The organism is Desulfomonile tiedjei (assembly GCA_016212925.1).
Taxonomy (GTDB): Bacteria; Desulfobacterota; Desulfomonilia; order Desulfomonilales; family Desulfomonilaceae; genus JACRDF01.
Window position 1 is genome coordinate 57,672 of record JACRDF010000043.1, and the last position, 115,343, is coordinate 173,014.

Consider the following 115,343-nt stretch of genomic DNA (forward strand, 5'->3'; position numbering starts at 1 on the left):
TCACGGGAGTCGTCATTCCCCCTGACTGGGCCGCGGCCTGGCGCCAGTGCAGGCAGTTGGGGTTCGTACCCAAGGTCGCTAGCATCGGCAAAGCAATTCTGTTTCCATCCGCGGTTCAGGCGATAGGCAGCGATCTAGCCGCGGGATTGACGTCGGAAGTCTGGTGGAGTCCTCATCATCCCTTCAAGTCGTCGCTGACCGGTGAGACTGCTGAGACACTCTGCGAAGCCTGGAGCAAAGAAACCGGCAAGCCCTGGACCCAGCCTATCGGTTTCAAATACGCGGCCCTTGAAATTGCTTTCGACGCTCTTTCACGCGCCGGCAGCCTGGACCGGGAAAAGATTCGGCAGGCTGTGGCCGCGACGGATATGGATACAATCGTGGGACACATCAAGTATAATGACAAACATTATGCCGAAACCCCGCTGGTGGGCGGCCAGTGGGTAAAAGGAAAAAGATGGCCGTGGGAGTTGGAAATTATCTACAATAAGGGACATCGAGAGATCCCGAAGACAGCCGAACTCATGTTCCCAATTCCTGTTAACCCCTGACAAACTGAAGGTAATCAGACCGCGGGCCGTGGCGGTTCCGGCCCGGCGTCCTTCACAATCCCGCCGTGTAAGCATGACGGACATTTTAACGGTAAGCCATCTCACCAAGGAATTCGGCCGCGTCAAAGCGGTGAACGACCTCTCTTTCCAGGTGGGGCGAGGGGCCCTGCTGGGCCTGGTCGGACCAAACGGAGCGGGTAAGACCACTCTGTTCGACCTTTTGGCAGGGTGCTCGAAACCGGACCGGGGTTCCATTGCGCTGGACCGCGAGGATATTTCCGGCCAATCGCCTTCCGCCAGATCCAGGCTGGGGATTGGAAGGACATATCAGGTACCACGGCCTTTCCCCCGATTAACAGTGTACGAAAATGTCCTTGTACCCGTTACTCACGGCGGAGGTCTGAGTCAGCGAGAAGGCCGGTCCAAAGCCGAGGGTCTCCTGGAGCAGACCGGATTGTCCGGCAGAAAAAACGATTTCCCATCAGCCTTGAACTCGCTTGAACGGAAGATGCTCGAACTGGCCCGAGCCCTTGGAGCGAGCCCGAGGCTGCTCTTACTGGACGAAATCGCCGGCGGAGTGACGGATGCCGAGTTGCAGCAGGTCCTGCGAATAGTCCGCCAATTGCATGAAACGGGCATAACGATCATCTGGGTGGAACATATACCGCGAATGATGGTGCACGGCGTGGAACGGCTGCTGGTGCTGTCAAACGGCAGAATGTTAGCTTCCGGCAACCCTCGTGATGTCATGGCTGCGCGAGAGGTGGTCGACGTGTATTTAGGCCTGGTGCCATAGTAGCGGCTCCAGACGGCTCGATCTCCCTTTGGGAGAGGGCCGGGGTGAGGGCGACAAGAGCCAAACCATTGCTGGTCGTGCCACGAATTGGACTTCCTTCCGAGTCTTGAGACAGTTTCCATGGCTCATCCCTCCATGGAGCGCTGATCCGGCCCCGGGGAAACGTTACCCATGTCCGATTGTTGGGTCTTTATAGCGGTTGCCATAATTTTTGTCCGATTGGCAAGCACTCCATTCCGTCATTCCTGCGGAGGCAGGAATCCAGGACCGCGTCTCGCGGGATTTCCTGGGTTCCCCCCTTCGCGGGAACGACGGGCGATATAACGCTCTTGAAAAGTAGGCTCCGCAGATACGATCTGAAGACCAGATTGATTATCTTCTGGCCAAACGGACATTACTTTTGGCAACCGGTATAACTGACTTATCTTCAAGGATTGCCCATGCAAGACCTTTTACAACCAATTTTGAACGGCATTCTGCTCGGCGGGCTATACGCGGCAGTGGCGGTCGGGTTGTCCATGATCTTCGGGGTTGTAAAGATGGTCAACCTGGCACACGGCGACCTGATGATCGTGGGAAGCTATCTGTGCCTGGTGTGTACGGGGATGGCCGGAGTAAACCCACTACTTTCTATTGTCATTGTCGGCCCGGCCATGTTTGTTGTCGGCTTCCTTATGCAAAGATACCTGTTCAATCGAGTGCTGCATCAAGGAATGGAGCCGCCTTTGATCGTGACTCTCGGGGTCTCGGTCATTTTACAGAATGCACTCTTGCTGGTCTTTTCCCCGGATGCCCGATCCCTGGCGACTGACCTGTCAGTGCGCACAATCCGCGTTTCTGACACTCTGAGAGTGCCGGTTCCGTACCTCATAGGGTTTCTTGTGGGCATCATCACGATCGCTGCGCTGCACCGGTTTCTCAAGGGCACTAATCTGGGGAGAGCTATTCGGGCCGCTTCGGACGACGAGGGCGCCGCGCAGTTGATGGGTGTCGACACGGGCATCACTTACGCCTATGCGATGGGCATCGCTGCAATGACCGCGGCAATAGCTGGGATCCTGGTTGGCATGACATTCACTTTCTATCCTCATACCGGCCCGCAGTATCTCATCATAGCGTTTGGCGTTGTCATCATCGGTGGTGTGGGGAGTATGATTGGAACGCTCTTGGGAGGAATGATCCTGGGGCTGGCCCAGCTCCTCGGCGCGCATTTTTTAGGGCCGGGGTTTCAACTTTTGTCGGGCTACCTGGTCCTTCTTGTCGTATTGGCCTTGCGACCGCAGGGTATCTTCGGGAAAAGGGCCCATAGGTAGCGTCATGCGTGTGATTCGGTTGTGCATCATCGCACTGTTTGTAGCGGGACTGGCTTCGGTCCCGTTCTGGGGGTCGGAATATATGATGGCCCTTGCGATGATGTTTCTCATATACGTCGCTTTCAGCCAGATGTGGAACCTTCTCGCGGGTTATTCCGGGTTGATGTCCCTGGGCCAGCAGAGCTTCATCGGCCTGGGAGGATACACGCTTGCCGCGTTGTCGGTCAATCATGATGCGCCACTCTGGGCAGGCGTCCTTATGGGTGGCGCGGCTTCGTTGCTGTTCGCTCTGGTCATATCTGTTCCATTGTTTCGGACAAGAGGCGTTTATTTCGCGGTGGGCACCTGGATAGTCGCGGAAGCGCTCGGAATCTGTTTCAGCAACTGGTCGTACGTGCGCTACGGGATGGGGCTGTTTGTACAGCCGGCTTACAAGGTACCGCTCTATCAGATCTATTATGCTGCTCTGTTGGTAGGCCTGGGATCGGTCCTTCTCGTTTATTCTATCCTGAGATCGAAGCTGGGGCTGGGCTTGATGGCAATGCGTGATGACGAGGAGGCCGCCCAAACCGCTGGCGTAGAAGTGTTCCGATGCAAGCTGTACTGCTTTTTGATCGCCGCGCTTGTTACGGGTCTTGCTGCCGGGGTGTTGTATGTGCACCAGATATTCATCCAGCCGTACAAGGCTTTCAGCATTGATTGGACTGTCAGGCTGTTGATAATAGTCATAATCGGAGGAATCGGCACCATTGAGGGGCCAATTATCGGCGCGCTGATCTTTGTGATTCTACAGCAGCTATTCTCGGAATGGTTCAACGTGGGAATGCTCCTTTTGGGTGTAGTGTGTGTGGCTGTTATGCTCGTTGCCCCGCGAGGCATAGCAGGGGCCATGATCGACCGGTTCCGATTTGAGATTTTTCCGCTCCGGAGAGAGTAGCCGAAGACGAGCGCAGGTAGGGCCGGCGTCTCGCCGGCCGCCGAGGGACCGGCGGACTGCCGGTCCTACAATTGCGAGGAGTGAAACGACGAAGCAATCTCTGCCTTCAACCGCTGAGATTGCTTCGCTACGCTCGCAATGACAATCTTTCCGACCCGTGAGTGAATGGATACCCTCGCGCCAAAAGATGGCTGGACATGAGGCGCTTCTCTTGCTATGAGATAGGCCTCAAAATAGGGGCCGCAGATTGTTTTAGCGCTCCCGATCTCGCAGCGAGGCTGCATCATGACTCAAATGCCTTTCATTAAAGGTATAAAGCATGCCTTTATTCGAGGCCTCCCGCTTCTGTTAATGCTGTCGCTCTTGTCATCAGCCGGTCCGGTGTTCGCTTTATGGCTTCCCTGGGCCACTGAGGAATCCAAAGTGGCGAAGGTTGTCGCGGATGTCTGTCAAGCTACGGTTAACAACGATCAGCGATTCCTGGCGGAAAACGTTGTGGGCAATGGGGCGAAGGCATTCATAGACCAAGAAATCGCGGCCGTCCAAAGCCTCGGGGTGAAGAAGTACCACTGCCGAATCCAGCGGGTGACGATCCTGCCGCCGGACAATAACTGGGCAATTGTTGAATTCGACAAGGTGGCTACTCTTGGCAGCGGAGAAGAATTCGCCAATAAGGCGTTCTCCATCCTGGGGAAAGCCGACGGCGCATGGAAGATCACGATAGGTGTGGGAGACAAAATGAAGGCGGGGCAGGACATGCTCAACCTTATCCGGCAAGGGGCAGGAGTTCCCGGCCAGCGTAAATAGTGGGCGGTTTCCCCGTGCAGGTTATGCGGATTCGCAGTCAGGCGCGGTCGGTTTAATTTTTTGAAAGTCCATCAGTATTGCCAATCTGAAATCACCTTTGTATCAGGACGGCACACATGAGCGATTCTTATTCGGAGTGCATTTTTTGCGACATAATTCAGGGCAAGAAGCCCTCGAAGCAAGTTTACGAGGACGAACTGGTTGTAGCATTCTGGGATGCAAATCCTGCCGCGGCGCTGCACATTCTCATTGTGCCCCGCGAGCACATACCTACGTTGAACGACATACCGCCGGACAATAAAATCCTTGCGCATTTGGGGCAGGTGGCAAGCCGCATCGCGGCAGATTTCGGGGTGGCTGAACCGGGCTACAGATTTGTCATTAATGTCAACCCGGGAGGCGGCCAGATGGTCTTTCACCTGCACGCGCATTTAGTGTCGAGGACTTGGCGGGAGCCGGGTTGATCCATGCAAGATTGCATTTTCTGTAAGATAATTAACGGAGAGCTTCCTGCTCGGAAGATCTACGAGGATGACACAACGGTGGCTTTTTGGGATGCGCGTCCAGCGTCCCCGATTCACGTGTTGATCGTTCCTCGCAAGCATGTCCCCACGCTGAACGATATCCCCCGCGGGGACCCCCTTGTGGCCCACATGAGCGATGTGGCGAAGAAGCTTGCCGTGGACCTGGGTGTCGCACAATCAGGGTACCGTTTCTTCATCAATGTAAATCGTGGCGGCGGTCAGGTGATATTTCATTTGCACGCGCACCTTGTTGCGGGCAACGATTTCGGTACGCTATTCATTAAGATGGGCATAGCAATCGCAATGTTGTGGCGCAAAATCGTCGGGCTTGTTCGCCGCGATCACAACCGCTATAACTCCCTTGAGGCATGATCCCTTGAGGGGTGCACGAGAACCCAAGCTAGAATGTCACGCGGCTGGGGAATGTCCCGTGTTTGGTTGTGGAACCCGCCCCCGAAGAACAATGTGAGGGCTAGGCGAATGGACACCGCAGATCACGAAGAGATCACTGCAAATATGGTGCGGGAGATCGTCAAGGCGGTAAATCCCGAGAAGATAGTACTCTTCGGGTCCCGGGCCAGGGGGGATTTTCACGAAGGGTCGGACATTGACCTTCTAATAGTTGAATCAGAGCCCTTTGGAGAGAAGCGAAGCCGGCGGAAAGAAATGGCCCGACTCTGGAAAATCCTGGCCGGGTTTCCAATATCCAAAGATCTCCTGGTCTATAGCCGAGATGAAGTGGAGTACTGGCGCGATTCCTTGAATAACGTTGTGGCCAAGGCGTTGAGAGAGGGCAAGGTCCTCTATGAGCGACCCTAAGCAAGCAAGCCTGATGCTCAGTATGGCACAAAAGGATCTCAAGGCCTTAAAGGGGATGATGGACCCAAACGTTTTCGAGGAGGAGATCTTCGGGTTCCATATTCAGCAGGCAATTGAGAAGGCGTTGAAAGCCTGGCTTGCACTCCTCGGTGTAGAGTACCCATTAACCCATGACTTGAGCGTCCTGCTGAACGCTCTGCAGGATCTTGGAGCCGATGTGTCGGGTCTGTGGGACCTGGTCGAGTACAACACTTTTGCCGTACGGTTCCGTTATGAATTTGTGGGAGACTGGGATCAGCCTCTGGACAGAGACTCCACGGTTCTGAGAGTGGAAGCCCTTGTGAACCAGGTGGAAGGCCACCTCCAGAGCCTACAAATTACCGGTTAGTGCCTGCTCGGTCACCGGTTGTCCAACTCCATCAAACTAAATCAGCCATCGCCCCCCGTAGGAAGTTTCCGTCCCTCCTTAACCGGGTCTCGGCCAAGGCATGCTTCCCAGAGCATGGTCTTGTTCTTCTCGTCTATGGAGGCCTTTGTCCAGGCCTCCCCGCGAAACCTTTGAATAAGCATGCCGCACATTAGAATGATGGAGATGGTCATGGCCCACCACACGCCTACGGCATCCGTTCGCAAAACGTGAATCACAGCCAATATGAATGGTATTCGAAGAAGCCACATCCCTATGAAAATGATCCTCATGGTGGCGTATGTGTCCCCTGCGCCCTGCAATGCTCCTGAGAGCGTGACCCCGATGGCCATGAAAGGCATACCGATCATGTTTATTCTGAGATAGCGTGTCATTTCTTCGAGCACTGCCGGATCGCCGGTCAACAGAGTGGATAGCCACGGAGCAAATATGAAGATCGCCAGGGTAGGTATGAATATGATGGCGAAGCACAATGCTGCGGTGGCTTTGGCTCCGGATCGGGCCCCTGCGACGTCCCCCGCGCCAATCCGATTGCCGGTCAAGACCGCGGCTGCCATGTTCAGCGCGAATATGGGCAGAAAGATTATCGCTTCTATCCTGACCCCCGCTGTCATCGCGGCCAGCGCGATGATCTGTCCACCCTCCATCCGGCCCACCAGAAAGTAGATAACGAGGGTCCCCGCGTTCCACGCGGTTTGCTGAAGCGCGGGTGGAACGCCGAGTTTGGCGAGATTCCTCAAGCAGGGGAACCGCGGACTCATCAGGGCCCTCAAGGTTACATGGCCCGGCCCCCAGAAAATGTGGATCAGGTTAAGGGCCATGCCGAGGGTCGTAGCGATAGCAGTGGCCCATGCAATGCCCAAGTAACCCAGGGAAGGAAAAGGTCCCAAACCCAGCCCGAGACCCAAGGATGCAATGACGTTGACCGCGGATGCGATAAAATTGTTGATCAAGGTGATACGGATGCGGCCTGATGCTCGCAGGACTCCGCCGGTTATGATCATCATGTAAGTCGGGATAAGAACCAGGGCAAAAATCCTGACAAAAGCCTCTCCGATGGCCTGAATGCCTTCCGGCATTCCTGCGAGCCGCACCAGTTGGGACGGCCACATCAAAGCAATAAACGTCATCCCCCCTGAGATCGCCAGTCCCATGACCACCGCGTTGGCAGTGATGTTCCTGACCCCACGGTTCGATTTTGCACCGTAGGCCTGGGAGACCATAGATACTGTTCCGACGGTGATAGCGTTGGCCAGAATCACTAGGGTCCAGTAGAGCTGCGCCACGTACCCGACCGCGGCCAGAACGTCGGTCCCCAGCTTACCCGCTACATAGACATCGGTAAGGCCAATGGAGAACTGAAAGAACATTATCAGGATCATGGGCCAGCCAAGTGCCCACGAATCTTTGAGGAAGGCTCTGATTTCAGTCACTCTGGATTGAAAAGGCATCATGTCTTTCTATCAAGCCGCGACTCCAGGGTCAATTGCATGCTCGAATTTTGGTTCTGACTCGAGCTTCGGGGAAAAATGGTGTTCCCCTTGAAATTTTCACACGGCGACCCTATAGTCTCGGGTGACTTGGATCTTCGGGATTGCTTGAAGCCAAGGGTCTTCTTGCCGGAATCCCTGAGCCACAAATTATTCTCAGAAAAGCCATAAAAATGCCGAAACGAACAGACATCAAGTCCATTCTCCTCATAGGGTCAGGGCCTATTATTATCGGCCAGGCCTGTGAATTCGACTATTCCGGAACTCAGGCTATCAAGGCTCTGAAAGAGGAAGGTTACCGGGTGATACTGGTCAACTCCAATCCGGCTACCATCATGACAGATCCGGAGTTTGCCGACGCAACATATATTGAGCCTCTAAAACTGGACTTTCTTAGCACCATCATCGAGAAGGAACGACCGGACGCGCTGCTTCCCACTTTGGGTGGTCAGACGGCCTTGAATAGGGCTGTGGAACTGCACGAAGCAGGCGTGCTGAAGCAATTCGGCGTCGAACTCATCGGAGCCGGCATAGATGCAATCAACAAGGCAGAAGACAGGGACCTGTTCAAGAAGGCCATGAGCAACATCGGCCTGGATCTGCCTCGCAGTGGACAAGCCGAATCGTTGGAGCAGGCATGGGCCATTGCTGAAGAAGTAGGTTTTCCTAACGTTATCAGACCTTCCTTTACCCTCGGCGGAACCGGTGGGAATATTGCATTTTCACGGGACAAATTCGAGGAGCTGGCAAGGTGGGGCCTGGAGATCTCGCCGGTGGGGCGTATTCTGGTGGAAGAATCTGTCCTGGGATGGAAGGAATTCGAACTGGAAGTTATGCGCGACGGCGCGGACAACGTAGTTATCATATGCTCCATAGAGAATTTCGATCCCATGGGGATCCACACCGGCGATTCCATTACCATAGCTCCGGCCCAGACGCTCACTGACAAGGAATACCAGATTCTGCGCGATCAGGCTGTTGCGATCATAAGAGAAATCGGCGTGGACACCGGCGGGTCCAACATCCAGTTCGCTGTGCATCCGGAAACCGGCCGCGTTGTGGTCATCGAAATGAACCCCCGGGTCAGCCGATCCAGCGCGCTGGCCTCCAAGGCCACAGGCTTTCCCATAGCAAAGATCGCGGCCAAGCTAGCTGTTGGATATACCCTCGACGAGATCGCCAACGACATCACACTAAAGACCCCGGCCTCATTTGAGCCCACAATCGACTATGTGGTAACCAAGATCCCGCGCTTCACATTCGAGAAGTTCCCCGGCGCGGACAATACTTTGACCACGCAGATGAAATCCGTCGGCGAGGCAATGGCCATCGGCCGCACGTTCAAAGAGTCGCTTCAGAAGGCTCTCAGGTCTCTCGAAATAGACGTTTACGGGCTGGAGGAGCGTCTGGGAGCAGGACTCGCGCGCGATCAGGTCCTCGCACATGTTGCCAGGCCCACCCCCGACCGCCTTTTGCACATAGCCGACGCGATCAGGGCCGGCATAAGCATTGATGAGATCTACGAAGCCAGTAAGGTGGACCAGTGGTTCCTCGGGCAGATTCAGCAGATCGTTGAATTGGAGAATGAAATCTCGAATCCCGGATTTTTGCAAGGCGAGGACGCGAAAGACAATCTGAAGCGTGCAAAGTCCTACGGTTTTTCGGATATTCGTCTGGGCCGCTTGACAGGTAAATCTGAAGACGAAATCCGTGAAACAAGAAAACGCCTCGGCATAAACGCCGTGTTCAAGAGAGTTGATACCTGCGCCGCGGAATTCGAGGCCCACACGCCGTACCTCTATTCTTCGTACGAGGATGAAGACGAATCGGGAGTAACCGATAAGAAAAAAATAATCATACTCGGTGGCGGTCCCAACCGGATCGGCCAAGGGATTGAGTTCGACTACTGTTGCGTGCACGGCGCGTTCGCTCTCAAGGAAGACGGATACGAAACCATCATGGTCAACTGCAACCCGGAAACGGTCAGTACGGACTATGACACATCGGACAGACTTTATTTTGAGCCCCTCACCCAGGAAGATGTCCTCGCAATAGTCGAGCGCGAAAGGCCGGATGGAGTGATCGTGCAATTCGGCGGACAAACCCCGCTGAAATTGGCGGTTCCACTCTGGAATGCCGGCGTTCCCATAATCGGGACGTCGCCGGACGCTATCGATCGCGCGGAGGATCGGAAGCGATTCAAGGAGATGTTGATCGCTCTGGGCTTGAATCAGCCTCCCAATGACATAGCCCATTCGTACAGTGAAGTTATGGATGTGGCTCGCCGCATCGGCTATCCGGTCGTGGTCCGGCCCTCTTACGTCCTCGGAGGCCGGGCGATGGAAATCGTCCACAACGAGGACGACCTGAAGCAATACCTCACAGTCGTGGTGCAGGCCTCTCCGGAGCATCCTATTCTTGTGGACGGCTATCTCACCGGTGCGGTGGAAATTGATGTGGACGCGATTGCTGACGGCGAAGACGTGGTGATTGGCGGGATTATGGAACACATAGAAGAAGCGGGAATACATTCCGGCGACTCTTCATGCTCCTTGCCGCCGTACAGCCTCGGCCGATACCATCTGGACGAAATCCGCAGAATAACCAGACTGCTTGCAGTCGAGCTGAAGGTCAAAGGCCTGATGAACCTGCAGCTTGCCCTGAAGGATGGCGAAATCTACGTCCTTGAAGTCAACCCCAGGGCTTCCAGGACCATTCCGTTCGTGTCAAAGGCCATTGGAGTTCCTCTGGCGAAGTTGGGGGCCCGCGTCATGGCAGGGAGAAAACTCCGTGAACTCGGCTTCACTAAGGAAATTATCCCGAATCACGTGAGCGTCAAGGAGGCGGTCTTCCCGTTTATCAAGTTTCCGGGAGTGGACGTGCTGCTCGGACCGGAAATGAAGTCCACCGGTGAGGTGATGGGAATCGACGAGGAATTCGGCCCTGCGTTCCTGAAAGCCCAGTACAGTACCGAGTTCCCCATTCCTAAGAACGGAAAAGTGTTCCTGAGCGTTGCGGGCCGCGATAAAGGCATGGCGCTTATTGTAGCGCGCAGGCTTCAGGAATGCGGTTTTTCGTTCGTGTGCACGGAAGGAACCGCTGCGTCTCTCCGTACCGGCGGCGTTCCATGCGCCCTGATCGGAAAGGTTCACGAGGACAGCGAAGTCGACGTTACTGATCTCATCCGTCAAAACGAAATCATGCTCGTTATTAATACGGCCGCGGACAAGAAGTCCTTCCATGACTCGTACCACATACGCTTAGCGGCTCTGCACCATAACGTCCCGTACTTTACCACTGTTGCAGGCGCTAATGCCCTTTCCTTGGGTCTCCGGGCCATTGCCCGCGGAGGCGGCTTCAGGGTGATGTCCCTCCAGGAATACCACGGAATGAAATAGGGCAGGGTTGCCATGACCGCAAAAGTAGTCTTTCACATAGACTGGGATCAGGAAGACGGGTTGCTGATGGCGCTAAACAACATCAGAAATCTGCTCAAGGAAGTTCCCGAAGAGGACGCCTCGATATTCATCGTAGCAAACGGCAGTGCGGTGAACCTGTTCCTGAAAGACAGAGCCGTTCATTACGTCTCCACCATAGAAGAATTGCACAAGGCCGGCGCCCGCTTTCTCATGTGCCGAAACTCAATTACCAACCTGGGCCTGACCATGGAAGACCTGATCAAACCCTGCGAGCGCGTCCCCGCAGGGATCGTGGAACTTATCAGACTCCAACAAGATGGTTATGCCTACGTGAAGCCTTGATCCGACGTATAGTAGTTCTCGAAAGTTAACTCGGATTAATTTAGGATGTCCCCCCACGCGGGACGGTCTCATTCGGGAAGAGCTTTTGGGAACAACTATAGTAGCCCCTTCTATCAAGCGATGCTTTTTGTATTGGGTGCCACTGACCTGGGAACCAGGTCAGTGCTGGGCACGATGGAGATCCGAGTCACATTTTTAATGGCCAATCGGTATAATTTACGGTGGGGACACAATTTTGTCCTTGCGAGGAGTGAAATCCCGCGGAACGCGGGAAAGCAGTCCCCTGCTCGGTGGGACCGGCATCTAGCCGGTCATTCTAATAGACAGGCGAGACGCCTGTCCCACCATGGGGATTGCCTCGGCGATGTGCCCCGGCAATCACAATAGATCCCTCCCGTAGTCTACTTCTTTGATGGCGAACCGGTTTGTATACACTCGACGGTCTGGATCGCGATCTCCAGCTCTTCGTTTGTCGGGACTACAAGCACTTTTACCCGGGACTCGTCTGACTGGATCTCCGATGCTTGCTTGTTTCCGGCCTGGTTGCGATGTTCATCCAGCGCGATTCCCAGCGAAGCCAGGCCTTCGCAGCAGCGCCTGCGGACTTCCGGAGAATTCTCTCCTATGCCGCCCGTGAACACCAGGGCGTCGAGGCGTCCCAGCGCAGCGAAATATGCTCCGATATATTTCCTGATTCGGTAGCAAAACATATCCAGCGCGAGCGATGCGCGCGGATCGCCCGATTCAGCCGCGCGAAGCACCTCGCGCATGTCGCTGATACCGCAAACCCCTCGCAACCCGCTCTGATTTTCAAATATCGAGCCGATCTCTTCACAAGTCTTTTCCGTTACCCGAGCAAGATAGCCCTGGATTGCCGGGTCCAGGTCCCCGCACCGGGTACCCATGACAAGACCCTCCAGAGGAGTCATTCCCATGGAATGATCTATGCTTTTGCCCCCCCGGATCGCGGTGGCGCTGCTGCCGTTCCCCAGGTGCAAAGTAATCATGTTCAGCGTTTCCAACGGCTTGCCAAGGATCACTGCCGCCTGTTTGGCAACGTATCGGTGCGAAGTCCCGTGGAATCCGTACCTTCGCACATGGTGATCCGTATAGAAGGTGTAGGGCACAGCATAGTGATATGCGTGGGGTGGCATGGTCTGGTGATACGCGGTGTCAAACACCGCGACCTGAGCTACCTCGGGAAAATGGTCTCGAGCCCATTCCACGCCTGTCAAATTGGCCGGGTTGTGAAGCGGCGCAAGCGGAATCATGGATCTGATGGTGGCAATCACCGAATCGTCGATCAGAGTTGGCTCTCGGAAGGCTTCTCCGCCATGCACGACTCTGTGCCCGATTCCGGACAGATCTCCAAGATTCCATCCCTTGTTCGGATCGGAGAAGACCTCCATAATCACGCGAAAGCCCTCATGATGATTGGCTGTTGGCTCGGTATGAATGTGTTCCGTGAAGCCCCCTCTGTTGTTCTTCTTGCGGTGCTTCAGGCGGCTTCCCGTCCCGCCGATTTCTTCCAGAATGCCTACAACGAGCGCTGACTGGTCATCCATATCGAAAAGCTGATACTTGATCGAAGAACTGCCCGAATTAATGACAAGTACTTTCATGCCGACTCCCGGATTGCCTGGGCCTGAATGGCAGTAATTGCGACGGTGTTGACAATGTCCGTCACGGTGCAGCCGCGACTCAGGTCGTTCACCGGCTTATTAAGTCCCTGTAGCACAGGTCCTACTGCAACCGCGTTGGCCGAGCGCTGGACCGCCTTGTACGTCGTGTTGCCAGTATTCAGGTCCGGAAAAATGAACACGGTCGCGTGGCCGGCCACTTCGCTTCCCGGCATCTTGGTCCGGGCCACCCCGATGTCGACGGCCGCGTCGTACTGGATCGGCCCTTCGATTTTGATGTCCGGGCGGAGCCTCGTCGCAAGCATAGTGGCCTTTCTCACCTTGTCTACCTCTTCACCTTTTCCGGATTCTCCAGTGGAATAGGAGAGCATCGCCACATACGGTTCGATCCCGAACGTTTTAGCTGTCTCCGCGGAACTCACCGCAATGTCTGCCAGTTGCTCCGCGCTCGGATCGGGATTGACAGCACAATCGCCGAAGACGAGTACCCGATCCGCGAGGCACATGAAGAAGACACTTGAAACGATGGAGAAATCCGGTTTGGTCCGAATGATCTCGAAAGCCGGCCGAAGCGTTTGGGAGGTTGTGTGAGTGGCGCCGGAGACCATTCCGGCCGCATGCCCGTGATACACCATCAGCGTTCCGAAATAGCTGCTGTCCGCCACTGTGTCGAATGCCATTTCCCGCGACACGCCTTTGTGCTTTCGCAGTTCGTAATAAGTGCGCGCGTAGAGTCCGCGCAACCGAGATTCCAGCGGATCGATGATATTGATGCCTTCCACTTCCATTCCGAGCGAACTGGCTTTCTTTCTGATTTTTTCCGGATTTCCCAGCAGAGTAATGTGGACCACATCGCGCAGGAGCAGGATTTCAGCGGCCCGCAGAATGCGCTCGTCGGTTCCTTCCGCCAACACAATGTGCTGGCGTTGCGCCCTGGCACGTTGAATGAGTTCGTATTCAAACATCAGCGGAGTGACGCGTCGGGAACGCGTTACAGCAAGGCGTCGTTGAAGTTCATCGAATTGCACGCTCGCCTCCACAGCTCCAAGAGCGGCTGCGATCTTTCGACTGTCTTCCGGCACCAGACTGCCTTTCACTGCACTTACGTTGGTCGCTGTCGTGTAAGTGTCGGTTTCTACCGATAATATGGGAACAGAGGACCCAGCCAGTCCCTGGATCAGGCGCTGGACCTGCGGCGCGGGCTTGAAACCGCCAGTCAGGAGCAGCCCGGCAATATGGGGGTACGAGGCGGAGGCGTCCGCGGCCAGACTCCCCAGAATAATGTCCGATCGGTCTCCCGGCGTGATGATAAGGTTCCCTTCTTCAATACGCTCCAGGAAATGAGGAAGTTCCATGGCCGCAACCTTGGACTGGGTGACCATGCGATTCAGGCTTTCAGGCTCGCCCAGAAGGCGCTCGGCCTGTAAGGCTTGAGCGATCTCGGCGACCGTGGGCTTCGCCAGTATTCCATGTTCGGGAATCGCATAGAACAGGATGTCTTTGGGAATCGCACGTCGGACTTCCGAAACAATCTCCGTTGCCTGTGCAGGCTGTACGCGGTTGGCAACGATAGCCAAGGCATCGCATCGCCCGTGTTCAAGCGATTCGAGCACAATCCTCACTGCATCGATGATCTGCCGGGTGGTCTTGTCTCGCCCGCTCACAATGGGGATCATGGGACAACCAAGGTTGTAAGCCATCTCCACATTGAAACCGAAATCGAACGGTGGGGCCACGCCCGTGAAGTCCGTTCCCAAACTTACGACCACGTCGCAGTGTTGTTCCAGGGCCTTGTACTTGTCCAGGATCAACGTGAAGACCGTATCGTGACGGTCGCTGCCGCCCAATTCCAAGGCTTCGGCGTACGTGCAACCGTACATCGCGATATAAGGAAACCTGGAACCGTAACGAGTCACAATCATGTGAATAAACCGGTCCGGTTGTTCATCGGGCCAGATTACGGGCCTGAAAAACCCCACAATGCGCCCTTGGCTCCAGAGCCATTCCATGAGGCCGAGCAAAAGGACCGATTTGCCGCTCAGCGCTTCTGCACCTGTTATGTAAATGCATTGTGCCATTTGTAACCCTCACGCCCAGCTTTTTGAGACATGTCTTTCGCAAGTTGATATGCGATATTGGCAAGTTGCAAAGTTCTATGATATAATGAATTAGATTTTACTCATTGTGATGCAAAGTTACAAGTTAAAATCATATTAGTTCACTCCGGAACCATGCCTTTGACCATGAATTCCAAAAAGCCTCGGCAGAGTTTACATCATTCTGAATGTAATCATCTCTCCCGCCGCGACTTCTTGTCCATGAGCGCGGGGTTGATTGCAAGCCTCCCTTCCATGACCGACGAATTGACCTCGCTGTTGGAGAATTCCGCGGACCACGTCGCGCCGACCAGGGGTGAAACTCGCGGGCCTGCACGTTCCTTCCGTTTAAAAAGTAAGAGGCCTTCTCAAACCCAGCAGGAAGGAGGGCGTCTGTTCCTGACTTTTGACGACGGCCCTTTGCCCTGCACCGGCCGCATACTCGACCAGTTGGCGGCAAGTGGACAGACGGCCACATTTTTTGTCCTGGGAAGGAACCTGTCAAATCCGTCGCTACGCCAATTCGCTGTGAGGGCACTGAAAGAAGGCCACGACATAGGCAATCATTCGTTCAGTCATCCCTATTTTTCCGCGATCTCAATGAATCGGGCCAAGCAGGAAATTGTTTCGACCTACAGGCTTATTGATGAATTGGTCCTGGAGGCGGAGGTAGATCCGAATCGGCAGAACCGGTTTTTCCGCTTTCCGTACGGGGTGGCCGGATCGCGGTCCAATTACCTCGCATCTCAAGATGTCCTTGGCGAACTGAACTACAAGATAGCCTGGTGGGACCTGGACACCAATGATTGGCGCATGGAGTTGCCGTGGTTTCCGACGCGGCCCTCTTCCGTGGTAGCAAGTCTCAATAGGGCCAGGCCCGGAGATGTGGTATTGCTGCACGACCGGGTGAAGACTTCAGAATGCCTGCCTGCCATCCTGAAGTCCCTTGAATGGTGTAAGCTGGCTTCACTTCCCCTCTCCAGTTATGATTCCGGCACTGTAGCACCGTCTGAAAAGGCTGTGCCGGACGAGAATATCCTTTCATCGAAATCCACGAACAATCTCGACGCTGACGCCCTGGCCGAAGAGCTTTCCCAGGCCCTTTTCCCTCAAGGTCACCCTGCCGATATAGTGGTGGATTCCGCTGTCGTGGCCCCACGTGTTTCCCGCGGGTCGAACCTCTGGTAAATCAAACGTAAAACAACAAAGAGATCTTCACACAAATGTCGTTGACTTGAAAGATTGGCCCTAAGCTGCTGTTGTGGGGCACCCATTAAAACATTCTTCCCAGCCGAAGGCCGGAATGATTACGATTGGCCCATTTTCTTTCTTGACTTAATTTTAGGGGGCGTTTATCATAGCGACGCTAGCCTTGCAATCGCCCGGCGGAACGACCGTATCCTCCTTGGTTGGAGCCATACCCTTTGTCACATCCGTCGGGCTTCTTTTTTTGGGGAATGCCCTTTCGGAGAAACGGGCAACTCCAAAGGTCCTCGCGTGGGGCATGTCCATTCTGAACCACATCCAAGCTATTGTTCTCCTACCAATGCTGGCGATCGTGGTTGTCCCGGGGATCATTCTTTTCAGGACACGGGCGTGGACAAGCGCCTGGCAATCTTCTTTCACATTGAGCTTCATATTGCCTTTCATTGGGCTTGTTTTGATCGGGTTGGGCCTGATCCTTATGGTCAAGACTATTACCCTGTTTGCCCAGGTCGGCAAGGGCACACTTGCGCCATGGGCCCCGCCTGACAAACTTGTTGTGCGAGGAATCTATCGGCACGTGCGCAATCCGATGATAACCGGTGTTTTCTCCGTTCTTATCGGCGAGGCCTTGACAGTCGGTTCAATACCGCTTTTCGGCTGGTTCCTTGTTTTCGTGTTGATCAACGTGGTTTACATTCCCGTTTTTGAGGAGCCCGGTCTGGAGAGCCGTTTCGGCCGGGACTATGCTCGCTACAAAGAAAACGTCCGTCGTTGGATCCCAAGGCTTGAGCCGTGGCAAGAGCAAAACGACCGGTAGATATTCCTTTAGACGGGTGATATGTGGCGGACGCCTGTATCCCGTTGATTCCTGCATCCTTATCTGGTCTAATGCGTGATCGCACAATGAATTTCATGGAAACGTAAATGAACGACGAGAAAAGCGCCTTTTCCGGCCCGGGAGCAGGCGGCGCGACCGGCTTCCCTCCGGTGGAACCCGGGAGTGACTTAAGCAGGAAGCTCGTGACCGGTGGCCCCACTCCTCCGGAAGATGGTGGTCGGGCGAGTCTGGTGCTGTTTCTCGGCCTGCTCTCTCTTTTTATGTGCGGGCCACTCGGGATCATTGCCTGGATCATGGCCAATGCTGATCTCAAGAAGATTAGAGCGGGAGCGCTGTCTCCGCGTCAAGCGGGGACACTGAAGATCGGACGCGCCCTGGGTATCATAGGGACCATAGTGTTCGTCATCTCCATCTTCGTTTTTGCGCACCTTCTCCAGCGGGGAATAACGGGCCTTGGGGGCTGGACCGAGACCTCTCCTCTCCTGCCCAACCAGATCGTCTTTGTGGGAGAATGGGTAGGTAAAAAAGGCACCGTTATCAGGATTCGACCGGACGGCAAAGGTGATTTCCGATCCAGCCACTCCTCCATGACAGGCGGCCAAGTTCGCATTGATAAGGACGATCTTTCCATAGGGTTAATGGGAATCTCGAAGAGTTGGCATATAGACGCGCCGCCTCATCTCACAAACGGAAGCTGGGAGATGAGTCTGGATGGGGAAATCTTCATTCGGAAGGGCGAGGACCTGACGGTGTGATAAGGCTTATATCGAGTGGCAAATTTTTTTCCGATTGGCAACCACTCCATTCCGTCATTCCTGCGGAGGTAGGGATCGTAGGGCCGGCGTCCCTGCCGGCCAAAATGGGCACCGGCACGGAGGCCGGCCCCTACAAGGTTCCCGCCTTCGCGGGAACGACGGGCGTTATAACGCTCTTGAAAAGTAGGCCCTGTAGATACGATCTGAAGACCAGATTGATTATCTTCCGGCCAAATGGACATTACTTTTGGCAACCGCTATAGACTGTGAAGATTGAAATTGTCGAGGGAGACTTCTTTGAATTGAGAAGCTTCCCCCGCAACTTTGCTATTTTTCTATCAACCTCCGGAAATGGTACCCGAAGATCGCGCTGGAGACCGCCTCCCCGAAGGAATTGCGATGGAAGAGGAAAGCTTTAATTAGGAGTTTCCAGTAGTAGAACTTGCTCTTACCCTTGTCAAGGATCCCCAAGTACAGAATGGAAGTAACAAAGGCTCTAAGGTCCATCATTCGTACGCGTCTTCGGCGGGTCGGTTTGTAATCCTTCAGAAATTCCAGTACGCGATCGCAGTATTCTTTCGGCGAATAGATATAATTTAGAACTGCGGTATAGCCGTCTTTGAGCTTCTGAGCGTCCATCTTAGGCACAAAGTTGAGCGATCCATCACAGTTATCACCGGTGCAATTGTCCAGCAGGCGTCCTTCGTCTTTAAGTCTCTGGTACAAGCGCGTCCCGGGGATGGCGTTCAGCAGCCCTATCATAGCCTTCACCACGCCGCTGTTTTGAATAAAATTTGCCTGGCGCTCGAAGATGTTCGGCGGGTCATTGTCAAAGCCGATGATAAAGCCGCCCATGACCTCCATGCCGTTTCTCTGTATCGTCTTCACAGCTTCAACAAGGTCCATGGAGCGGTTCTGGTGTTTCCCGCACTCCACGAGGCATTCCTCTGCCGGGGTTTCCAGCCCCAGAAAGACCGAGTCGAACCCTGCCGAGGTCATCAAGGTCATCAACTCCTGGTCCTGTGCAAGGTTGACGGAGGCCTCCGTATAAAGGCTGAAAGGAAAACGCTTAGCCTCTTGCCATGGAAGCAGGTCCCTGAGAAAGGACTTAACCTTTACTCGATTCCCTATAAAGTTGTCGTCAACGATGAAACATCGTCCACGCCACCCTAAGTCGTACAAAAGCTCCAATTCTTGGAGCATCTGATCGTTGGATTTAACCCGCGGCCGGCGCCCGTTCAGGTTGACGATGTCGCAAAACTCACAGTCATAGGGACATCCTCTCGAATACTGAACTGACATGGACGCATAATACTTCATCTTGATCAGGTCCCATCTCGGGAGGGGAGTTTGCGTGATGTCGGGCTTTTCCTCGGTGTTGTACACCCGTTGAGGATTTCCCGCTGCCAGGTCTTTCAAAAAGGGCTTAAGGGTGATTTCAGCCTCGTTCAGGACAAAATGATCAATCTCTGGAAATGCCTCCCAGGAGCTGGTGAAGAGGGGGCCGCCGGCAACAATTTTTTTGCCGAGCCCGTGAACTCGCTCCACAACTTCCTGTACCGACTCTTTCTGAACTACCATAGCCCCCATAAAGACCATGTCGGCCCATCGGATAGCATCATCGGTGAGAGTTTCGACGTTCATGTCCACGAGTTGCAGGTCCCAGTCTTTCGGCATCATGGCACCGACGGTAATCAGCCCGAGCGGAACATGCGCTGCCCGTTTACGGATGAACTTCATTATGTGCTTGAAGCTCCAGAAAGTATCGGGTATCGACGGGTAGACCAGCAGTGCCTTCAAGATGTAACTCCTTATTTTCGTCTCAAGCTCTTTGCATAACTATTCATGGTAGTCAATCCCCGAGTTCCGGTCAAGGGGTTCCGAATTCGCTTGGTTGTTATTGGGCTCTCAATCCGGCTTTGGTTCCCTTCCGAGGAGACCTATCTTACGGCCGGGCCTGTCGCCGGACCCGACGCCGGCTTGGAACGAGGGTTCGGCGAATCAAGGTACTTCAACAAATCGGAATCAGGACGCAGCAAGATAGTTGTTTCCGTTCCGAACACCTTCTGATAGATCTCCAGATGGCGTGTGAAAGAATAGAACTCCTCGTCCTTGCTGTAGGCCTCCGCATAAATGCCCGTAGCTTCGGCGTCTCCGTCTCCACGCAAGGCTTGGGACTGCCTGTAAGCCTCGGCGAGTATAATCTCTTTTTCCTTGTTCGCGTTTGCCCTTATTTGTCGAGCTTGTTCGTCCCCTTCGGCCCTATAGCGTTTCCCAATCCGCTCCCGTTCCGCCTTCATTCTGTCGAAGACGCTCTTTTGAACCTCTTCCGGCAGATCCACCCTTTTGATACGCACATCGATGACTTGAATACCGAAGCGTTGCGCCAATTCGGCAGTGCCATTGGTTACGCTTTTCATTATGTCTTCGCGCTCCGTGCGAATAAAATCCTTGAAGTCGTGATTTGCAATTTCCTGGCGCAAGCGGGCAAAAATGATATCATTGAGCCGAGCGATCGCGCCGGTATAATTCCTGACCGTCTGGTAAAATACCAACGGCTCTGTGATTCGCCAGCGAGACACCGTGTCCACTGTCAGGCGTTTCTTGTCCAAAGTGATATATTCCGCGGGGCGCGCTTCCGCGGCCAATATCCTCTTTTCAAACATTACCACGTCCTGCACGAAAGGATATTTGAAATACAGGCCGGGCTCCTGAATGATCCGCACCAGGCTCCCGAACTGAAAAACGACTCCCTGCTCACCTTCATTGATGATAAACGCCGCTTGGGCTAAAAGGGCGAGTGCTATTACTGCGATTATGAGGATTCTTACCATGGCGGATCAGTTGCCTTTCTTCTCAGCGGGTGACTCAGAGGCCTTTGTTCCCGGACGTGTAGATACACTGGGCTCCTGCAGCCCCTTTAGAGGCAGGATCGGCAAGATGCCCGATTTCCCCCCCTCCATTATGAACTTCTTGGCGGCCTGTAAGAAGGATTCTGCGCCCTCCAAGTAGAGGCGCTCTCGCGTGACGTCTGGGGACTGCTCGTATGCCCCGCTCACCGCCGTGAATCTTTCTGCGTCTCCTTTGGCGCGTATGACCCTTTGAGCTTTGTACGCTTCGGCCTCTCTGATTTCCTGCTGCGCTTGCCCCCTGGCTTTGGGAATCACATCCTCGCGGTATCCGTCGGCCTCTTTTATCAAGCGGTCGCGATCCTCCCAGGCCCTGACAACATCATGAAAGGCCTCCCGAACCTGCGTGGGGGCGTCCGCTTCGAGTAGGCGGGCTTGTGTAACCAGCAGTCCGGTATTGTAAGTATCCAGAAGCCTCTGCAAATATGATTCGACCTTCTTTTGAATCTCCGTACGCCCTGTGGTCATTGTGTCATCGATTGTCTTTTCTCCTACGACGCCGCGCAGGGCGACCTCCGCGGACGCGCGCAGCGCGCTTTCGGGATGTTCCGCCCCGAAAAGAAACTTCACAGGATCTTGGACCATGTACTGGACGAAAAGCTGAAGATCAACAATGTTCTCGTCTCCGGTGAGCATCAGAGATTCTGCCGGAACAGGCCTGGTCCTATTCTTGTCCGAACGATAACCGACCTCGACTCGACGCACCGTGGCAATATCCACAATTTGGTGTGACATAAACGGCTTGGGCAATCTGTACCGAAGTCCCGGGTCCGTCAAGGAATGGAGCTTTCCGAACATGAGCACCACCCCCTTCTCCCCCGCGCCCACGATGTACACGCCGGATGCCAGGTACAGAATAACTATGAGGAGAATGATCAGCCAAGTAGCCCGACCTTTGAGGAAGTTATTCAGCATGGCCTTGATGTCTTCCACCCCGCGCTGAATTTCCCGAACCGGGTTTTGATCATCTCTGGGCCTGAATTGATCCATCGCCCCTCCAGACTGAAAGATTCATCTACTTATAGTCTAACATGTCCATGAAATCAAACGTCCCCTTGTACCACATCGCGGATGAAAACGTGCCGGCGAATAGTTTTCGGAAACGAAGAAAAATGACGAATCTTCCCGCATGCTTCGGCAGGCGGCGCCGATACTGATTGATTTTCACGAAGGCAAGAACCGCGGGTGCCCCGTCGTCCCGCGGAGCCGCTATATATGTTCTCGAAAGTAGTGACGAATTGGCTAACGGATGCCTTTGCCGACTTCATCTTGACCCGCCCCGTAATTTGCGGCGGCCAATAGGCCGCCCTACATTTGTAGCCCCAGGCTTGGTGTCATCTCCCGTAGGGCGGCCTATTGGCCGCCGTTGCCCTAAGCAGCACTGTGGTTTCATTCCGCGAAAATTTTTGAGAGTCACTAAAGTCAAAAAGAGTAGTGGCCGGCGTCACTGCCGGCCACTACCAATGCCACTCGTATGATCGCGAACTGGTTCGAGGACCCGAATCGAGCGGATAAACGGGGCGGGGGGGCCAAAATCAACAAATCAGGCTGATGCAAGGCCTGGAATGAGATTAAGAGCTAATGAACCTGGATGCAACTCTGACGGGAAGCCGTGCTCCTCGACGGCTGAAATATGACGCGCGAGACACTTTTCTTATAGCTTTTCTCCTCCACGGATCTTCTCCAGGGCTCCTTGAAACGCCTGCCTGGCTGCCTGTCGCCTCTCGTGAAGCTGCTCGCGCCAGACATCCACCTTTTCGATCGCTTCAAGTTCCCACGGAAGCCATTGTGAAGTGTCACGCCCTCTAATGGATTCTTCCAACTCCTCAGGAATGGGGGGATTGCAACATTCTTCGTAGTGATGCTCTATCTTTCTCAAAAAGCGGAATAACTGCTTCATTTGTTTCTTCGTAAGCTTACGTTGGCGGTCATCCTCCCCGAACAGTTCCCTTCTAACCGATGTATCGTTTTCTACCTTAAGGGCGTGTATGATCTTCTTCAGGTACTGGTAATTCTTGTTGAAATCATAAGAGTCCATGAAATTGCCGGGGCAGGCAGTGAGCGCACTCTGGGTCATTTCCAACTCCTTTTTTCTCCCACAGATTTTATAGATCCTTTTATTTAGTAGCTGAGCACATAGGAATGGGGGAAACCAATGCAACCGGCAACCGAAACATAACTCAACGGAACTCACAGGCCTCGAGCGCCACGGGAGGGGAGCTGGGGTCTCTCTTAGCTCCCGCCGAGGGCTCCTATCATCGCATTCGCGCCGAGTCAAGAAATTAATCGCGCCGAACTACGTTTATTAGTAAAAGCGCGTATTCTATTTCGCGACTTTTGTTGAAATTATGACTAATTCGCGCCACTGTGGCCGCGGTTAAGAATTGGTGATTCGAATGAGCGCGAGCGCGTCGCGTAATTAAGTAACCTCCCGACCGATCACGCAGGAACTGGCGCGCCCCCCGCCAATTCCCGGTTGGCATTGGAGGGGTGGTTGGCACGACCTCATAATTTATTGGGCGATTTGTATCGGGAGCCAATAATAGTGTCGGAAATCGCGGTACGGTCAGAGGTGTGAGAATCACCACAGTCGGCGGGCACAGCCCACCCTACAAGAGGCGTATCACCTAATGATATGATCGACCCTCACATCATTGCCCCCTATGCAATCCTGCGGTGCAGTCTTCGACAATGTTATTCGGTGCTACGAAGAGCCTCGGACCATCGAGTCCAACAGCTTTTTCAGCTCTTCTTCGGGCAATACCTTTTTCTCGGAAGCTAATTCTCTGATAGTCTTTCCCGTCTCAAACGCCTCTTTGGAAAGCGCGGCCGCCAGGTCGTACCCGAGCGCCGGAACCAGCGCCGTAGACAGGGCAAGGCTTTGCTCGATGGTAGAGCGGCATTTCTCGCGGTTGGCTGATATGCCGTCGATACACTTTTCCGGAAAGAGCCTGACCACAGCCTCCGTCAAGTCGATTGAACGGAGGAGATTATGCGCGATCAACGGCAGCATGGTGTTCAGCTCAAATATCCCTCCATGGCCGCCGAAGGTCACCGCCGCGTCATTGGCAATGACCTGTCCCGCTACCTGAATGACCACTTCAGGAATTACCGGGTTGACCTTGCCCGGCATGATCGAAGAGCCGGGCTGCAGGGAAGGAATGGCAATTTCACCCAGGCCGCAGCGAGGCCCGGAAGAGAGCCACCTGATGTCGTTAGCGATTTTCATCAGGCTTACGGCAAAGGTCTTGATTGCTCCACTTGCTTCCACCGCAGCATCCTGCGCAGCCTGGGCCTCAAAATGATTGAGGGCTTCCGTGAACGGAAGACCTGTCTCCGCCGCGACAAGTTTTATGACTCTCGGCGCAAAGTCCGAATGTGCATTCAGTCCGTTGCCAACCGCGGTCCCGCCTAATGCAAGCTCTGACAGGGAACTCTGCGTCGCCTTGATTCTCGATATGCCAAGCTCCACCTGTCTGGCGTAGGCGCTGAATTCCTGGCCCAAAGTAATTGGGACCGCGTCCTGCAGGTGGGTTCGCCCGATTTTCCTGACATCCGCAAATTCGGCCGATTTTCGGGTTAGGCTTGCCTTCAGCACTTCCATGGCCGGCAGCAGCCCGTTCGACATCCTGGTTAGGGCCGCTATATGAAGCGCGCTGGGAATGACATCGTTGCTGGATTGTCCTTTATTGACGTGGTCGTTCGGGTGGACCGGGCTCTTTCCTCCACGAGTGCCGGTCAGGATCTCGTTTGCCCGTCCCGCTATCGCCTCATTGGCGTTCATGTTGGTGGAGGTCCCGGAACCGGTCTGATAGATATCAAGCACAAATTGATCGTAAAGTTTGCCATCCGAGACTTCTTCAGCCGCGTTGATGATCGCCGCGGCCAGTTCCGGATCCAGCAGACCGAGGTCGCGGTTCACCACCGCGGCAAACTTCTTGATCATCCCCAGGGCTTGAATAAATGATGGAGGAAAGACCGTGCCGCTTATAACGAAGTTCTCCACTGCCCGTTGAGTTTGCGCGCCATAATAAGCGTCGGCTGGCACACGAACAGTGCCCATGGAATCCTGTTCCTCTCTAAATTTCATGACGACCCCTTTGGACGGACGGATCAGAACCGGAATCGGATAGCGGGCACCTTGGAACCGCCCTTTTTCTTGACGGTTGCTTCAACAACCACGCGGTCACCGGCCTTCAATTTGTCTGAGATTATCTGCACCCGCTCGGTCCCGGTCACCCCAATCTCGACATTGATAGGCTGTATCTCATTGTGGGCAGCCAGCTTCCAAAGCCTTCGCTCCCCTTGTTTCAACTCCGGAGGTTTGAGATCTTTCTTCAATTGGTCAGGCGGAGCAAAGCGGAAAGTCTGATCCGGAACCATGAGAGCGTCATGGACCTCGGATAACAGAATTTGCACATTGGCCGTCATCCCCGGCCTTAACTTCAGGTCATCGTTGTTTACGTCAATGATGACGTTGTAGGTCACAACGTTCTGTTCGATCTTCGGGTCGTTGCGAATCTGGGTGACTACGCCGGGGAAAAAATGATCCGGAAATGCCGGGACCGTGAATACGGCCTTCTGCCCTACTTGAACGCGGCCTATGTCGGCTTCGTCCACATTTGTATTTACCTGCATCCGAGTGAGATCTTCGGCTATTTTGTAAAGCACCGGAGTCTGAAAGCTTGCAGTGACAGTCTGGCCCACATCCATGTTTCTCGCGGTGACTATGCCGTTGACCGGAGCGACAATGCGAGTGTATTTGACCTGCAAATCCGCTTCCTGAAGCTTGGCCCCCATCTGGGCCACGCGAGCCTTTTCCACCCCCACCTGCGCCACGGCCGCGTCAGCCTTGGTTTTGGCAGTGTCGTAGTCGCTTTGGCTGATGGAGCCCTGGGTAATAAGGCCCTCCTTGCGTCGCAGAGTCCTGGTTTCGTCGACTGCAGTAACCTCGGCCTTAACCAGGTTGGCTTTCGCCGCTTCCAGGTCGGCCCTGGCTTGAGCCGCCTTTGCTTCATAGGTATCCGGCTCGATGAGCCCTATCAATTGGTCTTTCTTCACTACGGACTCAAAATCGACATAAAGTTCTTTGATGGTTCCCGAAACCTGGCTTCCGACCAGAACTTCCACCACGGGCTTCAGCGTGCCGCTGGACGTGATCTCTGCCTTGAGGGTCCCCTTTTCCACGGGAACAGTCACGTACGCTATCTCAGGCTCTTCTTTCGAGGACTGACCAAATGCCAGATAGAGCCCTATGATGAGGACCACGGCTATTGCAAGAGCTATGATTTTTTTCAAGTTAAGCGTCCCCATATCGGCATAGTGGCCTCTCAGGTCTTGTTCATTTTTTCTACAAGGTATTCCATATCCCGAAAAAGCTTACGAAAAGAAGCGCATCGCTGCCTTGGCGACCGCTGTCAACAGGGTCAAGGGCTCTGGTAAGCCACAATTGAGAGTTTTTTGGGAGGGGGTCCGGGGGAGCCCATTTTTGCAAAAAAGGGCTCCCCCGGAACATTCTTCCTCTCTTATGCCGCCTTGTATACGTCTCCTTCGATCCGGCCGTCACGGATGAGGATTCTTCGGTCCGTGAGGTCTCCGACTTCCGGATCGTGAGTAACAAGAATGAACGTGATTCTTTTGTCTTGATTCAGCCTTTTGAAAACGGCCATGATTTCCGCGCTGGTCCGGCTGTCCAGGTTACCTGTCGGTTCATCGGCAAGTATGATCTCAGGGTTGTTGACGAGCGCGCGTGCTATTGCAACTCGCTGCTGCTGGCCGCCGGACAATTGAGTGGGCAGATGGTGAGCCCTGTCAGTCAAACCTACCAATTCCAAGGCTTCCATAGCGGTAGTTACCCGAAGCCCGGACTTCGCGTGGCCGTAAATGAGCGGCAGTTCCACATTGCCCAAAGCATCGATTCGAGGCAAAAGGTTGAAGCCCTGAAACACAAATCCTATTTTTCTGTTTCTCACGTCCGCACGCTGGTCTCGATTCAATCTGGAAACATCTTCACCCGCGAGCAAATATTTTCCCGAACTCGGCGCGTCAAGGCATCCTAAAAGGTTCATGAGGGTTGACTTACCCGAGCCTGAAGGTCCCATTATGGAAACAAACTCCCCCGCGTCGATAGTCAGGTCGATCTCTTCCAACGCGGGCACAGCGATACTGCCGGTCTCATAGACTTTAGTGATGCCTTCCATGAGAATCAGGGACAAGTGTGCCTCCCGTGAAGAGACGCCTGAAATTGGAAATAATTTACTCAACCATGAATATAGTCTTTTGACAACCGGAACAGTTCATTTTGTACGAGCATTTAGTGACGGGTGGGATGAGTATCGCTCGGGGCGATGTCGGAGAGTCGTGGGCAGTCCGCAAGCCGCGGACCGTCCCACAACAAAGGTCCGCCCCCAAAACGCGGCTCGCGTTTTCTCGAACGGAACTATGCGTTTGACAAAGAATTAACTCACCAGACCAGTACAATTGCGAGGAGTGAAACGACGAAGCAATCTCATTTTCGGTGGGACCGGCATCCTGCCGGTCATTCTAATAGACAGGCTGGAAGCCTGTCCCACCTGACCCCTCTGTCACCAATGGAGATTGCTTCGGGCTGCGCCCTCGCAATGACAGCTACATTCTTTCCAAGGGAAATTTCCGTTCTCGAAGGTCAGCCCAAATCATCATCAGTGGGCGGTCATTCCTTGGGAATCCGCGTTTCCAGGGCAATCTTTAGCTTTTCCTTGAGTTCACTCAGGTCCGAACTTTTCACCACGTAATAATCTGCAGCAACCGCTTTCAGATCCACCTTGAAACTGGAGTAGGCGGAATTCAGAATCACCGGCAGGTCATAGTGTTGCTTTCTAATCTGCTGAAGCAAATCCAGCCCGTTATATTCGCGCATTTTGATGTCCAGGATAATACAATCCGGGGCTTCTTTTTCTACAGTGGTCAAAAGATCCCTACCGTCCGGAAGAGTGGTCACTTCGTATCCTTCGTCTTCCAATTCCATGGAATAAAGCATCCGGATTCCTTCTTCATCATCCACGATCAGTATCTTTGCCATTTGAGGCTCCTTCAATCAGCAGTTTGCAGCATATCGGGATTAGACGGAAAACCAACGTTCGACGAGGTACGGTTTGGCTTTCTCAAACTGTAGGCACTGATCTTCGATATACTCCTCGACCTGCTGGTTGTTCATGGCCTGGGTTTCCAGAACAAAGGACAGCGTCTTACCATGATACAGCGGCATCAACTGCGCAATCAGATCGTCCGCGGAAAACTCTTCTCTCTTATAGGCAACGGCAAAATCATATAGGATTTTCGCCCAAAGGCCTGTAGGAAGCTCAAAGCAATCTCCAGGCAAACCAGCCACTTCCTCCAGCTTATTGATATTCTGGCCGTCGAGAACTTTGCCGTACGCATCCCAATGGGCGCTGATCCCTGAGGTGAATCTCTCCCATAGGGATTTCGTGTCGACATCCAGAGGCGGTGGGAGTTCCAGTTCACCCATACCCGCTCCAAAAATGGCTGTAGGTCTGCTCCACTTGACTTCTTTCCAAAAGCTTTCGTATCGGCGCATCAGAATGAAGATGGTACCCATCATATCTCTAAAGACCGGCTCCATGCCCATAATCGGGTCTTTGAACTTGTGGACCTTGGCCTTGCCCATGAACGACTGGATGATTTCCACCCTGTTGCGCATGGCCGCGGTGACCATCCATAGATCGATGCCGAACCCGGCCACACCTTCGCCCCACAAATCCAACTCCGAGTAAACTTTGGCCATTTCGCCCGAAAAACCGACATCTCCTCCTATGGGCTGGCGCACCCTGCGTCCGTACAGGGCCCGTGTGAGCGGGTACGCCACATTGTTGGTCACGGCTCCATCGTACTTGTGCCGGACGTACAAAGGCGAAACGAAGTCGTATTGGTCGAAGATCGGTTCGGCCAAATTGCGTACCCACAAGGGAGTAATGCTTTGAAGGTCCGCGTCGACCACCATGACCGCTTTGGCTTGCAGATCCACCGCTTTGCGGAAAAGATTGCGAAGGTTGTTGCCCTTCCCCGTGACGCTCTCTTGCGTGGACAGATAAATTTTCGGCGTCGTGGTGGAAGTTTGCAGGAACGCCTCGCGGGTATTGTCCGGCGAGTTGTTATCACAATTGATTATCACTGCCGACCGGTCGGTGAAATACCTCGTTAATCCTTTGTCCACTTGCTGCGTTGGGAATGCTATGGACGGGGCCTCGTTGTAAGAGGGGATACCAACCACGATGTCAGCTTGCGTTAAACCCTCGGGGTTATGTTCTATGAATTCCATTAACGGTTCCTTAAACTACGGGACATTCCTCGGGACCCTGTGCCAAAGCTCAGGTTGAAAGACAGCCCCCTGTGAGGACCTGATCCGTCGTGCCCCCAACCGGGTTCGACCCCATGCCCCGCCTCTCAGTTGCAGAAAACGCACGAGGCGTTTTGACGGGCCATTTTCCGTGCCTACGATCCGGCACATTTTACCACAAACCCCTCGGCGATCAAGCCAAACAGAGGATTGTCGCTCAGAGCACCCGAGCTTGATCCGCAGTCACTGGAGTGATATGGGAACAGAGTCACGGATTCATACCTGCCGATATGGGGTGGAGCAATTGGAAAAGCAGCTTTTGAAATCCATCGTCGAAGGCCTGATTTTCGCGTATCACGAGCCTGTAAGCCTGGACACCTTGTCAAGAGTTATTCAGACCGCAGGGCCGGAGAGTATCAAATCGGTGCTGGATGAACTGGAGGAGGAATACACTGTACGAAATCGCGGCTTTTTATTGGTAACAGTAGCCGGAGGGTATCAGTTCAGGTCGCTGCCCGCTGTCGCGCCGTGGATCCTTGAAATGAAGAGCATGAAGCCGTCCAAGCTGAGCCGCGCAGCTATGGAAACGCTCTCTATCGTCGCATACAACCAGCCTATTACGCGACATCAGATAGAACAGGTGCGAGGAGTGGAAAGCGCAGCCACCATAAGAGGCCTGGTGGAGCGGGAGCTAATTGCTATCGTAGGGAAGAAGGACATACCGGGCCGGCCGTTGTTGTACGGGACTACTCGGCGATTCCTGGAAGTTTTCGGGCTGAGTGACCTTGCCTCGCTTCCACCCCTTCCTGAATTGGAAACCATCGCGGAAAACATGGAGTGATCGCATCGGCCTCATGCCAGCGCGTAAAGGCTGCCGTCATCACTTCCAAAGTAGACCAGGTCGTCAAAAATTGTGGGCGAGGAATTAACCGCAGCTTCGGTTTGGAAAGACCACTTCTCTTTACCGGTGTTGCAATCCCTTACGTGAAGGGTCCGGTCCCCACTTCCGAAATATACGCTGAAGTAAGCCAGCGCGGGCGAAGAGGCGATCGGGCCGGCAGTTTGGGCCCGCCAGCTTTCCTCGCCGGTCTGCATATCCACGGCTAAGAAATTTCCATCACAATTTCCAAAATAGACCTTTCCATAACCCACCGCGGGCGAGCAGGTTATCTTCGAACCTGATTCAAACTTCCACTTTTCTTCGCCGGTCGCGAGATCCACGGCATATAGATTTCCATCCCAAGCAGCCAGATAAACCATGCCGCCGGCAATTGCAGGGGTCGCACAAACAGGGCCTGAAGTGTTAAAAACCCACCTTTGCCGTCCGGTTAGCGCGTCCACGGCGTAGAGGTTCTGATCGTAGCTCCCAAAGCAGATCAGCCCGGCCTCAATGGCAGGAGACGACGATATGAGCCCCCCTGCCTTAAATCTCCATCTTATTTTGCCAATTCCCGAGTCAACAGCGAAAAGGCTCCCGTCCGAACCACCGAAGTACACAGTTTGTTGGGACACCGCTGCCGATGATGCCACAGGGCCTTCGGTTCTGATCGTCCATTTAGGCTTGCCCGTTTCCGCGTCAAGGGCATAGAAATTGCCGTCGGAAGCTCCCACATAAACCTTGGTGTCAGCCACGGCCGGCGATGAGGATATGGGTCCTTCAGTAGAAAACCTCCACACCTCAACCCCTGTGTCCGCTTTGACAGCATACAGGTTTCCATCCCAGCTGCCGAAAAACACCCCGCCGTAAGCTATCGCAGGTGACGAGGACACCCAACCCCGGGTCGGGAATTTCCATTTCAGCCCGCTAAGTAGCCTTACGCCCATCCCCTCGAACCGTCCTGTGCGCTGCAGGTTGGCTCGAAACATGGCGCTGAGCGGCGGTTTCTCCACGGACAACCTTTCGGGAACTTCCGCGGGCGCGGTCATTTCCTCCGGAACGCGTGAAAGCTGTTCGGGCTGTGCCTCGTTGGCTTCATCTTCCCCCTTGGCCACAACCGCGCCGCATTTCGGACATCGATCAAAATCCTGAGAATCGGTCGCACCGCATTCAGGACATTCAAAGACCAATGGCGGCTCGGGTCCTTTCCCGGAAAGCATGGACGCGACTTCATCCACATCCATGACCTTGGATTGGACCAACTGCCTGAGCAGGAACACCAGATCCTTATCCGAGATCCGGTACTTCTCCATCAGGGCCTGTCGTTCCATTCCCGACCTGATGTCGTCTGCAAGCTCCTTGGCTTTTAGTGTTCGCGTTTCCATTTGCCGGTTCAGTCAGAGCGTGCCCGGATTGGCGGGCTCAACCGATGTGTATGGTGTTCCTGCCCACGCTATAGTAGGTGAACCCGTTTTGGACCATCTTCGTGGGATTATAGAGGTTCCGGCCGTCGAAAATCACCGGTTCCACCATTAGTTCTTTCATCTTTTCAAAATCCGGATGTCGGAACTCGTTCCACTCGGTGACAATGATAAGCGCATCTGCCCCTTGAACGCACTCGTAATTGCCCGGTGCGTATTCGATGGAATCGCCCAGTATTCGTCCCGCGTTTTCCATAGCTACCGGGTCGAAGGCTCTCACTCGAGCGCCCTGGTCAAGGAGCATCCGTATAACGTCGAGGGAAGGCGCTTCCCGAATGTCGTCTGTCCGTGGTTTGAAGCTCAAACCCCACAATGCGAAAAGCTTCCCACGGAGGGAATTGCCGCCATAGTGATCCGCGATCCTTTGTACGAAATGCTTCCGCTGGAGTTTGTTTGCTTCCTGAACCGCTTCGAGGATGTTCAAGTGGACCCCATGCTCTCGGCCGGTTCGCGCCAAAGCGTCGAGGTCCTTTGGGAAGCACGACCCGCCGTAACCGATCCCGGCAAAGAGAAACTGGGGGCCGATACGAGGGTCCGAACCAATTCCCGCTCGCACCATCTCTATGTCCGCACCGGCGTTTTCACAAAGTCTCGAAACCTCGTTGATGAAGGAGATCTTAGTTGCCAGCAGCCCGTTCGCCGCGTATTTGGTCATTTCCGCGGAGGGGATGTCCATGGTGAGGATGGGCTTTCCGGTTCGCACGAAAGGGCTGTAAAGCTCTTTGAGGATTTCTCCGGGGCGTGCGTCACTTACCCCGATTACCACTCGATCGGGCTTCATGCAGTCGTCGATGGCGTTGCCTTCTTTCAGAAACTCCGGATTGCTGGCCGCGTCAAATGGCTGGTCGGTTTCTTGGGAGATGATATCACGCACTTTGTAGGTGGTTCCCACCGGCACAGTGCTCTTCGTGACAATTATCTTGTACGTCTTGATGGCTTGTCCGATGCTTCGTGCCACAGCAAACACCTGGCTAAGGTCGGCATGGCCTTCCGGATCAGGCGGTGTCCCAACAGCAATAAAGCTGACCAGTGAACGATCTATCGTAGCTTCCAGGTCGGTTGTAAAATGAAGCCTTTTTTCGGCAACATTGCGGATGAGCATTTGCTCCAGGCCCGGCTCATAAATTGGCACTTTCCCATCGAGGAGACTGGCGATCTTATCTTCGTCGATATCCATCAAGGTGACATCATTACCCATTTCTGCGAAGCATACGCCGGTGACCAACCCGACATAACCGGTTCCTATGACGCCTACGTGCATTTACTTCCCCTTGTTTTGGAATGGCTTGTCAACCGAATTAATTAGTATGCCACAAATGCGGGCTTCTTCTCCAGTCAAATTTGGCGGACCGGGGGTGAGCTTCGCACGCGAACGGAAAGATCTCTCACCGCAGAGGAGGCAGAGACCGCGGAAATGTAGGTGCGCGGCGTGAAGGCTGTCTCAAAAGTACTTACGGCCTCCAATGGTGGCACTATGGCCTGTAGGGGCGGGGTTTATCCCCGCCCGTCGTGTGAGGCCGGTATAGCGGGCGGGGATAAACCCCGCCCCTACACAGGCTTTCTGCGCCGACAGACAGTACGCCACGAGGTCCGTCCCGTACTGCGCTGCGTGCAAGCAATTAGAATCGTGCCACGATTTCATACAACGTTTGACTTTTGAAACCGTCCCATGCCGTGCCCGTACGCTGCATCCTCTGCCGTGAAATAATATCCTGTAAGGTCCTTGCGTAGCTGACGAGCGGCCGGAACCAGCAGTTAGGCATAACGTATCAGTCTATTCTCCAGGTCACGGATACGGTCCCTGAGTTCCGCGGCCTTTTCAAATTCCAGGTCTCGGGCGGCTTCGAACATCTGTTTTGTCAATTGTTCCACTAGGTTCGGGATATCTTCCAGAGGAGTTTCCGCCGCGTCGGTTCGTTCGTCTATCTCTATGGTAACGTAATCCTGTTCTGCCAAAGAAGAGAGAATATCTGTAATGTCTTTTCGAATGGTTTCAGGAGTGATGTTGTTCTCCCGATTGAACTCCAGTTGGAGCGTCCTTCTGCGATTGGTTACATCCACCGCGACGCGGATTGATTCGGTTATGCGATCCGCGTACAGAATGACCGTACCATCAATGTTGCGTGCGGCTCTCCCGGCAGTCTGGATGAGGGAACGCTCCGAACGGAGAAAACCCTCCTTGTCCGCGTCCAAGATAGCTACCAGTGCAACTTCCGGTATGTCCAAGCCTTCTCTGAGCAGATTGATCCCAATCAGGACGTCGAATTCACCGAGCCTGAGATCTCTGATGATCTCCATTCTTTCAATGGTAGTGATTTCGGAATGTAAGTACCTGACGCTTATATCGAGGCCCGCGTAATACTCGGTAAGATCCTCCGCCATTTTCTTGGTGAGAGTGGTGACCAGGATTCTCTGACCTTTTTCCACACGTTTGTGAATCTCGTCGAGAAGGTCGTCCACCTGATTTGAAGCAGGCCTGAGTTCTATCACAGGGTCGATCAAGCCGGTAGGCCTAATTACCTGCTGAACCACGCGGCTGTGGCCCTTCTCCATTTCATACGGTCCGGGGGTCGCGGAAACGTAAATCACCTGTTTGACGTGGGATTCAAATTCGTCAAAGGTGAGCGGCCTGTTGTCCAGAGCGCTGGGTAGCCGGAATCCGTATTCCACCAGGGTTTGCTTCCTGGCACGGTCGCCCCTGAACATGCCTCTCAGTTGCGGAACACTTACATGGGATTCATCCAAAAAGAAAAGGGAGTCCCTTGGAAAATATTCGAGCAACGTGGGCGGAGGCTCACCAGGCTGCCGGCCGGTAAGATATCTCGAATAGTTCTCTATCCCGTTGCAGTACCCTATCTCTTTGAGCATTTCCACGTCGAATCGAGTCCGTTCTTCGATCCTTTGTGCCTCAATGAACTTGTTTCGCTCCCTGAAATCTTCGACGCGTTGTTTCATTTCTTCCAGAATCATATCCGCAGAATCCAAAAGCCGCTGGCGTTCGGTGACGTAGTGGCTTGCCGGATAAATCGCTACTCGATCAAGGGCCCTCAAAACCTTGCCTCGCAAGGGGTCGATTTCATACATGCCGTCCACGGTGTCGCCAAAGAACTCTATTCTGAGGGCCAAGGAATCTTCATACGCAGGGAACACCTCGATCACGTCCCCTCTCACCCGAAACGTGCCTCGATGAAAATCTATATCGTTGCGCTCATACTGGATTTCCACCAGTTTCCTCAGGACTGCGTCCCGATCCGATTCTTCCCTATTGATAAGGTGCACCAACATGTTCTGGTAAGCTTCGGGCGAGCCCAGGCCGTATATGCAGGAAACGGACGCGACAATAATCACGTCTTTGCGTTCCAGAAGTGACCTGGTGGCTGAATGCCTCATTTTGTCGATGGTTTCGTTGATGCTCGAGTCTTTTTCAATGTAAGTGTCGGATTGAGGTATATAGGCTTCCGGCTGATAGTAGTCGTAATATGACACGAAATACTCTACCGCGTTGTGCGGGAAAAGAAGCCGGAGTTCGCTAAACAGTTGTGCTGCAAGTGTCTTATTCGGGGCAAGAATGAGAGAGGTTTTTCCGGTACGAGCTATCACATTGGCCATGGTGTAAGTCTTGCCCGAACCGGTAACGCCCAGAAGGACCTGATCTCTGATCCCTTCCTCGACCCCTTTCGCCAGCGTTTCTATGGCCGCAGGCTGGTCTCCTCTGGGAACGAAATTTGATTCAAGCTTGAACAAGGACATTCAACAGGACCTTTCCCGCGGGGTTTGGTCTAAACCACGCTTCGTCCGATCGTCGCGTTAGTATGTTATACATCGAACGCCGGCGCGCCAAGCACATTCTCGCCTGCGGCAACCGTCTGTACCGATTAAGACGCTTGATCAATGAAGGATCTCTTACGAGCCGTTATTTCAGATCAGGCTTCAGGATCTTCAGTGATTGGTGAATTTGCCGGATGACTTTTTGCAGGTTCTTGAATCCTTCAGGTCGGTCGGAGATGATCATCTGCAAGAGGCGGTCTTCTGTCACATAGTACTGAAGCAATTGCACGAGTTCCATGTCCCGGCGGTCTTTGAAGAAGCAAATGACGTATCCCTGGGCGCCCTTTATTCCCGGAAGCGTCCCTTCCTCCAGGATGGTGGCTCCCTTGAGTTCGTCCTTGAGCCTTTTCTTGATGGTGTCCAAAAGGGCCTGAGAAGTCGGCACAGCCTTCTTGGGCCGTTCCTCGATAAAGAGGGTAATTCGAAGCGTGGCTTTCGGATGCGAAACCTTCACCTCGTCCGGATTTGGCGCAACGACTTGCATTGTTGCCGGATAATCAAAAGCAAAGCGTTGCCGCGGATCTTTATATTGCTTAAAACCCTCTTCGAGCGCGAGCCCGCTGGTCGCGGCGAAGAACACTAACACAAGGGCGAAAAACAGCCAGCAGAACAGGGCTGGCTTCAAGGGCTTATAGTCCCTTCGCGCATATGGCCCAATTCTCTCTGCCGTGGCCGATTTTGATGGTCGATCAGACATTTGGCTGCAAAATCCGTCAATTCTGTTGAAGGTAGCCGGGGGACATTCCTAGGCCAGAAGTGTTTGCAATAATTGGGAGTTTTTGAAGGGGGCGCCGGGGGAAACTTTTTGCAAAAAGTTTCCCCCGGCATGCCTTCAAATGCTCCCAAGGTTCTGCAACCACTTTTAGCGCCTTCGTGAAGCGTAGGCGGCTTCGCCCAAGGCTTTTCCGGTTTCATGCGCCACCCTGTCGAGTCCTTTTTGCACTGAACTCCCGAACCAGGTGCCAGCCTGCGACTCTTTATACGACGCGAGTTGCTCCAGCTCCTTGTCCTCCAGGGAACGGAAAGCATGAGCGAAAGACACCAGCGCGATTTCCTCGGCGCGGGCCTCGTCGAAACGAATTCCTTTCTCAATCCCGGCCAATCCTTCCCGACTTTTGGGGTCCTGGCCGCCCTGTTCGCCCAGCGAGCCATCAATGAGCCCTTTGACAAAGCTCTGTAAAAGCTGCTCATTGTACTGAGAGACGCGTTCCGCCTTAATTAACCTGCGCAGGAGCTTCAGCCTGGTCTCATCCATCGATGCCGCGGTCTTCCGTCCTTCGCGGACCGTCTTTATAAGAGCCGGAGTGAGAGCGGTGGCTTGCAGACGGCCGACCTTACGCCCGAGTTTGGAATCATAAAAGCTTATGACCTGCTCTATCATTTCCCGGTTGAAGTTCTCTCGAAGCGCTTCCTGAACCATGCGCAGTAGAGGGTCTTTCCCCGCTGCTTTCTTCATCAAAGCGCCGATTGCGTCCCTGGTCTTGGTGTCAGGGAAAGCGTCGTCCGGGACCGCGGAAAGGACGGTAGGGGCAAGCAACTCAAGCTGTCCGGTTATCCCCGACTGATTCAGGGCTTTGTCGATTAGAGCGCCGGTGTCGTCGCAGAAGCCCAGGGATGCAGGAAGCATGATCCACAGGCAAGAGTAAATGGCCAGGAATCGTATCCATTCAGTTTCACGAGAGCGTGGTCGGCTTCCCGGCATTGCGAGGAGTGAAGGGTGGGACAGGCGTCCCGCCTGTCTAATAGGGATGACCGGCAAGATGCCGGTCCCACCAGCATTCTCTGCATTTAGGCGCTGAGATTGCTTCCCCGGCTTTCCAGCGGGGTCGCAATGACAATATTTGGCGGCTGCTAACGGATTGTTTACTAGCAATCTCAGAACCTTGAAGCTCTTCATAAAACTTCCGCGATTACTTAAGACTGGTGGCGTCCATTGGCGAGGTTCACAGTTGGTGGAATTCGCCGGGGACCTGTATCAACTGGCCGTCCGGGGTGACCGTTACAAGTGTTATGGTAGCCGTAACAAGGTAGTCCTTGGGCTCACCTTTCTTGATGATAATCTGCTTGACCACTATTCTGAAACGTGTCGTATTCTCGATCCATGTGCGGACGACCAACGAGTCCCCCAGCTTCGCGGGCGAGTGGAAAACCATTTCGATTTTGTGAACCATAAACAGGTATCCGCTGTCATGATATCCAGCGACACTGGAAAGGCGGTCTTCCACATACTCGGTTCGAGCACGCTCAAGGTACCGCAGATAGTTGGCGTGATACACGACCCCCATGCAGTCGGTGTCTTCGTAATACACCTTGCATTCGAAGAGGCGTTCCTTTGAGTCGTGAATGCCGGATGGCCGAATCTCGTGATTGGTGTTCAATTCTTTCTTTCCTGTGGTTCAATTGGTCGAAGCAACCGGTCCGGCAATGTTCATAGATGCCACGACTGTACCGCTCATGTGCGTCGGCAAAAACTGCTCAGCGATGGATACTACCACAATTCAGTGGGACGATGAAGTGGGTCCCCAAAAAGCTAGAATCGCAGTGCAGTGTAGAAGCCATTGTGGGTTTTGTATAATTTTTTCTGAGGCGATATGCTAGAATCCTTTTCATGACGCCAAGGACGAGAGCCCTTTCATGCCAAGAGTGGAGATCATATTCTATAAAGAGGAGGATGAAATCGTTCCGGTGGCCGATTGGCTCAGGAAACTGCCTCCCAAGCCTCGGCTCAAATGTGTTGCATGGATAAGGCGGTTACAGACCTTTGGACATGAGTTACAACGGCCGTATGCTGACTATTTGCGGGATGGAATATATGAATTAAGGGTTGGGCTGGCAGGTATAAATTACCGGTTACTCTATTTCTTTTATGGCAAGGCCGCGGTAGTATTGTCGCATGGTATTGTGAAAGAGCGCACAGTACCGCCTCTGGAAATAGACAAGGCAGCAGCACGAAAACGAGAATTCGAGCAGAACCCTCAATCTCATATTTTCGTTTGGGAGAGATCATCATGGGAGAAGAAGAAAAGCTAAGCTCGGACGCTTTTGAGTGGGCATACAACGAGTTTGTCGGAAACGATCCCGAGTCTATGGCTCTATTTAAAGAATACGAAGTAAAAGCCGATATCGGCCAGCAGGTGTACGACCTGCGAACCCGATCGGGCATGACGCAAGCTCAACTGGCCGAACTCGTAGGCATTGCGGAGTCTGTGATCCATGACCTCGAAGAAGCTGATTATGAGGGAGATTCCTTGACGATGCTGGTCAGGATAGCGTCTGTCCTCAACCAGAAGATAGAGGTTCGCTTTGTGCCGAGCACTTCAAACGAAGCCCGTGAAGTTTCCGAGTTTGGAGGAACCGACTGCTGATCAGTCTTTTGTTGCCGAAGGCCCCTTTGTTCTTGTCCGCCATCACTTGCCAATCCGGCCCCTTGCTGACTTGACTCAGGCTTTCCTCATTGCCTTCCGTCTCGGAAAAAGACATTTTCCCGGAACACAACGCTCCGCTGACCTGAAGAGCGCAGGAGGGATTCCATGAACCAAGCGCGTCCTGCCATTCCTCGCGACTTGATTAAAGATTTCTGCCGAAAGCACCATATTAAGAGGCTATCCGTCTTCGGGTCATATCTCCGCGAGGACTTCGGACCAGAAAGCGACATAGATTTCATTGTAGAGTTCGAGGAAGGGCAGACTCCCGGTTATTTTGAGCTTGCTGATATGGAGCAGGAACTCTCAGAAGCTCTTGGTGGATGCAAGGTGGATATTCGGACCCCTCATGAGCTGAGCCGTTATTTCAGGGACAAGGTAATGGCTGAGGCCGAGGTTCAGTATGCTAGAGGATGATCAAATTCGGCTGCGGCATATGCTAGATGCGGCTCGTGAAGCAGTGCACTTTTCACTTGAGAAGTCTTCCAAGAATATTACATAAACTTACGTCTCTTGAACGCCTTAACATCTTCTGCGGTGAGGTCAAACCATTCACCTCTCTTTCTTTTGTCCTGGAAACGCTTATGCCAGTACGCTTCAATACCGAGCGGATCATCGGTCTTTATCACGTGTACTGTTGCAATTTTTTCGGGAAGCTGAATCGCCAATTCATATTCCCTTCGTCCAAGAGCTTCAGTTCTGCCAACCTTGTAATACCGTCCAGACTTCATAAGATACACAATACCTCGACTTGGTTCTTCTGCGGAAGGGCTGGGTTCAAGCTGATTCGAGACTGGAATAGACCGGCAAATTTCAATGATATCATCGAAACCCGCTTTGCCTTCACAGTATTCAAGTATCATTCTGGCGAGTTCCGCTTTCGTTCCCCGGCGGCGAAATGCTCCCATACTTGGAAACTTTTTGTCCTGTCGTGCTCTTAATTGAATTTCTCTCTCCACAGGATACCTACCGAGCTCCCGGATTAAGAGGATCAGTTTCTCAGCAAGGCAGGTGTCGTCATAAGCACCCGTCCATGGATTGGGTTGATATCCAGCTTCGATAAGGGCGTCTCCCCATCTAGCCCAGGACTTCCCCATCCCAATCCGAATTACGGATTCCTGTTTCTGTAAAAAACCTTCTTTGTCCTAGCGGGACTCCATCGTTCTCTTGGGCAGTTCGCTTAATTTCATTAATTATGTGTTGCTTGCTCATCTTGTTTCCATCGCGCTGAAGGAGCATACATCACGTCAATTAGCCATAGCTATGAGTCTCTTAAATATCGTGAGTTCCTCTTTCAGTTTCCCGTGAGCCCCCGCCATTTCATTGGCTTTGTCAGATTCTTAAGGGTGGACATCTTCGCAGTCAAGCAAATTGTGGGGAGACGGCGGAAATTCTCCGCCTGCGAGCCTGTTTATGGAAAACGCGCCGAATGACCACAAAAAGAGGAAGCAGCGCCCTGCTTCCTCTTTTTTTCTTGTGCCCAAATTGTGCCCATCGGGAGGGAAAATAGGTCAAACTTTAAGAAACTAGATGAACGTCAATGCCACAACCTTCCATCCCTACTTTCGTTAGGTTGTGATCCCTTCCGCTGTGATACTTTGATATGACCTGGAGGCGAAGGTTCGTCCGCTGGATCGGGGCAGCTCTGGCGGCGGACTACACCTTCTCCAGCATGCAGTTCTCTCGATTTGGCAAGTTTCGTTGACGAGACATGCCCAAAGAAAACCACGTCCCGATTAAGAAGTCGCGTCCTTTTCGCGAGTATTTTCGAGAACCGCTATATAATCAAGAACGCGAAGATAAATCCCTGATGCCGGGCAGATTGGGCGCTTCTCGCCTGTATCCATTATTATTATGTTAATGGAAGTGAAACCGGATAACAGGAAGTTGGCGAGGTGAGTATGGCCTTGTCCAAAAAGAAAAGGGGAACTTCGCAAAAACCCGGTGGTGCGAGGCCCAAGCGCTGGAAGGGCCTTCTCCTGGGAGCGCATATGTCCATCGCGGGTGGCGTGTCCAAAGCCGTCACGAGAGGAGAGGCCCTGGGCTGCACCGCGATTCAGATTTTCACAAAGAACGCATCGCAATGGAACGCGCGTGCTCTCAATGAGGAGGAAGTAGGGGAGTTCAGGGCCGAGCGGCTCCGAACGGGAATGTACGTCGTTGCCCACGATGCTTACCTGATCAATCTCGCTTCGCCAAACAAGGATTTGCTTGCCAAGTCCCGAGCAGCGTTCCTGCAAGAAATGGAACGAGCGGAGGCGCTGGGAATTCCATATTTGGTGATGCATCCGGGCGCACACACGGGAGCGGGCGAGGACAGGGGCCTCAAATTGATGGCGGAATCATTCAATTTCTTGTTGCGCAAAACCAGGGGTTTTCAGGTCAGGATTGCGGTCGAAAACACGGCCGGACAGGGCACGGTGGTCGGGTATTCCATTGAACACTTGAAACGAATTCTAGAAAACACTGTGGACCCTGAACGCATGGCAACCTGCCTGGACACATGCCACGCGTTCGCGGCAGGATACGACCTGAGGGATTCCTCCGGTTATGAAAAGTTCGTGGAAAAATTTGACAGCATGATCGGCCTGAACAAGCTGAAGGTTATGCACCTGAACGACTGCAAAAAGGAACTGGGGCGACGAGTAGACCGCCATGAACACATAGGCAAGGGAATGCTCGGACTGGAATGCTTTCGAAGGATAATGAACGACCCGCTGTTACGCGATGTTCCCAAGCTGCTGGAGACACCCAAGCTGCTCGACGGACAGGACATGGACCCCATAAATTTAGCGATTTTGAGAGATCTGGCAAGCTGATAAGGTTGTGTGTCATTCATGAATCTTCCGTAAGCATGCAGTCACGAACGGGTTGGCCATCACTCGCGGTGATGTAACTGGTCTTTGGGGCAGGCTTTCCAGCCTGCCGGGCTGGAAAGCCCGTCCCACAAAGACAATCCAACCTTTGAAACGCTGAAGGATCATTCTCATCGAAAAATGATCGAGGAAAAAAGGCGACAATTCTGGTATGGTAAACTTTTGCGGCACCGAATCCGAAAGAAACGGGAAGGCGGTTGATCGGCGTGAAACCTGGAATGATCGTGCTGAAGACATCTCGTGAAATTGAAATATTGCGGGAAGCCAATCGAATCGTAGCTGAGATACTGGAAGCCATAGGGCAAATGATAGCCCCGGGGGTGACCACCGCGGAACTTGATGCCCTTGCCCAGAAGATGATAAACAGCCGCGGTGCTAAAGCCGCGTTCAAGGGTTACCGTATGCGAAACCAGAAGCCCTACCCGGCTGCCATCTGCGCGTCGGTAAATGAAGAGGTGGTGCACGGCATACCCGGTCCTCGCGTATTGAAAGCAGGAGATATCGTCGGCGTGGACGTTGGTGTTGTTCACAAAGGCTTTGTAGGAGATGCGGCACGAACCTATCCAGTGGATGAAGTCACCCCGAACGCCCAGGAACTCCTGAAAGCCACGGAGCAATCGCTTTACAAGGGCATCAAGCAGGCGGTTGCCGGAAACCGGCTTTACGATATTTCGGCCGCAGTCCAGGCCCATGTGGAAGAGCACGGTTTTTCCGTTGTCAGGGATTTTGTGGGACACGGCATAGGCCGAAACATGCACGAACCGCCTCAGATTCCTAACTATAAGGGATCGGGCTGGAACCCGAGACTTCAGGTGGGGATGGCACTGGCGCTCGAGCCGATGGTGAATGAGGGCACATGGCGTATCAAATTGCTCGACGACGAGTGGACGGCAGTCACCGCGGACGGTAAGCTTTCAGCCCATTTTGAGCACTCCATCGCCATCACGGATAACGGCCCATTGATTTTGTCGGAAATTTGAGTATTTATATGGGAAACATGGCTCATTAGAGAGCCTTGCAGCATCTCCCTTCCAAAAGACAGCGACTTCCGTTAAATGGACAACGACACCGACTTTCTCAAATTCAGCAGAATCCGGCGTTACGACATCATTCGGCGAATCGGCGAAGGCGGAATGGGCAAGGTTTACCTCGCAACGGACAGGATCATCCGCCGGCCGGTAGCCATCAAGATCTTTTCACTCGAAGCCCTGCCCGGTGTGGAGGTAGCGAAAGAGAAGATCATGCGTGACTTCTTTTTGGAGACCCAGACCGCGGGCGCCTTGCTTCATCCCAACATTGTGGTCATGTACGACGTGGGCAAGAAGAGCCACCTCCTTTACATGGTCATGGAATTTGTCTTTGGTAAGACTCTGTTGGAACATCAACGGGAAGCCTCGCTCAGCATCAAGAAATCCCTTGAGATTGCCTATGAATTGGCGCTCGCCCTCGAATACGCGCATTCAAAAGCAGTTGTGCATCGGGACATAAAGCCGGAAAACATCATTATTTCCGCTCAGGGCGTCCCCAAGATCACGGACTTCGGCATTGCGAGGTTCCGCAAGCATCTCAAAGGGCATCGCCCTGCCTCTCTGGTCGGTTCGTCGCGTTTCATGGCTCCGGAACAGATCCTCAGACGCGAACAAGACCATCGCGTAGATATTTATCAACTGGGAGTGGTTCTTTTCGAACTGCTCACCAGACAGAATCCCTTCAGAGGAGCTACCGCGGAAGAGACGCTGACAAAGATCTGCACGGACATTCCTCCCCCGCCGGGAAAGATCAACAGTGAGATAACGACGGAAATAGACGACATTGTCGGCCGTTGCCTTGAAAAATCTCCCACGAAAAGGTTCTCGACTGCAAAAGAGTTGGCGGAGGCGTTGGCTGATTACCTTCGATCCGGCAGGCACAAGGGGATTTCCCCGGATGACGAGCTGGTACACGGGTTGAAGAAGTTCGAGATGTTCTCCCTTTTTTCCGATGAGGAAATACAGGAACTGGTAAAGGTCGGCGAATTCATTACCTGCAAGGCAGGCGACTACATTATCAAGGAGAATGAAAGCGATTCCAACTTCTTCGTCCTGCTCGAAGGAAACGTGAAAGTAGTAAAGCGGTCACGCATACTGTCCGACTTCCTGCCGGGAGCCTGCTTCGGCGAGATCGGCGCGTTTGCCCGCCAGAAGAGATCCGCGGGCGTGATCGCTCAAGAAGATTGCAAGCTGCTTCAGATAAATGCCCTGCTCTTCAAAGAACTCGATCCACTCCTTCAACTCAAAATGCTCCATATTGTCGTAAGAAACATGGCGAGCCTCGTAATTTCACTGGACGGAGAGATCATGAAGCTCACCGACGGCGGCGGGAGCAATGAACTGCCGACCGTGTGTCCGCTGTGCGGTTTTGACAACAATGCTGTGATCGAGGTTTGTCCGCGGTGCGGTGTGATCCCCTCCATGTATCTGGGGTCCGAGAAGCAGTAAGGGCGCGCCGCCACGGGGTTTTTTGGACGGAACGCCCTGGGGTTCGGAGTATCATTGTCTTATTCACGCTCACTTTTTGAAGGCAAAAGGATCACCGTGATGGGCCTGGGCCTATTAGGTCGCGGGCTTGGCGACACGCTTTTCCTGATCCGGTGCGGCGCTCGGGTCACCGTAACCGATCTCAAAAGCGCTGATGAGCTGGCTAGTTCGGTGAAGGCCCTGGAAGGGCTTCCGGTCAAATTGCGGCTTGGCGAGCACGATCCGGCCGACTTCATCGATGCGGACATGATTCTGCGCAATGCCGATGTGCCACGTTCGTCCGCATATCTGAAGATCGCCCAGGAAAACCGGGTGCCTGTGGAAATGGATGAGAGCCTGTTCTGCAAGCATTTCAAAGGAACCGTAATCGGCATCACCGGAACTCGCGGCAAGACCACTACAACCACTCTTGTCCACAGAATACTTTCCGCTCACTTCCCCAGGGTTTTTCTGGCTGGAAATATCATGGGACAGGCCACTCTGCCACTTTTGGAGCAGGTCCAAAAGGACGACATTGTGGTGCTGGAGCTTTCGAGCTGGCAGCTCCAGGGATTCCATGATGCGCGGTTGTCTCCCTGCGCGTCGGTATTCACCAATGTCTATCAGGACCACTTGAATCGCTACAGCGGCATGGCGGAGTACATTGAAGACAAGAAATCCATTTTCCTGTACCAGAGCGGGACCGACTTCTGCGTCTTTAACCGCGATCAGCAGGAAACCCTCGACCTGGCAGCGGAAGCGCCCGCGGATAAGGAATTCTTCAGCATACGAGACGTTCCGCGGGAATGGAAGATTTCGCTTCCGGGCAGGCACAATTTAGAAAACATCGCAGCAGCCGCGCAGTTGACCCGAAAACTGGGTGTGCCCGACAGCATCATCCGCGCGGCGGTGGAGGCTTTCCCCGGGGTCGAACATCGGCTGCAACGGCTGGGCGAGAAGGACGGGATCGGTTTCATCAACGACGCAACAAGCACCACACCTGTGGCCGGGCTCGCGGCACTGGATGCGCTGACCGGCAAGCGGATACTTCTGATCGCGGGAGGAGCGGACAAGAAACTCGATCTGACACCATTTGCCCGCGCGGCAGCGTCAAAAACCGCAAAGATCGCGCTTCTGGAAGGCGACGCAACGCCTGCGCTTCACCGGGGCATTGTTGAAGCGGGCGGTGAAGAAAAAATTGTGGGGTCCTTCGACAATCTACGGGGCGCGGTGATAGAGCTGGTCCGTAATGCCCGCGAGGGCGATGTAGTGCTGCTCTCCCCTGGCTGCGCTTCCTTCGGGATGTTCAGGAATGAGTTCCACAGAGGCGAAACCTTCATCAGCATTGTGGAGGAGATTCTTGATTCGGGGGGGATTGTCGATAAAGCGCGGCCTACGGAGTGACACGGACGGCTGTTGATCCGGCGGTAAACTGCAATACGCCTCAACTTGCGAGCATCTCGCTTTTTCCTGTGGTGGGGGCCGGCGTCCCTGCCGGCCCAACTCCGGAATCACCCCGTAACGTCAAACCTTATCCAACCCACTTGTATTCCTTAAGTTCGGGCCAACTCCTGAAAGGGTTGTCCAGAATATAATTGGCCTTCTCCACCAGTTCACGGTCACCTCGGATTATCCAATCGAAGTATTCCCTCTGCCAAATTACCCCGATTCTTCCGAATTCTCGTTGTAGTCGGTTGGCGGTATATGATTTCCAACTGTGGACGATTTCCTGCGGGGAGAATCGTTCCACAGGCATCACTAGAACATACACGTGACCATCCATCACCACATGTGCCAACAAATCATAGCGCTCTGAGGCGAAATGCTTAATCGCATTTGCTACGAACGATCTTTCCTCGAATTCGAGCAAAGACTGGGAGCAGCTAAACGCCAAGTGACTAAATAGACAGAACCGTCCATTCTCCAGTGAGAGAGTTCTCCGCTGTACTTGGTCAAGGTGGGAGTCTTCACGGTAATTTGCAAGGGCCGGCAGGGACGCCGGCCCCTACTATAACGGTGCGCGCCACTGTCAATAGACCGGCGCCAACCTCGAACTCCTTTTCACGCACGTAGTCCTCAATTATGAACGCCACGCAGCGCAAAGACTCTGAGAGCCGACAATCACTTCAATTGGCCGGATCCGGCTTCAAACTCGCATTGAGTGAAGTCGATGGGTTGATCACAGCCCGAACAAGTATGCGGCCTGTCAAATTCGTCGGAAAAAATCTCCCTCTCCTTGCCGCAATTCGGACACTTGCATGTGAATGATGAAAGGTTCTTGTGCGCCTGCAGTCCAGGACAATGCAGTGGTGTAGTAGGCATTTGTGAACTCCTTTATTTTTATTTACAGGCTGCTTTGAGGGCGGCAAGCTGCAATTCCAGCCCCCGTGTAACCAATATAAGCCACTGTCACCTTTCGAGCAACAAAAACCCGCGATTGCGGCAGCCATTCCTGTGTGCCGGCAGAGTGGTGGGGCAGGCTTTCCGAACCTGCCAGTCTTATACCGATTCGCCATAAAAAATATAACAATGCCGAAAGTTGTCATTGCGAGGGCGTCGAGCCCGAAGCAATCTCAGTGGCGAGAGATTGCTTCGTCGCTTCGCTCCTCGCAATGACAGCTACTATCCTTGATGTTACGAGAATAATAGCGAACTGGTATTAGATGGCAGGCTGGAAAGCCTACCCCACAAAAGACTGAATGCTTGCTGATTTGGCGGACATGGATAGAGGACATGAAGCTTCAAAAGCAGAAAAAGGATCGCGGGTTGCACGATCCTTTCGTAACGGCGTTGGAATCTGTGGGCGTTCGAGTCACAGGGCTCGGATTGCCGCAAGAAGCAAGTGGGCGTCAGGTCCGCTTTTGCTACGTTGCCGGCACTTCTGGAAGCAACGTCCCGTTGGTTTACCCTTCCAGGATAGCCCTTAGTTCTTTAAGCTCTTTCTTGATCTCTATCAGTATGTCCTTGTAGTCGGAGGACTGCGAAACCGGAGGAGAATTGTTCGATTTGAATTCGACCTCTCCAACCTCTTCCTTGCCTCTGACAGGCTTGGCCGGTTTCTTGGCCTTCCTTTCCGCGGATGACTGTTTTTTCATCTCTTGCAGGCGTTTCTTCGCACCCGCGATGGTAAACTTTTCATCATAAAGGAGATGCTTGATCTCCATAAGGAGTTCCAAGTCCTTTTTGTGATAAAGGCGCTGCCGGGCTCTGGTCCGGGTTGGTTTTAGGATCTTGAACTCTGACTCCCAGTACCTCAGAACGTACGGCTCCACATCAAGGATTTCACTTACTTCACCGATTTTGAAATACTGTTTCTCCGGAATTGCGATAGCCATAACTCGACCACCCCTCCACATGAGAATCCATCCGACCGGACAATTTCATTACCGCAAGGAAATGTGCCTGTTAAGATCCCGACTCTAAACAGCAGCCCGTCGGGATTATTCCCGCATCGTTGCGCCCAGATCGTTGATCAGGGCTTGCACGATGCCGTCGTGCACCTCTTGAACTTCCTCGTCGGTCAGCGTCCGATCCTCGGACTGATATCGTATCCGGAAGGCCATACTTTGGCGCCCCTCCGGAATCGATTCTCCTTGATACAAATCGAATAAGATCACGGAGGCAATAATATCATGCCCAAGATGTGAAATCAAGTGTTTAATGTTATCCCCTGAACAATTTCTTTCAACGATAATTGATAAGTCCCTTTCGATATAAGGGTAGCGAGGAAGCGGACTGAAAACTCTTTCCTTGCGGCTTTGAATAAACAGAGGCTCCAGGAGAATCTCAAAAATATGTACCTTTCGGGCCAAATCGTGGTCGCGCATCTTGGATGGGGCCAGCTCGCCCACAAATCCGATGGTCGCACCAGACAGCACCAGGTCGGCAGATTTTCCTGGATGGAGAAATGGAATCTTGGAAGGGACAAATGTCGGTTCCGACACTCCGAGGCCAGCACAGAGGTTTTCCAACGCGCCTTTTACATCGTAGAAGTCCAGCTCATCCTCTCTGGAAACGTTCCACAACTCCGCATGACGTGCGCCCGTAGCCAGTCCAGCCAGAACCAGATCTTCCCTGGGAAGCTCCTGGCCTGGAATTAAGGCGAAGACCTTGCCAAGTTCGTAGAGCTTCAGGTCTTCCCACCTGAAATTTACATTCCTTTTCATGGATGCGAGCAACCCTGGGATCAGAGACGTCCTCATCACCGCGTAATCTTCCGACAACGGATTGATCAGATCCAATGTCGCGCCTGCCGGGTCCCTCGTGGCAAACTCTTTTGCAGCCTCTTTGGACACGAATGACATTGTGACGACCTCGGTGTACCCCGAGGCGTTCATCAGCTCGGCGGCCCGGCGAATTCGCTCTTGATGCTGCCCGGTTCTGTCCGGAGCTGACTGGTACGACGGCATGCTCAGCGGTATATTCTGGAACCCGTGGACCCTTGCAACCTCTTCGGCCAGGTCTACTTCCCTTTCCAGGTCCCAGCGCCAAGAAGGTGGTATCGCTTGGAGATTCGGCGTTCCTTCCGCTTCCACATTTAGGCCCAGACGCTGAAGGTACCCGGACATCTGCTTGGACGACAGGTCTGTGCCCAACAGCTCATTCGCTTTATCGACCCTGAGAAGAACCTTCGGCCTCGCAATGGGAACGTGGTATACGTCGAGGTGTCCGGCAAGGATCGTCCCGCCGGCCAGTCTATGTATCAGATATGCCACTCGGTGAGCCGCCCATAGACTTCCCTCGGGGTCCACGCCACGCTCCATGCGGAATGACGCCTCCGTGGACATGCCCAAGGCTTTAGCAGTCCTCCGAATTCCAAATCTCTCGAAACATGCACTTTCAACAAGGACTGAAGATGTGTCGTCTTTTATCTCAGAATTCAGCCCGCCCATTATACCTGCCAGAGCCACTGACTTGCGCCCGTCCCGTATCATGAGCGCATTCTCCGGGAGCTTTCGTTCCACGCCGTCGAGGGTGACAAAGGTTTCTCCCGCGTCGCACCTTCGTACAACGATTTTTGCATCCTGGAGGAACGAGTAGTCAAACGCGTGCAACGGCTGGCCGCATTCAAGGCAAATCAGGTTAGTGGCATCCACAACGTTGGATATGGGTCGTATCCCGCACCGGGAAAGGCGCAGGCGAATGTCAAAGGGCGACGCTTTGATAGTTACCCCTTCCACCATACGGGCCACATAACGCGGACAGAGGTCATAATCAGGAACTTCTATGCTGGCTCGGTCTTGGATTTTGACAGGCCCTTCTTCCAGAGGAAAATCGGGGATCTTCCACGGCCTATCTGTCAGGGCGCCGACTTCTCTGGCAATTCCGAGCACGGAAAGACAATCCCCTCGATTAGGAGTAACGGAAATCTCGAGCATCGTGTCTTCTATGAAGGGCAGCGCATCAGGCAACGGAACACCCGTCTTGACGCCTTCTTCCAGCACCAGGATGCCCGAGGCATCGTCGCCCAAATCCAGTTCCTTTTCAGAACAGAGCATCCCCGGGGAAGAGATCCCTTTAATCTCGCGCTCGGCTATTTCAAGGCCCGAAGGAAGGACCGTCCCCGGACCTGCGTAAGGGACTATCTGGCCCACGCGAATATTGGGCGCGGCGCAGACCACTTCGATTTCGCGGCTTCCCAGGCTGATACGCGCCAGGCTCATCTTTTCGGACGCGGGATGCGGTGTAATTCCTTCTATCTTGGCCGTTACGACCTTATCCAGGCCTCGGCCCACATGGTTGACCGCTTCGACCTCGATTCCGGCCATGGTAAGCAGTTCTGCTATCTCTTCCGCGGATTGATCGATTTCCACGAACTCTTTCAGCCAATTGTAGCTGACGAGCATTTCCTTTTACCCCTCTGTGTAAAAATCAGTGTTTGATCGCATGAGCAGAGAAAACTTTTATGCAAAGGATTGTTACCTTAGCTCCGCAGATTTTGCCAATGCCGTGAACACATGGCTTCCAGCCTCTTCTCTAGGATGCCGCGAGGGATTGTCATTGCGAGGAGTGAAATCCCGCGTTCCGCGGGAAAGCAATCTCATTTTCGGTGGGACGGCCCCGCGTTCTGCGCGGGGTTGCCCTTCATTCCAACAGACAGGCGAGACGCCTGTCCCACCAGTGGAGATTGCTTCGGGCTACGCCCTCGCAATGACAGGTTCCTAACATCCCGTAACGTCAAGCGGAACCAAGGGTCCAGTCCATCATGCAAAAAGTGTCTCCAGGCAATTTCATAGCTGACTGAGAAATCTCATATCGTTCTCATAGAAGGTCCTGATGTCCGGTATCCCGTACTTGAGCATCGCAATCCTTTCGACGCCCATGCCGAAGGCAAAACCGGTGTATATCTCCGGATCGTAGTTCACGAACCGGTAGAGTTCGGGGTCGACCATTCCCGAACCCAGGATTTCCAGCCAACCGGTGGAAGAACAAGTCCTACAGCCGCTGCCCCCGCAGATCACACACTGTATGTCCACCTCCGCGGAAGGCTCCGTGAATGGAAAGAAACTGGGGCGAAAACGCAGAGCCACTTTCTCCCCGAAGTACTCGTGCACGAAAGCCGTGAGGACGCCCTTGAGGTCCGCGAGTGAGATCCCGCGGTCCACCCACAGGCCCTCGACTTGCATGAACATCGGGGAATGAGTGATGTCCGCGTCGCGGCGATAAACTTTGCCCGGGCAAATTACCCTAACCGGCGGCTTTTGCTTCTCCATCGTTCGGATTTGGACTGGAGAAGTGTGCGTTCTGAGCACCACATTGTCCGAAAAGTAGAAAGTATCCTGCATGTCCCTAGCCGGGTGGTCCTTGGGGATGTTCAGGGCCTCGAAGTTGTAATAATCAAGCTCTACTTCCGGACCTTCCGCCAACTGGAAACCGAGCCCTCTGAACACCTCGATAAGCTCATCGGTGACTCTGTGGAGGATATGGCTGCGCCCGAGAATGGACCGCCGACCCGGAAGAGTCACGTCGATGAACTCGGACACCAGTTTTTGGCGTTCGGCCTCTTGGCGAATGGCTTCCTCGGCCTGACTGAATTGGTCTTCCAGCTCGGCTTTGATCTGGTTGGCCAACTGGCCCAGTTTGGAGCGCTCTTCCGGGTCAAGGTCTTTCAGCCCGCGGAGCACCGAAGTCAACTCGCCTTTGCGGCCAAGCACGCGGACCTTGGCCTCAGCCAAGATCTTTTCGTCCTTAATGCCACTAATGAGGTCCAAATTCTTTTCTCTGAGCTTTTCAAGATGATCTTTCATGGTGTAGGTCGCCTCTATGAGATGGTGGCCATTCAGGTCTAAATCGCGAAGCGGAGCGCGATGCCAAACGCATCGAAAATTGCGTCATACCAGTTGGCGGTCAAAAAAGTGATCTGGATGGAAGCGGAATTATTGTCGGCCGTCAAAATCCCCCCTTTCCCCCCTTTACAAAGGGGGGGAAGTCGGGGCATTACCCCCCTTTCCTAAAGGGAGGTTGGGGGGATTTTTGATAGGGACCAGATCCAGATATTACCTCTTTGATAGCGCATTGGTATTAGCCTCTACAACCGTGGAAACGGCAACAGGGGATTGTACGGGGCTGCCCTCCGCGTCCGCCCTTTGGTTCAAAACCATCCTTGTTTGGCAAGCGCGAGGAGACTGTCTCAAACTCCTTGTGTAAGGGGGTCTTGTAGGGGCGCTTCGAGAAGCGCCCTGATTGAGGGCGGTTCACGAACCGCCCCTACTACTACACGTGACGCCGGTTGCCGGAAATTTTGTCCGGGTCGCGAAGCGACAGGAGGTGATTTCCAGCCTGCGAGTAGCGCCGACAGTCTTTGGACAGGGTAGTGTCCTCGTAACAGCCCCTCTTGTTCCTTCGGAACCCGGAGGCAGTGGCCTCCGGGCCACCCCGCGTAGCACGATTCCCCAGCACCGATGAATTCTGAGACAGTTTCCGGGGGCCGGTCCCCACAAAGGTTCGGACAGGCCTTGTCGGTTGAAGGTCGGTGCGGAGTCAAGTGCAACGCTTGCAGGAACATAATCTCCCGCCCATCAATAAAAAAGCGGCCTGAGGAGACCGCTGTCTTTTCGTGAAAGATAGTTCACCTGGCGGGCGTTCCAGGCTAAGCCTTCAAGACCCGTTTCCGGCAGACAATCTTTAAGCCTCCAGAGCTGCCCTGGCCTGCTGAGTTATGCTGGTAAAGGCCACGGGATCTGAGACGGCCAAATCTGCGAGGATCTTTCTGTCCAGGGCGATTTGGGCCTTCTTGAGTCCCTCTATCAACCGGTTGTACGGCAGTCCGTTTGTTCTGGCAGCAGCGCTTATTCTGGTTATCCAGAGGCGCCGAAAGTCCCGCTTTCTTGTTCGACGGTCGCGGTAAGCATAGCATAGGGCTCGTTCGAGGGTCTCTTTGGCCTGCTTCAAGGTTCTGCTACGACCGCCCACGAAGCCCTTGGCAGCCTTGAGAATTTTCTTTCGCCTCGCTCTGCTGGCGGGGGCACATCGTGCTCTAGGCATCACTGACTCCTTCGAGAGAGAAACTGCCGGTGATTCGGCCGGCCGTTTTTTCACACATCGTAATTATGATTTCACCGTCGTGGTTCCGAACCACTGATAATGTTCCGGTGAACCGGTACCGTGTCAATCTACGCGTAAGGCAAGAGCCTCTTGACATTCACCGAATCGCTGGCGTCTATAAAAGCGCCTTGCCTGAGCCCTCTTTTCCGCTTGGTGGACTTGCTGGTCAGAATGTGGCTATGGTAAGCCTTCTTTCTCTTGATCTTTCCGCTTTTCAGCACGGTAAATCTTTTTGCCGCGCCGCGGCATGTTTTTAGCTTCGGCATGTTTCGATCTCCATGTTCCGCGTCGGCGAAGGCCTCTATCCGCGTTCAAGGAATATTAAACTTCTTTTTATACCTTATTTGCTTCGCGGAGACAAACTGTTTTGTCAAATCAGGAAAATTTTTCCCAAGGGCAAGTTCATCGGAAGAGACTGAGCTGCCGCAAACGGATAGCCTTTTTTTCGGCTTCCCCTGAAGGAACGTAACGCACATATCGGGCCGGCATTTCCTGCCGGGAGTAGTGTTCATAACCCGGCCATTGGTCGTATCCATCCGTCCGGGTCGCACTTACGCTAATCCAATCCTTCCACGCCTTACCGTCCTCGGACATTTCCAACCGCCACTCGGCCGGCACCGCCTGGTCATCTGCCCACACTATCCTTAGCCTGGAAATCGGGACCACGGATCCTAGATCCAGGACGACCGCACGCGCTCCGCCTCCCTCGGAGGGAGCCACCTCAAGGATGTTAGCCCCGGGGTATCCCTTCAAGATATGCAAGCCTTCATCAGCTGGACGGTTGTTGACAAGGACCTTCGCATCCTTGGAGTAATCCTCCAGGTACGAATCCGGGGGATTATGAAGAATGTCGCTCCCTTCGAGAGGCAGCCCCATTATGCGTGTCTTTACGAGGTTGGCCAACTCTTTTGCTATCACGTAATTCGCGCCGTTGGTCAGATGACACCAGTCCGTGAAAACCCACCCTTTGGTGCTATCAAAAATACCGGTAAGGTCAGCGACTTCGAAGTTTTCTTCCCGGCATCTCTTGGTTACCTGTTCCACCAGTTTGTTGTACGTGTCGGCCGCGTCATAGAAGCCTACTTTCTGCATCCCCGTGACCGCTTCTATCCTGTCCTCCATGGGGGTGCGCTTCTTCTTGCAGTTACGGAACATCGGCTGCAACGCGAGCACATGGGGCACTCGGTCAGTCTCGAGCGTTTTGTGGTAAATCGCTGCAACATCCGCCACTTGCGCAATGTTTTTGTTCCTGTATTCGATCATTTCCGGAGTGGCGTCTTGCGGATGTGCAGCAATCCCCACTTCTTCCATCAGGGTGCCGGGCCCCTCTTGTCGGCGCAGAGCAAGCCAGGTAAAAAAATACGTATTCCTCTTCAGCCACAACGTCAGGTAGTTCGTCAGCCCCTTGCTGCCCATATCCATCACGTCAGTGACTACCTGGAAATATTGCCCTTCCGAGAAGTAGTTCCAATCCTTTAAGGGACGGGCCACTGTATGGACTTCATTTGCGCCGTCCAGGGCCACCACGAGGTCCGGCCGGTACAGCCGGAGTTTTGCCAGATATCGCATCAGGTTGTTCTGATACACGTATCCGGGCACACCAGCGTTAATGGCTCTAACCTTTTTGCCGCTGATCTTCTCACGGACACGCGGGTCCGCGTTGAGGATTTCCTGGATCAGGTGCGGGATGTTCCATCTGAACGTAACTTCGTAAAAATCGGCCACCCTGTCTGCGGGCGGAACAGGTCCTCGGCCGTACACCACCGATCCGCCGGTCACGATGATCCGATACTCATCGTCCGGCTTCTCGAGCGGAACGCTTTCAAAGTCTTTGAAGTTCTCGTCGTTTATGTACTCGTAAGAGTTCCCCAAGTGGGTGTCACGCACCGCGACAAAACCGGGAGTGGGTTCGTAACCATATTGCGGAGCGACAACTTGCGAACTCTGGCGAGCCAATTCCAGGCTTTTGTTCTTGTATGCCTGTCCCACAGGAGAGGCCTTGACCTGCATATACGCGTAGTATTCCATAGCGGCCAGGAGCGCCAATACGACAACAGCCAGAAACAATATATAAAGGGCCGCCAGGACGAACCGAACCAGACCGCGCTGCCAGCCGCTCTTTTTTCCACTAATGCCTTTCGATTCGGACGGAGGCGATACCCGCGCCGCAGCGGACTCCGTCGTCGAGGAAGGCGTTTCCGCAGAGTGGCGAGGTTCAGTCATGAGTTGCTCCTGGAATACTGGTCATAGGCAAGAAAAAACCTTTCCGTTTACAGAAGTGGGGCAGTCCCGCGGCCATCGGCTCCTAAAGAAACACGCGGTGGGAACTCCTTTCGCACGGAGTTCTCACCGCGGGCTTGCCAGCCAAACTTACATGAATGGGTAGATGAAAGGCGTCAGAATGGGCGAGTTGGCCACCAAAATCGCGAAAGCCGACAAAATCACGATAAATATGAGAATCGGGGCCAACCAGAACTTCTTGCGCACCTTCATGAAATCCCAAAACTCCGCAACAAGGGACATGCACCCTTCCCTCCTGCCTGATTCAAGCAGCGTGCAAAACCGCTTCCTAGAACAGAGTGTAAATGAAAGGCGCTGCAACCGGCGAACTGGCCGCTAGAATTATGAAAGCGGACAGAACCACCAGAACTATGAGAATCGGGGCCAGCCAGAATTTCTTGCGCACTTTCATGAAGTCCCAAAACTCTGCAACAAGAGACATCTATCTTTCCTCCTGCCCGGTCCAGCCGGTAGTCAAAACTGCTTTTCGTATCGTTCTACGCTTGTGTCGTCCTGTGGCTCCTTGCGTCTCCAGTACGAAGAAGCTGCGGGATCGATTTTTCTTTCCATGGGATCTTTGCCGACTATTCGCATGATCAATCCGGTCGGCATCAAAACAATGAAGAAAACTATGGTCAAAATGATCCTGGAAATAAAATACCCCAGGACTACTGAAAATCCCAACCAGAGTCGGTAAATTGCCTTAAACAGCGGTGGAATCAGCCTGGTAACCGCCAACGCAATACCAGCGGCAATCCAGACGTACCCGTTCCACGACCCTTTCCAGAACGCCAGGTAGCACCCTATTGCTGTGGGTATGACAAGGAAGAGCCCCGCGAGCAGGTTGAGGTCTTTACTGGTCGGCTCTCCCGAGACAGCTCGTATTTCTTCTTTGATATCCTGAATTATATTCATGCCGATTGAATCCCGCCGGTCTCAGTCGAGTTCGTATTGGCTTCTCCAGTCCGTGTCATCCTTTAGCTTGGGCTGCTTGGTTTTGTCCAGGACAAACGGCCCTAGCACCAGATAATCCATCTCTGTCCTCATGAAACAAAGATACGCGTGTTCAGGGCTCATGACAATGGGTTCCCCGCGCACGTTGAAAGAGGTGTTGACGATCACGGGACACCCTGTCTTTTGCCTAAACGCCTCGATCATCTCATGATACACAGGATTAGTCTCCTTGTGAACCGTCTGGATCCGCGCGGAATAGTCCACATGGGTGATCGCGGGCACGTCGGAACGCACTACGTTAAGCTGATCGATGCCCCACAGTCTCTGTTCTTCATCGTTCATTTCGCGCCGGATCTTTTCGTCCACATATGCCACCAAAAGCATATACGGTGAGGGCCGGTCCAATTCGAAATACTTGTCGACCTCTTCCATCAATACCGACGGCGCAAAAGGCCTGAAACTCTCACGATACTTGATCTTGAGGTTCATCTGGGACTGCATCTTGGCGCTGCGTGCATCGCCTATGATGGATCTGGCGCCGAGCGCTCGAGGGCCGAACTCCATCCGGCCTTGCAACCATCCGATGACCTTTTCCTGCGCTATCAAGTCCGCCACAACGCCTGGCAGGTTTCCGTCCGCGATGTATTCGTACGGGTACCCTCTGGAATCGAGGAATTCCTTTATCTCGGCCTCAGAGTACGACGGCCCCAGGTACGAGCCCATCTGAAGGTCATGAACATCGTCCACTACTCTGCCATTGTTCAGGAGCTGGTGCCATACGAACAAGGCGGCTCCCAGTGCGCCACCTGCGTCTCCGGCAGCAGGCTGAATCCATATGTCCTCGAACGGGCTCTCCCTGAGAATCCGGCCGTTACCCACACAATTCAGAGCGACACCACCCGCGAGGCACAGGTGTTTCTCACCGGTAAGCTTGTGTATGTGCCGCGCGGTGCGGATCATCACCTCTTCGGTAACAACCTGAATCGACTTCGCCAGGTCCATTTCGCGCTGAGTCAGCTTGCTCTCCGGCTTTCTCGCCGGGCCGTCGAAGGTTTTTTCAAATGCCCGTCCCGTCATGGTCAAGCCGTACGGGTACGTGAAGTAGTCCATGTTCAGCTTGAATGAACCGTCTTCCTTAATGTCGATCAACTCCTTGAGTATGACATCGACGTATTTCGGCTCACCATATGGCGCAAGGCCCATAACCTTGTATTCTCCGGAATTCACTTTGAAGCCGGTGAAATACGTAAACGCGGAATACAAGAGCCCCAGCGAATGGGGAAACTGGATCTCGTAATCAATGCGGATTTTGTTCCCCTCCCCTACCCCGAAACTCGTGGTGGTCCATTCGCCGACTCCGTCCATGGTAAGAAACGCGGCCCTTTGGTACGGAGAAGGGAAGAAAGCGCTCGCGGCGTGGGATTCGTGGTGTTCGGGAAAGAGGATCTTGCCCTCGTAATCCAGGCTTTTCCGGATGAGTTTGGGAAGGTGGAGCTTCTGTTTGAGCCACAGGGGCATGGCCAGAATGAAGGAGGCCAGACCGCGAGGGGCATAAGACAGGTACGTTTCCAGGATTCTCTCGAACTTTATAAAGGGTTTGTCGTAGAACACGACGTAATCAAGATCATTGGCCTTGATTCCGGCTTCCTTCAAGCAGTAGGCTACCGCGTCATGAGGGAAGCGGTGGTCGTGCTTGACTCTCGAGAAACGCTCCTGTTGGGCCGCGGCAAAGATCTTGCCGTCCCGAACCAGGCATGCGGCGCTGTCATGATAATAAGCTGAAATTCCCAATATATTCATCTAAATCCTACCGGAAGACACTCCACGATCTTAGTTTAATGACTCTCTGACCCTTAGTCATCGGCCTGTACCGCAAGAAACGGGCTTCAACAGGCTCCGCGCCGTAGTATTCGAAGCCGGGCCACCGCGAAAACCTGTCTGTCTGCTTTCGATCACCCCTTGCGACGGGCTGCCAGTTTTTCTCGTCAGTCGAGGCTTCCACGGCCCATTCTTCCGGAACCGAGGTGTCATCGGCCCACACAAGCCTCACGCGACTCACAGGGAATGTCCGGCCGAGGTCCAGAACCACCTCAAGCTTCTCCTCGGGAGCCAAGGGCCGGGAGGAATATAGCAATTCTCCGGGATAACCGGAAAACATATTTTTTGGCCCATTGTCCGGCAGATCTGCCGCAGGCGCATAGGCAACCGTTGCCGACGCTGCCAGGTCCCAGAAATGGGAATCTTTTTCTACGACTCGATCGCCGTCGCTCAAGCTGCGGCCCAAGATATGCTGTTTGACAAGATTCGACAACTCCTTGGCGACAAGGTAATTCGCTCCGGCAGTGAGGTGGCACCAATCAGTGAAAACCCACTCGGAGACATCGTCAAAATAATCGGAGAAGTCGGCGACAAAGTACTGCTTTTTTGCGGCGCTTTGTTTAATCTTTTCAACAATTAACTGATACATCTTGTCCGAGGGCACGCCATAGTAATGCCGGTATCCTTTGACGGAGGCCAAGGCTTTTTCTCTGTCGTCCAGTGGCTTCTTGCTCAAATAAAACCAGGGCTGCAACGCGAATATGTGCCGTACACCGTCGTTTTCCAACACGCTGTGATAGTCTTCCACAACGCGCACCACTTCTCCGATGTTGCGGTCCGCAATCCGAGACATCTCCTCGACCGACTTCTCGGGTGAATTCGGTTTTACCTGTTGATTCATTACACCTTTGTGATGGTGCACTTCGGTATTAAGTTCCTGGAAAATATCCTTGCCGGACCAGAGGTAGGTCATCAGGAAGGTGTTGTTCTTCAGCCACAGGGTGAGGTAGGAGGACAAGCCCGGCTGATCGTATGCGAAGATCGCCTGAAGGATATTGGCAAACTGACCTTCCCGGAAATACTGCCAATCCGGGTCAAGCTTGCTTACCAGCGGGATTTCATTTGCCCCGTCCAGAGAAACCACCAGGTCCGGCCTATATCGGCGCAGCTTGGTCACATGGCGCATCAGATGATGTTGATACGCGTAACCCCATACCGCTGTGTTGTATACTCGAATTGTCTTTCCCGGGATTGGGGTCGTCGCGTTGAGGATCATTTCCATCATGTGGGAGATGGTCTCACGATATTCCAGCCCGTAATAATCCATGGCCTGAGCAACCTCCCCGGTTGCTCCCAACCCGTAAGCTGTCGATCCTCCCACAAGAAAGATGCGGAACTCATTCTCGGGCTTTTCTACCGCAAGGTCCCTTGGCTCGCGAAATCCTGCATTATTGGCGTATTCGTAGCGGTTGCCTTTGAGCGTATTGTACTCCAGGCACACGCCGGGGACGAAATCGTAGTCGTAATGAGAAACAGGCCGCGTGAAATCGCGGCGTGCCATAGAGAAATTCTTGGCATATACGTCGCCCAGGTAAGTGCGGCGCAACATCTGCTCAGCCAGCCATTCTATGCCCAACAAAATCAGAACGACCGACCCGGCAACGAACACCAGGTAAAGAGGAACCTTTACCACAGGCAAGACAAATCTTTTCAACAAGCCCTTTCGCTGTGAAGAGGCCTGTCTCGCCGACGCTTGCTCCAGGCTTTGGTCCGGCTTTATTGCTTCTCCGGGTGATTCCGGATGATCTTGGCTCTTTTCCTTACTCATCCCCCTCTGTTTAGCTTAAAGCTCTTTCGAGGACAAGGGGCGGCATGGAACCATATGATTTTGCAGGCTCTTTACCCGAAAGGGCAATAGGACCTGCCAGTAGATTTCCTCAGATGAGTGCAAGGTCCATTGATTGGCTTCTTCGCGTGGTTGACCGGAGGCCAAACCTGAGATACTCTTTTTGAAGAGGATTTTCAATAGGACTGCTCTGATTGCATGCTAGAAGTGAACTGCCACGACAGAGAGGAAGGCCCATGACTTTGGACGCGACCACCCATGAGGATTTGTTGGGGGCTTTTAGGGCGATGTCGAAGGAGGACCGCCATGCCCTCTTAGAGAGCCTGAGCACGGAACGTCAATTCCGGGAAGATCTTGCCCAAATTCTCGTGATGACCCTGAAAGCCTTCCGAGCCATCGAAGACGACGCGCTTTTCAAAAGCGTCGCGCGAGAAGTGGCCAAGGAATCCGATCTGCTCGAAGACCTCCTGGATTCCATCTTAATTATTGAGAGGAGCAACGAGCCCTCCCAATCCTTCAGGGAGTATCTTGCGGGGCGGAGCCAGTGACGGCCTCCGGACTTTACGAGGTTCGAATCAAAAGGTCGGCTCGAAAGGAAATGGATTCATTGGAATCCGAGACTCATGCCCGAATATCAAAGGCCATACTGGAACTGGAGTCCAATACTAGGCCTTCCGGATGCACAAAGCTTAGTGCCGGAAACGGTTATAGAATAAGGGTGGGAAAATATCGCGTGATCTATACAGTCGATGATTCCGACCGAGTCGTCGAAATTGTCGGGGTGAGGCTTCGCGATAAAGCTTATTAATGCCGTGCCTTACACCTTGGCCCAATACTGTCAACATGTTGGTTGTTGAGACGCTCCTTCAGCCAGATATCGAGAAGAATTTTCGTGCATTCTTGGCCAGAATAAGATCCAGCGACTCCGTCGGAAGACCCATTTGACACAGTTTCTTGATTTCTCTGTCCCAGGCGTAAGGTATGTTCGGGACATCAGTTCCGTACATGATCCGGTCCGCGCGCATATCGCCGAGCGAAGGTGGGCTGCTTAGGGGGAAGTAGTCGGCCAGCACCATTGTTGTGTCCAGCCACAGGTTGTCGTACTGTTCGATCATCCTGCGGTAAGCATCGTCTTCATCCATGCCTAAATGCGGAACGCAAACCCTTAGCCGGGGGTAATCCTTGATTACTTTCTCCAGCTTGTCCGCTGCGCAAATCGAATAGGGGTCAACCGGATATGGAAAGTACGGGTTCTTGGGTTCACGTCCCACATGCATCACCAGTGGCTTGCCCGAATCAGAGCAGGCCTCGTAAATCTCTCGCATTTCCTCGCTGTCCATACGGAAGAACTGCACATGCGCGTGCAGCTTGACCGCCTTGAGGCCCATCTCAAATGCCTCTTTCAATATGCCGCGGGCGTCCTCCTCTCCTGGAAACACGGTAGCGGAGCCGGTCAACTGGGGATAACGATCGCAGAGCTTCGCCATGTACCCGTTCAGCTTCCGTGCAATGCCCGGTTTGTGAGCGTAATGCAGCCCCACAATGTGTCCGACACCGCGTGAGAGCAGGAACTCTATGAGTTCGGGCGATTTCATCCGGTACCGGATAGGCCAGGCAAAATTGTCGAACCACGACCATATTGCTTCGAATAGCGTGTCCGGAAAGAGATGAACGTGAGCGTCCACCACAAATGGCACGTCGCCGGGTATGCGGTCGCCTTCGGGATCTCCAGGCACAGGGAGCGGAAGTTTCAGCATGATAGATTGGTTTCAGGGCTCCTAATTGTTCTTTGGCGCCGACTCATATCACGAATAGGCGTAGCGCACTTCCAATATCCGATCCACCGTCTCCCTGTCCGGCTCGAAGGGGTTGCGAACAGGGCCGGGCAGCGGCAGTTGATGGGTTTCGTAAAAAGGGGTCTCACGGAGTTTAAGGTTGTAAGCAGTGACCATGAGGGTTTCCAGGTTCACTGCGTCGAGCACATTATAAGCCAATAGGGTCTCCAGGGCCTTTTTGTTTCCCCTTGTCGCGAAGTCGTTCCACAGGAGCACTGCGCAGTAACCATCCACGCCGTCCAATTCATCTCTGTCGAGCCCCAGCTTCTTCTCACAACCTTTCAAACCACCGGTATAACCGAGGCTTTTCAACAGGAATCTCAAGTCGATTTGCGGTTGTCTCATCCGTATTTTCAAATAACTCTCGATGAACGGAACGTCGAAGCAAGACCCGTTGTAAGTGACCACCAGTTTGTACTTCTGAATATCTTGCTTGAATTGCTCCAAATTCCGACCTTTTACGTACCACATCACCGATTTGCCGTCGAATGTGGCGATGGTTGTGATGCAGCTCCCCCCTCCCGCGAGTCCGCTGGTTTCAATGTCCAGGTAAACCGCTGAATCACGGAAGTCGCCGAACAGGCGCCAGTGTTGACTCGTCGGCAGCGCCTCGGCAAAGTAACGACAGTCGCCTTCTTTCAGACTTTGGATGGATTCTCTAACCCGACTTCTCAAGAGATAATATCGGCTCGGGACCGACTCGAGGGAACGCGCCTGGGCAACGTCATCCCAAGAGCGGATGCCCCGGTTCCACAGATCGTGTTCCGATTTTGGCCCGATTCCGGGAATGTGACAAAAGGTGTTTCTTAGCATTGAAGATCCTTACTATCATTATTGCCGGCGGCACAGATGTTGGTTATTGCCACCTGCCACTAATATACTACCGCGTCAACCAAGTTTCGAGGCTTCGCCTGCGCAGAGGCAGCGAGTAGCTCGACCATCCGAAAGAGGCTAAGAACGGAACCCGGACCTCGAAGGCCCACCACCTGTGGGACGCCCCCGGCACCATTCCTACAGGAGTATCGAAGCCAGACGACCCTTCGGGAGCGAACGCCTTGTCGAACAGTCCTTGTGCAATGGGGTCCTGTTCAAGGAGAGGCCTTGACTTGCGGATGGTCCTCCTCCCGGCAGATGATTGACACGCGCCAGGATTCTATATCACCTCTGCGGCAGAATCGAAAGTTCCCTTTACTCTGCGTGTGTCGTTTCGAAAATAACCCGCGCATAAGGAAATAGAGGTCGCTACAGGTCTTATCCTACTTCTTCATAATTTTCAGACATACGCGGACCGGAATTGCAGACATCATTCTTGAGCAATCGCTCCAATTATGGCATCTGAGCGGGGGTTGCTCAGTGCCGTCCGCCGTCAACATAGCTCACGGATGCCCCTGATGCCACAACCGGATCTTGGATTGATCAAAGAGGAGGCGCCAGGTCTTGACATTTATTCAGTCATCGCAAGGGCGGGCTTCAATGTAGTTTCGGTTCCATGATCTCTAAAATCCAACCAACTTCCATGGCGGCGAACGCCACAACTAATTATGAAAACGACGGTAGCGCCGTCCCGCGCTGAACGCGGGATTGCCGGTTGCCTTCGAGGCGTTTTTATGGGAACGACAATCAATCTTCGCGCCATCTCCATTCACTGGGGATGGTAAGACGAACCGGAACAATTTCCTCCCAAGAAATTTCAGAGTCCCGGAATATCTCTTCCAGCGTCTTCTTATCCGGGGCATCCCACCAGCAAAAACGTCTCGTCAAATCCAGGACATGCCACGTCTTGATCCAAACTGCCCTGCTTTCTTGCGCCAGATTCATCCATCGCGATTCAACTTTTTCTACCGGGACTGAAGGCTCATTATGAATCGACATGAAGTGAGGCATTTTCTTCTCCTCTCTCGTCGGACAGATCGCGTCTGGCAGCCGCGGCCAACTTGTGTTCATTTCATGCTCTTCCCGCCGAGATCCCTCCGGATCGAATCTCCCAAACTCGCCATCGGGAGGACAAGGTTACCCCTACCTCCAGAATCTCGGTCCACTTAATACCGAGTTCCTGGAAAATTTGCTCTATGGTTTCCCTGTTTGGGGCTTCCCATTCACAGTACCGCTTTCCCAGTTCCACGTTGAAAAGTGTCATGTGCCAGAGGGCTCGACGGTCCTTTGAAATCTCGGTCCACCTTGATTCAAGGGTAACCCTATCCACATCGTTCTCCTGGTGTATGGAGAGAAAAGTTGGCATGGCATCCTCCATTTCTTGCCGATTGGGGAGGTGCGTTGTGCGGATTGGCCGGTGACGCGGCGAGAGTTGGCACGCAACAATGCCGGCCCGAGAATTGACGGCGCTTTAACCTGAGCCGATGGGCGGCCGCGGCCTTCCAGGTTAAAGCAGGCTCCGAATCATTTTGAGATGCCCGATCTTGAAAGAGTGGTAGGACATAGGACGGACCTCACGCCGGCGGGCAATTTGAGGCACAGCGCTGTGCCCCTCTACCGCTTGTGCCGACGAAGCAGCGCGCGAGTACCGAACATAGCTGCCTTGTGAAACATGATAACAATGCAGTAACTTCCCTGCAAGCTTTTTCTTAGCAAAACAGTCAAGAACTCCTGGAGCCGAGAAATCAGCATGGGGTTTCTGGTGAGGAGTATAGATGGACACCAGTTCGGCCGCGGGTCGTCTGATGCCAATGCGCGTTCAAAGAAGTGACATTAACAATGGCCGGCAGGGACCCCGGATCGCGGTCCGGGGCAGGCTCTGGCCGCTACCATAATGCGGTGGCGGTCCCGCGGGACGCGGGATGCCCGCCATCTTCACTTGTACGAAAGCGCATTGGTCTGAGTCTGTTATTCATACCTCAGCGCTTCAATAGGATGGAGCCGAGAGGCTTTAAAGGCCGGGTAGAATCCGAAGAACACCCCTACGGCGGCGGAGAACAGCAATGCAACGGCCACGGCCAGCGGGCTTATCAGAGCCGGCCAGCCGCTTGTCTTAGCAAAGGCGTACGCTCCGGCCGTCCCAAGCGCGGTCCCTATTATCCCGCCCAACATCGACAGCACCACGGCTTCGATCAAGAACTGGGAAAGGATGTCCGCGGAACGCGCGCCGACTGCCATTCGAATGCCGATCTCTCTGGTGCGCTCGGTGACCGAAACGAGCATTATGTTCATTATTCCGATTCCGCCTACTACCAGCGAGATTGCCGCGATCGCGCCTAGAAGCGTGGTCATAATATTTAACGTTTTTTCAGCCGTAGCAAGGATCTCCGTCAGATTGCGCACCGTAAAGTCTTTTTCCTGGCCGCGGGCAATTTTGTGGCGCCTGGCTAGAAGCTCGTTGATCTGTTTTTCAGCCTCCGGAATGAGCGAGACCTCCTTTGATTGCACAAGAATAGCGTTGATCTCGTCCGGGAAGGGTGTTCCGAAAAGTCTGTATTGTGACGTCTTTAACGGAACGAAGACCGCATCGTCCTGGTCGTCTCCCCGCGGAGACTGGCCTTTCTTCTCCAGGACCCCGATAACGGTAAAAGGAACGTTCTTAATTCGGATCACTTTTCCCAAGGGATAAGTGTCTCCCATAAGATTCTCCACGACCGTACCGCCAACGACAGCTACTTTGGCGGCCCTGTGCTCTTCCTCCGGTGTGAACATCCTGCCGTACCTGACGGTCCACTCGCGGACGGGGAAATAGTCCCTGGTTGTTCCGGTAATCCTGGTCCTCCAGTTTTTGTTGCCGTAAACCGCCTGAGTAACCTCGCCCCAGACCGGGGCTGCAAAGTTCACAGCCGGACATTCCTTGGCAATGGCTTCTGCGTCCGATGCTCGCAGCGTGTGCACAGAACCCGATCCCAGCCGAACCCCCGTCTGCATCGCCGCACCCGGAACTACAAGTATGAGGTTGCTCCCTATTGAGCGGATCTGATCGCCGATCAGTTCGCGGGCCCCGGCCCCGACGGCCACCATCAATATCACTGCTCCAACGCCAATGACAATGCCGAGCATGGTGAGAAGGGAGCGCATGACGTTGACTCTCAGCGCTCCAGTCGCGATCTTGATTCCGTCTAAAGGGTTGATCATTGCTATAACCGTTGCCAAAAATAAGGTCGGTTTCACCAGAGGATAGGGTGAAGGGCCGACAGCAATGAGAGGTGCTCCGTCACCCTGGCAAACCCCGGATCAAAGTCCGGGGCAGGCACCGGGGTTCAGAAGTCCTGAGTAGAACGCGGGATTGAATCCCGCGCTTCGCGGGACGAGTGTGCCGGCACGGGGAAACTGTCTCAAAATCGTGGAATCGAGGGATTCCAGGGTAGGGGCGCTTCGAGAAGCGCCCTGATTTCGGGCGGTTCACGAACCGCCCCTACAGACCGCATGATGAAATCGCCAGTTTTGAGACAGTTTCCGGAGGCCGCGACGTACCAATTTCCAAGAGGCACTTTTCGTAATCGGACACTACTCTTGACACTCGCTGTAAAAGTGTCTTGCCACTAATGGGTAGACGCGCCCCGACCGCAGGTCTACGCGAAATGCGCCAAGAGCTTATCGCGGACCGTTCTTTTGCCTCGTTTACCTGCGGTTCAGTATCCCGCCATCTGCTGCAGTCTGGCGATCCTTTCCTCGATGGGCGGATGGGTTGAGAACAGGCTTGAAATGCCCCCTCCGAAGAGAGGATTTACGATAAACATGTGAGCAGTTGCCTGGTTCGCATCCATGGGAACCTCTTGGACTCCGCGTCTGAGCTTGTCCAAGGCACCGGCAAGCCACATCGGATGGCCGCAAATCTGCGCGCCGGTCTCATCCGCTATGTATTCCCTGGATCGAGAGATGGCCATCTGAATCACTGCCGCGGCCATAGGAGCGAGAATCATCATCAGGATCATACCGACTATGGATCCCCCGCCTCTGCCCTCCTCGTCGGATCGGCCTCCAAAAAGCCATCCGAACTGGGCTAGATAGGTAATGGCAGTGCCTATGGTTGCCGCAACCGTTTGAATCAGGATGTCCCTGTTCTTGACGTGGCCAAGCTCGTGGCCGATGACGCCGGCGAGTTCTTCCCACGACAAGAGCCTCAAGATACCCGTGGTACAGGCAACCGCGGCATGAGAAGGATTCCGGCCGGTGGCAAACGCGTTGGGAGACTCATCGGGGATGATGTACACCTTGGGCATAGGCAGGCCCGCTTGTGTGGTTAGCCGCTGCACGAGGTTGAAAAGGTCCGGCGCCTCGGTCTCGGTGACCTCCTGCGCGTTATACATTTTCAGCACAATCTTGTCGCTGAACCAGTAGCTTCCGAAGTTCATCACCAGAGCAATTACCAGAGCTATGGTCGCCCCGTTTTTGCCTCCGATAATTGCTCCAATGACCACAAGCAGCGACATCAGAGCGGTCAGCAGAACAACGGTCTTGACTTGATTCATCGGCAATCTCCATCCTTAGTTAGGTTATGTTTTTTCTCGGATTGGGCCTTACGCCCATTATACCCACAGCGGGAAAAAATGTCCGAAAACACTGCCCGGTTAAGGCTCCTGCCACTGACCGCAATCGGCGGGCACAGCCCGCCCTACGGGAAGGGCGCCGTACTATGGTAGGGCGGGCCGTGCCCGCCGAATCAGGACGATTACCAAGGGCGATCCGGGAACGCGCCACCAATCAGTCAATAACTTGGACGAGAGCCATACTCCGCACGTCTGCACTCCTCGCGACGAATACGGGCTGAGTTGCTTCTGATTCGTCCTTTCAATCAAACCTGTCTCCCTCTTTCAGTCTGCGCCCGCGCGCGAAGTCCGATGCAGCGATGCGCTTTTTACCCGGGGCTTGAACTTCGCGAAGGATCAACAATCCTTTGCCCGTCCCCACGGCGATACCGTCTTCCCGGACGCCGGCGATAAACCCCGGCGAAGCGGCGCCGTGTTTCGGGGCCGCTTTCCAGACCCTAATAGGCTCCTCCGAGCAAAGGAAGAAAGCGCCAGGCCAGGGATTCATCGCCCTAACCACTCGATCCAGATGCTCGGCATCTTGCTGCCATTGCAAACGGCCGTCTTCCTTGGACATCGGACGGGTGTAGGAGGCCTGCGAATGATCCTGGGGCTGTGGCTCGATCGTTCCTTCGTGCATTTTCTTCAAGGTTTGGACTACCAAATCCGCTCCCGGTTCCAGGAGTTTGTCGTGAAGCGATCCCGCGGTGTCTTCCTTGTCCACCGGGACTGTCCTCTGCAGCAGGATGTCACCGGTGTCCATCCCCTTGTTCATCAGCATTGTGGACACTCCCGCAAACTCGTCTCCGGCAAGGATCGCTGCGGGAATGGGTGAAGCCCCACGATAACGGGGCAAGAACGACGCGTGAAGATTCACGCATCCCATGGGCGGGAGATCCAATATTTGTTCCGGCAGGATCTTTCCATATGCCGCAACAACTATCGCATCAGGTTTCCATTCCGCCAGGAGAGCCACGGTTTCGGGACTTCTCACATCCTGGGGCTCCGACACCGGGAGCCCCATTTCGAGGGCCGCGATCTTCACAGCCGTCGGCAGTGGTTTCCTTCCCCGACCTTTAGGTTTGTCCGGCTGAGTGAATACTCCGATAACCTGAAAGTTGGCATGAAGAGCAGCAAGAGTGGGAACGGCAAACTCAGGAGATCCCATAAAGACCACCCTGAGATTCAATTCTTCCTCCTTGCCGATTTTCCGATACGTCGTCGGTACAAACTACGTTTGAGCGCGGAAGCATGATCGAGCAGCGTAGTGCCATGAAGATGGTCTATTTCATGCTGAAGGACGCGAGCCAAGAGCCCCTCAGCCTCGATCTGAATAGGCTTGCCGTCCAGACCTATCCCCTTAACCTGAACGGATTCGGAGCGCTTAACGTCGACTTCGAATTCGGGAACGCTCAGGCACCCCTCTTGTTTGACGGCTTGTCCTTCACAGAGGCAAATCTCCGGATTAATCAGCCAGATGGGTTTCTTTTTCCGGTCCTTGGGTTCGGCGTAGGGGTATTCCACATCGATAACAATCAATTGGCACAACTCTCCCACCTGATTGGCCGCCAGTCCCAGCCCGGGCGCCTTGTACATGGTTTCCGCCATGTCGTGGGCGAGTTTGCGTATCCGATCGTCTATGTCCGTGATTTCTTCCGCGGCTCGCGTCAACGCTTCGTGCGGAACGACCACGATGGGTCGAACAGCCATAAGTCGCTCCTTAATGTTCTCAAATAATATGTCTTACATCAGCGGACGGCTGTCAAGGGCGATGTCCCACCGAATCAGCCGGTTCGAGGGACAGAGACCGATACCGGTTCGCATTTGAGGAGGCAATTTAGGTAGGAATATAGCGGTTGCCATAATTTTTGTCCGATTGGCAGGCACTCCATTCCGTCATTCCTGCGGAGGTAGGGATCGTAGGGCCGGCGTCCCTGCCGGCCAAAAAGTGCACCGGCACGGAGCCCGGCGCCTACAAGGTTCCCGCCTTCGCGGGAACGACGGGCGTTATAACGCTCTTGAAAAATAGGCCCCACAGGCGAAGATTCATTCCGCGGCAATAGGGATCTTTCGAGGAACTGCCTTCTCGACCTTTGGCAGAACGAGCCTGAGCACCCCGTCCGCCATGGCTGCCGTGATCCTGGACTGGTCCACTACCTCAGTTATCCGGAAGGTCCGGAAGTAATTACCCGTGCGATATTCGCGGAGCAAGAAGTCGCCTTTTTCGCCATCAGGCTTCATCTTGCCGATGATGGAAAGGACGTTGTCCCGAAGATCTATTTCCACGTCTTCGACGCTCACCCCCGGCATGTCTGCCAGGACAACCAGTTCTCTTTCATTGTCAAAAATATCTACCGCAGGCGAGAAATACACTCCTTCGCGGGTGAATTCTCCTGCCGCGGGTGACAGTTCCTGTTTTGGAGCAGCTTGGATTTCTTGATCGGCCATTCTCGTTTCCTCCTTTCTCCGCGTTATTCCGAGACAATCTTGATCTGTTTGGGTGCAGTCGCGGGCTCCTTGTTCAAGGTGATTGTCAGCACCCCGTGCTTGTATGTCGCGGTCACGTTGTCAGGATTCACCCTCGTAGGAAGCGTGAGACTCCGCTGGAAGGTCCCTGTGGCACGTTCTCTGCGATGGTAGCTGGCTCCTTCATTCATTTCATAAGGCTTTCTCTCACCTTTGAGTGTGAGAAGGTCCCCTTCCACCTTGATCTCCAAATCCTCGCTCTTCATCCCCGGAATTTCCGCGGTGACGGTGAAGGAAGCATCCGATTCTTTCACATTGATCAGGGGAAAGAGGCGCGCCTCTCGCCAGAACGGCTCCTGCCAAGGTCGTCGAGTGCCGGTCAAAGCGCCGAACAATTCGTCCATTCCTCTTTGAAGGCGATCAAACTCACCCCAAAGGGGATCTCTGCCTGTCCTCAGTCGAAACATCTTTCATCCCCTCCTGCCAATGATTCTGTCAGTCTGGATGCGACCAGACCGTGCTCTACGAGATCGCTGCGGCACTCGGCCAACTCGCCGACCGGGCTCGAAAGGATATTCAAACGAGACCGGATTCCTTCCCGACCGGCATTGAACAGAGGCTCAACAGAATTTCGTCCGCCGTGCCAAGGGCAAGCCAAGGCGCGCGTCAACACGCTAAAACATCAATCTTAACCGGCCCTTACACTGTCGTTTTTCAGTTATTCATCGTGCGATTATTGTCAAGGGCCGAGGACCGACCCGAGGTGTAAAAACGGCTGATTATGGGAGCTTGGCGTCGCGGATGGTGCGGGAAGTGGCTATGGTGCCGGCTGTCAGAATTTCTCGTCCCTTTTCATCGGGCCTTGGATGAAAGAGGACGCCTTCTTGGGTGCCACTGCTGGCTCAAGGCACACTGCTGGGCAAGCCAGCAGTGGCACCCGCCACAAACAAATTGCCTAATATTATCACGTTGCCGCTAGTGGCCTCCTCGCGACCAACCGTACATGATTTTGGCTTGCTATAGGCAACTGCTGTAAACGATTCCGCCTGGTGGCCCGGAGGCCACTGCCTCCGGGTTCCGAAGGAACAGGAGGTGCTTGCTCATGTATACGGGATCGTCCTAACGCCATTACTGGACCGACGCGCAGAAAATACACCTCTTGTCGCTTCGCGACCCGGACGCGTGGCGTCCGGGCCACCCAGGAGGAACAATTGCCGTCCCCACAACACGATGCCGCCAGTTCTATGACTCTTGAGACAGTCTCCGAGCCGTACCCGCGGGGCCAAATGCTTTTGTAAATACGCTTCTGCACAAAGCAACTCGTATCGCGGATGCTTCACGTTTCAACAATTCTTCCGTGTGGCTCCTGGTCTAGGACGACCAGATTGTCCGCGTGGATGGCTTCGTCATTTCGCCGGTAACCGAGTATCCAATCAATCTCCGAGGTCTGATGACCCATTATTTTGCGCATTTCATCGGATGAATAATTCATTAGTCCTACAGCGATCTTGTTTCCCTGGTCATCCTCAACCGTTACGGCCGCGCCGTCGTCAAAATTTCCTCGGACCAGGATGACACCTATCGGAAGAAGGCTCTTTCCGTGGGAACGGATCACTCTTGCAGCGCCCGCATCCACGACAATCTCCCCTTCAGGGTTCAGGTTGTACCTTATCCAGTGTTTCCTGGCCGAAATGCGCTCCTTGGCCGGCATGATGAGAGTCCCACACAGTTCGGCCGACATGGTGCGAGCGATTATGCCTGGAATCTTGCCGCCCGCTATGATCATGGGAATACCGGAAATTCTGACTTTGGCGGCGGCTTCCAGCTTCGAGGCCATTCCGCCCCTTCCAGGCCCTGACGACGCGTCCGAGGCCATGCCCTTGATCTCGTCGGTGATCTCTTCAATCAAAGATATGATACAGGCATTGGGGTCCTTGCGCGGGTCGCAGTCCATGAATCCTTCAATGTCGCTCAACGTGAGCAACAGGTCCGCGTCGGCGAGGGTGGCTACCAGAGCTGACAGGTTGTCGTTGTCACCGAACTTGATCTCTTCCACCATAACAGTGTCGTTCTCGTTGATGATCGGCACGACCCCCCACCCAAGCAGGGTGGTCAAGGTATTGGCCGCGTTGAGGTATCTTCTCCTGTCGGTGAGGTCGTCCTTTGTCAGGAGCATCTGACCCACCCGTATCCCGTAGCGGCCAAAGGCATGCTCGTACTCAGCCATGAGGCGGCTCTGCCCTATGGACGCGGCGGCCTGCTTTTGAGGAATCGTTCTCGCGCCTGCTCTAAGCTCCATGTGCCGAACGCCCGCGGCCACGGCCCCTGATGACACTATGATGAACTCTTTGCCGAGCTTCTTATAATTGCATACCTCATCAACTATCCTGCCGATGGTTTCGCCATCCAGCCCGTCGGGCGTTGTAACCACACTGGAGCCCAGTTTCAGGACTACGCGCCTGACGCAAGCCAGAATCTCTTGTCTAACCGACGTGTCGCTCATTGGCTCTTACGGATCTTCTTCAAGAGTTGCGCGGTGTGACTCAGAAGCTCTTTCACTCCCTCGCCCGTCACAGCGGAAATCTCATGGACCGGAATGCCCTGCTTCAGGAATGCCTTTTTCAGCTTGGCCGCGGGTTCCCGATTCTCGGGCAGGTCCATTTTCGTGATCACCGCGATCATGGGGGTTCTTATCAGATCCTCAGAATAAGAGGCAAGCTCTCCCATAATCATGGAGAACCGTTCCTGCGGGCCGGGTGACAACTGCGGGGACGGATCAATGAGATGCAGAAGCAAGCGAGTTCGTTCCACATGCCGCAGAAATCTGTCTCCCATACCCGCGCCTTTGTGCGCGCCTTCTATAAGGCCTGGGATGTCAGCCATCACAAAATCCGTGTCGTCGCCGACGCGTACCACACCCAGACCCGGGACTTTGGTCGTGAAGGGATAGTCTGCGATTTTGGGCCGCGCGTTGCTCACGCGTGAAATCAGGGTGGATTTGCCACTGTTGGGCAGCCCCACAAGCCCGACGTCGGCAATGAGCTTCAGTTCGAGCATCAGCCACTTTTCTTCTCCGGGCCAGCCTTCTTCAAAACGTCTGGGGGCCCTGTTTCGTGAAGAGGCGAAACGCGCGTTGCCGCGGCCCCCTTCGCCCCCCTTCGCCACGACAAACTTACTGTCCGGGCTGTCCAAATCCGCTATGACTTCACCGCTTTCGTCGTCCTTCACGACGGTGCCGGCAGGAACCTTGATGACAATATCGGCCGCTGAACGGCCCTGGCGGTTACTCCCCGAGCCGTGGCCGCCGTTCTTGGCTCGATACAACTGCTGGTACTGGCAGTCAAGAAGCGTGTTCAAAGACGAGTCCGCCTCAATAATCACATCGCCACCCTTACCACCGTCGCCGCCGTCAGGGCCTCCCTTGGGGACAAAGGCCTCCCGTCGAAAGCTGAGGCAACCGCGGCCCCCTTTTCCGGAAATCACTCTGATTCTGGCTTGATCTACGAATTTCAATGTAGTTCTACTGGGGTTGGCGAAGGTGAAGTGCGAGCGGAGCAGCAGAGGAAATTGCGGGGAGAACCTTTTTGTAAAAAGGTTCCTCCCCGCACCCCTCTCCAAAAACTTCTATATCATGCCCGTTTGGCAGCTTCCGCTGTCAGCGGAAACTGCCAAACGGATCAGATATGAAGTTTTATGACCGGGGCACGAGAAAACTCTGTTGCCTATCAAATTCCTTTGCGGGTTAGGTTACACAATCTTGGGGGCGTCAGACGGGCAGTATGACCACGCGCTTTCTGTTGCGGTCTTTGCGCTCGTATTTCACGACCCCATCTATTTTTGCGAACAGAGTATAGTCTCGCCCCACCCCGACGTTTTCACCGGGATGGATAGCGGTTCCCTTCTGGCGGACCAGGATGCTGCCGGCCCTGACCATCTGCCCGGCAAAACGTTTGACTCCGAGGCGCTGGCCCGGGCTGTCTCGTCCGTTCCGGGAGCTTCCTCCTGCCTTCTTGTGGGCCATGGTCTTTCCTCCTGTCCTTGGTTACTCCGCGTCCGCGGGGGTGGGCTCTTTCGTCTCGGAAGCGGCCGTCGGTACGATGCTGTCTATTTTGAGCAGGGTGTACCATTGGCGGTGACCCTGTTTCTTCTTGTACCCCTGTCGGCGCTTCTTCTTAAATACGATGATCTTCCTGTCCCGAGCGGTGCGGACGATCGTGGCTTTTACCAGGGCGTCTCCGATCATGGGGTTTCCCAGCGTGATGCTGTCGGCTTCAGCCACTGCGAGGACCTGATCCAGATTGATCTGAGCGCCCGGTTCTGCGCTGAGCTTCTCGACCTTGATCTGATCTCCCGCTTGGACCTTGTATTGCTTACCGCCGGTTTGGACGATGGCGTACATAATATGCCTCCTGAGCAATGAACTGCTCATTAAAGCATCGCTGAAACGCGGTGTCAAGTCTAAAGTCCTACACTGGGCCAGGGACCGGCCCAAAAACCGTGGACGGGCCTTAATCCTTTTTTGTTTTGACACCGCGCTTTGGGTGACGGTTCCTGGCTTTGCAGGATCGACCAGCCCAGGCAGGATGCGGCGCGTATCCCTCGGTGCGGTGTCAGGCGTTTGTGGGGCTGGCTTTCCAACCTGCCTGCTCTGAAATTCTAATAATGGCAGGCTGGAAAGCCTGCCCCACAAGATCGGCCAATACTTCCACAAGGCTAAAGGCTTGCTTGCCCTCGTAACCATTCATTTGTGGACGGCAAAACCATCCGTCATTCCGGCGAAGGCCGGAATCCAGGTTTCCCCATCGCGGATCCCGCGTGAGACCCCTGGACCCCGGCCTTCGCCGGGGTGACGGGATGGGATGGTAGGGTTCTCTTTAAGCCAACAGAATTGTCTCCACGACTAACTAGCGCTGGACCTTCTGGCTAGAAATCCTGAACAAGACATCTACACTTTGCTGTTCCCCAGGCCCAACCCTCCCCGCGCGTATACTGAATGCTTACCCACGACTCATCTGCTCCGAGTGGGTCAATGGTCACCGCCCCTGCTCCAAGAAAGCTGGAATTTCCCGTGGTTCTGTGTTCAAATGGTGCGGGTGAAGTGGTTGCAGGCCGCAGCCATCGCGGAGCGATTTTCGCTGCCGGCCCAACATCTGACTTGACAGTCAGTCCGTATTTCTGCTAATCAGTGTAACTTCGTGAAGAAAGTCACCAGCACCTGGCGATTGGTAGGCGACTCCCTTCAACTGGGGGCCTCGATCGTCTTTGCCATATTTATCGGCGCGGGGCTGGGGTACTGGCTTGACGGAAAATTCGGCACTTTTCCTTATCTGAGCATCATGTTTTTCCTTCTCGGGGTGGCCGCCGCGGCTCGAAACGTTTGGATCGAGGTGCGAAAGCAACTGCGCAGCGAGAAGGACAGAGAGTTGTAATGGACTTCGACAAGGTTCCAGGGGTCTGGTTTAAGCTTTCAGCGTTCGTTTACACCCTTGGGCTGGTGTGTAGTCTGATCTTTGCGGGACAGGCCTTCTCTCTCGGTTTTTCAATAGGAGGAGCCCTGGTTCTGCTCAATGCGTGGGCCGCTGCTCGCAGGTTAAGAAGAGCCGAATTCCCCCACAAGGGCCGCGTTATGGCTTCGGTGCTCGGGGGATTTTATATGAGACTGATCCTTCTGGCGATCTGTCTGTTTGGTGTGATCAAGTTCGTGAAAGTAGACCCGGTCGGTTTGGTTACCGGCTTGTCGGTTGTCCCGGCGGGACTCTTTGTCATGCTGGTTTTGATCTATCTGGTAAACAGAAGACCTGAGGAGGTTTAATTCATGGCCGCGGATATCCATCCTCCAGTACTAACCGATGTAATTTCCAATCCCGCGTTTCATTCCATGCAGTCGTTCTGGGACAAATGGGGTGTTACGCACGGTGATCTGAACAACGTGATGAACACGTGGCTGGTTATGGCCATTCTGTTGATCGCAGCCGTTTTGGTGAAGAACAAGCTGGAGATGATCCCGAGGGGGTCCCAGAACTTTTGGGAGGTGGTGGTTTCAACCCTCGAAGACATCGTCGTTCAGACCATGGGGGAACACGGGAAAGCCTATTTCCCGCTGATAGCCTCCTTGGCCCTTTTCATCCTTTCATGCAACTTGATAGGGATTATTCCCTGGTTTCAGTCATCCACAAACAATCTGAATACGACCCTGGCATTGGCTCTGGTGGCCTTTGTCACGACGCATTACGTAGGGATAAAGGCGCATGGCACACATTACGTGAAGCACTTTCTCGGACCGGTGCCGTGGCTTATTCCACTGATGCTGCCCATCGAATTGATCGGCCACTTCAGCCGAATACTCTCACTCAGCTTCCGTCTCTTCGGGAACATTATGGGTGAAGATTTGGCAATAGTTATTCTCACCCTTTTGGTCCCATATCTGGTCCCGTTGCCGATGATGTTTTTGCAGGTGTTCACTTCTTTCATACAGACCCTCGTTTTCATCATGCTGACCATGATGTACATCGTGGGATCGTTGGAAGAGGCTCACTGATAACAGATCAAATGGAGGTATTTAGTCTATGAGAAGAAATCTTATCGCCGGACTTACGATTCTGGGAATCACCCTGCTCTCGAGCGTGGCCTTTGCAGCCGAAATGAGCCCCGCGATGGCTCCCATCATTCAGTGGACCGTTCTTGCAGCGGGTCTCGCAATCGGCCTTGGCGCCATCGGAAGCGGCATCGGCATGGGAACCGCTATTGGTGGAGCTTGCGAAGGCACCTCAAGGAACCCGGAAGCCGGTGGCCGAATCCTGACCACTATGATCATCGGTCTGGCCATGATCGAGTCTCTGACCATTTACGCTCTGGTCATAGCGCTCATTCTCATGTTCGGTAATCCGTACATCAAATTATAGACGCTCGAAGCCTTTCGGCGCCTGATTGTCCTCCACCCGCTCTTCGGACCGGGTGGAGGCTCCCTCCGAAAAAAATCCATTCCCTAGCCATTGACTTTATGAGGATTTTTGCTACGATTCCGCCCCGGCAGAGCTGGGTTTTCTTTGCGCCGCGTATCAGCGGAGAAAATGAAGATCTTTTCGACGCCTCGCCACCAAATGAGAATCCGCCAGGTTTCCTGGTTCCACAGAGGAAGAGTTCGTGAAGTTTACCGATACGTTCAAGCCGAGAGGGCCCGTAGGCCTGGAAACCGAATCCGGAAAGGCGGACCGCAGCGGGCAAATCGATCCTTTTGAAGCCGATGCCGCTGCGATAGACGGCCGGCGTCGCGAAGCCGAGAACGGCCCGGGGTACGCAAGGCCTTTCTCAGCAAGGGACACCGCGTCCGAAGACATCGGGTATTATGCCGGTGGCCCTGCCGACAAGGAGTTTACTACGTTTCAAGATCGCCTCAGAAAAGGCAAAGTCAAACTGTGCAGCGGCTGCGGCGGCGTGATGGCACGGTCCTCCCGGATGATTCTTTCGCCTTTGGCCGGTGCGTCTTTGGTCGTTCTCGGGGCGCTTCTAATGATTTTGTACGGGCTGGCGACCAATTTTTATCAGCCTCCCTGGTTCATAACATTCGCTTTGCCCGCAGGTTATTATGTCGGCTCGATATTTATCGGCGTGGGGATTTTGTTCTTCTTTATAAGAGAAAAGGTCTGGAATTGCCCCCGATGCAAGGAAATGCGTAAGAGGTAGCCGATCCGGGCCTGTTACCGGAGTTGAGATTTAGAGCCCGGAGGAAACGGCCTGTCCTGCGAACACTGGCGTTTGCCGGATCGCTCTTTCGATTTTTTCCGCTTGAAATAGTTTGCGCATTGCGCTAAAAAGATAGATTACCATTCACTCCTTGCCCCCCTGAGGGGCTTGAAAGCCGAAAGGAGAAACCATGCGACGCTACGAGTCCGTCATCATCCTCGACCCCGAACTCGCGGATGACGACATCAAGAATTTCACCGAACGATACAGCACCCTCATCAAGACCAACGGCGGGGAAATCATCAAGATCGAAGACTGGGGTTTCAAGAGGCTCGCCTATCTGGTCAAGAAAAAAGAGAGGGGGCGGTACATCTTATTCGATTTTGTGGGCCTTCCCGCGTTGATTGCCGAAATGGAAAGGCAGTTGAAAATCGCCGACGAGGTCATGAAATTCCTCAGCGTTAAACTGGATGAGGATGTGGACCTCGAAGCCTTTAAGGCAGCATCCGAGGAGAAAGCCGCAGCGGAAGCCGCCAAGTTGGCCCCACCGGAACCAGCTCCGGCAGCGGCTGAAGTGGCCGAACCAGCAGCTCAGGAACCGGAAGAGCCTGCAAAGGCCCCTGAAGTAGCCGAACCCGCGGCCCAGGAGGCGGGAGAGCCGGAGAAAGTCGCTGAAATAGCCGAACCCGCGGCCCAGGAACCGGAAGAGCCCGCAAAAGCCGCTGAAGCCGCGCAAACAGAAGAAGCACCGAAAAGTGCCGGACCGGCAGGTGGAGAGTCGTCAGAGGGCGCTCCTAAAGCCAAGAAAGAGGAGGAATAACCATGAGCAAGCCTCCAAGGCGTCGCCCTTTCCCACGAACCAAGGTTTGCCGTTTCTGCGCGGATCCCTCTATAAGGATGGACTATAAGGAACCCAACATCCTCAGATCTTTTGTAACAGAGCGAGGCAAGATCATTCCCAGGAGGATTTCCGGTAATTGCGCGAAGCATCAACGACAACTGACCACGGCCATTAAGAGGGCCAGGAATATAGCAATGCTGCCCTTCACCGTGCCGCGACGATAACGTTATTGGGAGAAACAATCATGGAAGTCATACTTCTCGAACATATCGACGAACTGGGAACGGTCGGACAGACGGTAAAGGTCAAGGACGGCTACGCGAGGAACTTCTTGCTGCCCAGGAAGCTGGCATGCACGGCCACGCAAAAGAACCTCAATTTTTATCGGACCCTGATAGAAGCCAAGCAGAAGAAGATCGCAAAAGCCAAGGGCGCAGCGCAGCAGCAGGCCGAGACCATGTCGGCCGTTACCCTGACGTTTGTTAGAAAGTCCAGGGGAGAAGATGCGCGGCTTTTCGGATCGGTCACCAATTCCGACGTGGCCTCGGCGCTTGAAGCCAAGGGATTTGAGATCGATAGAAAACGAATAACATTGTCCGAGCCGATTAAGAGGCTGGGTGAATACAAGGCCTCCGTGCGCCTCCATCCTGAGGTAACTGCCGACGTGACCGTGACCGTGGTCTCGGAGGAACAAGCGCAGAATGCCGGCTGAAACGAGCGGTACCACACGACTACCCCCGCAATTTCCGGAAGGCGAACGCGCGATTCTGGGGGGGTTGCTCCTTGACAACGACGCGTTGCCAAAAGTCGCGGCATTGCTGTCAGCCGAGGATTTCTACCGCGAAGCGCATCGCCATGTATTCAATGCCATTCTGGATCTCTTCGGCAAGAATGAACCCGTCGACTGGATTACCCTCACCGCGACGCTCAAGAAGTCAGGCCTTCTCGAAGCGGTGGGCGGCGCGGCATTTCTTACGGAGCTGATCGACGCTGTCCCGAGTGCGGCCAATATTCTGCACTACACAAAGGTAGTGAAAGAAAAGGCCGTTCTCAGGCAGCTGATCTCCGCGGCTACGGAGATCAGCACCCGATGCTATGAGGATCAACCCGAAATTGACCACTTCCTGGATGAGGCGGAACAGATCGTCTTCAGGATCGGTGAGGCCAGGATCCAGTCGGGCTTTGTTCATGTCCGTCCCTTGATGACGGAAAGCTTCAAGACCATTGAACGCCTGTACGACCGGAAAGAGAACATTACCGGCGTATCTTCCGGATTTAAGGACCTTGATAATCTTACTGCCGGATTCCAGCCCTCGGACCTGATAATCATCGCGGGCCGGCCCTCGATGGGCAAAACCTCATTGGCCCTTAACATAGCAATGCACGCGGCAATAGAAGCGGGGACCCCAACGGGAGTATTCTCGCTGGAAATGAGCAAGGAACAGATTGCCCTAAGGGTGCTCTGTGCCAGGGCTGGGGTCAATCTCAAAAGCCTCCGGACCGGGTTCCTGACTTCGGAGGATTGGGGCCATCTTACTCTTGCGGTAGGAAATATTTCGGATTCCCCCCTTTTCATTGACGACTCGCCGGCGATCAACACCCTGGAGATCAGGGCAAAAGCGCGGCGCCTGAAGAAGGAACATGACCTGGGATTGATAATTGTGGATTACCTCCAACTCATGAGAGGGGCCACCAAGTCGGATTTTCGAGAGCAGGAGATATCGGAAATCTCACGGTCTCTGAAGGCCTTAGCCAAAGAACTGGAAGTCCCTGTCATAGCTCTCTCACAGCTCAACCGTAAGGTGGAGGAACGTCCAAATAAGAGGCCGCAACTCGCTGACTTGAGAGAATCGGGCGCGATCGAACAGGACGCGGACGTGATAATTTTCATATACAGGGACGAGGTCTACAACAAGAGCGAAGACAATCCGAAGAAGGGCGAAGCGGAAATCATCATCGGCAAGCAGCGCAACGGCCCCATCGGAATGGTCACCGCAGTATTTGACGCCAGATTCTCCACTTTCCGGCCATACACTCAAAGAGAAGAAGCCCCCGACGACTCGGCCATCCTGTCGAACCTTTAGAATCCCCCTACCCAATAGGCGCTATCTTTGCTTGTCCCACACCCGGTTCCACGATCCGAACACGAGAACTGCCCTAGCCGCTCCGAACATCTTGCCGGGTGGCGTCAACCTCGCTCTTGGAGCATCCAGGCTGCTCATGCCTAAGTATCGTCCCGGTTCAACCGGAGCCAATCCAGGTCAATAATCTGTTCGGGTTCTTTGTTAGAACGTTTGAGCTTCTGATCCCTTTCTTTCAGATACTCGATGATGTCCTTTTGAAACCATTCATCAAAGGAATCCGCAACCTTATCTTTTCCGTATGCACGGCTGAGTGAATAAACCTTTTCATCCTCTGTATCGAGGCAAATCATCTCATCCTCGAGTCCTGTGTGTTGGATGACGAGAAAGCGATGAGGGAGGCCCTCTGTTCTCCTGTAAATCTGCGTGGCCCCTATCACGCAAGGAAGACCATCATAACCCAAAAGAGTATCGCTGATTCCGTAAATCTCAATGCCTGGAGCGTAAAAGATACCATATTTGTCAAGGAAAACAGCGTACTGTTCTGGAACTTTCACCCCCAGCTCTTCTTCAATGATTTCTTTTCTTGATGTCATTTATTCGCCTCTCTCTAAAACGGTGTAAGCATTTCCTCACTGATTAGCGCAGGCTTATTTGTTTCTAAATGATTGCGCTCGTGCCTGCCAATAGCTCTCTCTAAACGTGCCCGATTCACTTCTGTTTATTTGCGAAGGTTCTCGACGGACTGGAATAGAATTGTGCTCCGAGGTGGTGAGTTCAATCAATGGTCCCCCTCTCATCTGATTCAAGTGGTGAAGAACAACGGCCTTGCCGTCTCTACCGTACGGGGCTAGCCCCTGTTCCATACGCTCGATATTCGTCCGACCGTCTCTGTCTCTTTGAACAGGATTGAAAGTGCTGTTGCGCTGAGCGACAAAGTGGTTGCGAAAAAAAGTGAATTGGTAGTCGCGAGGATTGGCCCCCGCACGCCCCAATTCAGCTTCAATCATGTCTAGCGCTTGACGGTGCCCGCGGGTCATATGGAACCTGTCTCTTATTTCCTCCCTTCGGCGTCTTCCTCCGCCTCCACGTGGCCCAAGCCTGCCGCCTGCCTCAACGTCCCATCCGAAGGCTTCTGATTCTGGGTCTTCCTCAAAAGTCCCTTCCGTACCGAAATTTCGTTTAACAGACCTGAGCAGATCTGCCACGGGTCCGTCGACGTGCTTGAGGGCGTGGTCTACATAGGCGTCAACATCTTCCGGGAGGACCTTGTCGTCCTCGCTCTTTTCTCCTCCTTCTCCGCTATCTTTTCCTCCTTTATGGCTCCAACTAAATTCCGGGTGAGTGGCAAACCACCAGCGCCGCTGCTCGTCAGTTTCGATCATAATACGCTCCTTTCATTACCAAAAGCGGAAATATGAGATTCCACTTGGTAGGGGTAAAGCGAAGTCGACAAACGTGGAGATTCAAAACGAATTTCGGAATGGGCAGTTTGTTTGAATTATTGGGAAACTAATCTGCTGGCAGGCCGTAGATCATGCCGATGTTTGCTCTGGGATTCCGGGCCACGACGCCGTAGGTTTGGAAGGAGATCAGCCAGCGCTGGTATCGGCCTTGGGTGGGAATCTCTCTGCGCTCCAGGAAGTCATTGGCATAGTACCCGTACTTGAACGCGTCGAAATTGACCACGATCAGCACTCCAGGCCGCATGAAGGGTTCGGACATGATAGGAAAGGTCTTGCCAACTTTGGAATGGAATTCATCTACTTGGAATCCAATGGATTTATCCTCTTTTTTCATCTGTCGGTAGGAAATGTCAAAGTCGAGGATGAACTGGTGCGTGCTCGGATGACAGACGATCCACCAGTCGCCTTTATTGTAATCCGCATGCTCGTCGAGCCAGAGTTGACGTACCAGGTTGTCCAGATCGGGCTTCGCAAGAGCTTGTCCCCCCTTGTTGACCCACACATTCGGATTAGGGAACTCGCTTTGAGTGACAATCGGCCACGTACAGAGCCCGCACATCGTAGGTTCCTCTGTCTTATTTCCCCAGATGAACTGCGATCCGTCGTGGAAAGGACGCGATCTGAGAACCGCATATGCAAGCTGTCGCCTGAGTTTGCTGACTAGAGCGATAATCTGATGCTCAACTTCATATGGCACGACTTGGTATCTGGTGTTTTTTCTCGTCTTGGGGATCTCAAATGTTTCGGCGAATATCTGAGTCCCAACCTCACGGAAGGTCCTGTCGAGCGATCGAGAGTCCGACGCATCTCGATAATCCGACCACACCTCGGCAATGATGTCCCACCTCACAGGTTCCGGGTTGTCCGTCAAAAGGCTATTGCCGTAGGCGGCCACTGAAGCCGTTGTCCCGTCCACAGAAGCAACCTTCACTTGGCATCCGTCAGTTGGCCGTTCGAGAATGGTTCCTTCTCGAATCACTTTGCGAACAGACTCGCGGTTGACGATCTTCCCGAAAAGATGCCCGGTGAAAGCCATGGTATTCCCGATCAATTGGGCGGTCAGTGTGGATGGGTAACCCCATTCTTCCATCCACCGGACCACCGGCCCGGATACGGGCCGATCGACCTCGATCCTTGATAGGACATCGCTCTGGGCCTGGACAACGGAATCCAGGCCGTCGAGCAGCACCGCTTTCATTTTGAATTCCGAGTCCTGGTCACCCTGGGTCCAGATTTTCATAAAATCAAAAGCAGTTTCAGCCATGGGCCGCCTCCTTCATATTTCGGTTGTTAAGAATTGGGGAGATCTTTACGAAGCAATGAACACAAGTTTGTTTGGCGCTGCTAATTTGAAATGTTCTGCGGGCCTAAGGGCGTCAGTCCAGGCAGCAAATAAATGACCTTGAGTAATATTTTCTGACAGGGCAAGCCGTTCTCGGGGCAGCTTGCGTGCCGACTAACTAAAGTAGGCACCTCTAATATAATTATACCATAATTTTATTAGGGGTCAACGATTCGATGAAAAAGCTGAAGGATTGCTATTTGGCGCAGCGGGGGACGAAGTTATACAGGTTTACAGTCAGACCGGCTACAAGGCTTGGGCTACAGTAGGAGCGCGGCGTGGAGGGCGTCCCAAAGGTCATGGGACAGGTGGAATCGTGGGACGAATGACCCTCACCCCGACCCTCTCCCAAAGGGCGAGGGTTGAGTACTACCGGCAAGATGCCGGCGCTACAGCAGCCCCCTCTCGCTGCGGGAGAGGAGCAGGGTGGGGGCGACAAAAGCAACTACCGACCGTGATCGTGACAGGATTGGGATTCTTTACCCAGTTTTGAAACAGCCTCCATGTCTCGCCCCTGCAGCCCGTCCCCGCTGAGGCAGTACGAGTGGCGGCTAGTGCGAGGTTTCAGCTTCCCAATCAGGGAAAATCATCATCTGGCCGGGCATCGCGGCCCTTTCACCTTCGATGGTCTCGCCGAATCCGATTACCCGCCGATCAGCGTCCCTCGAGTAAGGTTGAACGACCACATAAGGCCTCCCCCGCTGGATGGAAGTGGCTAATATGAGGGACTCTTCCTCGTTGCCGGTCCGTGAATCCACTATGCGTGCGCAAGTTATGGTTGTAACGGCATAAGCGCCCTTTTCAAGGGCCTTTTCTTTCACTAGATCCACCAGGGCCCTTTTCTGATCGTCATCCTCGAACGGCAACACGATGGGAATCATCCCGCCCAGGGTGTGCAAGACGGCCGTGGGCAAATGAGACCCTTCCTCCTGGAGAGTGCGGCAGGCTATCCGTAGTATTTCACGAACTGTTTCGGCCACCTGGCTTTTCAAGTCGATGATCATCGCTCTACCTTAACCCTGACGCCATGAGAAACGGCTATTTACCCCCGGCACTATACCGGATAATAATACCCAAGCCAAAGATACAAACGAAGGCATAACGGGGGCACTCGAATGCGCAAAACCAAAATTATCGCTACCCTTGGGCCGGCTTCAGACTCGGAAGAGGTTATTGGCCGGTTGATTACCGCCGGGGTAGACGCGTTCCGTTTCAATTTTTCCCATGGAACGCATCAGGAGCACCTCATCGCGTACAAGAGAGCGCGGGCCTTGTCCGACAAGCTAGGCCGGACCGTCGCGTTGATTCAAGACTTGCAGGGCCCGAAGATCCGCGTCGGTGCGCTGGAGAACGATTCCGTGTCGATTTCCAAAGATGACGAAGTGGTCCTGACTTCGCAGCGCATAACAGGTGACGCTACGCGCATTCCCGTTGCTTACGAATACCTTGAACAGGACTTACAGCCGGGTGATTTGGTGCTCATGGATGATGGAAAGCTAAGGCTCAAGGTCCTGAGCACCTCGGCTGACGGTGTCAATTGCGTCGTCATCGAAGGAGGCGAGCTTACTCCGCACAAAGGGGTGAACTTTCCCGGGACATCGCTTTCGATGCCGAGTCTGACGCCCAAGGATTTGGAAGATCTTCAGTTCGGAATGCAAACCGGATTCGACGCAGTCGCTCTGTCATTCGTTTCAGAGGCCGGTGACGTGACATCGCTTCGGGAAGAAATGAGCAAGCTGGGATCGGTGAAGCCCATAATCTCCAAGTTGGAGCGCGCAGCCTGCTTGGATCATCTGCCTGAGATACTGGACGTGTCCGACGCGGCAATGGTCGCCAGAGGAGACCTCGGTGTGGAAGTGGATATCAAACGGGTGCCTGTTTTGCAGAAACGGATCATCAGCGAAGCGAACTCACGCGGCATCCCGGTAATAACAGCCACTCAGATGCTCGAGTCCATGACCAAAGGGCTGATGCCGACCAGGGCCGAGGCCGCAGACATCGCCAACGCTGTGTGGGACGGCACCGACGCTCTGATGCTCTCGGGGGAGACTTCCGTGGGGCTCCACCCGGTCGAGGCCGTCAAAATGATGGGAGACATAGCCGTCGAAGCGGAAGTCGCGGAGGAGAGCGAGGGTCAAGAACTATGGTTGAAGCGAAGCTTGAGAGGGGACGATATCGGCGAAGCCATCTGCCACACCGCTGTGGTCGCGGCTCAGGACCTGGGCCTCAGAACCATTGTCGCAATAACCCAGTCGGGCCAAACCGCACTCGACACCGCCAAGTTCAGACCCAACGCGGCAATTCACGCGTTCGCGTTCGATGTAGGCCTAAACAATTTCCTGGCCCTCAGCAGAGGGGTTGCTCCACATGTATCTGAATACACGGATGATATCGAGGGCCTCATAAACATTATTGACACTTACCTTACCGAGAAGGAAATTGCCCAAAAGAACGAGGCCGTTGCCATCATAATGGGCGTCCCGATCGAGGACCATAAGAGCACGAATTTGCTGCTAATCCATAGAGTGGGTGAGAAATACCAGACTGAATGTGTGGTGCGGACACCATCATGATGCAAGTGCGTAGCGCGTAGGATGAGGTGAGCGAAGCGAACCGCATCGGTCGAGAAAGGCCCACGAATGATGCGGTTCCCTTTGGTCACGGCATCCTACGATCCCGAACTGTCCCTAGGATATCTTTGCAAACATAGATTGCCGGCTACTACTAAGTGCTGTATCAAGAGGATTACGATGATTCGCATTCCAACAGATCGTTCTCCCACGCATCCGGGCGAGATGCTCCTGCAGGAGTTCCTGGTTCCTATGGAAATTACTCAGCGTGAACTCGCAGAAGCCATTCACGTCCCATATCAGCGCATCAACGAGATCATTAATGGCCGCCGGGGCATAACCCCCAGCACGGCCTTGCGCCTGGCCAAATTCCTTGGGGTGTCAGCTGATTTCTGGATGAATGTCCAGCTGCGGTGGGATCTCTATCGCGCCCTGCAATCAGAACGGGATACCCTCAAGGCAATTCGCGAGCACAAACAGGCTTCCGCCGGTTGACTCATATTGGTCGTCCAACCCATCTAGGTGCTACCGCTGGCTTGGCCAGCAGCGCGTAGGATGTGGTGAGCGAAGCGAACCGCATCGATCGAGAAAGACCGCGAATGATGCGGTTCCCGTTGGTCACCGCATCCTACGGTCCTCTTTTCCAAGTAGGATTGCGATGGAAACTACAATTAAGACGAAGCAGGACATTTTGAATTCACTTGATGAGCATCGAACTTATCTGAGCGAACTTGGCGTAAGAAGGATCGGGCTGTTCGGCTCTGTTGTTCGTGGAGAGCAGCGTGCTGACAGTGACATTGATCTGCTTGTCGAATTCGAACCGGGACGAAAGGCATTTGATAATTTTATGGAATTGGCTTTCTTTTTGGAAGAGGTCCTACAGCATAGAATTGAACTTCTTACCGTGGAATCCCTCAGTCCGTATCTTGGTCCTCATATTCTCAGGGAGGTCGAGTATGCCTCTCTCGCCGCCGGAGTATCTAATCCCAATACGCTATCAAAAAGTAAAGCACGGGGGAGACTTCTTTGAGGAAAGAAGTTTCCCCCGGACGCCCTTCAAGAACGTCCAGATACCGCCGGCATCCAAGATTTCTGCCCACGGAAGGCTGGATGCCGGCGGTATATAGAAGTTTTTGGAGAGGGGATCGGGGAGGAACCTTTTTACAAAAAGGTTCTCCCCGTCTTACTTGCTTGAAAACGCATCGGGATTAGCTTACCGTTCCAAACCCCAGCGATACTTCTTTGCAGGCGCAGGATTTTGTACCGCCGCACTTTCCGGTACGGGCTCTTTCCTGTTAGCTGTTCCGGCAGGCACGCCCCAGATGTATTTCTTCTGAGCCTGATCCGGGGCTGCTTCGGCAGAAGGTTTGGTTGCAACTTCATGGTCCGCGGTAACAGCCGGGAGCGTGGGAACATCGGCCACTATGAAATTTGCCATTATCACGAGCTTGTTGGCTTGAATGTCATCGGGGAAGGCGGGGAAAGGTCCTGCGGATTTAATGGCTTCTACCAGCGTCCGGTCCATATCCGGGCTCCCCGAGCCGCGTACCAGTTGGACCGACTCGACGGAGCCGTCTCTTCTGACAGTGTAATTGATGCCTACACGGCCTTTGAGCGCGCCGGGCGCAGTGAGGTTCGTAGGTGTGGTCCAAGCGCGCTGTATGGCATCGCGGGTCAATAGCGTGTAATCGTTGACGACCTTGCTCCGGGTCGAACGGTCTACGACCAACTGGTCGGCAGTAGTTATGAGCCCCTCCGAGGCTGATGCACATAGAGCGGCGGCCAACACGATGCAAACTGCTGCGACCAAAATTCTATTCATGATTTAACTCTCCTGTGGTTTCGAGAAGTTATCTATTGTGCGGACTCCGTTTTGGTCTTAACGCTTCGAATAATCCCATGCCAAAGCGCTCGAGCCTAAACCACATGCTCGGTCGATGGGTTCCGTACCAACACTCAGTCTCTACGTCAAGTTAAAAATCGTGTTCTTGGTAAGCCATCCAGGTACGCGGGGGATGTGAAACTGTCATTTCTCGGGCCGGCATTCGCCCCCGGGAGACTGATGGCCGGCGGACATGTAGCCAAAAGTCTATGCTAACCACCTGGAACTGTGATACACTTTGTGCGAAGCTGTCCGTGCTTGAAGCGGCGGAGACCGAGACCCGGCGCTCAGAGGCCTCTCGGTAAACGCGCATTGCCGATATCAATTTGCACACACATGTAAATGTAGGATTCTGCTGAGACCCGGCTATGAACTACAACGCATTTAAGCGTGTCTTCTTGCCGTTGCTGGCTTTTCTAGCCGTTGGGGCCTTGTGGGAAATCCTGGCGAATCTGGGGATTTGGAGTCCCTCGGCGTTCCCGAGCCCTCGGGCTGCAGCAAAGGGCATGTGGGAATTGATAGTTACCGGGACTCTGTTGAAACATTCCGTGGCGAGCCTGTTTAGAGTGACGGTCGGATTTTATCTGGCCGTGATTCTGGCAATACCTCTGGGGATGATACTTGGCTGGTGGAAAACCGGCCAGACGCTCTTCAATTCCATAATTCAGTTTCTCAGACCGATTTCGCCGCTGGCGTGGATCCCCTTGGCCATGCTGTGGTTCGGGATAGGGGACCGGCCTGCCATCTTTCTTATTTTTCTCGCCAGCTTCTTTCCGCTGCTCCTTTCGACGATCAACGCGGTCAACCGGATAAATACCCTTTATTTCCAGGTCGCGGCGAATTTCAAGTTCACCAAGCCCGAGACCGTTTCCCGCGTGATCTTTCCCGCGATACTTCCGGGGCTGCTGCCGGCTCTGCGCATAAGCCTCGGGATCGCGTGGCTGGTGGTTGTTGCAGCCGAGATGATAGCCGTCAAGTCCGGCCTGGGATACCTGATTCTAGATTCACGTAATGCCCTGCGCATGGATTACGTCATGGACGCCATGATTGCCATCGGGCTCATCGGGATCTGCCTGGACCGCGTCATAAGGCAGCTGAATAGGCTCAAATTCGTTTCCTGGGGTTCGGTGTAGAATGGGACATGTCTTGATTAAAGGGCTGTACAAACAGTTTACGGAGCGACGATCCGCACGGCGAGTCCTAAACGGCGACCTGGATCTTCACAGCGGAGACCATCTACTGGTACTGGATAACATTGACCTGGAAATACGCAACGGAGAGATGGTCTGCATCCTGGGACCCTCCGGCTGCGGAAAATCTACCCTGGCAAGAATCATAGCCGGATTCGACGTTCCGACCTCCGGGAAAGTTTGTATCGACGGCAAAGAGGTCCAGGGTCCGAGTTCCGATAACATTTTCGTGTTCCAACATACCGCGCTCCTGCCCTGGATGACCGTGTGGGAAAACGTGGCCCTGGGTCTGCGCCACATGAAAGACAAACAGAAGATGACGGAACGCATTAAGGAATATGTGGACGTTGTCAATCTTACGGGCTTCGAGCAACACTATCCACACCAGTTATCGGGCGGTATGCAGCGCAGAGCCGAACTGGCGCGAGCCCTGGTGGTAAATCCCGAGGTTCTATTCATGGATGAACCGTTCGCAGGACTGGACTTCTTGACCCGTCTTAAGATGCGGGAGGAAGTCATCAACATGCACGAGTTCTTGCGGAAGACGATAATCTTCATCACCCATGACATAGACGAGGCCATGGCCATGGGAGATCGCGTGGTGGTGTTTACCGATCGACCCGCAAGAGTTAAGCTGGATGTGAACATCGAATCTCCGCATCCTCGGGATTTTGCCTGCGATATGGATTTGGAAGGAATTAGAAAAGAGGTTTATGCCGAACTGGGAGTCCACCATGCGCTTTAGAATGAGCCGGTTTGTTCATCTGCCGGCCTTCTGGCTTATATTATTCATTGCGCTGAGTTGGCTCGTTCTGATCTCCTGGCTTCACTGGCACTACAACTTCGAGCACACCGACAGGCAGGTCATACGAATGGGTTACATGCCTGTCGTCACCAACTTAGCAGCGCCCTTGCTGGATTACGCATCCAGAGACGGCAACGGCCTGCGATTTGAAGCGTTGAAGTTTTCTTCGTTTGCGGAAATGGGGGAAGCCATACGCAACGGCAACATTGAGGCCGCGTTCATCATAGCGCCGCTTGCCATAGTCCTTCATCAGCAGGGAGCGGGGGTCAGAATAGTATATATCGGCAACCGGCACGAAAGCACCCTCGTGTATCGGAAAGACCTGGAGGTGAAGTCTTTCGCGGACCTGGCCGGCAAGACCATAGCAGTCCCCATGAGGTTCTCGGGCCACAATGTTGCAACGCGCCGGCTGGCCCAAGAGTTCGGGTTGTTTGGCAACAATCTGAACATTGTTGAGATGAACCCGCCCGACATGGCCTCGGCTCTCGGTACAGGGGGCATTGATGCCTATTTCGTGGGCGAACCCTTTGCGGCAAAGGCTGTCCACGCTGGTGAAGCCAAGGTGCTTCATTTCGTGGAGGAGGTCTGGGAGGGCTTCATATGTAATCTGATGATAGTCCGGCAAGATCTCATCGACAAGCATCCGGATATGGTGGAGTCATTGGTCCAAGGGGCCGCACGCGCAGGCTATTGGGCCAGCTCCCATCCAAAAGAGGCCGCGGAAATTGCAGCCAAGTATTGGAATCAGCCCGCGGATTTCGTTGAGTACGTGCTGACAACACCGCGGGGAAGAATTGTTTACGACCGTTTCACTCCCAAGCAGGATGAAATACAGTTCCTCGCTGACGAAATGGTGCGATTCAAGTTGTTGGAGACCGCGAACATCGCGGGGCTGGTAGAGGACAAATTCGCGAAGAGCGCCAATTTGAACGGCATCACAGATGTCCGGAGCATAGTCGATTTCCCACATAAGTAGTGATTCAGGAGCTAGGTCGAAAATGAGGAACATTGATTTGCCAGAACAAAAGATCGCTGAATTCTGCGCCCGCTGGGAAGTTGTGGAATTCGCTTTGTTCGGATCGGTCCTCACAGATGATTTTGGACCTGAGAGTGATATTGACGTGCTCGTCACATTCTCTCCGGATGCGAAAAGGACTCTCTTCGATATGGTTGACATGAAAGATGAACTGGAAGCCATCTTCGGCCGCAAGGTCGATCTTCTTAGCCGAAGAGGCGTGGAATCCAGTCGTAACCCGCATCGCCGCGAAGCCATTTTGTCTTCGGCAGAGATCATACATGTCTCGGGATAGAGAGCACCTGGCCGAAATTCTGGATTCGGCCAAGTTGGCGCTGAGCTACGCGTCGGGCATTAGCCGCGAGCAGTTCCTTACAGATACCCAGTGTCAGGACGCGATAATTCGACGAATAGAAATTATCGGTGAGGCAGCGCGCCGAATTTCAGATGAGGCCAAGGCCGGGTATCCCCATCTTCCCTGGCATGAAATGACTACAATGAGAAACGTCATGATCCATCAGTATGACGACATTGATTTGTCCGTTGTCTGGGATACTGTCCAGGAAGACCTGCCCATGCTCATAGCCGCCCTTGAAAGGTTGCTTTAATCAGAAGATACGGAATAGGTGCTAGTTTTCGGCATGGGGTTTGTGCTCCTGTATCCAGTTCCAAATCCTTTCCTTTTTTAGATAGACCACGATAAAAGCAATGAGGCAGACGAGCGCAACAGCGCTCAATACTATCCAATTCTCCTTGTAAAAGGCCGCGCCGCCAAGGCTCAGCATTGCAGTCCCGGGAATCCGGCCCAGAGCACACACCCATACGAAGGTCAAGAATCGCATCGGACTCAAGCCCAGAAGATACGAGAGAATGTCCTTTGGAAAGCCTGGGATCATGAAGAGAATAAGGGTTGCGACTTCACCGCGGGGCTTCGTGAGGAAGTGAAACTTTTCCAACGTTTCCTGCCGTACCACGAGCTTCACCAATGGGAGGCCGATTAGTCTAGAGGCCATAAACGCGATGATCGACCCCAGGGTCAGACCCACTGATGAGTAAAGGATGTTCCAGCCTGTCCCGAAAAGAAATCCCCCTACAGCACCGGTCAGCTCGCCGGGGATGGGGGCCACTATCACTTGAAGAGCTTGAATCATTATGAAAGCCAGCGGCGCCCGCGCTCCCCAACTCTTCAGGTACGCGCGCATTTCGCCCCTGTTCTTAAACGCGCTGGCAATCATTTCTTCGAGGTGCTGCCAGTACTCGGTAGCCGCCAGAGCCGCCAGGGCGGCGAGAATCGCTGCCAGCAGGAAAACGGCAATAGCCAATCGAATCTTGTCTTGCCGTGAGACAGGTTTCATGGGTTAAACCGGGAAAACGAAATTAGAACGCATCGGGACGGAATAGACCCCTTGGGCCGTTTGGTCGCGATGCCTTCTTTTGTGGACTAGTGGGCTATGTCCTGCCAAGCTTGTTCTGTAACCTTTCATCGTATGATTGCCTCTAGGTCTGTAATCCTCGTCAGGGCTTACAGGTGTTACCAGAGGTCTTGACCTTTATCAGAATAGTAGGCATCCCAAAGAATTGGTAGAGCCCGGCGTCCTTTGTATATTAACCCAAGAAGTAGCCGGTGCATCATCCGGTACTTCCCAGGGAGACGGACGGCAACGAGGCCGGCCCCACTAATAGCGAGTCACGGCAACCCTGATCGGACTCAACAGAATTCGACACCGAACTTGTGAAGCGGCGTACTTAGGAGTCGCTCTCCACACGGATTCTCTGATTCGCGGCAACGAGACACCACTTGTTCACGGCTCTCAGTGCGCGTGAACGAAGCATTGTAATCTCTGTCTTGGCAATCCACAAGCTTCAGCTCAGGATTTTGTTGTCATGGAGGAACTGGAGAATCGCATCGGCAGAAAGGTCCGGACGTTCCATAGGAACAAAATGCCCGGTCTGCTCAAACTCTTTAATGATAGCATGAGGGACCTGCGCTCGAAACCGCTTTACCACCGCGGGCAGAAATGTGGTCGATTGAGCGCCGTAAAGAAGCAGTGTCGGCATTCGAACACGAGGCACGAATCGCCAGATGTCGACAGGCGCGGTGGCCAGGCACCGCCCTTCCCATGCTGGATCGCATGACAGCTTGACCGATCCCTGCTCGGTCTCCTCCATGCACTCCTCGACATAAGCATCAAGAAATTCGTCGCCCCATTTCCGAAATGGGCCTTTGCCGCGAAGATCCTCCCGAGCGGCCTGTTTATCAGGCCACGTGCTCTTCCTTTTCGATGCACGCGTGACGAACGGAACGTAGCGCGACAAGCCGGACTTCTGAACCAGGTACACCCAGGGCCTCCAGAAAGGCGGCATGATGCCCGGTTCAATGAGTATCAACGCAGTAACCAGGTCGGGCCGACGCGCAGCTACCACCAAGCTGGCTGTTCCTCCGAGTGAATGGCCAAGAGCTACTACGGGAGCGCCGAGATGCTCGAGAAACGCCTCCAGATCGTCGTAAAACACCGCCCAACGGTTCAACTTCGGGGGATCGGCCGGAGCCTCGGTGCGACCGTGCCCGCGGAAGTCGAGACCAACCGCATGAAGACGCCGCGCCAATCGCTCCGCCAAGGTGCTATACACGCCAGCCCCGAGTCCGGTCGCGTGCGCAATATGCAAGAGCGGACCGTCGCCACCCCAATCGAAGTAACGGAAGTGGCCTTTGTCACGACCGGTGAAAATCCAATCTCGTGTTGCCATCGACTTCATCCGTGTTGGATTGGCGGGTGCCAACAGCGGGCCAGGGCAGAGAAGTTAGAGGTCTTGCGGTCGCGCCAGTTCTTGTAGTAGGGGCGGCCGACCGAGGTTGTCTCACAGGTCAAGACTGACAAGAAATCCTGGCACGCAACGCTAGGATTCTCGTTCCGAGGCTCTGCCTCGGAACGCGTTCCGTGAAGCGCTGCTTCCCCAACTGTTATGGGTTCCCAGGCAGAGCCTGGGAAGCAGAGGCTCCCATGCAACCGGCGTCACCTGTTGTACGGCGCGGTTCGTGAACCGCCCGAAATCAGGGCGCTTCTCGAAGCGCCCCTACAGGAGACCCCTCCGCCCGTCAGGGCTTTAAGACAGTCTCTCCGACTCGCCCGTACGTGGTGAACCAATCCGTTTTCGGCGAAGGCGTCTCTCGTTCCGTTACAATTGCACTCCCAATCTATCCCAAACGGACTCGCCTTCCTTTATCCCGACAGCCTTCAGGTGAGGATAGGTTTTGAACAGGAAATAGAAGAGCGGAAGCACTCCCAGGAGTATGATTGTCAGATCGGGAATGATTCGCAGTGTGCCCAGCACGACCACGAAGCCTCTTTCAAAGAATGAAGCGTCACGGGCCACCCACAAGCCATATTTGTAGCTGGTCCAGGTCTGCAGGACTCCAACCGGAAAAAGCGTGCCAAGGGTAAGCATCCCCAACCCGCCATTGAATCCCCAGAAAGAGAGCTTCAATATGCGGTTGTCCCAGTAAGCCCTGTCTACCAGGCCCCGCCAGGAGAATAGAAGCAGCGCTATGGACAACATCCCGTAAACGCCGAACAAGGCCCCGTGGCCGTGGTTCATCGTCAGATAAGTCCCATGCTCGTAGTAGTTCACGATGGGAAGGTTGATCAGGAACCCGAACACGCCCGCGCCAAGGAAATTCCAGAACGATGAGGCCACCAGGAAATAGAGCGGCCATTTGTAAGGGAAATCCTTACCTTCTTTTTGAATGGACTTAAATTCCAGTAGGCCTCTCACTACAAGTCCTAACAGCGGTATGGGCTCCAGCGAGGAAAACACCGATCCTACGGCCAGCCAGAAGGATGGTTGCCCAAACCAGAAGAAGTGATGTGCGGTCCCAAGTATTCCACTCAGAAAAACAATTATTGCCGTGAAATAGGCCACCATCAAAGCGCCTTTGGCCGAAGCCAACCCCAAGGCCACAAGGAGCAGAGAAATCACCGCTATGCCGAAAAACTCGAAGATGCTCTCCACCCATATGTGAACCACAAACCAGCGCCAGTAATCCGCGAGCGTAAAGTGCGAGCCTTTCCCGTAAAGTAGCCCGAACGCGAAGAAAACCACTACCAACACAGCGCTGGCCACATAAAACATCATCAGGGCAGAAAATTCGTCCTTGTGTCCGAGTCTAAGGTGGTGAGCGATAGGCCGGTACACGATTATTAGCCACGCTATCAACCCGATAAAGAGCAGGATTTGCCAGGCTCGGCCAAGTTCGAGATACTCCCAGCCCTGATGCCCGAACCAGAACCACCAGTCCCCCAACAGCCCCTTGATCCCCGCGATTTCGCCGAGAAGACTTCCGCCTGCGACCAGCAGCACCGCTATGAACAACAATTGAACCAGCGTGCCCTGCCCTTTTGGTTCGATCCCTCCCATTATCGGGGCCATGTAGATGGCCGACGCAATCCAGGTAGTCATGATCCAAAAAATAGCCAGTTGGAGGTGCCACGTTTTGGCCCAACTATAAGGGATGTAGTCTGCCACAAACTGAACGTAGAAGGTGGCCGGATGAATCGTGTAATGGGCCAGAAGCCCGCCGAAGTTGGTCTGGATCAGAAAGAGAAGGACGACCACGAGGAAAAACTTCGCGGCCTTGTACTGGCTGGATGTAAGAGGCATGTCGATAAGCTTTTCAGCCAGTGGGACCCCTTTAGCGGCCCCATACCAGATCCCGTAGTGATGCACAAAGAAGATGAAAATTCCAAGCACGACAAGCAGTGCCAGAACGCCTCCAAGGCTCCAGATGTAAGTTTCGGCAGTGGGGACGTTCCCGACCGACCTATCCGCGGGCCAGTTGTTCGTGTAGCTGTAGTCTGTTCCCGGACGCTTGGCCGAGGCCACCCACGCGGTCCAGAAGAAAAACCGCGCAATTTGAAGCCTATTTTCAGGATTGGCAATCGTGTTGGGAAGGAGGCCGTATCTAACCTCGCCGTCTTTGAAAACCTTTTCCCAGTGCTGGACAACTGCGTCCAATGCCGTAACTTGGGCCTCGGTAAGGGTCAGGGTGTCAGTGGCGGGATCATAGCGATTGGTTTTTACTTCTCTGATCACCTTGACCCCAAGGATCTCCTTTTGAAGATCGTCGAGGTCCGCGTAGGGCTTTCCGTAATCCTGTTGGCCCAAGGAGCTTCGCACGATGTCGCTCTCAATATGCAACGTGGTGGCCGAGAACTCGGGGCCTCGCTGAGACCCGTGGCCCCACACCATGCCGTGGTCCATAAGCCCATGCGACTGAAACACATCCTGGCCCGCCATGATGTCTGCCTTGGTGAACAGGACCTTGCCGTCAGGGCCGACCACTTTCCCCGGATAAGGAGGCAATTGGTCCGTCGTCAGTATTCCCCCCAAAACAAGAATCAGCAGCGAGAACAGGAAGCTCAGAATGGCCGCCCATTTCAACCTTGCGATGGACATGATACCCCTCCCCGGATGCAACAATTACCAGTGAGCCGTCGAAACATTGAAACCCCCGCGCCGTTTTCGTCAACATGGCGAACGGGAGTTCAGGTCATATTACCGCCCCAAATCCATTTTACTTGGACAATCCTGCGGAAGGTTCGTTATCTGCAAACTGTTGATCTACCAATTATGTCAGTCGGAAAAAATCGACAAACAAGATGCAAAGTTTCCGGAAACCTTTTCTTCAATCATATGTTGAGTCTAGATGTTTTCCGGCGCGGGTGTCAAGCTACAAGTTTTTCCTTTCGCAATACTTCTCCTTGAGTGCTGATGATGATTTGCTCCATAGGAATGTTCTTTCCCGCCAGCTGCATTCCTCTCCTGACTATCATCGGCAGGCCGCCACAGCAGGGAACTTCCATCGCGACTACCGTCACACTCTTGATGGAGGCGTGGGTGAAAATGCCCGCGAATTTCTCGATGTATCCCTGAGCATCGTCGAACTTGGGGCAGCCAACCATCACGACTTTACCTTCCAGGAAATCCCTATGAAAATCAGGATATGCGATCGGAGTGCAATCGGCTGCAACGAGCAAGTCCGCGTTCTTCAAGAAAGGCGCGTTAGGCGGAACAAGCCTTATCTGAACGGGCCAGTGCCTGAGGGCAGATTGTGCCGAGGTCTGAGCGACAGGTTCATTTGCTCGCTGGCAAGGGGTAGGAGCGTCGAAGGTCCTGATCTGAGCCGAGGGGCAGCCGCAGGCCATGGCAGGCTCCGCGGGGGCCTCGGCTTTCTTCGTAGCTTCGAGATGGTGCTCTACCGCTTCTTCATCGAAATCATCAGCGTCTCTTTCGATGACTTTTAGTGCGCCCGTAGGGCATTCGCCCAGGCATGCCCCCAAGCCGTCGCAATATTTTTCCGCCACGAGTTTGGCCTTCCCGTCCACTATCTCCAACGCGCCTTCTGCGCAGGAAACGATGCAGTTGCCGCACCCGTCACAAAGTTCTTCGTCTATTTGGATTATGTTGCGTTTTGTTTTCATAATGTTTTCTCCTACCAAGGTTGCTGAAATGACATTTTGTGAGCGATCTCGTGTTGTCCTTATGCAGCCATCCCGTTTTCTCCGTTCAGGAGCACACGGCGGGCAAGTTCCCGCCCGCTTTCAGTCAGGAAGCCCGTTTCAACCAGCTCAGCCAGATGTTCGGGATCCACAGGGAACTTTTTCTGCCTGTCTTCGAGGTTAACGATCATGTCCGCGTCGTAAACGATCCTGAAGTTTGTTGTCTCTCGGTCTCTCGGGTGATGGTGATGGCTCACTATGTCGCATACCTCTTCGATCAAATCGTTGTTGGCATCGAGCTTGGTGAGCAGCTGCCTTGCAATGGGCGGCCCTTCTTCTTCATGATCTGCGGCCTGATTGGTCTGCTGTTTTCGCTCCGCTTCCTTAATGCCTATATCGTGCAGGTACGCCGCTGAGAGCACTACAGCAGGGTCGCCCTTTTCTTCCTGGCCGATCTTTTCAGCGTACCGAGCCACCTTGGCCGCATGACCGATTCTTTTGAAATCCTGCTTGAAGTAAAGTTTCATTTCCACAGCAACCCTGTCTTTGAAAAGGTCTTCCTTCTGCTTGATGAGTTCGGGCGGAAGGTCTCCAAAGCAATGCTCGGCAAACTTGCAGTGCGCCGCGCAGCCGAAATCCATTTTGGGATTCAGCACATGATGCCCGCAGTTCTTGCAGCGCCGCCTGGTTTCGTCTTTGAAGAACTCGACTTTGTTGCCGCATTTCGGACATTCGGCATCGAAAATCGCGTCGAATTTCCAGAAGCGTGGGTCTTGTCCGGGGCATTTCATGGTTCGCTCTCCTTTCCTTCCGCCTGCTCAGTGCCTACTCGGAAGCATGAGGGGACGGGCCAGCCGCCCCCGTGGGCTTATCCCAGGATGGCCTTGAGGTCTTCATCCGGGGTGGAAATCGGTTTGATGTCGAAATTCTGCACCAGGACGTTCAAAACGTTGGGAGTAATGAACGCAGGCAGGCTGGGACCGAGGCGAATTCCCTTGATACCGAGGTGCAACAGCGTCAACAGGATTGCCACAGCCTTCTGTTCGTACCAGGACAACACCATGGAAAGCGGCAGCTCATTCACGCCGACGTTGAAGGCATTGGCAAGAGCCACGGCGATCTGGATAGCGGAATACGAGTCATTACATTGCCCCACGTCCAGAAGCCTCGGGATGCCGCCGATGTCGCCCAGGTCCTTGTCGAAGAAGCGGAATTTGCCGCAAGCCAGCGTCAGGACTACGCAGTCCTTCGGGACCTTTTCCACGAACTCGGTGTAGTAGTTTCTCCCGGGTTTGGCGCCATCGCAGCCGGCCACCAGGAAGAAGTGTTTGATGGCACCGCTCTTTACGGCTTCTATAACCGTCCCGGCCACGGACATGACCGCATTCCTGCCGAATCCGCAGGTGACGTTCTTTCCGTTGGTATCCTCAGCGAAGCCCGGCATTGCAAGCGCCTTCTCGATCACAGGTGCAAAATTCTTGTCTGCTATGTGTTTCGCTCCGGGCCACCCGACCAGACCTGTGGTGAAGATGTTGTCCATGTAAGACTCTTTGGGCCGCTGGATGCAGTTTGTGGTCATGAGTATGGCGCCCGGGAATTCCGCAAATTCCTTGCGCTGGTTTTGCCAGGCAGTGCCATAGTGTCCGTAGAAATGGGAGTACTTCTTCAGGTCCGGGTAGGCATGCGTGGGCAGCATTTCTCCATGCGTGTAAATATTGATGCCCTTCCCTTCCGTTTGCTTGAGCAGTTGCTCCAGGTCCTTCAAGTCATGGCCCGAGACCAGGATGGCTTTGCCTTTCTTTGCTCCCAATGGGACCTTAGTCGGCACAGGATGCCCGTACGTTCCGGTGTTGCCGGCATCGAGCAATTCCATTGCCCGCAGATTCACCGCGCCGCATTTGAGGACCAGGCCCACCCAGTCGTCCAAACTCAGGCCGGTGTTCAAAGTCGCTGCCAGGCCCTCCTGCACGAAGGCATAGACGGAGTCATCTTCCTGCCCCAGGATCTGCGCATGATCAGCGTAAGCGGATACGCCTCGGAGGCCCAGAATCAAGGTGTGTTGTAGCGACTGAATGTCCGGGTTGACTCCGGCCGCGGGTTTGAAACCAACGTCCGCAGCCTGCTTAATCATTCCTTCCATGGTGGATGCAGGCTGAAAGTTTGCAGCGTCTTCGGTGAAGTTCACGTTCCCGCCCGCGGCTTTGACTTTCTGCTTCAAGGTCTCTCGAAGCTCCCCGGATTTCTTGATGAGAGGCACAAACCTTTCCGAATCAAAATCCACATTGGTCAGCGTGGAAAACAATGCCTGGACGGTGAAGACGTTCACTTCCTTGTCTACAACGCCTACTTTTCGGCCTTCCACCGCGTAAAGAGATAACCCCTTCAAAGCATAAGTGAGAAGGTCCTGAAGGGCCGCCACATCAGCAGATTTTCCACATACACCCACTTTGGTGCATCCTGTGCCGAAAGCCGTCTGTTCACATTGATAACAAAACATTTCTTCGCCCATTTTTTTCTCCCTCCTGGTTTCGGAATTTGAACTCGTCCTTTGAAAATTATGATTGAGGCTGAATGCCCCCTCACTCCGTATCGTTAATTCACATTTTAATCATCGTCGCTCAGAAGGCTTTGACTTAAGTCAAGGGCTGAAAAATTTTTCATTTTTTTTGGGGTTGGCCCACTTCGAGCGCCGCGGCTGCCGTTTACTCGCCATCCTTCCGAAAAGGACGTTCGCAGAGAAAGCTGATGCCTGTACGGTTGATTATCTCGCCAAAACGTTCCCCATGAGTATTGTGATTCAGATAATGCTGCAAGCAATCTTCTACAAGTCTCAACACCTCATTTTTTGGGTAAATGCCGGGAAGCTCCGTTGCCAACTGAGGGTGTCGGCCGAGTTTCCCGCCGAGCATGATCCGGTAACCTTCGGGGTCCTTCTCGAGGGTGGAGGATGGACAGACCGCGACGCACTGGCCGCATGCCACACATTTTTCGGGGTCTACCACCGGTTTGTCGGCCTCGTCGGACAATTGCACGGCCTGTTCACGGCAGATTTCAACGCACGCGCCGCACTGCGTACAGGCTTCTTGGCCCAAACGCGGCCGCACAGCGCCCACAAGCCCAAGGTCCGCGATTTGCGGACGAGAACAGGCATTGGGACAGTCCGAAACGGATACGCGGAATTCATGGTGCACTTTTAACGGACCCTGGACGTGCTGTTTCAGGAACTCGCGCAAGTCCTTCCCTGCGATCAGCTCCTCCAATTTCCGGACCAGGTCGTCGTCCACGACCGCGCGATTAGGACAGCCTCCCGGGCCGAAACAAGTCTCCACCTGATAACCCTTGACCTCATCCTCCATGTTGCTGAGGAATCTTTTCTGGCAAGCTTTTACATGTTCCAAGGTCACCTCGTTGCCCCCGCTGCGCGTTGCCTCTTCCTCGACCCTTTTCCTGACGCGTCTCCGGACAAAGAAAGGGACCCTGGACACTGCTTCCTCTGCCTGTTTGCTCCACTTCATCAATCCACCTCATATCTAAGGCCTGACCCATCATTTAGTGCTTCCAGGTCGGCCTCTTGTTTTGTGGGGCAAGCTCGAAGGAGCCTTCTCAAAACTGGAAAACCCCTGCAACCTGTGTCATGTGTTGTAGGGGCGGTTCGTGAACCGCCCGGAACCAGGGCGCTTCTCGAAGCGCCCCTACATGGAAAATCCTATCCTTCAGGTTTTGAGACAGCCTCGGAAAGCCTGCCCCACGGATCACTTGCATGGCCAACTATGATGCTGCCATCAGTAGTTGGATGGTTACTTACTGTCTTTCGTGTTCCTTGACTTTTTTGACCAATCCTGATTTGCCTTCATTGATTGTAAGCCACCACGTATGCATAATTTAACAATTTCGAAAGCACGATGCTTTGACTTAAGTCAATCTCGATCGCTTGCCGGGGTATCGCAACATGACATTGATTGAACAGATTTCCGCCATACCATTGTTCGAAGGTTTGCCTCCGGATCAACAAGGCGATCTGGCTAACATTGCCGTGAGCAAACCATTCTCGCGCGGTCAGACGGTTTTTTCGGAAGGTGAGCCCGGAATCGGGTTCTACGTGGTATCAACAGGCCGGGTCAAGATTTTCAAACTTTCGGCCGAGGGCAAGGAGCAGATCCTGCACATCTTCGGCCCTGGTGAACCTTTCGGTGAAGTCCCGGTTTTCGAGGGTCGCCGTTTTCCCGCACACGCGGTAGCTCTCGAAGACAGCCGTTTCTTGTTCTTTCCCAGACCTGCGTTCATGGACCTGATCAAGAGGAATCCGTCCGTCGCGCTGAACATGCTGGCGATTCTCTCCAGACGCCTGCGCAGATTCACGGTGCTGGTGGACAACCTATCCCTGAAAGAAGTCCCGGGAAGACTTGCAGCTCACTTGCTCTACCTTAGCGAAAGGCAAAAGGGCGCGGATGAAGTCAGCCTGGACCTGCCCAAGGGCCAGCTCGCAGGTTTTCTGGGCACAATACCTGAAACGTTCTCCCGCATTCTTGCTAAAATGGTCAAGCAGGAACTAATAACAGTCGATGGACCGCGCATAAAAATCCTGGACAAGGATGGCTTGTCCGACCTTGCCGAGGGAATAACCCGCCTGTGAGGGGCCTTTTAGGATTTGAGATGCCTGCAAGAGCTTGTAAAGAACGGCTCTCTGAGCTGTACCGGACTTACAACCGCCGGGAATTCGTGCATCCGGACCCGTTGGAATTCCTTTACGATTATGAGGATTTGCACGACCGCGAAATTGTGGGCCTCATTGCCTCGTGCCTCGCGTACGGAAACGTGCGTCAAATACTGAAAAGCGTCAAATCGGTCCTTGATCGCATGGAATCCCCGCAGAGTTTTTTAGAGAAAAAGTCCAAAGAACTGCTAATCGACACGTTTAAGGACTTCAAGCACCGGTTCACCACAGGTCTGGAACTTGCGACAATGTTGTACGGCGTCAAAAGAGTCGTGGAGCGCCATGGATCGCTCTGCAGTTGTTTCGCGAAGAGCTTGAGAGAGGAAGACGAGACAATTGTTCCGGCTCTTTGCGTATTCGTGAAGGAGCTTTCTGCGGTCTTCGACGGAAGGCCTCGAAGTCTGCTGCCGTCGCCTGAGGCCGGCAGCGCGTGTAAGAGGTTTAATCTTTTCATGCGCTGGATGGTCCGAAAGGATGCAGTGGACCCCGGAGGATGGGACTGTGTCCCGGCCTCGAAACTGGTGGTGCCGCTGGATGTGCACATGTACCGGATCAGCTCCGCGCTCGGATTCACAAAACGGAAACAGGCCGATTTGCGAACCGCGTTCGAGATCACAGCGGCGTTCAGGCAAATCGCTCCGGAAGACCCCGTGCGTTATGATTTTTGCCTCACACGGCTTGGGATCAGGGACGATTTGAGCCCAGCGGACTTTCTTGAATCGTGTAAGTTAGCTCCAGGCTCCCCCACTTAATCAGTCAACCTTGATCAGTCCAATGGAGGTTCTTCGATGTCGGTCGTCATAGGTTTTCTCAAGGCATTGGCGGGTATTTGTGACACTAAACCCCTGGACCCGGACCATTGGGAATTAAACGGCAACCAGGTCCTGGTGAAGATCAGAGAAATCCCGGAACTGCAAAGTCCGGGAGGAGCCGTCTATCTTCAAGGAAAGGGTCTTGTTTCGCCCGTTCTCATAGTCCGAGGTGATGGCGGTAATTATCATTGCTTTTCCAATCGTTGCACTCATATGGGCCGTAGGCTTGACCCGGTGAAAGGAAAACCTGAGATCCGATGCTGCAGTGTGGGGCACTCCACCTTCGACTATCAAGGCAATAAAATGCGAGGACCGGCAAAGAAATCGGTTCAGACATATGACTGTCACGTGGAAAATAACGACTTAGTGATAATGATCTGAATTGAAGCCTGGGTGGCACGGACCTGGGCTCCGCCAGGTCCGTGCCGGCGTTTTGGGAAAACAGTAAGGTTGTCCCCCGCATTGAACACCAAATTGAAAAGCGAGCCGATGGTAAGGTGAAGCTGAGAATCTGCCGAGTTATCTTGGCCATAAACTGAGAGGAAGCACGGACCTGGTAAGACCCAGGTCCGTGGCACCCAATACAGAAGGCATCTCTTGACAAAAGGGGCTACTGTAGCGGTTCTCGAAAGTAATCACGGATTGATTTGCGGGTGCCACTGCCGGGTTCATCTTGACTCGCCCCGTAATTTGCGGCGGCCAATAGGCCGCCCTACGTTTGTAGTCCCAGGCTTGGTGTCATCTCCCGTAGGGCGGCCTATTGGCCGCCGTTGACCCAGGCGCCACTGTGGGTTCATTCCGCGAAAACTTTTGAGAATCACTATAGTTGTTCTCAAAAGGTTTTCCGGAACGAGGTTGTCCCGCGTTGGCGGGAAAACCTCAAATTAATCCGTGTTTAATTTCCAGTAACTACTATAACAAGGTGCTGCTAAGACAGCATTGGGACTGTCTTGAAGTTCTGGTTTACTTGGATTCTTTGTCCTCGGTCTTCACTGTTTTGGTTCCCTTCTTAGTTGAAGACAGACAACCGCACCCGCATTTATCCTGCTCCTTTTCACTCATTCTTATCACCTCCTCTCTATCCGGAGTAATCACTTCTCTTTACTTTCCTTGAGGCGCTCTTCCACCCCTGCTAGTTCCTTGTTCAATTGGTCCCTGTAATTATCCAACCATTCCAATTCCTCTTTTGAAGAGAAGAAACGGCGGAAAGGGGGACGGCAGCAGCCACAAGTGCATCCCCCTATGCTTGAGGACCCATGCCATGATCCTGGTTGACACATTCTCAGTCACCTCACTTTCCAGTAAAGGCCGGCCGCTGAGGTCCTTGGGGGACTCTCATTCACCGCGTGTGCGGCCTTGAATGTTAGCGTTACAACCCCAATGCTGCCTTAGCAATATCTTGCCTGAGTAACTCGGATGTCTTGAAATGAAGCGTCAAGGTTTTCCTCTGAGCTTGGTAGATGATCGCACCCATGAGACCTGCTTCCGCGAGGGTCCGTATGCACTCCCAAGGGAACTCGCCACTGATATCTCTATCGGGCGCGTGAGGTGCTATGCGCTCTTTGGCAATTTGTTTGACAAGATCCTGAATTTCCAGGGATTCCCCAGCAGGATTCGCGTTCGTTTCCATGGTGACCTCCAGTCCAGTTAAGTTATTAAGTATATGCTAAACCACCGACGAAAAAAAATTATGCCTTTTCTCTCACCTTTTCCATACGGGTCCGTACCCTTCGCAGTTCTTCTTCAAGCTCCTGTTCCAGTTTCTTCAGGTATGCCAGATCTTCGTCGCTTGAACCGACTTCCTGGGCCACAGTCTGCTCCACTGCCCGGCAACTGTCTTCGCAGCCGCAACGGCAAACATCGGAAATCAGATCTCGACATTGCTCCAGCGCTAACGGGTCCACTTCGTACGGTATCCAGAAACCTTTCCGTTGGCTTCGAACCAATCCGGCGTGTCTGAGGATCTTGAGATGCTGGGACACCGCTGAGGGGGTTATGCCCAGAATCTGCGCCATCTCATTCACGCCCAAGGGTCCCCGCTGTTTTAGGATATCGATAATCCTGATACGGGATTCAACGCCAAGGACTTTGAACAGTTCAGCTTCCTTGTGGCACATGGGAACCTCATAATTTAGTGTCTACTAAATTACTTCATGAGTCCAGCCCATGTCAAGAGAATTTTTTTGGCCGACGGTAATAGTGTCAGTGGGAGGAGCGAAGCAATCTTCTCTGGTGGGACCCCACATTATAGCAGTCGCCACAATTTTTGACCTTTTGCACAGCCCGCGCTCTAAGTGTACCGGTGGCGGCCAGAGCCTGCCCCGGACCGCGATCCGGGGTCCCTCCCGGCCCGAACTAGTTGATTTGTATCCGAAAAATGTGCCGGCACGGAGAAACTGTCTCAAAACTGACGGTTTCGCGACCTCATCGGTAGGGGCGGTTCGTGAACCGCCCGAAATCAGGGCGCTTCTCGAAGCGCCCCTACCCGGAAATACGTTCGTTTTAGGTTTTTGAGACAGTCTCCGGAGGCCGGCACCTACCAATTTCCAATAGGCGCATGTCGTAATCGGACACTATCTTTGGCACTTGGTATAAAAGGTGGGACAGGCTTCCAGCCTGTCTATTGGAATGACCGGCAGGGTGCCGGTCCCACCAAAGAATGAAGATTGCTTCGCTCCGCTTTCCACCCGGGCCACAATGCCGGTATTGGGGCGCTGGCTACCGAATGGTTCCATCCGCGCACAAATTACTCTTGACAGACAATTAAGAACATCTCATAAATATATCAATGGTCATTTATGTATTAATTAGGTGAACGCGCCGGAAGAGAGTGGGAGAGGAAGCATTGCCCCCCAAAGAAAAAAACAACCCCCCGGTCTTCAATGGAAACCTCGGCGCCGTGGCCTTTGTCGGAAAGAGCCTCTCGGACGAAAACCGTCTTAGAATCCTTTTGTCTTTGGGAAACGGCAGGAAGACGGTTTCAACCATTGTGGAGGAGATGAATCTCTCCCAACCCCTGGTGTCCCACCACCTAAAGGAGCTGAGACGCTGCCTCCTTGTGAAAGTGGAGCGCAAAGGTCTGTTCGTGTACTACGAGATAGCCGACAAGAGAATCATGGACATAGTTAGGCAACTTGCGAACCTGGCAACGGATCTGCTGTCCAAAAGGGACACTTTCTAGCCTTTGGGGAAGAACACATGAGTAAGAGCACAATTCAACAACTCGTCGAATCCATGGATCCACGTGACGCGGCGCAGGAAATCGCCGATGCCGCGAAGAAACTGTTTCCCCTTCTGGGCGAAGAAGCACTCCGCGACTTCTTGGGGAAGCTCATCGAGGACAAGGGCCGGGACAAGGTCGCGGGCCTGGTCCACTTATGACTGGCCACATGCATGGACGAAGGTGTCGATCCAACAGCAATGTGCCGGAGTTTAGTGGAAAAAATCAGTCAGTCGGAGCAACTGCGATCGGTTACAGATCCGGAGATCCTGGTCCTGTTCGAGGACTGGCTGGAAGAACTGGAAAACGAGGCGGTAACGATAATCAAGCGTCGAGGCATCGTTACGCCCAAAGACCTTTCAAGTGAGCTGGGTTTATCGGAATCCGGCTCCATGTTCCTCATCACGAAGCTCAAGAGAGACGGCAAGATTTGAACAGCGAATTGATCTGGTGAAATTGGAGGGCAAGATGGCATTTGAAGTGAACCGGAAAAGACTTTGGCTCCCCCTCCTAGCGATCACGATTACCGTAGGAGTCCTCTGGTTCACAAACGGTGCGGTGACGCCAAAGGAACCAAGCTGGGACGATGTTGTTGCCGAATCCAGAGAAGGCGGCTATCGACTCATAAATGTCGATGAACTCAGACAACGCTATGAGGCGGACCCTCAGGGCACTTTACTGGTAGATACCCGCCAAGAGTGGGAATTCGCTATGGGCCACATCAAGGGGGCAATAAACTTCCCTATGGAACCCACGGCGTGGTCAAGATGGTGGAAAAAAGGTGAACTGGCAGCGGCACTCGGCCCTGACAAGAATCGTTTCATCGTATTCTACTGAGCAGGCCTCACATGAGTCCGCAGTGACTCTGCCGCCCGGGTGGCGGTGCAACTCGGTTACAAGAACGTATATCGTGATGCAAAGGGATTTCCCGAGTGGAAGGCAGCAGGCCTTCCCACTCAAAGCGTCCCGGTCAATCAGGCCAGATCCGTCTCGGAGCCGAAAGGCGCCGGTCCGCTGTACGGTTGGGCAATGCTCTGGACTTTGTTGGGAGTGTTCGCCGGCGGGCTGGCTCTCAACCTGACCCCGTGTGTGTATCCCTTGATTCCCATCACGGTCTCATATTTCGGCGGCAGGGCCGATCAGGGTCGCGGAAAACTGGCGGTTCACGGTTTGTTGTACCTCGGCGGTCTATCCGTGACGAACTCGGTGCTGGGCGCAGTGGCGGCTCTTACGGGGAGCCTGATGGGAGCTGCGCTTCAGAGCCCCATCGTGTTGGTGGTTGTCGCCGGTGTCCTGATTTTCTTCTCCACAAGCCTCTTTGGATTTTGGGAATTACAACTTCCCCAGAGTCTTACGAGCGCAGCATCCAAGTCTTACGCAGGATACTTTGGCACGTTGTTCATGGGCTTGACCCTCGGTGTGGTGGCAGCCCCGTGTTTGGGGCCTTTCGTATTGGGTTTGCTCACCTGGGTGGCAAGTATGGGAAGCCCCTGGTTGGGCTTTCTCATCTTCTTCACACTCAGCCTGGGTTTGGGCATACCGCTCTTTTTCCTGGCCATGTTCTCAGGGAGCCTGGAAAAGCTCCCCGGCTCCGGTGAGTGGATGCTCTGGGTAAGAAAGTTGATGGGATGGGTATTGGTCGGGATGGCTGCCTATTTTGTCAGGCCTCTTTTGCCGTCCCATGTCGGTGTTCTTGTGCTGGCAGGAGTGGCTCTGGCAGCAGGGTTGCACCTGGGATGGATCGCGAGTACCCACGCCGGTTTTAAGGCGTTCGGAGTAGTGAGAAACGTTGTCGGGGTAACCGGTCTGGTTGTGGGCGTATTCCTCATCGGTTCATTGCTGAAGGTCGGGCCTGGAGTCTCGTGGCAACCGTATTCCGATGAAGTAATGGAACAAGCCCGAAAGTCTCATAAGCCGGTGATCGTGGATTTCTCCGCCGCATGGTGTACGCCGTGCCGCGAGCTTGAGGACATTACCTTTCGTGATCCGGGAGTGGTGAAACAGGCTCAGGACAACTTCGTCATGGTCAAGGTTGACCTGACAACAAACGGAAACCCCTCGTACGAAAAACTGGTGACAAAGCATGCTGTCAAAGGGGTTCCGACGGTAGTTTTCTTTGACGGTCAGGGCCGCGAGCGTAATGACCTTCGATTGAATGGCTTCATCCCTGCGGATCAGTTCCTGAGCAGAATGACCGAAGCCAGGCAATCCTCGGAGTCGGGTTCGTAGAAATCTGTGAGATAGAAGGGAAAGAATCATGTTGAAAGTACGTTTTTTTCTAAATGAACCCAATGGCAAGCCTTGAAGACACTTCAAGGAAATGGCGTCCAGGTTGGGCGCAGGATACCCCATCGAAATCGACACCACATCGAAGCCTCGCGATGAATACCAAACCGACGACTGGGCTGAAACGGACCTGCCGTGCGCTCCGGCAGTCATGGTGGGCGAAGAGGTTCTGGTAGAAGGATCGGATGTTACAGAGGAGAAGCTGGTTGCCGAGATCAGGAAGCAACTGGGAATGGCTCCGCTGGAACCGGAGAAGAAAGGGATTCTCGGGCGGCTGTTCAAGTAAACAGTGGGACGGTGCGCTGAGGAATTATGCGCCAGGGGCCATCACTCCGGAAAGCCGAACCTCACTTTCTGTCCCGCTTTAATCTGGTTCCGTTTGCAGAAGCCGGCATTCACCTCCAGGCAATAGCGGCATGGGAACATGGAAGGGTAGATCTGGCCGGAGTTGGCCGGAATCTCCTCATACACCAATTTGATTGTTCCGTCGGAGTCGATCCAGATCGCGTCGATCGGGAACTTCATACCTTGCATGTGAATGGCGTATTGTCCGGGTACTGCAAAGTCCAAGAGCATTCCAAGATCGTCCGTTATCTTGTCCCAACCGAGCAGGCCCTGCCTTCGAGTCGCGTCCGAGTCGGCCACCACCGCACGGATGGTCACGCGGTTCAATGATATGGATATTGTGTGCAATTTCGGCCCCGAAACATTCGAATTGCCTGTTCTTTGAGTATCGTCTGCCGCGGCAACTCCGAAGGAAAGAGCAAGGATAATCACCAGTAGAATGGCATGTTCCGGACGCAATAGAGAAATAGTCATTGAGGTAACCCTTTAGTTACGCGTGTGGGGACAACCCTGTCTTTCCGAGGAGTGAAACGACGAAGCAATCTCGATTTTGGTGGGACCGTCCCGCGCGGAACGCGGGATTGCCGGTCATTCAAATTGACAGGCGATCCCGCCAGCGGCGGGACTGTCCCACCAAGGGAAATTGTTTCGGGCTTCGATTTCAAAACATTGAAGATCGTCCGATCTTCCTGAGGCCATGAGCCGACCCATAGTTGACACCCCGGACACCGGGGGATATTATCGACCCGCCTCGCAACATAGCATCAATCGGCCTATGACGACAGGATAGAACGGTGCTCGCCTCATTCCTGGAACAGCTTGCCCGCCGCGAAAACTTTGAGTGGAAACTGGTCCACCACGAAGTCCTGCCCGCGAAGCCACCTGAATTCGGGCAACTGCCTCCTGAGCTGCACCCGCAAGTGGTGGAGTTGATCAGGTCTTTCGGGATAGCATCGCCCTACTCGCATCAGGCCGAGGCCATCAGGCTTTCGTTGAGTGGCAAGAACGTTGTCCTGTCCACCAATACGGCCAGCGGCAAGACCCTGGCATATCAAGCGCCTGTCATAGACCGCCTCATCAAGGACCCCGAAGCTACCGCGCTTTTTCTGTTTCCGTTGAAAGCGTTAGAGAGAGATCAGAGAGACGCTTTCATTTCCCTGGCCGGCGACTCGGGCCTGAGCGCCGCGGTGTACGACGGGGACACCCCGGATTCGGAACGTCGTAAGATCAAGAGCCACCCTCCCCGTGTGCTTATTACCAACCCGGACATGCTCCACCTGGGGCTCCTGGCTTATCACGATTCTTGGAAGCAGTTCTTCGGCCACCTTGCTTGCGTGGTCCTGGACGAGGTTCACGCGTACAAAGGTATTTTCGGCAGCCACATATCGCAGGTGATCCTGCGGGTGCGCCGCGTGTGCGAATTCTACGGCTCGCGTCCACGCTTCATGGCCTGTTCGGCCACGGTGGCAAACCCTGGACAATTCGTGTCCAGGCTGATCGGCGAGGATGTCGCGGTCGTCAATAGTTCCGGCGCGCCATCTTCCGAGCGGCATTTTCTGTTCGTTAACCCTATTCTGAGCCCGTACACCGTGACTGCGCGACTCTTTACCCGAGCGCTCGCCTTGGGATTGAAAACCATCGTGTTTACCAGGGCACGCAAAATCACCGAACTCATCACCACGTGGGTAATGCAGGAATCCCCGCACTTGAGAGGCCGGATCAGCTCGTATCGCGCGGGCTTCCTGCCAGAAGAGCGCCGCGAAATTGAAACCAAACTCTTTTCCGGGAAAATGGACGGTGTGATCTCCACTTCAGCCCTGGAAATGGGAATAGATGTGGGAGGGCTGGACCTTTGCCTGCTGGTCGGATATCCCGGCACAATCATAAACACCTGGCAAAGAGGAGGAAGGGTCGGCCGAGGAGCAAGACCCAGCGCTATTGTCCTGATTGCGGGCAATGACGCGCTCGACCAATATTTCTTGAGGAATCCCTCGGACTTCTTTGGGAGGAACTGCGAAGAAGCGATCCTCGATCCTCTGAACAGCGAGGTCTTGAAGCGGCACATCCCTTGCGCCGCGGCCGAGAGACCCATAGCGCCCGAAGAGAAATGGGCTCAGCAACCGGAAGTTCAGCAGGTTCTGGAAGAACTGGAAGAAGCGGGGTCGCTCTATAAAGCAGCGATGGACGATTCCTGGCACTCCGTTTCCAGGCGGCCCCATTATGGAGTGGACCTGAGGAGCATCGGAGATTCTTATGCCATATTCCTCGAAGACGGCAAAACCCTGATCGGAAGCTCTTCCGGCGCACGCGCTTTCACGGAATGCCACGAAGGTGCGGTCTATCTTCACAGGGCGAAACATTACCTGGTTACAAAATTGGACCTGGAACGCCGAAACGTGCTGGTTCGGGCGGCAAAGCTTCAGTACTACACGCGCGCGCTTGCCGAGAAGGATACCAAAATACTCGGCGCGCCAATCAGGCAACAGGAATTCCCCGGATTTGTCATTCGAGAGGCTAGGCTCAAGGTTACCGAAAGAATAGTCGCGTACGAAAAACGCCGAACATCGGGCCAGGAGAAAATCGGCACTGTGGATCTTGACCTGCCTCCGTTGCACTTCGAGACCGTGGGCATCTGGATAGAAATCCCCGACCAGGTAAAGGAAACGATCAAGAAGATGGGCTTGCACTTCATGGGCGGCATACACGCAATGGAGCACGCGGCGATATCCATGTTCCCACTCTTCGCACTTTGCGACAGGGATGACATTGGCGGTATCAGCACCCCCGAGCATGAACAAGTCTGCCGTGCGGCGGTCTTCATCTACGACGGACATCCGGGTGGAGTGGGGCTCGCGCACCGGGCTTTCGACGTAATCGAAGAGCTGCTGGAAAAGACGCGACTCCTTGTCGAGAAGTGCCCGTGCGAAGACGGATGCCCGTCCTGCATTCATTCCCCCAAGTGCGGCTCAGGCAATCAGCCGTTGGACAAGAAGGCCTGCCTGGCAACACTTGAATTCCTTCTGAAGCCGGAAAAGATGCGGTCGGTTCCGGTGGTCAAGCGGTCTTCGAGCAAGGCAATTTTCCCGGATCTGGCCAGGGCCGCGGGAGGAAAACCGTTCACCGAAACCGAGGTTATAGCAGCCAGCAATTCCCGAGAGGGAGCAAGCGCCGGCGATGATGCCGAATTCGCATCTACAGAGGTAGGCTCCGGGAAACCGTCTCAAAACCCTAAAAAGGATACAATTCCGGGTAGGGGCGCTTCGAGAAGCGCCCTGATTTCGGGCGGTTCACGAACCGCCCCTACCGACAGGCCGGTAAAACCCTCAACCCTGAGACAGTTTCCCGGTGCCTGCCCTGGGCGGGCGCAGGGACCCGCCCCCACGTCTGGTTCATCGGCTCCCCGCAATAGGCCCACCGGTCCAAACACGTCACCAGGTTTGGGAAAAAATGAAAACAGTCCCCTCTCCCCCCGGGAGAGGGACAGGGTGAGGGCTCTCCATTCCAGTCAGGGCCCGGATCAGTCAGAGGGATCGGAGGCGGAGAGCGAACAATTGGCAAGCCCCAAGAAAAGAATCGTGGTCTTCGACCTGGAAACCCAGAAGTTGGCCCACGAGGTGGGAGGCTGGAAGAACATTTCCGCGATGCGTATGTCGGTTGGGGTCACTTATTCGGACGATGAGGGCTTCCTGACGTTTAGCGAGGACAACGTTGCAGGCCTCATTTCAGTGCTCCGGGCCGCGGACTTGGTGGTGGGATTCAACCATATTCGCTTCGATTACGAGGTGCTCAGAGCGTATTCGTCCGAGAACCTCAGGGCCCTGCCGAACCTGGATATGTTGCAGGAAGTGGAGGCCGCGCTGGGGCATCGCCTGAGCCTCGACCATCTTGCTAAATTCACCCTCGACAGCAAGAAAAAGGGGGACGGCCTGGATGCTGCCCGGTGGTTCAAGGAAGGAAAAATGGACCTTCTGGCGGAATACTGCCGCGAGGACGTGAGGATCACCCGAGACCTGTACTTGTTCGGCTTGACCAACGGATTTCTCTTGTACCAGAAAAAAGACCTGACCAAAGCCCGAATCAAAGTCAAATGGTAACATTTGTCACTCTCTTGTGGGGCAGGCTTTCCAGCCTGCCTGTCCCAAATACCAATAATAATGGCAGGCTGGAAAGCCTGCCCAACACAAAACAACCCAATCCTAGCCAAAAAAAGCAATGTTTCCTTAAGGTCATGGGCCTGTAAGGGCACGGCATGCCGTGCCCCTACCTATTCTCTGCGCTCTCTGCGTTCTCTGCGGTGAGATTCTGTAGGTTTGCAAAAGAAAACGGCGCGTAGGATGTGGTGAGCGAAGCGAACCGCATCGGTCGAGAAAAGGCCGCGAGCGATGCGGTTCACTTTATTCACCGCATCCTACGGGAGATACAAAAGAAAAAGGAGCGCTCAATTGAGGCGCTCCTCTTTTTTTTCGGCTTAATTCTGCCGGCGGTTAGAAATGGATTCCGCCGTTGATCCCTAATGTCATGCCGCCCGGATTAAACGAGGTATTGACCGCGTCGAGTTGATAGGTTAGGGCGTTGGCCCACATGTAGTCCACGGAACCCTTGACGTACGCAGCGCCGTAACCCAATTCCAGGTCGCTTCCCACAAATGCGCCGTAGTGAGCGCGCCAGTCCTTGATTTCATTGCTTATGGCGAACACCGGGGTTCCTGGTGGTAGGTTCGGGCCCAGGGCGGTGTACGACCGATTCTCGATAAGCTTGTAATAAGTGGGCATAAACGCCGTTCCTAACGTTACCCCGATGCGGCCCAATCCGTATAACGGCACCCAGCTTCTGCCGCCTATCCTGGTCTCATACACACTGATGTCCGCTCTGGCGCTCACGGTTTCCTGAATACTCTCGGCAGGAATCGAGTCATCTAATTGCGTGGAAAATTGACGGTTCGGGAATATGCCGCGCAACGGGCTGTTGGGTGTGACTTGGTAAATGTGGGCCGGGGTGTCACCTATAATGTTGTCCGACGAAAAGAAACTGCCTACAGGCCATGCGGAATCATGGTCCGAAACGAATGGGAACGTGTCTATAATGAGAGTGCGACTCACTTGGCCCGGAATAACATTAGACAATCCAACTGAGTTGTCCACATTGAACCACGAAAACCCGTAGAATATGTCAAAATAGTTGTACAGTTGATATCCTGCCTCAAAAGTGGGGCTCCAGAGCTTTGGTCCGGCTTGCCGGTTGATATCCGGAGTGGTATTTACAAGGAATGCCAAGCTGTCGTCCAAAATCACTTGAAGTGTGACCTGCGTCGTGCCCACAATGCTGTTCGGATTGTCCACCTGAACGGTCGCATCGTTCAGGGAAAAGCTGCCGATATGGCCGGGGACGATTAATCCGTTACAGCAATTTGCAGATGAGACGAAGAACGTCTGCCGCCCGAGTTCCGGCGTGGGAATGCCGCCTGTAATATAGGTCCAGGCCTGGTCGGCAGGTCCACATGCAGCGACTGCCGGCGGGCCAGCACAACCAATTTGAACGCCTGGGGCCGGATCCACTGGGCCGGAAAGGTAACCGTTGTCATAAAGCCACCGCAGCGGGTCACCGGCTGGTCCGTTTGTTCCAGTAAAACCTTCTCTGCCTGTCCCTACACCAAAATTTCCTGATGTAAGAGGCCCGAAAAGAGGCGTACCGGCTGCGAATGTGAGTGTCTGCGGCCCGCCGGATACGTCGAACCTGAGGGATTCGACGCTCCTGTACCTGACGCCGGCTTGAAAATAGAAACGCCCGGCCATGAGAGTAGGAGTCCCTGGAGGCGACGGAACAAACGGAGGCTGAATGAACTCCTGTGCGCCGGCCACGGCTACGGCGGCCAGCGAGGAAGCGATTATCAGCAGACAGATGAAAGTGGATATATGGCCACGGCGTTTCATGTCTAGTCTCACCTTACTTTGTCGCGATTGTTTGGAAATGACTCCAACATCATCAGATTCCGGGTGAACCCTTATGCCTTGGACATTTATATCATTTGTGAAGCTATTTGTCAAATAATAAATAGATGTTATATTAAATATCTAGAAAATGGTTTAGATAAATGAGAATGGAGACTCCTGGAGCCCTTCTTGGCAAGCGTCCTGAAAACGTGAGGAAGGCTTTCCAGCCTGCCATCATTGACATTTGGGACAGGCAGGCTGGAAAGCCTGCCCCACAAAGACAATTCACCCCTAGCAAGACTGACAGGTCGTTATGTTTGAAGCCTACTCCGTAAAGTCTCCTGGGGTCTTCATGTACAGGATGCCGTACTTTTCCTGGATCTGGCGATCCAGTTCCGCGGCCTTTTCCAGATCGACCGGCAACTGAACATCCGTGCGAATCTGTAGTAGAAGGCGCTTTTTGCCTTGCTTCGCGGCCGACTGTATGGCGCTGTAAAGGTGGGCAATGTTCAGCACATCCTCCCCGTCTACCTTTTCCACTCTTTTCAGGAAAGGAGCGGTGTCTACGAGGCCATATTCAGGGAAGATCTCTGAAACGATCACTATTTTCTGGTGAGGAAGCTTGGGAAACTCGTCTACATATTGCGAGCGGAAAGTCTCCCCTGATTTCCCGAGATTATCAATGCAATTCAGGGTCAGCTCGACAAAACCGATTCCGCCGTAGATGAAATAGTTGGCCTTGGTGAAGATCCGAGGGACAAGCCTGGGGAGCCCGTGCGGCACATTGCCGCTGATCTCCTGGGCCTTTCCTTCTCTGATTATTTTCAAGGTTAGCGGGTCCCCTGCCCTCTTCCTGTTAAGGATTTCCCCGAAGAAGACGTTCTGGCCCAATGGTTTGAAGAAGACCTCGCCAAAGTTGTCAATCTCATGCCCATCGATCTGCACGAGGATGTCGTTGGTTCGCAAGCCGAATTTGTACGGCCCGCCTCCCGGTATGGTATATGCCAGCAGGACCCCTCCCTGCTCCTTGTCCAGGCTGTAATAGTCCTTCAACCCCGGGAAAAGATGCTGGATGAGCCAGTCCCACTGCGGAATGACAGCGTTCCCCGGCAGCAAAGGGACAAGATGCTTAACCAGGTTGATAGGGATGAAGTAATTGATTCGGTCACTGGTCTGCATGCCTTGGAACGCGATGCCCACTGCTTTGCCGTCCATGAGGACCGGTCCACCCGAATTGCCTCGATTCTGTTGCAGAGAGGCCTGCACCATGAGC

At 53.9% G+C, this 115,343-nt stretch carries 113 protein-coding genes (2 of these 113 cut by a window edge); 51 read left to right on the top strand and 62 right to left on the bottom strand.

Translation table 11 applies throughout. From position 1 onward, the window contains the following. The 9 genes from HY913_17910 to HY913_17950 form a co-directional block, all read left to right on the top strand. Positions 1-551: the 3' portion of an ABC transporter substrate-binding protein gene (locus tag HY913_17910; GenBank protein MBI4965155.1), read on the top strand. 748 nt of this gene lie to the left of the window's left edge; only the last 551 of its 1,299 coding nucleotides appear in the window; its start codon lies off the left edge, out of view; its stop codon occupies positions 549-551. Between the two features lie 73 nt (positions 552-624). Next, entirely contained in the window at positions 625-1,347 is a 723-nt protein-coding gene (locus HY913_17915; protein MBI4965156.1) for an ATP-binding cassette domain-containing protein, read from the top strand. Positions 1,348-1,787: 440 nt separating this feature from the next. Then, positions 1,788-2,660, top strand: coding sequence for a branched-chain amino acid ABC transporter permease (locus HY913_17920; GenBank protein ID MBI4965157.1), 873 nt, complete (start codon positions 1,788-1,790; stop codon positions 2,658-2,660). Positions 2,661-2,664: 4 nt separating this feature from the next. Then, positions 2,665-3,597, top strand: a complete 933-nt coding sequence (locus tag HY913_17925) for a branched-chain amino acid ABC transporter permease (GenBank protein MBI4965158.1) — start codon at positions 2,665-2,667, stop codon at positions 3,595-3,597. Positions 3,598-3,882: 285 nt separating this feature from the next. Beyond that, positions 3,883-4,404, top strand: a complete 522-nt coding sequence (locus HY913_17930) for a hypothetical protein (GenBank protein MBI4965159.1) — start codon at positions 3,883-3,885, stop codon at positions 4,402-4,404. A 116-nt stretch (positions 4,405-4,520) separates the two neighbouring features. Beyond that, on the top strand, positions 4,521-4,868 hold the full coding sequence (locus tag HY913_17935; GenBank protein MBI4965160.1) for a histidine triad nucleotide-binding protein: 348 nt from the start codon (positions 4,521-4,523) through the stop codon (positions 4,866-4,868). Between the two features lie 3 nt (positions 4,869-4,871). Next, positions 4,872-5,300: a histidine triad nucleotide-binding protein gene (locus tag HY913_17940; protein MBI4965161.1), complete on the top strand. Its 429-nt coding sequence runs from the start codon at positions 4,872-4,874 to the stop codon at positions 5,298-5,300. A 108-nt stretch (positions 5,301-5,408) separates the two neighbouring features. Further along, complete coding sequence (locus HY913_17945) at positions 5,409-5,747, top strand: nucleotidyltransferase domain-containing protein (protein ID MBI4965162.1); 339 nt, start codon at positions 5,409-5,411, stop codon at positions 5,745-5,747. Further along, the gene (locus tag HY913_17950; protein MBI4965163.1) at positions 5,734-6,135 is read left to right on the top strand and encodes a HEPN domain-containing protein; all 402 of its coding nucleotides are present in this window, start codon (positions 5,734-5,736) and stop codon (positions 6,133-6,135) included. Before HY913_17945 ends, HY913_17950 begins: the two co-directional genes overlap by 14 nt. Before the next feature lie 41 nt (positions 6,136-6,176). Here HY913_17950 and HY913_17955 read toward each other — a convergent pair whose 3' ends face one another. Continuing rightward, positions 6,177-7,628 carry an MATE family efflux transporter gene (locus HY913_17955; GenBank protein ID MBI4965164.1) on the bottom strand — a complete coding sequence of 484 codons (1,452 nt, stop codon included), beginning with the start codon at positions 7,626-7,628 and terminating at the stop codon, positions 6,177-6,179. Positions 7,629-7,837: 209 nt separating this feature from the next. Between HY913_17955 and carB the strand changes: the two genes are divergently transcribed. Together carB and HY913_17965 are read left to right on the top strand one after the other, a co-directional pair. Then, entirely contained in the window at positions 7,838-11,062 is a 3,225-nt protein-coding gene (gene carB, locus HY913_17960; GenBank protein ID MBI4965165.1) for a carbamoyl-phosphate synthase large subunit, read from the top strand. 12 nt (positions 11,063-11,074) lie between these two features. After that, on the top strand, positions 11,075-11,425 hold the full coding sequence (locus HY913_17965) for a DsrE family protein (GenBank protein MBI4965166.1): 351 nt from the start codon (positions 11,075-11,077) through the stop codon (positions 11,423-11,425). Between the two features lie 401 nt (positions 11,426-11,826). Here HY913_17965 and HY913_17970 read toward each other — a convergent pair whose 3' ends face one another. Together HY913_17970 and pta are read right to left on the bottom strand one after the other, a co-directional pair. Next, a complete protein-coding gene (locus HY913_17970; GenBank protein ID MBI4965167.1) occupies positions 11,827-13,047 on the bottom strand; it encodes an acetate kinase in 1,221 nt (406 codons plus the stop codon). After that, positions 13,044-15,143 carry a phosphate acetyltransferase gene (gene pta, locus HY913_17975; GenBank protein MBI4965168.1) on the bottom strand — a complete coding sequence of 700 codons (2,100 nt, stop codon included), beginning with the start codon at positions 15,141-15,143 and terminating at the stop codon, positions 13,044-13,046. The genes HY913_17970 and pta overlap by 4 nt, the downstream gene beginning before the upstream one ends. A 252-nt stretch (positions 15,144-15,395) precedes the next feature. Here pta and HY913_17980 point away from each other — a divergent pair, with 252 nt between their 5' ends. The 3 genes from HY913_17980 (at position 15,396) to HY913_17990 (ending at position 17,960) form a co-directional block, all read left to right on the top strand. After that, positions 15,396-16,349: a polysaccharide deacetylase family protein gene (locus HY913_17980; GenBank protein MBI4965169.1), complete on the top strand. Its 954-nt coding sequence runs from the start codon at positions 15,396-15,398 to the stop codon at positions 16,347-16,349. A 316-nt stretch (positions 16,350-16,665) separates the two neighbouring features. Then, a complete protein-coding gene (locus HY913_17985) occupies positions 16,666-17,184 on the top strand; it encodes an isoprenylcysteine carboxylmethyltransferase family protein (protein ID MBI4965170.1) in 519 nt (172 codons plus the stop codon). Between the two features lie 107 nt (positions 17,185-17,291). Continuing rightward, a complete protein-coding gene (locus tag HY913_17990; GenBank protein MBI4965171.1) occupies positions 17,292-17,960 on the top strand; it encodes a hypothetical protein in 669 nt (222 codons plus the stop codon). 327 nt (positions 17,961-18,287) lie between these two features. On the opposite strand, the gene HY913_17995 is transcribed toward HY913_17990, so the two are convergent. The 9 genes from HY913_17995 to HY913_18035 all read right to left on the bottom strand — a co-directional run bounded on the left by HY913_17995 (position 18,288) and on the right by HY913_18035 (position 29,186). Then, positions 18,288-19,760 (bottom strand): B12-binding domain-containing radical SAM protein, encoded by a 1,473-nt coding sequence (locus HY913_17995; GenBank protein ID MBI4965172.1) that lies wholly within the window; start codon positions 19,758-19,760, stop codon positions 18,288-18,290. A gap of 140 nt (positions 19,761-19,900) precedes the next feature. Beyond that, positions 19,901-20,794: a protease modulator HflC gene (gene hflC / locus HY913_18000; protein ID MBI4965173.1), complete on the bottom strand. Its 894-nt coding sequence runs from the start codon at positions 20,792-20,794 to the stop codon at positions 19,901-19,903. Positions 20,795-20,800: 6 nt separating this feature from the next. Further along, the gene (hflK, locus tag HY913_18005; GenBank protein ID MBI4965174.1) at positions 20,801-21,859 is read right to left on the bottom strand and encodes an FtsH protease activity modulator HflK; all 1,059 of its coding nucleotides are present in this window, start codon (positions 21,857-21,859) and stop codon (positions 20,801-20,803) included. Between the two features lie 664 nt (positions 21,860-22,523). Beyond that, positions 22,524-22,946, bottom strand: coding sequence for a hypothetical protein (locus HY913_18010; protein MBI4965175.1), 423 nt, complete (start codon positions 22,944-22,946; stop codon positions 22,524-22,526). Positions 22,947-23,573: 627 nt separating this feature from the next. Continuing rightward, positions 23,574-24,959: a class II fumarate hydratase gene (locus tag HY913_18015; GenBank protein ID MBI4965176.1), complete on the bottom strand. Its 1,386-nt coding sequence runs from the start codon at positions 24,957-24,959 to the stop codon at positions 23,574-23,576. Positions 24,960-24,982: 23 nt separating this feature from the next. Beyond that, the gene (locus HY913_18020; protein MBI4965177.1) at positions 24,983-26,167 is read right to left on the bottom strand and encodes an efflux RND transporter periplasmic adaptor subunit; all 1,185 of its coding nucleotides are present in this window, start codon (positions 26,165-26,167) and stop codon (positions 24,983-24,985) included. 227 nt (positions 26,168-26,394) lie between these two features. Continuing rightward, on the bottom strand, positions 26,395-27,078 hold the full coding sequence (locus HY913_18025; GenBank protein MBI4965178.1) for an ABC transporter ATP-binding protein: 684 nt from the start codon (positions 27,076-27,078) through the stop codon (positions 26,395-26,397). Positions 27,079-27,560: 482 nt separating this feature from the next. Next, positions 27,561-27,929: a response regulator gene (locus tag HY913_18030; protein ID MBI4965179.1), complete on the bottom strand. Its 369-nt coding sequence runs from the start codon at positions 27,927-27,929 to the stop codon at positions 27,561-27,563. Positions 27,930-27,968: 39 nt separating this feature from the next. Beyond that, positions 27,969-29,186, bottom strand: coding sequence for a glycosyltransferase (locus HY913_18035; GenBank protein MBI4965180.1), 1,218 nt, complete (start codon positions 29,184-29,186; stop codon positions 27,969-27,971). A gap of 322 nt (positions 29,187-29,508) precedes the next feature. On the opposite strand from HY913_18035, the gene scpB reads away from it, so the two are divergent. Further along, a complete protein-coding gene (gene scpB / locus HY913_18040; protein ID MBI4965181.1) occupies positions 29,509-30,045 on the top strand; it encodes an SMC-Scp complex subunit ScpB in 537 nt (178 codons plus the stop codon). Positions 30,046-30,056: 11 nt separating this feature from the next. Here scpB and HY913_18045 read toward each other — a convergent pair whose 3' ends face one another. From HY913_18045 to HY913_18070, 6 genes are all read right to left on the bottom strand, one after another. Further along, positions 30,057-31,466 (bottom strand): PQQ-binding-like beta-propeller repeat protein, encoded by a 1,410-nt coding sequence (locus tag HY913_18045; protein ID MBI4965182.1) that lies wholly within the window; start codon positions 31,464-31,466, stop codon positions 30,057-30,059. A 37-nt stretch (positions 31,467-31,503) separates the two neighbouring features. Then, on the bottom strand, positions 31,504-32,823 hold the full coding sequence (locus HY913_18050) for a UDP-glucose/GDP-mannose dehydrogenase family protein (GenBank protein ID MBI4965183.1): 1,320 nt from the start codon (positions 32,821-32,823) through the stop codon (positions 31,504-31,506). Positions 32,824-33,317: 494 nt separating this feature from the next. Beyond that, positions 33,318-35,312, bottom strand: coding sequence for an excinuclease ABC subunit UvrB (uvrB, locus tag HY913_18055; GenBank protein ID MBI4965184.1), 1,995 nt, complete (start codon positions 35,310-35,312; stop codon positions 33,318-33,320). Between the two features lie 163 nt (positions 35,313-35,475). Beyond that, a complete protein-coding gene (locus HY913_18060; protein MBI4965185.1) occupies positions 35,476-36,015 on the bottom strand; it encodes a hypothetical protein in 540 nt (179 codons plus the stop codon). A 237-nt stretch (positions 36,016-36,252) separates the two neighbouring features. Continuing rightward, positions 36,253-37,287, bottom strand: coding sequence for a hypothetical protein (locus HY913_18065; GenBank protein MBI4965186.1), 1,035 nt, complete (start codon positions 37,285-37,287; stop codon positions 36,253-36,255). 46 nt (positions 37,288-37,333) lie between these two features. After that, positions 37,334-37,768, bottom strand: a complete 435-nt coding sequence (locus tag HY913_18070; protein ID MBI4965187.1) for a YbgC/FadM family acyl-CoA thioesterase — start codon at positions 37,766-37,768, stop codon at positions 37,334-37,336. 256 nt (positions 37,769-38,024) lie between these two features. Here HY913_18070 and HY913_18075 point away from each other — a divergent pair, with 256 nt between their 5' ends. The 3 genes from HY913_18075 to HY913_18085 all read left to right on the top strand — a co-directional run bounded on the left by HY913_18075 (position 38,025) and on the right by HY913_18085 (position 39,229). After that, the gene (locus HY913_18075) at positions 38,025-38,420 is read left to right on the top strand and encodes a type II toxin-antitoxin system RelE/ParE family toxin (GenBank protein MBI4965188.1); all 396 of its coding nucleotides are present in this window, start codon (positions 38,025-38,027) and stop codon (positions 38,418-38,420) included. Beyond that, positions 38,399-38,755: a helix-turn-helix domain-containing protein gene (locus HY913_18080; protein ID MBI4965189.1), complete on the top strand. Its 357-nt coding sequence runs from the start codon at positions 38,399-38,401 to the stop codon at positions 38,753-38,755. Before HY913_18075 ends, HY913_18080 begins: the two co-directional genes overlap by 22 nt. A gap of 165 nt (positions 38,756-38,920) precedes the next feature. Then, positions 38,921-39,229 (top strand): nucleotidyltransferase family protein, encoded by a 309-nt coding sequence (locus HY913_18085; GenBank protein ID MBI4965190.1) that lies wholly within the window; start codon positions 38,921-38,923, stop codon positions 39,227-39,229. A 77-nt stretch (positions 39,230-39,306) separates the two neighbouring features. Here HY913_18085 and HY913_18090 read toward each other — a convergent pair whose 3' ends face one another. Next, complete coding sequence (locus tag HY913_18090; GenBank protein ID MBI4965191.1) at positions 39,307-39,909, bottom strand: GIY-YIG nuclease family protein; 603 nt, start codon at positions 39,907-39,909, stop codon at positions 39,307-39,309. Positions 39,910-40,713: 804 nt separating this feature from the next. Here HY913_18090 and HY913_18095 point away from each other — a divergent pair. The 4 genes from HY913_18095 to murD all read left to right on the top strand — a co-directional run bounded on the left by HY913_18095 (position 40,714) and on the right by murD (position 45,587). Further along, complete coding sequence (locus HY913_18095) at positions 40,714-41,631, top strand: deoxyribonuclease IV (protein ID MBI4965192.1); 918 nt, start codon at positions 40,714-40,716, stop codon at positions 41,629-41,631. A gap of 275 nt (positions 41,632-41,906) precedes the next feature. Beyond that, positions 41,907-42,668, top strand: coding sequence for a type I methionyl aminopeptidase (map, locus tag HY913_18100; protein ID MBI4965193.1), 762 nt, complete (start codon positions 41,907-41,909; stop codon positions 42,666-42,668). A gap of 75 nt (positions 42,669-42,743) precedes the next feature. Continuing rightward, the gene (locus HY913_18105; GenBank protein MBI4965194.1) at positions 42,744-44,165 is read left to right on the top strand and encodes a protein kinase; all 1,422 of its coding nucleotides are present in this window, start codon (positions 42,744-42,746) and stop codon (positions 44,163-44,165) included. 54 nt (positions 44,166-44,219) lie between these two features. Continuing rightward, positions 44,220-45,587 (top strand): UDP-N-acetylmuramoyl-L-alanine--D-glutamate ligase, encoded by a 1,368-nt coding sequence (murD, locus tag HY913_18110; GenBank protein MBI4965195.1) that lies wholly within the window; start codon positions 44,220-44,222, stop codon positions 45,585-45,587. A 127-nt stretch (positions 45,588-45,714) separates the two neighbouring features. Here murD and HY913_18115 read toward each other — a convergent pair whose 3' ends face one another. The 12 genes from HY913_18115 to HY913_18170 form a co-directional block, all read right to left on the bottom strand. Further along, the gene (locus tag HY913_18115; GenBank protein ID MBI4965196.1) at positions 45,715-46,053 is read right to left on the bottom strand and encodes a transposase; all 339 of its coding nucleotides are present in this window, start codon (positions 46,051-46,053) and stop codon (positions 45,715-45,717) included. 1,033 nt (positions 46,054-47,086) lie between these two features. Continuing rightward, positions 47,087-47,518 carry a MerR family transcriptional regulator gene (locus HY913_18120; GenBank protein ID MBI4965197.1) on the bottom strand — a complete coding sequence of 144 codons (432 nt, stop codon included), beginning with the start codon at positions 47,516-47,518 and terminating at the stop codon, positions 47,087-47,089. A gap of 105 nt (positions 47,519-47,623) precedes the next feature. Further along, positions 47,624-50,029, bottom strand: a complete 2,406-nt coding sequence (locus tag HY913_18125) for a phenylalanine--tRNA ligase subunit beta (GenBank protein MBI4965198.1) — start codon at positions 50,027-50,029, stop codon at positions 47,624-47,626. Positions 50,030-50,413: 384 nt separating this feature from the next. After that, positions 50,414-51,430, bottom strand: coding sequence for a phenylalanine--tRNA ligase subunit alpha (gene pheS, locus HY913_18130; GenBank protein MBI4965199.1), 1,017 nt, complete (start codon positions 51,428-51,430; stop codon positions 50,414-50,416). 877 nt (positions 51,431-52,307) lie between these two features. Further along, positions 52,308-52,667, bottom strand: a complete 360-nt coding sequence (rplT, locus tag HY913_18135; protein ID MBI4965200.1) for a 50S ribosomal protein L20 — start codon at positions 52,665-52,667, stop codon at positions 52,308-52,310. Between the two features lie 128 nt (positions 52,668-52,795). Next, entirely contained in the window at positions 52,796-52,993 is a 198-nt protein-coding gene (gene rpmI / locus HY913_18140; protein MBI4965201.1) for a 50S ribosomal protein L35, read from the bottom strand. A gap of 136 nt (positions 52,994-53,129) precedes the next feature. After that, positions 53,130-54,950, bottom strand: coding sequence for a discoidin domain-containing protein (locus HY913_18145; GenBank protein MBI4965202.1), 1,821 nt, complete (start codon positions 54,948-54,950; stop codon positions 53,130-53,132). 147 nt (positions 54,951-55,097) lie between these two features. Further along, a complete protein-coding gene (locus tag HY913_18150; protein MBI4965203.1) occupies positions 55,098-55,250 on the bottom strand; it encodes a hypothetical protein in 153 nt (50 codons plus the stop codon). A gap of 46 nt (positions 55,251-55,296) precedes the next feature. After that, positions 55,297-55,449, bottom strand: coding sequence for a hypothetical protein (locus tag HY913_18155; protein ID MBI4965204.1), 153 nt, complete (start codon positions 55,447-55,449; stop codon positions 55,297-55,299). 32 nt (positions 55,450-55,481) lie between these two features. Then, positions 55,482-55,922, bottom strand: coding sequence for a hypothetical protein (locus HY913_18160; protein MBI4965205.1), 441 nt, complete (start codon positions 55,920-55,922; stop codon positions 55,482-55,484). A gap of 21 nt (positions 55,923-55,943) precedes the next feature. Further along, complete coding sequence (locus tag HY913_18165) at positions 55,944-57,761, bottom strand: carbamoyltransferase (GenBank protein MBI4965206.1); 1,818 nt, start codon at positions 57,759-57,761, stop codon at positions 55,944-55,946. Positions 57,762-57,768: 7 nt separating this feature from the next. Then, positions 57,769-59,607 carry a discoidin domain-containing protein gene (locus HY913_18170; protein ID MBI4965207.1) on the bottom strand — a complete coding sequence of 613 codons (1,839 nt, stop codon included), beginning with the start codon at positions 59,605-59,607 and terminating at the stop codon, positions 57,769-57,771. Positions 59,608-59,861: 254 nt separating this feature from the next. Here HY913_18170 and HY913_18175 point away from each other — a divergent pair, with 254 nt between their 5' ends. Both HY913_18175 and HY913_18180 read left to right on the top strand, forming a co-directional pair. Further along, complete coding sequence (locus HY913_18175; protein ID MBI4965208.1) at positions 59,862-60,173, top strand: hypothetical protein; 312 nt, start codon at positions 59,862-59,864, stop codon at positions 60,171-60,173. A gap of 50 nt (positions 60,174-60,223) precedes the next feature. Continuing rightward, complete coding sequence (locus HY913_18180; GenBank protein ID MBI4965209.1) at positions 60,224-60,433, top strand: type II toxin-antitoxin system RelE/ParE family toxin; 210 nt, start codon at positions 60,224-60,226, stop codon at positions 60,431-60,433. A gap of 58 nt (positions 60,434-60,491) precedes the next feature. Here the strand turns inward: HY913_18180 and HY913_18185 are convergent, their stop codons facing one another. From HY913_18185 to rplU, 14 genes are all read right to left on the bottom strand, one after another. Continuing rightward, positions 60,492-61,382 (bottom strand): amidohydrolase, encoded by an 891-nt coding sequence (locus HY913_18185; GenBank protein ID MBI4965210.1) that lies wholly within the window; start codon positions 61,380-61,382, stop codon positions 60,492-60,494. Between the two features lie 48 nt (positions 61,383-61,430). Further along, positions 61,431-62,273: a ribonuclease H-like domain-containing protein gene (locus HY913_18190; protein ID MBI4965211.1), complete on the bottom strand. Its 843-nt coding sequence runs from the start codon at positions 62,271-62,273 to the stop codon at positions 61,431-61,433. Positions 62,274-63,080: 807 nt separating this feature from the next. Beyond that, positions 63,081-63,404: a DUF4242 domain-containing protein gene (locus tag HY913_18195; protein MBI4965212.1), complete on the bottom strand. Its 324-nt coding sequence runs from the start codon at positions 63,402-63,404 to the stop codon at positions 63,081-63,083. A 1-nt stretch (position 63,405) separates the two neighbouring features. Next, on the bottom strand, positions 63,406-63,699 hold the full coding sequence (locus HY913_18200) for a DUF4242 domain-containing protein (protein MBI4965213.1): 294 nt from the start codon (positions 63,697-63,699) through the stop codon (positions 63,406-63,408). 602 nt (positions 63,700-64,301) lie between these two features. Beyond that, positions 64,302-65,531: an ABC transporter permease gene (locus tag HY913_18205; GenBank protein ID MBI4965214.1), complete on the bottom strand. Its 1,230-nt coding sequence runs from the start codon at positions 65,529-65,531 to the stop codon at positions 64,302-64,304. A gap of 497 nt (positions 65,532-66,028) precedes the next feature. After that, positions 66,029-66,868, bottom strand: coding sequence for a zinc metalloprotease HtpX (gene htpX, locus HY913_18210; protein MBI4965215.1), 840 nt, complete (start codon positions 66,866-66,868; stop codon positions 66,029-66,031). Between the two features lie 319 nt (positions 66,869-67,187). Continuing rightward, positions 67,188-68,114 (bottom strand): methionyl-tRNA formyltransferase, encoded by a 927-nt coding sequence (locus tag HY913_18215; protein ID MBI4965216.1) that lies wholly within the window; start codon positions 68,112-68,114, stop codon positions 67,188-67,190. Next, a complete protein-coding gene (gene def, locus HY913_18220; protein ID MBI4965217.1) occupies positions 68,111-68,635 on the bottom strand; it encodes a peptide deformylase in 525 nt (174 codons plus the stop codon). The genes HY913_18215 and def overlap by 4 nt, the downstream gene beginning before the upstream one ends. 336 nt (positions 68,636-68,971) lie before the next feature. After that, complete coding sequence (locus tag HY913_18225; protein MBI4965218.1) at positions 68,972-69,373, bottom strand: Hsp20/alpha crystallin family protein; 402 nt, start codon at positions 69,371-69,373, stop codon at positions 68,972-68,974. 23 nt (positions 69,374-69,396) lie between these two features. Further along, on the bottom strand, positions 69,397-69,858 hold the full coding sequence (locus tag HY913_18230) for an Hsp20/alpha crystallin family protein (protein ID MBI4965219.1): 462 nt from the start codon (positions 69,856-69,858) through the stop codon (positions 69,397-69,399). Positions 69,859-70,727: 869 nt separating this feature from the next. Continuing rightward, entirely contained in the window at positions 70,728-71,894 is a 1,167-nt protein-coding gene (gene proB, locus HY913_18235; protein ID MBI4965220.1) for a glutamate 5-kinase, read from the bottom strand. Further along, positions 71,891-72,904: a GTPase ObgE gene (gene obgE, locus HY913_18240; GenBank protein ID MBI4965221.1), complete on the bottom strand. Its 1,014-nt coding sequence runs from the start codon at positions 72,902-72,904 to the stop codon at positions 71,891-71,893. Before obgE ends, proB begins: the two co-directional genes overlap by 4 nt. 253 nt (positions 72,905-73,157) lie before the next feature. Next, the gene (gene rpmA, locus HY913_18245) at positions 73,158-73,412 is read right to left on the bottom strand and encodes a 50S ribosomal protein L27 (GenBank protein ID MBI4965222.1); all 255 of its coding nucleotides are present in this window, start codon (positions 73,410-73,412) and stop codon (positions 73,158-73,160) included. A gap of 21 nt (positions 73,413-73,433) precedes the next feature. Then, on the bottom strand, positions 73,434-73,790 hold the full coding sequence (gene rplU / locus HY913_18250; protein ID MBI4965223.1) for a 50S ribosomal protein L21: 357 nt from the start codon (positions 73,788-73,790) through the stop codon (positions 73,434-73,436). A 796-nt stretch (positions 73,791-74,586) separates the two neighbouring features. Here rplU and HY913_18255 point away from each other — a divergent pair. From HY913_18255 to dnaB, 9 genes are all read left to right on the top strand, one after another. Continuing rightward, the gene (locus tag HY913_18255) at positions 74,587-74,820 is read left to right on the top strand and encodes an AtpZ/AtpI family protein (GenBank protein ID MBI4965224.1); all 234 of its coding nucleotides are present in this window, start codon (positions 74,587-74,589) and stop codon (positions 74,818-74,820) included. After that, complete coding sequence (locus tag HY913_18260; protein ID MBI4965225.1) at positions 74,820-75,203, top strand: ATP synthase subunit I; 384 nt, start codon at positions 74,820-74,822, stop codon at positions 75,201-75,203. The genes HY913_18255 and HY913_18260 overlap by 1 nt, the downstream gene beginning before the upstream one ends. Positions 75,204-75,269: 66 nt before the next feature. Further along, a complete protein-coding gene (gene atpB / locus HY913_18265; GenBank protein MBI4965226.1) occupies positions 75,270-75,929 on the top strand; it encodes a F0F1 ATP synthase subunit A in 660 nt (219 codons plus the stop codon). Between the two features lie 28 nt (positions 75,930-75,957). After that, entirely contained in the window at positions 75,958-76,293 is a 336-nt protein-coding gene (gene atpE / locus HY913_18270) for an ATP synthase F0 subunit C (GenBank protein ID MBI4965227.1), read from the top strand. Between the two features lie 241 nt (positions 76,294-76,534). Continuing rightward, on the top strand, positions 76,535-77,074 hold the full coding sequence (locus HY913_18275) for a hypothetical protein (protein MBI4965228.1): 540 nt from the start codon (positions 76,535-76,537) through the stop codon (positions 77,072-77,074). Between the two features lie 190 nt (positions 77,075-77,264). Then, on the top strand, positions 77,265-77,894 hold the full coding sequence (gene rpsF, locus HY913_18280; protein ID MBI4965229.1) for a 30S ribosomal protein S6: 630 nt from the start codon (positions 77,265-77,267) through the stop codon (positions 77,892-77,894). A 2-nt stretch (positions 77,895-77,896) separates the two neighbouring features. Beyond that, the gene (locus HY913_18285) at positions 77,897-78,139 is read left to right on the top strand and encodes a 30S ribosomal protein S18 (protein ID MBI4965230.1); all 243 of its coding nucleotides are present in this window, start codon (positions 77,897-77,899) and stop codon (positions 78,137-78,139) included. A gap of 20 nt (positions 78,140-78,159) precedes the next feature. Continuing rightward, positions 78,160-78,627: a 50S ribosomal protein L9 gene (locus HY913_18290; GenBank protein ID MBI4965231.1), complete on the top strand. Its 468-nt coding sequence runs from the start codon at positions 78,160-78,162 to the stop codon at positions 78,625-78,627. Then, positions 78,617-79,999: a replicative DNA helicase gene (dnaB, locus tag HY913_18295; GenBank protein MBI4965232.1), complete on the top strand. Its 1,383-nt coding sequence runs from the start codon at positions 78,617-78,619 to the stop codon at positions 79,997-79,999. Before HY913_18290 ends, dnaB begins: the two co-directional genes overlap by 11 nt. A 140-nt stretch (positions 80,000-80,139) precedes the next feature. Here dnaB and HY913_18300 read toward each other — a convergent pair whose 3' ends face one another. From HY913_18300 to HY913_18315, 4 genes are all read right to left on the bottom strand, one after another. Beyond that, positions 80,140-80,592 (bottom strand): SMI1/KNR4 family protein, encoded by a 453-nt coding sequence (locus HY913_18300; GenBank protein ID MBI4965233.1) that lies wholly within the window; start codon positions 80,590-80,592, stop codon positions 80,140-80,142. 54 nt (positions 80,593-80,646) lie between these two features. Further along, positions 80,647-81,381 carry an HNH/ENDO VII family nuclease gene (locus tag HY913_18305; GenBank protein ID MBI4965234.1) on the bottom strand — a complete coding sequence of 245 codons (735 nt, stop codon included), beginning with the start codon at positions 81,379-81,381 and terminating at the stop codon, positions 80,647-80,649. A 127-nt stretch (positions 81,382-81,508) separates the two neighbouring features. Then, complete coding sequence (locus HY913_18310; GenBank protein ID MBI4965235.1) at positions 81,509-82,726, bottom strand: DUF5309 family protein; 1,218 nt, start codon at positions 82,724-82,726, stop codon at positions 81,509-81,511. A 629-nt stretch (positions 82,727-83,355) separates the two neighbouring features. Further along, a complete protein-coding gene (locus HY913_18315) occupies positions 83,356-83,808 on the bottom strand; it encodes a hypothetical protein (GenBank protein MBI4965236.1) in 453 nt (150 codons plus the stop codon). 111 nt (positions 83,809-83,919) lie between these two features. Between HY913_18315 and pyk the strand changes: the two genes are divergently transcribed. The 3 genes from pyk to HY913_18330 all read left to right on the top strand — a co-directional run bounded on the left by pyk (position 83,920) and on the right by HY913_18330 (position 86,404). After that, positions 83,920-85,377, top strand: coding sequence for a pyruvate kinase (gene pyk / locus HY913_18320; GenBank protein MBI4965237.1), 1,458 nt, complete (start codon positions 83,920-83,922; stop codon positions 85,375-85,377). Positions 85,378-85,554: 177 nt separating this feature from the next. Then, positions 85,555-85,869 (top strand): HigA family addiction module antidote protein, encoded by a 315-nt coding sequence (locus tag HY913_18325; GenBank protein ID MBI4965238.1) that lies wholly within the window; start codon positions 85,555-85,557, stop codon positions 85,867-85,869. A 163-nt stretch (positions 85,870-86,032) separates the two neighbouring features. Next, a complete protein-coding gene (locus tag HY913_18330) occupies positions 86,033-86,404 on the top strand; it encodes a nucleotidyltransferase family protein (protein MBI4965239.1) in 372 nt (123 codons plus the stop codon). 183 nt (positions 86,405-86,587) lie between these two features. Here the strand turns inward: HY913_18330 and HY913_18335 are convergent, their stop codons facing one another. Next, positions 86,588-87,196: a TonB C-terminal domain-containing protein gene (locus HY913_18335; protein ID MBI4965240.1), complete on the bottom strand. Its 609-nt coding sequence runs from the start codon at positions 87,194-87,196 to the stop codon at positions 86,588-86,590. A gap of 428 nt (positions 87,197-87,624) precedes the next feature. Here HY913_18335 and HY913_18340 point away from each other — a divergent pair, with 428 nt between their 5' ends. The 5 genes from HY913_18340 to HY913_18360 are packed head-to-tail and all read left to right on the top strand — an operon-like array spanning position 87,625 to position 90,874. Continuing rightward, positions 87,625-88,389, top strand: a complete 765-nt coding sequence (locus HY913_18340; protein ID MBI4965241.1) for an ABC transporter permease — start codon at positions 87,625-87,627, stop codon at positions 88,387-88,389. Position 88,390: 1 nt separating this feature from the next. After that, the gene (locus HY913_18345; protein MBI4965242.1) at positions 88,391-89,191 is read left to right on the top strand and encodes an ATP-binding cassette domain-containing protein; all 801 of its coding nucleotides are present in this window, start codon (positions 88,391-88,393) and stop codon (positions 89,189-89,191) included. Beyond that, complete coding sequence (locus HY913_18350) at positions 89,181-90,227, top strand: ABC transporter substrate-binding protein (GenBank protein ID MBI4965243.1); 1,047 nt, start codon at positions 89,181-89,183, stop codon at positions 90,225-90,227. Before HY913_18345 ends, HY913_18350 begins: the two co-directional genes overlap by 11 nt. A gap of 22 nt (positions 90,228-90,249) precedes the next feature. Continuing rightward, the gene (locus tag HY913_18355) at positions 90,250-90,561 is read left to right on the top strand and encodes a nucleotidyltransferase domain-containing protein (GenBank protein MBI4965244.1); all 312 of its coding nucleotides are present in this window, start codon (positions 90,250-90,252) and stop codon (positions 90,559-90,561) included. Next, positions 90,548-90,874, top strand: coding sequence for a DUF86 domain-containing protein (locus HY913_18360; protein MBI4965245.1), 327 nt, complete (start codon positions 90,548-90,550; stop codon positions 90,872-90,874). Before HY913_18355 ends, HY913_18360 begins: the two co-directional genes overlap by 14 nt. A 21-nt stretch (positions 90,875-90,895) precedes the next feature. Here HY913_18360 and HY913_18365 read toward each other — a convergent pair whose 3' ends face one another. From HY913_18365 to HY913_18395, 7 genes are all read right to left on the bottom strand, one after another. Then, positions 90,896-91,621: a TVP38/TMEM64 family protein gene (locus HY913_18365; protein MBI4965246.1), complete on the bottom strand. Its 726-nt coding sequence runs from the start codon at positions 91,619-91,621 to the stop codon at positions 90,896-90,898. A gap of 508 nt (positions 91,622-92,129) precedes the next feature. Further along, a complete protein-coding gene (locus tag HY913_18370) occupies positions 92,130-93,014 on the bottom strand; it encodes an alpha/beta hydrolase (GenBank protein MBI4965247.1) in 885 nt (294 codons plus the stop codon). A gap of 429 nt (positions 93,015-93,443) precedes the next feature. After that, the gene (locus HY913_18375) at positions 93,444-95,720 is read right to left on the bottom strand and encodes a cbb3-type cytochrome c oxidase subunit I (GenBank protein MBI4965248.1); all 2,277 of its coding nucleotides are present in this window, start codon (positions 95,718-95,720) and stop codon (positions 93,444-93,446) included. 269 nt (positions 95,721-95,989) lie between these two features. Further along, a complete protein-coding gene (locus HY913_18380; protein MBI4965249.1) occupies positions 95,990-96,745 on the bottom strand; it encodes a 4Fe-4S binding protein in 756 nt (251 codons plus the stop codon). Positions 96,746-96,804: 59 nt separating this feature from the next. Beyond that, positions 96,805-97,554 carry an HD domain-containing protein gene (locus HY913_18385; protein ID MBI4965250.1) on the bottom strand — a complete coding sequence of 250 codons (750 nt, stop codon included), beginning with the start codon at positions 97,552-97,554 and terminating at the stop codon, positions 96,805-96,807. 77 nt (positions 97,555-97,631) lie between these two features. Continuing rightward, entirely contained in the window at positions 97,632-99,260 is a 1,629-nt protein-coding gene (hcp, locus tag HY913_18390; GenBank protein ID MBI4965251.1) for a hydroxylamine reductase, read from the bottom strand. Between the two features lie 205 nt (positions 99,261-99,465). Further along, positions 99,466-100,278 (bottom strand): 4Fe-4S binding protein, encoded by an 813-nt coding sequence (locus tag HY913_18395; protein MBI4965252.1) that lies wholly within the window; start codon positions 100,276-100,278, stop codon positions 99,466-99,468. Between the two features lie 434 nt (positions 100,279-100,712). Between HY913_18395 and HY913_18400 the strand changes: the two genes are divergently transcribed. From HY913_18400 to HY913_18410, 3 genes are read left to right on the top strand one after another with little or no spacing between them, the layout of a single operon-like run. Further along, the gene (locus HY913_18400) at positions 100,713-101,396 is read left to right on the top strand and encodes a Crp/Fnr family transcriptional regulator (GenBank protein MBI4965253.1); all 684 of its coding nucleotides are present in this window, start codon (positions 100,713-100,715) and stop codon (positions 101,394-101,396) included. Between the two features lie 20 nt (positions 101,397-101,416). After that, positions 101,417-102,229, top strand: a complete 813-nt coding sequence (locus tag HY913_18405) for a TIGR02757 family protein (GenBank protein MBI4965254.1) — start codon at positions 101,417-101,419, stop codon at positions 102,227-102,229. Positions 102,230-102,265: 36 nt separating this feature from the next. Continuing rightward, positions 102,266-102,670, top strand: coding sequence for a Rieske (2Fe-2S) protein (locus HY913_18410; protein ID MBI4965255.1), 405 nt, complete (start codon positions 102,266-102,268; stop codon positions 102,668-102,670). Positions 102,671-103,658: 988 nt separating this feature from the next. Here the strand turns inward: HY913_18410 and HY913_18415 are convergent. Beyond that, positions 103,659-103,919 (bottom strand): acyl-CoA dehydrogenase family protein, encoded by a 261-nt coding sequence (locus HY913_18415; GenBank protein MBI4965256.1) that lies wholly within the window; start codon positions 103,917-103,919, stop codon positions 103,659-103,661. 58 nt (positions 103,920-103,977) lie between these two features. Beyond that, positions 103,978-104,406 (bottom strand): winged helix-turn-helix transcriptional regulator, encoded by a 429-nt coding sequence (locus HY913_18420; GenBank protein MBI4965257.1) that lies wholly within the window; start codon positions 104,404-104,406, stop codon positions 103,978-103,980. Positions 104,407-105,134: 728 nt separating this feature from the next. On the opposite strand from HY913_18420, the gene HY913_18425 reads away from it, so the two are divergent. From HY913_18425 to HY913_18450, 6 genes are all read left to right on the top strand, one after another. Next, a complete protein-coding gene (locus HY913_18425) occupies positions 105,135-105,470 on the top strand; it encodes a winged helix-turn-helix transcriptional regulator (GenBank protein ID MBI4965258.1) in 336 nt (111 codons plus the stop codon). 17 nt (positions 105,471-105,487) lie between these two features. After that, complete coding sequence (locus HY913_18430; protein ID MBI4965259.1) at positions 105,488-105,670, top strand: hypothetical protein; 183 nt, start codon at positions 105,488-105,490, stop codon at positions 105,668-105,670. A 12-nt stretch (positions 105,671-105,682) separates the two neighbouring features. Then, complete coding sequence (locus tag HY913_18435; GenBank protein MBI4965260.1) at positions 105,683-105,943, top strand: hypothetical protein; 261 nt, start codon at positions 105,683-105,685, stop codon at positions 105,941-105,943. A 34-nt stretch (positions 105,944-105,977) separates the two neighbouring features. Next, positions 105,978-106,346: a rhodanese-like domain-containing protein gene (locus tag HY913_18440; GenBank protein MBI4965261.1), complete on the top strand. Its 369-nt coding sequence runs from the start codon at positions 105,978-105,980 to the stop codon at positions 106,344-106,346. 39 nt (positions 106,347-106,385) lie between these two features. Then, entirely contained in the window at positions 106,386-107,738 is a 1,353-nt protein-coding gene (locus HY913_18445; GenBank protein MBI4965262.1) for a thioredoxin family protein, read from the top strand. A 91-nt stretch (positions 107,739-107,829) separates the two neighbouring features. Beyond that, on the top strand, positions 107,830-108,081 hold the full coding sequence (locus tag HY913_18450) for a hypothetical protein (protein ID MBI4965263.1): 252 nt from the start codon (positions 107,830-107,832) through the stop codon (positions 108,079-108,081). 41 nt (positions 108,082-108,122) lie between these two features. On the opposite strand, the gene HY913_18455 is transcribed toward HY913_18450, so the two are convergent. After that, positions 108,123-108,614: a DUF192 domain-containing protein gene (locus HY913_18455; GenBank protein ID MBI4965264.1), complete on the bottom strand. Its 492-nt coding sequence runs from the start codon at positions 108,612-108,614 to the stop codon at positions 108,123-108,125. A 320-nt stretch (positions 108,615-108,934) separates the two neighbouring features. On the opposite strand from HY913_18455, the gene HY913_18460 reads away from it, so the two are divergent. Then, positions 108,935-112,234 (top strand): DEAD/DEAH box helicase, encoded by a 3,300-nt coding sequence (locus HY913_18460; protein MBI4965265.1) that lies wholly within the window; start codon positions 108,935-108,937, stop codon positions 112,232-112,234. A 390-nt stretch (positions 112,235-112,624) separates the two neighbouring features. Here HY913_18460 and HY913_18465 read toward each other — a convergent pair whose 3' ends face one another. Continuing rightward, positions 112,625-114,070 (bottom strand): hypothetical protein, encoded by a 1,446-nt coding sequence (locus tag HY913_18465; GenBank protein MBI4965266.1) that lies wholly within the window; start codon positions 114,068-114,070, stop codon positions 112,625-112,627. Positions 114,071-114,394: 324 nt separating this feature from the next. Further along, on the bottom strand, positions 114,395-115,343 hold the 3' portion of the coding sequence (locus HY913_18470; GenBank protein ID MBI4965267.1) for a trypsin-like peptidase domain-containing protein. The gene runs 728 nt beyond the window's last position; only the last 949 of its 1,677 coding nucleotides appear in the window; its start codon lies beyond the right edge, outside the window; the stop codon is at positions 114,395-114,397.

Coding starts and splice junctions, on each gene's coding strand:
- HY913_17915 (MBI4965156.1), top strand. CDS start 625: ATGACGGACATTTTAACGGTAAGCCATCTCACCAAGGAATTCGGCCGC.
- HY913_17920 (MBI4965157.1), top strand. CDS start 1,788: ATGCAAGACCTTTTACAACCAATTTTGAACGGCATTCTGCTCGGCGGG.
- HY913_17925 (MBI4965158.1), top strand. CDS start 2,665: ATGCGTGTGATTCGGTTGTGCATCATCGCACTGTTTGTAGCGGGACTG.
- HY913_17930 (MBI4965159.1), top strand. CDS start 3,883: ATGACTCAAATGCCTTTCATTAAAGGTATAAAGCATGCCTTTATTCGA.
- HY913_17935 (MBI4965160.1), top strand. CDS start 4,521: ATGAGCGATTCTTATTCGGAGTGCATTTTTTGCGACATAATTCAGGGC.
- HY913_17940 (MBI4965161.1), top strand. CDS start 4,872: ATGCAAGATTGCATTTTCTGTAAGATAATTAACGGAGAGCTTCCTGCT.
- HY913_17945 (MBI4965162.1), top strand. CDS start 5,409: ATGGACACCGCAGATCACGAAGAGATCACTGCAAATATGGTGCGGGAG.
- HY913_17950 (MBI4965163.1), top strand. CDS start 5,734: ATGAGCGACCCTAAGCAAGCAAGCCTGATGCTCAGTATGGCACAAAAG.
- HY913_17955 (MBI4965164.1), bottom strand. CDS start 7,628: ATGATGCCTTTTCAATCCAGAGTGACTGAAATCAGAGCCTTCCTCAAA.
- carB (MBI4965165.1), top strand. CDS start 7,838: ATGCCGAAACGAACAGACATCAAGTCCATTCTCCTCATAGGGTCAGGG.
- HY913_17965 (MBI4965166.1), top strand. CDS start 11,075: ATGACCGCAAAAGTAGTCTTTCACATAGACTGGGATCAGGAAGACGGG.
- HY913_17970 (MBI4965167.1), bottom strand. CDS start 13,047: ATGAAAGTACTTGTCATTAATTCGGGCAGTTCTTCGATCAAGTATCAG.
- pta (MBI4965168.1), bottom strand. CDS start 15,143: ATGGCACAATGCATTTACATAACAGGTGCAGAAGCGCTGAGCGGCAAA.
- HY913_17985 (MBI4965170.1), top strand. CDS start 16,666: ATGTCCATTCTGAACCACATCCAAGCTATTGTTCTCCTACCAATGCTG.
- HY913_17990 (MBI4965171.1), top strand. CDS start 17,292: ATGAACGACGAGAAAAGCGCCTTTTCCGGCCCGGGAGCAGGCGGCGCG.
- hflC (MBI4965173.1), bottom strand. CDS start 20,794: ATGGTAAGAATCCTCATAATCGCAGTAATAGCACTCGCCCTTTTAGCC.
- hflK (MBI4965174.1), bottom strand. CDS start 21,859: ATGGATCAATTCAGGCCCAGAGATGATCAAAACCCGGTTCGGGAAATT.
- HY913_18010 (MBI4965175.1), bottom strand. CDS start 22,946: ATGACCCAGAGTGCGCTCACTGCCTGCCCCGGCAATTTCATGGACTCT.
- HY913_18015 (MBI4965176.1), bottom strand. CDS start 24,959: ATGAAATTTAGAGAGGAACAGGATTCCATGGGCACTGTTCGTGTGCCA.
- HY913_18030 (MBI4965179.1), bottom strand. CDS start 27,929: ATGGCAAAGATACTGATCGTGGATGATGAAGAAGGAATCCGGATGCTT.
- HY913_18035 (MBI4965180.1), bottom strand. CDS start 29,186: ATGGAATTCATAGAACATAACCCCGAGGGTTTAACGCAAGCTGACATC.
- HY913_18045 (MBI4965182.1), bottom strand. CDS start 31,466: ATGGAAACGCGAACACTAAAAGCCAAGGAGCTTGCAGACGACATCAGG.
- HY913_18050 (MBI4965183.1), bottom strand. CDS start 32,823: ATGCACGTAGGCGTCATAGGAACCGGTTATGTCGGGTTGGTCACCGGC.
- uvrB (MBI4965184.1), bottom strand. CDS start 35,312: ATGTCCTTGTTCAAGCTTGAATCAAATTTCGTTCCCAGAGGAGACCAG.
- HY913_18065 (MBI4965186.1), bottom strand. CDS start 37,287: ATGAAGAGCTTCAAGGTTCTGAGATTGCTAGTAAACAATCCGTTAGCA.
- HY913_18075 (MBI4965188.1), top strand. CDS start 38,025: ATGCCAAGAGTGGAGATCATATTCTATAAAGAGGAGGATGAAATCGTT.
- HY913_18080 (MBI4965189.1), top strand. CDS start 38,399: ATGGGAGAAGAAGAAAAGCTAAGCTCGGACGCTTTTGAGTGGGCATAC.
- HY913_18085 (MBI4965190.1), top strand. CDS start 38,921: ATGAACCAAGCGCGTCCTGCCATTCCTCGCGACTTGATTAAAGATTTC.
- HY913_18090 (MBI4965191.1), bottom strand. CDS start 39,909: ATGGGGAAGTCCTGGGCTAGATGGGGAGACGCCCTTATCGAAGCTGGA.
- HY913_18095 (MBI4965192.1), top strand. CDS start 40,714: ATGGCCTTGTCCAAAAAGAAAAGGGGAACTTCGCAAAAACCCGGTGGT.
- map (MBI4965193.1), top strand. CDS start 41,907: ATGATCGTGCTGAAGACATCTCGTGAAATTGAAATATTGCGGGAAGCC.
- HY913_18105 (MBI4965194.1), top strand. CDS start 42,744: ATGGACAACGACACCGACTTTCTCAAATTCAGCAGAATCCGGCGTTAC.
- HY913_18120 (MBI4965197.1), bottom strand. CDS start 47,518: ATGGCTATCGCAATTCCGGAGAAACAGTATTTCAAAATCGGTGAAGTA.
- HY913_18125 (MBI4965198.1), bottom strand. CDS start 50,029: ATGCTCGTCAGCTACAATTGGCTGAAAGAGTTCGTGGAAATCGATCAA.
- pheS (MBI4965199.1), bottom strand. CDS start 51,430: ATGAAAGATCATCTTGAAAAGCTCAGAGAAAAGAATTTGGACCTCATT.
- rplT (MBI4965200.1), bottom strand. CDS start 52,667: ATGCCTAGAGCACGATGTGCCCCCGCCAGCAGAGCGAGGCGAAAGAAA.
- rpmI (MBI4965201.1), bottom strand. CDS start 52,993: ATGCCGAAGCTAAAAACATGCCGCGGCGCGGCAAAAAGATTTACCGTG.
- HY913_18145 (MBI4965202.1), bottom strand. CDS start 54,950: ATGACTGAACCTCGCCACTCTGCGGAAACGCCTTCCTCGACGACGGAG.
- HY913_18150 (MBI4965203.1), bottom strand. CDS start 55,250: ATGTCCCTTGTTGCGGAGTTTTGGGATTTCATGAAGGTGCGCAAGAAG.
- HY913_18155 (MBI4965204.1), bottom strand. CDS start 55,449: ATGTCTCTTGTTGCAGAGTTTTGGGACTTCATGAAAGTGCGCAAGAAA.
- HY913_18160 (MBI4965205.1), bottom strand. CDS start 55,922: ATGAATATAATTCAGGATATCAAAGAAGAAATACGAGCTGTCTCGGGA.
- HY913_18165 (MBI4965206.1), bottom strand. CDS start 57,761: ATGAATATATTGGGAATTTCAGCTTATTATCATGACAGCGCCGCATGC.
- HY913_18170 (MBI4965207.1), bottom strand. CDS start 59,607: ATGAGTAAGGAAAAGAGCCAAGATCATCCGGAATCACCCGGAGAAGCA.
- HY913_18175 (MBI4965208.1), top strand. CDS start 59,862: ATGACTTTGGACGCGACCACCCATGAGGATTTGTTGGGGGCTTTTAGG.
- HY913_18180 (MBI4965209.1), top strand. CDS start 60,224: ATGGATTCATTGGAATCCGAGACTCATGCCCGAATATCAAAGGCCATA.
- HY913_18185 (MBI4965210.1), bottom strand. CDS start 61,382: ATGCTGAAACTTCCGCTCCCTGTGCCTGGAGATCCCGAAGGCGACCGC.
- HY913_18190 (MBI4965211.1), bottom strand. CDS start 62,273: ATGCTAAGAAACACCTTTTGTCACATTCCCGGAATCGGGCCAAAATCG.
- HY913_18195 (MBI4965212.1), bottom strand. CDS start 63,404: ATGAACACAAGTTGGCCGCGGCTGCCAGACGCGATCTGTCCGACGAGA.
- HY913_18200 (MBI4965213.1), bottom strand. CDS start 63,699: ATGCCAACTTTTCTCTCCATACACCAGGAGAACGATGTGGATAGGGTT.
- HY913_18205 (MBI4965214.1), bottom strand. CDS start 65,531: ATGATCAACCCTTTAGACGGAATCAAGATCGCGACTGGAGCGCTGAGA.
- htpX (MBI4965215.1), bottom strand. CDS start 66,868: ATGAATCAAGTCAAGACCGTTGTTCTGCTGACCGCTCTGATGTCGCTG.
- def (MBI4965217.1), bottom strand. CDS start 68,635: ATGGCTGTTCGACCCATCGTGGTCGTTCCGCACGAAGCGTTGACGCGA.
- HY913_18225 (MBI4965218.1), bottom strand. CDS start 69,373: ATGGCCGATCAAGAAATCCAAGCTGCTCCAAAACAGGAACTGTCACCC.
- HY913_18230 (MBI4965219.1), bottom strand. CDS start 69,858: ATGTTTCGACTGAGGACAGGCAGAGATCCCCTTTGGGGTGAGTTTGAT.
- proB (MBI4965220.1), bottom strand. CDS start 71,894: ATGAGCGACACGTCGGTTAGACAAGAGATTCTGGCTTGCGTCAGGCGC.
- rpmA (MBI4965222.1), bottom strand. CDS start 73,412: ATGGCCCACAAGAAGGCAGGAGGAAGCTCCCGGAACGGACGAGACAGC.
- rplU (MBI4965223.1), bottom strand. CDS start 73,790: ATGTACGCCATCGTCCAAACCGGCGGTAAGCAATACAAGGTCCAAGCG.
- HY913_18260 (MBI4965225.1), top strand. CDS start 74,820: ATGGACTTCGACAAGGTTCCAGGGGTCTGGTTTAAGCTTTCAGCGTTC.
- atpB (MBI4965226.1), top strand. CDS start 75,270: ATGCAGTCGTTCTGGGACAAATGGGGTGTTACGCACGGTGATCTGAAC.
- atpE (MBI4965227.1), top strand. CDS start 75,958: ATGAGAAGAAATCTTATCGCCGGACTTACGATTCTGGGAATCACCCTG.
- rpsF (MBI4965229.1), top strand. CDS start 77,265: ATGCGACGCTACGAGTCCGTCATCATCCTCGACCCCGAACTCGCGGAT.
- HY913_18285 (MBI4965230.1), top strand. CDS start 77,897: ATGAGCAAGCCTCCAAGGCGTCGCCCTTTCCCACGAACCAAGGTTTGC.
- HY913_18290 (MBI4965231.1), top strand. CDS start 78,160: ATGGAAGTCATACTTCTCGAACATATCGACGAACTGGGAACGGTCGGA.
- dnaB (MBI4965232.1), top strand. CDS start 78,617: ATGCCGGCTGAAACGAGCGGTACCACACGACTACCCCCGCAATTTCCG.
- HY913_18300 (MBI4965233.1), bottom strand. CDS start 80,592: ATGACATCAAGAAAAGAAATCATTGAAGAAGAGCTGGGGGTGAAAGTT.
- HY913_18305 (MBI4965234.1), bottom strand. CDS start 81,381: ATGATCGAAACTGACGAGCAGCGGCGCTGGTGGTTTGCCACTCACCCG.
- HY913_18310 (MBI4965235.1), bottom strand. CDS start 82,726: ATGGCTGAAACTGCTTTTGATTTTATGAAAATCTGGACCCAGGGTGAC.
- HY913_18315 (MBI4965236.1), bottom strand. CDS start 83,808: ATGATCATCGACTTGAAAAGCCAGGTGGCCGAAACAGTTCGTGAAATA.
- pyk (MBI4965237.1), top strand. CDS start 83,920: ATGCGCAAAACCAAAATTATCGCTACCCTTGGGCCGGCTTCAGACTCG.
- HY913_18325 (MBI4965238.1), top strand. CDS start 85,555: ATGATTCGCATTCCAACAGATCGTTCTCCCACGCATCCGGGCGAGATG.
- HY913_18330 (MBI4965239.1), top strand. CDS start 86,033: ATGGAAACTACAATTAAGACGAAGCAGGACATTTTGAATTCACTTGAT.
- HY913_18335 (MBI4965240.1), bottom strand. CDS start 87,196: ATGAATAGAATTTTGGTCGCAGCAGTTTGCATCGTGTTGGCCGCCGCT.
- HY913_18340 (MBI4965241.1), top strand. CDS start 87,625: ATGAACTACAACGCATTTAAGCGTGTCTTCTTGCCGTTGCTGGCTTTT.
- HY913_18345 (MBI4965242.1), top strand. CDS start 88,391: ATGGGACATGTCTTGATTAAAGGGCTGTACAAACAGTTTACGGAGCGA.
- HY913_18350 (MBI4965243.1), top strand. CDS start 89,181: ATGCGCTTTAGAATGAGCCGGTTTGTTCATCTGCCGGCCTTCTGGCTT.
- HY913_18355 (MBI4965244.1), top strand. CDS start 90,250: ATGAGGAACATTGATTTGCCAGAACAAAAGATCGCTGAATTCTGCGCC.
- HY913_18360 (MBI4965245.1), top strand. CDS start 90,548: ATGTCTCGGGATAGAGAGCACCTGGCCGAAATTCTGGATTCGGCCAAG.
- HY913_18365 (MBI4965246.1), bottom strand. CDS start 91,621: ATGAAACCTGTCTCACGGCAAGACAAGATTCGATTGGCTATTGCCGTT.
- HY913_18370 (MBI4965247.1), bottom strand. CDS start 93,014: ATGGCAACACGAGATTGGATTTTCACCGGTCGTGACAAAGGCCACTTC.
- HY913_18375 (MBI4965248.1), bottom strand. CDS start 95,720: ATGTCCATCGCAAGGTTGAAATGGGCGGCCATTCTGAGCTTCCTGTTC.
- HY913_18380 (MBI4965249.1), bottom strand. CDS start 96,745: ATGAAAACAAAACGCAACATAATCCAAATAGACGAAGAACTTTGTGAC.
- HY913_18385 (MBI4965250.1), bottom strand. CDS start 97,554: ATGAAATGCCCCGGACAAGACCCACGCTTCTGGAAATTCGACGCGATT.
- hcp (MBI4965251.1), bottom strand. CDS start 99,260: ATGTTTTGTTATCAATGTGAACAGACGGCTTTCGGCACAGGATGCACC.
- HY913_18395 (MBI4965252.1), bottom strand. CDS start 100,278: ATGAAGTGGAGCAAACAGGCAGAGGAAGCAGTGTCCAGGGTCCCTTTC.
- HY913_18400 (MBI4965253.1), top strand. CDS start 100,713: ATGACATTGATTGAACAGATTTCCGCCATACCATTGTTCGAAGGTTTG.
- HY913_18405 (MBI4965254.1), top strand. CDS start 101,417: ATGCCTGCAAGAGCTTGTAAAGAACGGCTCTCTGAGCTGTACCGGACT.
- HY913_18410 (MBI4965255.1), top strand. CDS start 102,266: ATGTCGGTCGTCATAGGTTTTCTCAAGGCATTGGCGGGTATTTGTGAC.
- HY913_18415 (MBI4965256.1), bottom strand. CDS start 103,919: ATGGAAACGAACGCGAATCCTGCTGGGGAATCCCTGGAAATTCAGGAT.
- HY913_18420 (MBI4965257.1), bottom strand. CDS start 104,406: ATGTGCCACAAGGAAGCTGAACTGTTCAAAGTCCTTGGCGTTGAATCC.
- HY913_18430 (MBI4965259.1), top strand. CDS start 105,488: ATGAGTAAGAGCACAATTCAACAACTCGTCGAATCCATGGATCCACGT.
- HY913_18435 (MBI4965260.1), top strand. CDS start 105,683: ATGGACGAAGGTGTCGATCCAACAGCAATGTGCCGGAGTTTAGTGGAA.
- HY913_18440 (MBI4965261.1), top strand. CDS start 105,978: ATGGCATTTGAAGTGAACCGGAAAAGACTTTGGCTCCCCCTCCTAGCG.
- HY913_18450 (MBI4965263.1), top strand. CDS start 107,830: ATGGCGTCCAGGTTGGGCGCAGGATACCCCATCGAAATCGACACCACA.
- HY913_18455 (MBI4965264.1), bottom strand. CDS start 108,614: ATGACTATTTCTCTATTGCGTCCGGAACATGCCATTCTACTGGTGATT.
- HY913_18465 (MBI4965266.1), bottom strand. CDS start 114,070: ATGAAACGCCGTGGCCATATATCCACTTTCATCTGTCTGCTGATAATC.